The sequence below is a fragment of the Microbacterium proteolyticum genome (assembly GCF_030818075.1).
Classification (GTDB): Bacteria; Actinomycetota; Actinomycetes; order Actinomycetales; family Microbacteriaceae; genus Microbacterium; species Microbacterium proteolyticum_A.
On sequence record NZ_JAUSZZ010000001.1, the window covers coordinates 2,640,929 to 2,754,084 of the forward strand.

Below are 113,156 nucleotides of genomic sequence, written 5' to 3' on the forward strand. Positions count from 1 at the left end.
CGTGCGCTTCGAGAACTGGACAAACGGCCTCACCGGCGACTGGCTCGTGTCGCGCCAGCGCTTCTTCGGCGTGCCGATCCCGGTCTGGTACGCGCTCGACGAGCACGGCGAACGCGACTACGACCGCGTGCTGACGCCCGACCTCGCCTCGCTGCCCGTGGACCCAACGACCGACGTGCCCCCGGGCTACACCGAGGACCAGCGGGGCGTTCCGGGCGGCTTCGACGCCGAGCGCGACATCCTCGACACGTGGGCGACGTCGTCGCTCACCCCGCAGCTGGCCGGCGGCTGGCAGCGCGATGAGGAACTGTGGAACCTCGTGTCGCCGTTCGACCTGCGTCCGCAGGGGCAGGACATCATCCGCACCTGGCTCTTCTCGACCATGCTGCGCAGCGCCCTCGAAGATGACCGGAGCCCCTGGTCGGATGCCGCGATCTCGGGCTTCATCGTCGACCCCGACCGCAAGAAGATGTCGAAGTCGAAGGGCAACGTCGTCACGCCCGCCGACATCCTCAAGCAGCACGGCTCGGATGCCGTGCGCTACTGGTCGGCCTCCAGCCGTCTGGGCACCGACGCGGCGTTCGACCCGCAGAACCCGACGCAGGTGAAGATCGGCCGGCGTCTCGCGATCAAGCTGCTGAACGCCGCGAAGTTCGTGCTGTCGTTCCCCGTGCCCGAGGGCGCCGAGGTCACGCACGCGCTCGACGCGTCGATGCTCGCGACCCTGGATGCCGTCGTGCGCGACGCCACCGCCGCCTTCGAGGCGTACGATCACGCGCGCGCGCTCGAGATCACCGAGTCGTTCTTCTGGACGTTCTGCGACGACTACCTCGAGCTGGTCAAGGAGCGCGCGTACGACCAGACCGATGTCGGGCAGGCCTCGGCGGCTCTCGCCCTGCGCACGGCGCTGTCGACGCTCGTGCGCCTGTTCGCACCCGTGCTGTCGTTCGCGGCCGAAGAGGTGTGGTCATGGTTCGAGGAGGGCTCGGTGCACACCGCCGCGTGGCCCGAGCCGCTCGGTATCCAGGGCGACCCGGCTGTGCTCACCGCCGTGAGCGAGGCGCTCATCGGCATCCGTCGCGCCAAGACCGAGGCCAAGGCCTCGCAGAAGACGCCGGTCACCTCGCTGACCGTGTCGGGTCCCCGCGTCGAGGCTCTTCGCCTCGCCGAGGGCGACCTGCGCGCCGTCGGACGCATCGAGACGATCTCGTTCGCCCCCGCCGACACCACCACCGTCACCGACATCGTGTTCGCACCCCAGGAGGACTGATGCAACTCGGAACCCGTTGGACCGCCCGCGAGCTGCCGCCGAAGGCCGTTCCCGAGGCGCTGCACGCCCAGATCGCCGCGGTCGAGGCCGCCCTCACGCCCGACGGCCTGAGCGCCCCGGCCCCGCGATGGACGCTGACGTTCCTCGAGGGTCGTCCCGTCGCCGAGCTCGACACCGGGGTCATCGTGACCCAGGATGCCGCCGGCGAGGTCGTCGTTCGCTACGACGACGACGACGAGTTCGCCTGAGCCGCACGAAGACGTCGCGGGTCCGCCGCCCCGAGTGGCGGACCTGCGACGCGGGACGGCGGGCCGAGTGGCGGACCCGCGACGCGAGACGGCGGGCCGAGCGGCGGACCCGCGACGCGGGACCGCGAGCCGGGTGGCGGACCCGCGACGCGAGACGGCGGGCCGAGTGGCGGACCCGCGACGCGAGACGGCGGGCCGAGTGGCGGACCCGCGACGCGAGACGGCGGGCCGAGTGGCGGACCCGCGACGCGGGACGGCGGGCCGAGCGGCGGACCCGCGACGCGGGACGGCGGGCCGAGCGGCGGACCCGCTACGCGGGACGGCGGGCCGAGTGGCGGACCCGCGACGCGGGACGCAGGCCGCGTCCGAACCGTGCTCGGCTCTTCGCTCCGGCGGAGACGTGGGCTGCGTCGCCTGACGCGTGTCCGACCGTGGCTGTCGGACGCTCCGCGCCCGACACCGGGCGGAGACGGCGGCCTAGGCTGGGACGATGACGGAAGCCGTGATCAATCCCCTCCTCGCGCCGCCCTCGCTCCCCTACGACCTCCCGCCCTACGGTCGTATCCGCGCCGAACACTATCTGCCTGCTTTCGACGCGGCCTTCGCGGCGCAGCGCGCCGAGGTCGACGCGATCACCTCGCAGACCGAGCCCGCGACGTTCGAGAACACCCTCGTGGCGCTGGAGCGCAGCGGTGAGCTCCTCGGCCGGGTGTCGCGCACGTTCTACACCGTCACCGGGGCCAATGGCACGGCCGAGATCCAGGGAATCGAAGAGCAGCTCGCGCCGCTCATGTCGGCGCACCGGGATGCGATCCAGCTCGACGCCGCGCTATACGCCCGCGTCTCCGCCGTCCACGAGCGTCTCGACGACCTTGACCTGGATGCCGAGAGTCGCTACCTCGTCGAGCGTCACCACCGCGAGATGTCACTGTCGGGCGCCGGCCTCGATGACGAGCAGAAGCAGCGACTCACCGATCTCAACCAGCGGCTGTCGGTGCTGACGACGACGTTCGAGAAGAACCTGCTCGCCGACACCAACGACCTCGCGGTCGTCTTCGACGACGCCGCGCAACTCGACGGCCTCAGCGACGGCGAGCTCTCGGCCGCGGCCCAAGCGGCCACCGCCCGCGGCCTCGACGGACGCTACGTCGTCACACTCACGCTGTACACCGGTCACCCCTACCTCGCCTCGCTGACGAACCGTGAGAGCCGCCGTCGCCTGCTCGAGGCCTCCCGCGTGCGCGCCCGGCGCCACAACGCCGACGACAATCGCCCGGTGCTCACCGAGATCGTTCGCCTCCGCGCCGAGCGCGCGGCGCTGCTCGGATACCCGTCGCACGCGGCCGCCGTGCTCGCCGACCAGACGGCAGGATCGCCGGATGCCGTGCACGACCTCCTCCGACGGCTCGCGGTGCCCGCGGCCGCCAACGCGCGCGAGGAGCAGGCTGCTCTTCAGCAGATCGCCGATGCCGACGGCATCCGGATCGAGGCGCACGACTGGGCCTTCTACACCGAGAAGGTGCGGGCGCAGCAGTACGACCTCGACCGGGCCGCCCTCCGGCCGTGGTTTGAAGCCGAGCGGGTGCTGCGCGACGGGGTCTTCTTCGCGGCGGAGCAGCTCTACGGCATCCGGATCACCGAGCGTCACGATCTGCAGGGGTACCACCCCGACGTGCGCGTCTTCGAGGTGCACAATGACGACGGCAGCGAGCTGGGCCTGTTCCTGCTCGACCTGTACACGCGCGACACGAAGCGGGGCGGGGCATGGATGAACTCCCTCGTCACCCAGTCCGAGCTGCGCGGCACGGCGCCGGTCGTCGTCAACAATCTCAACGTGAACAAGCCCGCGCCGGGCACGCCGACCCTGCTCACCCTCGATGAGGTGACGACGCTGTTCCACGAGTTCGGTCACGCGCTGCACGGTCTGTTCGCGACGGTCACGTACCCGCATTTCGCCGGCACCGCCGTGCATCGGGACTTCGTCGAGTTCCCCAGCCAGGTGAACGAGATGTGGATTCTCTGGCCCGAGATCCTCACGAACTACGCGCGGCACATCGACTCCGGCGAGCCCCTCCCGGCCGATGTCGTCGAGCGGCTGCACGCGTCGGAGGCTTTCAACCAGGGCTTCGCCACGAGCGAGTACCTCGCGGCATCCTGGATCGACCAGGCGTGGCACGGCCTGTCCGTTGACGAGGCGTCGGCTGAGATCGACGTGGCCGCCTTCGAGGCGGCGGCGTTGGCCGACATCGGCCTCGACAACCCGGCCGTTCCCACGCGGTATTCCTCCACGTACTTCGCGCACGTGTTCTCAGGCGGCTACAGCGCCGGGTACTACTCCTATATCTGGAGCGAAGTGCTCGACGCCGACACCGTGGACTGGTTCCGCGAGAACGGCGGCCTCACCCGGGCGAACGGCGACCGGTTCCGCGAGCGCCTGCTGGGCGTCGGCGGTTCCGGCGACCCGCTGGCGGCCTACCGCGATTTCCGGGGTCGGGATGCCGACATCCAGCCGCTCCTGGAGCGGCGGGGCCTCGCGGGCTGACGCGCGGAGCGGCAGGCACGCTCCCCCAGCCGTGTCTGCCGCGTCAGCTCTCGACGCGGTATTTGAAGCCGATGTGCGAGTCCCGGAAGCCCAGTCGCGTGTAGAAGCGGTGGGCGTCGACGCGCGCCGCGTCAGACGTCAGTTGTACGAGCGTCGTCCCGGTCGCCGGCGCGGCCACATCCATGACCCACCGCATGAGCGCGCTGCCGATGCCGCCGGAGCGCACGCGCGATGACACCCGTACGGCCTCGACGAGCAGGCGTGTGGCGCCCTGGCGAGCCATTCCCGGAATGACGGTCAGCTGGAGCGTACCGACCAGCACGCCGTCGGCGTCGTCGACCACGAGGAGGTCGTTGAGCGGCGCATCGAGCACGCTTCGCAGGGCCGTCTCGTAGGTCGCTTCGTCTGCGGCGTCGGCGCGGTCCCCGCGCGCGGAGCTGATCGGGTCGTCGGCGAGGAGCGCCATCAGCGCGGGGAGATCGGCCGGGGTGGCCCGGCGCACGGTGAGGTCTCCGAACCGAGCGATCAGGCGCGTGGGGAGTTCGAGGTCGGCGAGCATGATCCGATTCTGCCCCGCCCGGTTGAGAGGGTCCCGCGCCCGTAGAGGGCGGGGCCGAGCTCGATGGCTGAGCCGGCGCCGCTATGGACGAGGAACGCCAGTCCCCCGACGGCCATCGCGGCGACGATCACGAAAAGCGCGACGCTGCGGCGGGGACGCACGGTATGCCGCCGTCGCCTCTTATGCGCTCCGCCGCTTCTGCGCCAACACGATGGTCGGCTGCGCGCCGTCTTCGACCGCGGCGCGCGTGATGACGACCTTGGCGATGTCGTCGGACGAGGGCACGTCGAACATGATGGGTCCAAGGACGTCTTCGAGGATCGCCCGCAGGCCGCGCGCGCCGGTCTTGCGCAGCACGGCGAGGTCGGCGATCGCGCGCAGGGCGTCCTCGTCGAACTCCAGCTGCACCCCGTCGAGCTCGAACATGCGCTGATACTGCTTGACCAGGGCGTTCCGCGGCGCGGTGAGGATCTCCATCAGCGCCTCCTGATCGAGGGGCGAGACGGATGCCACCACGGGCAGACGACCGATGAACTCGGGGATGAGGCCGAACTTGTGCAGGTCTTCCGGCAGCGCCTCGCTGAAGAGGTCGGGCGCGTCCTCCTTGCGCTGCAGCGGCGCGCCGAAGCCGACGCCGTGCTTGCCGACGCGGGCGGAGATGATCTCCTCGAGACCCGCGAACGCGCCGGCCACGATGAACAACACGTTCGTCGTGTCGATCTGGATGAACTCCTGGTGCGGGTGCTTCCGGCCGCCCTGCGGCGGCACCGACGCGACGGTGCCTTCGAGGATCTTCAGCAGCGCCTGCTGGACGCCCTCGCCCGAGACGTCGCGCGTGATCGAGGGGTTCTCCGCCTTGCGGGCGATCTTGTCGACCTCGTCGATGTAGATGATGCCGGTCTCGGCGCGCTTGACGTCGAAGTCGGCTGCCTGAAGGAGCTTGAGAAGGATGTTCTCGACGTCTTCGCCGACGTATCCGGCCTCGGTGAGGGCCGTGGCATCCGCCACCGCGAAGGGGACGTTGAGACGCTTGGCCAGCGTCTGTGCGAGGTACGTCTTGCCGCAGCCGGTGGGCCCGAGCAGCAGGATGTTGCTCTTGGCGATGTCGATCTCTTCGGCGCGGGCCTCGGCGGGCTGCAGCGTGCCGTGGGCGCGGACGCGCTTGTAGTGGTTGTAGACGGCGACGGCGAGAGCACGCTTCGCGGGCTCCTGACCGACGACGTACTCCTCGAGGAAGGAGAAGATCTCGCGGGGCTTGGGGAGATCGAACTCGGCGACCTCGCCGGCCGAGGACTCGGCCATGCGCTCTTCGATGATCTCGTTGCACAGCTCGACGCACTCGTCGCAGATGTAGACCCCGGGACCGGCGATCAGCTGCTGCACCTGCTTCTGGCTCTTGCCGCAGAAGGAGCACTTGAACAGGTCGGCGCTCTCACCGATGCGTGCCATGCCGGTTCCTCCTGTCACCCCGGCCCCCGCCGGTGTGTAGACGAGCCTAACCCGAGCCCGTACATTGCGAGGGCATTTGCGCGCCTCGCCGCGTCATGATCGCCCACGGCGAAGCCCGGCATCCCCTCTCCTGCCTCTTCCCTTGCGTGAGTCGCCGACATCTGTCGATCTGCGCGGGTCATCGGCGACAGTTTTCGGCGACTCAGACACGAGCACGGCCGGAGAACGACGAAGCCCCGCAGACCGAAACGGGTCTGCGGGGCTGGTGGTGGCGCGAGCGCGTCAGGCGGTGAGGGCCGCCGGAATGCGCTTGCGGGTCGTGAGCACCTGGTCGACGATGCCGTACTCCAGTGCCTCCTGGGCCGAGAGGATCTTGTCGCGGTCGATGTCCTTGTTGATCTTCGCGACGTCCTGGCCGGTGTGGCGCGCCATGGTCTCTTCGAGCCACGTGCGCATGCGGAGGATCTCCTGCGCCTGGATCTCGATGTCGGACGCCTGACCGTGACCGGCCTCGCCCATGGCGGGCTGGTGGATCAGGATGCGGGCGTTCGGCAGGGCGAGACGCTTGCCGGGCGCGCCGGCGGCCAGGAGCACGGATGCCGCGGACGCCGCCTGACCGAGCACGACGGTCTGGATCTGCGGCGAGACGTACTGCATCGTGTCGTAGATCGCCGTCATGGCCGTGAACGAGCCACCGGGCGAGTTGATGTACATGATGATGTCGCGGTCGGGGTCCTGCGACTCGAGGACGAGCAGCTGGGCCATGACGTCGTCGGCCGAGGCGTCGTCGACCTGGACACCCAGGAAGATGACGCGGTCTTCGAACAGCTTGTTGTACGGGTCCTGGCGCTTGTAGCCGTAGGCCGTGCGCTCTTCGAACTGGGGCAGAACGTAGCGGCTGCTCGGCATGTGGGCTGCGGCGCCGCCGAAGGTGGGGATGTTCATGTCGGTGTCCTTTCCTCTCGACTTACGCCGCGGTTCCGCCGCCGCCGGTGACGTCGGTGGCGTGCTCGCGCATGTGATCGACGAAGCCGTACTCGAGGGCTTCCTGGGCGGTGAACCAGCGGTCGCGGTCACCGTCGGCGTTGATCTGCTCGACGCTCTTGCCGGTCTGGTTGGCCGTGATCTCGGCCAGACGACGCTTCATGTCGAGGATGAGCTGCGCCTGCGTCTGGATGTCGCTCGACGTTCCGCCGAAGCCGCCGTGCGGCTGGTGCAGCAGCACGCGCGCGTTGGGCGTGATGTAGCGCTTGCCCTTGGTGCCGCTGGTCAGCAGCAGCTGGCCCATCGACGCGGCCATGCCGATACCGACGGTGACGATGTCGTTCGGCACGAACTGCATGGTGTCGTAGATCGCCATGCCGGCCGTGATCGAGCCGCCGGGCGAGTTGATGTAGAGGTAGATGTCCTTCTGCGGGTCCTCTGCAGCCAGCAGGAGGATCTTGGCGCAGATCTCGTTGGCGTTCTCGTCACGCACCTCCGAACCGAGCCAGATGATGCGGTCCTTCAGCAGCCTGTCGAAGACGCTCGTTGCCATAAGGGGTTCGGGCATTGGTGCTCCTCTTCCGGTGATCTGCAACGAATCTACCGGCGGGCCACGGGGCGGGATGCCGTGTTCGCCGCGGGCGGATCAGCGCGCCTCGTCGGCGATTTCTCGCGCGTATCCCGTCACCGACCGGGTATAGCGGGGAAGGTGCGGGGCGAGGGTTTGCAGGGCGATGGATGCCGCCCGCCCGGGCTCCCCGTTCGACACCAGCGCGAGGGCGTAGAAGGCCGCCGCCGCGTCGTGCAGCGGGCCGCGGGGCTCGCGCTCGTACTCCGCGCGCAGCAGCGCGAGGGCCTCGTCGGTCTTGCCGAGGTTGCGGATCGTGCTCGCGAGCTGAATGGTCGCCTGAGTGCGTCGATCGTCGTCGAGGCCGCGCGCGAGCGCGCGTCGGTAGATCGGCTCCGCCTCCTCTTCGAGCCCCGCGGAGTCCCGGGCACCCGCACGCTCGAACAGCGCGACCGCGTCATCCGCCGGCCGCTCTTCGGCCAGCGCGTCGATCCGCGCGATGACCTCGGCCGGGTCGAGGCCGTCGTCGGCCCACACGGCATCCACTCTTTCCTGCCAGTCGCTCATCGAAGTATCCCTCTCCCCCTCATCGTCTTTCCATCGCCGACTTGTCGACGTTCAACCCGCCCCGCGCCCCAACACGTCGCTGACTTGCGCCTTATGCACGCGCGAAGCCCCGCCGCACGGACATTCGGCGCAAGTCACCGGCCCCCTTTCGCCGGCACACCCGCGCACCCCGCTGACTTGCGGCATGTGTACACCAAAAGCGCCTCCGCGCGTGCATAAGGCGCAAGTCACCATGTCGGCGCCACCCACGCCTCCGCGCCACCGCCACGCGGGCAGCACCGACTCCCGTGCACCTCGGTGACTTGCGCCTTATGCACGCGCGAAGCCCCGCCGCACGGACATTCGGCGCAAGTCACCGGACCGGAGGCGCCGGCACCCCCGCACCCCGCTGACTTGCGCCTTATGCACGCGCGAGGCCCCGCCAGACGTACATTCGGCGCAAGTCACCGTGTCGGCGCCACCCACGCCTCCGCGCCACCGCCACGCGGGCGGCAGCGACACCCGTGCACCCCGCTGACTTGCGCCATATGCGCGCGTGAAGCCCCGCCGCACGGACATTCGGCGCAAGTCACCGTCTCGGAGGCGCCGACACCGCCAGCTGAGCGACGACCGCCGACAGCAGAACCAGGGACGACGAAGGGGGCGGATGCCGTAGCATCCGCCCCCTTCTTCACGACTTACTCGCTGTCGGCGGCCTTCTTCTTGGCCGGCGCGCGCTTCTTGGCGGGGGCCTTCTTGGGGGCCTCCTCGGCGGGCGCCTCTTTAGCCTCGATGACGGCGTCGGCGTCAGCCGCGGCATCCGCGATCTCCTGCGCCTCTTCGACGACCTCGTCCTCGGCGTCGGTGGGCTCCTCGCCCTCGACGGCGACGAAGCCGGTCAGGTCGACGGGCTTACCGTTGGTGTCGACGACGGTGACCTTGCCGAGCGCGATGGCGAGGGCCTTGTTGCGGGCGACCTCACCGACGAGCTGAGGCAGCTGGTTGCCCTGCTGCAGCGCGTTCACGAAGTCCTGCGGCGCCATGTTGTACTGCGCGGCCGACTGGATGAGGTACTGGGTCAGCTCGTCCTGCGACACCTGCACGTTGGCGTCTTCGGCGATCTTGTCGAGCACCATCTGCGTGCGGAACTGCTTCTCGCTCGCCTCGGTCACCTCGGCGCGGTGCTCGTCGTCTTCGAGGCGGTTCTCGCCCTCGAGGTGGTTGTGCACCTCGTCCTCGATGAGCTGCGGCGGGACGGGGATCTCGACGGCCTCGAGCAGCGCCTCGATGAACTTGTCACGCGCGGCGGCGCCCTGCGTGAACACCGACTGCTGCGAGACGCGCTCGCTCAGCGATTCGCGCAGCTCGGCGATGGTGTCGAACTCGGATGCCATCTGGGCGAAGTCGTCGTCGGCGTCGGGCAGCTCGCGCTCCTTGACCGCCTTGATGGTGACCGACACCTCTGCCTCTTCGCCGGCGTGGTCGCCGCCGACGAGCTTGGAGCGGAAGGTGGTGTCCTCGTCGGCGGTGAGCGACTCGATCGCTTCGTCGATGCCCTCGAGCAGTTCGCCCGAACCAATCTCGTACGACACGCCCTCGGCGCGGTCGATCTCGTTGCCGTCGATGGTGGCGACGAGGTCGAGCTCGACGAAGTCACCGGTCTTGGCGGGGCGGTCGACGGTCACCAGGGTGCCGAAGCGCGCGCGCAGGCGGTCGAGCTCGGCGTCGATGCCGGCTTCGTCGGCCTCGACGGCATCCACGGTCACGGTGATGGTGTCGTACGCGGGGAGGTCGAACTCGGGACGCACGTCGACCTCGACGTCGACGACCAGGTCGCCGGAGAAGTCCTTCAGCTCGGGCAGCTCGACGATCTCGGCGCTCGGACGGCCGATGACGCGGAGCTCCTGGGCCTCGACGGCCTCGCGGTAGAACCCGTCGAGACCCTCGTTGACGGCGTGCTCGATGACAGCGCCGCGACCCATGCGCTGGTCGATGATGGGAGCCGGCACCTTGCCCTTGCGGAAGCCGGGGATCTGGACGTCCTTTGCGATGTGCTCGTAGGCGTGGGCGATGCTCGGCTTGAGCTCGTCGGGCGAGACCGTGATGTGGAGCTTCACCCGGGTCGGGCTGAGCTTCTCGACGGTGCTGTTGACCATGCGGTTCGTTCTCCTCGTGTGGCCCGCGCGCACGCGGGGGCCGGCTAGGCCTGTGGTCTGTGGGGCCGTGACGTCGGGGCGACAGGATTTGAACCTGCGGCCTCCCGCTCCCAAAGCGGGCGCTCTACCAAGCTGAGCTACGCCCCGGGGCGGCGCGCGGCACGCGCCGACGAAACGACCTGTGGAAGTCTAGTCGATCGGCCTGGCCGCGCAGGTCTTGACGTCAGCCCCCGAGCGCCCCGGCGTTCGCAGCACCTCGATCGGTGCCGTAGAGTGGAGGCATTCGAGTTCGTCATCCGCCTCAGGATGCCGAAATTCGGGGCTGTAGCTTAGTGGTAAAGCCTCTGTCTTCCAAACAGATGATGCGAGTTCGATTCTCGTCAGCCCCTCCATCCGCTCCTGCGACTCAGACCGCCGCCCGGAACGCCTCCGGCAGCACGACGTTGTCGCCGGCATCCACGAAGAAGCCCGCCACCTGTTCCGGGCGATACCCGGCGATGCCGCACCCCACCTCGGTGACGAGGAAGCGCAACTCGGGGTGCTCCGCGGCGAAGGCGACGAACCGCCGCGCCTGCTCCTCGAACACGGCGAGCCCCGACATCGTGTCGATGCCGTACGACTGCCCCTGCAGACCCTCGCTCTGGCCCCACACGGCGCCGAAGCGGTCGTACGCGAAGCGGGCTGCACCGCCTCCGTGCGCGCCGGAGGCGTTCGATCCGAAGACGAAGATCTCGCCCGGCTGCAGCGACGTGATGTGCATGGCGTGAGCCTACGGACGCCGTCGCACCCCGCAAGGGGGTTCACTCGTCGGCGACCACCGCCTCACGGTGCCGCGCGCTGTGGGCCAGGTAGGTCTGGGCGTTCCGGAGGATCTTCTCCCGCTCCTCGTCGGTGAGTGCCCGCCGCACCTTGGCGGGGACGCCGGCGACCAGCGAGCCCGCCGGGACCACTGTTCCCTCGAGCACGACCGCTCCCCCGGCCACGAGGCATCCTGGTCCGATCTCGGCGCCCGAGAGCACGACGCTGCCCATGCCGATCAGCGACCCGTCGCCGATGGTGCACCCGTGCACGACGGCGTTGTGACCCACCGACACGTCGGCCCCGATGCGCACCGGTCGTCCGGCGTCGACGTGCACCGAGACGTTGTCTTGGAGGTTGCTGCGCGGGCCCACGTGAATGGGCGCGCTGTCGCCGCGGAGCACCGCGTTGTACCAGACGCTCGCACCCTCACCGAGGTGCACCTCGCCCACGATCCGGGCACCGGATGCCACGAACGCGTTCGCGGCGACGACAGGCGCCGCATCGGGGAGGGCGAGCAGGGCGGCATCCGGGGCGATCGTCATGCGCCGACCCTACCCGGGTGCGCCGACATCGCCCCCGACGAAGGTGAGGATTGCCTATTCACCAGGTATTTAGCCGAGCCTCATCTTGCTTGCGGAATGCTCCCACGTGAGTAGCGTTGCATCCATCGAGACTTCGAACGTCGCCTAAGGAGCAAAAAATGAGCACCGTTCAGACCCCCGCCGCCACCACCGTCGACCCGACCATGGCCGCCGGCACCGCCCAGTTCCTCTCCCCCGTCGTCATCGGCCTCGAGGCGCTCGTCGTCAACGGCAAGCAGGCCCACTGGCACGTGCGCGGCTCGAACTTCATCGGCGTGCACGAGCTGCTCGACACGGTCGTCGCTCACGCGCAGGACTGGGCCGACCTGGCCGCCGAGCGCATCGTCGCCCTGGGGCTGCCGATCGACTCGCGTCTGTCGACCGTCGCCGCCAAGGCCAAGGCCACCGAGGTGCCCGCCGGCTTCGCACAGTCCGACGTCGTCATCCGTGCCGTGATCGCCGACATCGACGCCGTTCTGATCGACATCGAGGCCGCCATCGAGGGCCTCGACGAGATCGACATGTCGAGCCAGGACGTCGCCATCGAGATCAAGCGCGGCCTCGACAAGGACCGCTGGTTCCTCTTCGCGCACCTCGCCGCGTAAGCGTTCTCTTCCCGACGGGGGCGGTGCTTCGGCGCCGCCCCCGTCGTCGTCTGTCCGCGCATATTCGCGTGAGGGGTCAAGGATCGTCGCCGAGCGGACTCCTGGGCGACACTTCTTGACCCCTCACGCGTGAGAGCTCAGGCGCTGTGCGTCACACGACCGGCGAGGAGAGTCGTGCGCACGGGCATGGCGCGGAGGGATCGTTCGTCGGCGGTCAGAGGGTCAGCGTCGACGATGACGAGGTCGGCGAGGGCCCCGGGGGCAATCTCGGCGGGAGCGGTCGACCCGCCGACGGTGGATGCCGCGATGGCGGTGCCGATGTCGACCCGCTGATGCGGCTGCCAGGCGTCGCGGCCGTCGCGCGTGCGGAACACCGCCGAGGCCATCGCGGCCCAGGGGTCCAGCGGCGCGACCGGGGCGTCGGACCCGAAGCGCACGTTCGCGCCGCTGTCGACCAGGGCCCGCAGCGGGTAGGGCTGTGCGGACTGCGCGGCCCAGATGGCATCCGTCATGTCGCGGTCGTCGAGCGCATGCTCGGGCTGCACGCTCGCCGCGACGCCGAGGCGGGCGAAGCGTGGGATGTCGGCGTGCGCGACGAGCTGCGCGTGCTCGATGGTGCCCACGGCGCCGGTGAGGGCGTACGCGTCGAGCGCGTGCGCGTTCGCGACGTCGCCGATGGCGTGGATGGCGCACTCCAGTCCGGCCGCGGTGGCGCGCGTCATCATGTCGACGAGGTCGTCGGGAGCGACCGTCAGCAGACCGCGGTTGTGCGGATCGCCGGGATAGGGGTGTGCGCACGCGGCGGTGCGGGTTCCGAGCGACCCGTCGGTGATGGCCTTGAGCGGCCCGACGCGGACGAGGTCGTTCGTCGCTCCGCGCACGACGTCGCCGGTGCGGAGCCCCTCGGCGATCGCCCGCTCCAGATGTTGCGGGTAGGTGCCGTACGACACGCGCAGGGTGTCGAACCCTCGCGCGGCGCGGCGTTGCCACGGCTCGTCGTTCCAGGTCATGTCGAGGTCGACGACGCCGACGATCCCCCGGGCGGCAGCGGCGCGTGCCATGCGGTCCACGGCGCGGTCGGCGACGTCGGGCTCCACGGCGTTCAGCCGCCGTGAGATCTCGAACGCGTCCTCTTCGCGCAGAACCCCGGATGCCGTGGGCTCGAAGCCCTCGCGACGGAAGGCGGCGCTGTTCATCCAGACGCTGTGCACGTCGGCGTTGATCAGGTACGTCGGAACACCGCCGCTGGCGGCATCCAGCAGCTCCAGGGTCGGCTCATCGGGCCAGAGCCCGTCGCGGAAGCCGGAGCCGATGCGGCATCCGTCGCTCGCCGCCGTCGCGCCCATGACAGCGGCAGCCTCACGCGCGGAGGCGATGTCACCCAGCGGCACGCGATCCGCGACGAGCGCCCATTGCAGCACGTGCACGTGGTGGTCCCACAGCCCGGGCAGGAGCCAGCCGCCGTCGCCGTCGATCACGAGACCGGTCGGGCGGAGGTTGCCCGTCGGGGCGATGTCGGCGATGCGGCCCTCGGAGATCACGATGTCGACCGGCTCGTCGGTCGGCAGGAACTGCCGGCCGGGCCCGGCGACGCGCACCGCACGGATGAACCGCGCCGTCTCCCCGATCACGGCCGTACCCGCGCGTCCGCCGCCCGCCGCATCTCCGCTGCGAGCTCGGGGTTGGTCATCGAAAGACCGGCGATCACCGTCTCGACGACCTCGGCGGTCTTGTTCTGACTGAGCTTACGCTTGGCGGTGACGTGCGTCGGCGTCAGACGGAAGCCGACGGTTCCGCGCTCCAGCCGCTCGACGAACGCCGCGTCGTTCGGCAGCGTGTACAGCCCGCGGGCGTCGTCGCCGTCACCCTCGAACCGGGCGACCAGGCGTTCCAGAACGCGCAGGTTCTCGTCGGGCGTGAGCAGTTCCGGGATGCCGGACAGGTGCGCCGAGACGAAGTTCCACGTCGGCACCGCGGGAACGTCGCCGTACCAGCGGGGCGTGACGTAGCCGTGCGGCCCCTGCACGACCACCAGCAGTTCGCGTTCGCCGAGCCCGAGGATCGCGTCGTCGGGCTTGCCGACATGACCGACGATGGTGAGGTCGTCTCGCTCGTCGTCGAGCATGATCGCGTAGTGCGATGCCACGAGGCCGCTGTCGGTCTGGCTGACGAGGGTGACCCAGGGGTGATGTTCGATCAGCCGGCGGATCTCGCCGACATCGGTCATCGCGAAGCTCGGATTCTGACGCACCGGATCAGCCTAGATCGCCGGTGCCGGTGGGTTCGACGGGCTCAGCCGCCCCCGCGCGAGATCTCTAAGCCTGCCGAAGGGACCAAGGCCCGGCGTGTCGGTGGCTTCGACGGGCTCAGCCACCCCCGCGCAAGGTCCCTGAGCCTGTCGAAGGGACCGGGCCCCTACTCACGCCTGGCAGTTGGGACACCAGTAGAGCTTGCGCCCCGCCGCCTCTTCCATCAGTACCGTCGTGCCGCACACCCGGCACGGCAGTCCCGCGCGGTGGTAGACCCAGTGCCGGTCGTCGCGATGGGCCATGGCGCGGCGGTACGCCTCGGGGTCGAGGTCGTCCATCGTCATCATCTGTCCGGTCTCGACGCCGATCGGCAGCAGCCGCGCCCAGTCGCGCCAGATGCCGCGCACCACTTCTTCGGGCACGTCACGGCCCGGCGTGTGCGGGTTCTGACGCGCACGGAACAGCAGCTCGGCGCGGTAGACGTTGCCGATGCCGCTGACCACCGCCTGATCCATCAGCAGCAGCCCGATCGCCGTGGGCTTCTTCTTCACCGTCGCGGTGAAGCGCTCTTCGCCGTCGGTGACGTCGTCGACCAAGGGGTCGGGCCCGAGCTTTGCGATCGTGGCCACGACCTCGTCGGGCGTCTGCAGCACGCACGCCGTCGGGCCGCGCAGATCGGCACACGTCGACTCGGTGAGCAGGCGCAGGCGCACCGCCCCGACGACCGGCGGCGGCCACTCGGTCTGCTCCTCGAGCCCGGTGGTCTGCTCCGACATGCGCACACGCGCACGCCGCGGGGCGCCGATCGAGCTGAGGGAGTTCTCGCCGGCGGCATCCAGGATGGGGTCGTCGACGACGGTGCCCCGCTGATTCGTCTGCCCCATGCGTCCGTTCGACGACGCGATCGTCGCATCGACCGACACCTCGCCCGAGAAGTCCCATGCGCCGTACATGCCCAGGTGCACCCGCAGCCAGACGTCGCCGTCGAAGCGCAGGAACATCTGCTTCGCCACGGCGCGCACCTCGAGCGCCTCGCGACCGTCGATCACCGCAGCGCCTTCGACGAAACGGCCCTGGGGACTGGATGCCGCAACGGCGCGGCCGACGATGTTGCGGTCGAACTGCCGGGCGATGCGGTGAACGGAATGCCCTTCGGGCATCAGCCTGCCTCGGGGTCGAAGGAGTCGCTCGCGTCGGTCGTGGGACTCTCGGCGCGGCCGGCGCGCGGATCGGGCAGCAGCACCCCGTCCTGCTCGTAGGCGGCGAGCTGACCGATGCGGCGGGCGTGACGCTCGTCACCGGAGAACGGGGTGCTGATGAAGCGGTCGATGAACGAGGCGGCATCCTCGAACGAGTGCTGACGGGCACCGATCGAGATGACGTTGGCGTCGTTGTGCTCGCGGGCGAGCTCGGCGGTCGAGAGGTTCCACACCAGGGCGGCGCGCACGCCCAGCACCTTGTTGGCGGCGATCTGTTCGCCGTTGCCGGACCCGCCGAACACGACGCCGAGGGCTTCGATGCCTTCGGCCTGGTCACGGACGACCGCCTGTGCCGCGCGGATGCAGAAGGCCGGGTAGTCGTCGAGCGGGTCGTACTCGATCGGGCCGTGGTCGATCACCTCGTGCCCCTGTGCGGCGAGGTGGTGCTGGATCTGGGTGGAGAACTCGAGACCGGCGTGATCGGTGCCGATGTGAATGCGCATGAGGGAATCCTATTGAGCAAGCCCGACATCACGGGCGCCGATGACGATGCCGCCCGCCCCGCGAGGAGCGGACGGCATCGCAGAAGGTCAGGGGCGAAGACCCGCCGCCACCGGCTTGAAGCCGGCGCGGATGTTCTCGCAGCATCCCGGGCGGCACACGTCGTACCAGGGGCCGAGGTCGGTCAGGTGCGGACGCTCCGACGCGGGGGTGCCCTTCAGCCGCTCCTCGACCAGGTCGATCAGACCCGAGACGTACGCCGGATCGATGCCGGGCGTCGGGGTGCGCACGGCCTTGATACCGGCTTCTTCTGCGGCCTCCATCGCTTCGGTGTCGAGATCCCAGAGCACCTCCATGTGATCGCTGACGAAGCCGAGCGGCACGATGACGACCGCCTCGGCACCGCGGCCGGGGAGCTCGGCGATGACGTCGTTGACGTCGGGCTCGAGCCACGGCTGCGTGGGCGGGCCCGAGCGCGACTGGTAGACGAGCTCCCATTCGACGTCGGCGACGGCGGCGGCCACCTCGGCCATGACGAACGCGGCGACGGCCTTGTGCTGGGCGGCGTAGGCGCCGCCGTCGCCGAAGTCGACGTCGCGGGGGCCGGAGCGTTCGGCGTCGGCGGTGGGGATGGAGTGGGTGGAGAACAGCACGCGGATCTTCTCGGGCGCGATGCCCTCCGCGACGAAGGCGGACACGGCATCCGTCACGCCCGAGACGAACGTCGACACGAAACCGGGGTGGTCGAAGAACTGCCGCACCTTGTCGATGGTCACCGTCTCGCCGAGCCCGGTCGCCTCGAGCACGCGCGCGTAGTCCTCGCGGTACTGGCGGCAGCTCGAGAACGAGCTGTAGGCGCTCGTCGCGATCGCGAGCAGCGTGGTGTCACCGGCCTCGGCCGCCTCGGTGACGGCCTCTTCGAGGTAGGGCTCCCAGTTGCGGTTGCCCCAGTACACCGGAAGACCCAGGCCGCGCTTGGCGATCTCCGCCTCCAGCGCCGCCTTGAGCTCGCGGTTGTGCTGATTGATGGGGCTCACACCGCCGAAGTGACGGTAGTGGTGGGCGACCTCTTCGAGCCGCTCGTCGGGGATGCCGCGGCCACGGGTGACGTTGCGCAGGAACGGGATGACGTCATCCTGCCCCTCGGGACCGCCGAAGCCGGCGAGGAGGATGCCGTCGTACGCCACCGGCGTCTCGACCCACTTCGGGCCGGACTTCGCCGCGGGCGACGCGTAGAGGACGGTGTCGGTGGTGGAATCCGTGTCGGTCGTGCTCACGCACTCATCCTCCCACCTGCCCGATAGGCCTGGACGCGCGGTATCTCGTCACTAGGCTTATGTGGTTGTCATCGTCGCCGTCGAGTCCGTCGCCATCCGCGCCACCCGCATCGTCCGCGTCGATCCGCCCCTCATCCCCGGGAGAACGCCAGTGCCAGGAGAGAACCTCACCCGCATCGAAGCGCAGGAGCGGCGCGCCGTCGTCGATACGCACGCCTACGACGTGCAGCTCGACCTCACCCGCGGCGACGAGGTGTTCGCCTCGCGCACGGTCGTCACGTTCGCCGCCACCGAGGGCGCGTCGACGTTCATCGACCTCGTCGCCCGCGAGGTGCACAGCGTCACGCTGAACGGCCGCTCGCTCGAGCCCGCCGACGTCTTCGCCGACTCGCGCATCGCGCTCGAGGGCCTGGCATCCGAGAACGAGCTCATCGTCGAGGCCGACTGCGAGTACACGAACACCGGCGAGGGCCTGCACCGCTTCGTCGACCCCGTCGACGGCGAGGTGTACCTCTACTCGCAGTTCGAGGTGCCCGACTCGCGGCGCGTGTTCACGGTCTTCGAGCAGCCCGACCTGAAGGCCGAGTTCACGTTCTCGGTCACCGCACCCGCGCGTTGGAAGGTCATCTCCAACTCCCCCACCCCCGAGCCCGTCGCGGTCTCCGACGACACCGCCCGCTGGGACTTCCCCGCGACGCCGCGCATCTCGTCGTACATCACCGCGCTCATCGCGGGTCCGTACGAGTCGACGTTCTCGGAACTCACGAGCGCCGACGGCCGCGTCATCCCCCTCGGCGTGTTCGCCCGCAAGAGCCTGTGGCAGTACCTGGATGCCGACTACGTCTTCGACAAGACGCGTCAGGGCTTCGCGTACTACGAGGAGAAGTTCCGCTTCCCCTACCCCTTCGCCAAGTACGACCAGCTCTTCGTCCCCGAGTTCAACGCGGGCGCGATGGAGAACGCCGGCGCGGTGACCTTCACGGAGACCTACGTGTTCCGGAGCAAGGTGACGGATGCCGTGAAGGAGCGCCGCGTCGTCACGATCCTGCACGAGCTGGCGCACATGTGGTTCGGCGACCTCGTCACCATGAAGTGGTGGAACGACCTGTGGCTGAACGAGTCGTTCGCCGAGTGGGCCTCCACCATCGCCACCGCCGAGGCCACCGAGTGGGAGGCCGCCTGGACGACCTTCAACGCGATGGAGAAGACCTGGGCGTACCGTCAGGACCAGCTGCCCTCGACCCATCCCGTCGTCGCCGAGATCAACGACCTCGAAGACGTGCAGGTCAACTTCGACGGCATCACCTATGCCAAGGGCGGCTCCGTGCTCAAGCAGCTGGCCGCTTGGGTGGGCATCGAGCAGTTCTTCGCCGGCGTCGCCGCGTACTTCCAGAAGCATCAGTGGTCCAACACCGAGGTGGGCGACCTGCTCACCGAGCTCGAGACGACGAGCGGTCGCGACCTCGGCGACTGGGCGAAGAAGTGGCTCGAGACGGCGGGCGTGAACACCCTGACGCCGTTGATCGAAGAGGGCGCCGACGGCACGATCTCGCGCTTCGCCATCGTGCAGACGGCGCCGAGCGACTACCCCACCATCCGCCCGCACCGCCTCGGCATCGGGTTCTACTCCGTGAACGACGCCGGAGCGCTCGAGCGTGTGCACAGCATCGAGCTCGACGTCGACGGCGACCGCACCGAGGTACCGGAGCTGCGTGGCATCCGTCGCCCCGACCTCGTGCTCCTCAACGACGACGACCTCGCCTATGCGAAGATCCGCCTCGACGAGCGCTCGCTGGCCACGGCCATCGCGCATCTGAAGGACATCTCCGACCCGCTGGCCCGCTCGCTCGTCTGGGGTGCCGCGTGGGACCAGACTCGGGATGCCGAGGCCTCGGCGACCGATTACCTCGATCTCGTACTGAAGAACATCGGATCCGAGACCGAGTCGACGACGGTGCGCACCACCCTCGCGCAGCTGCAGCTCGCGGCCAACTCGTACGTCGCCCCGGCGACGCGCGACGCCGCCCGGGCACGTGTCGCAGACGGGCTGTGGGACCTGGCGCAGGCGGCGGAGGCCGGAAGCGACAGCCAGCTGCAGTTCGTCACGGCGTTCGCCTCGGCGGCATCCACCCCGGCGCACGCCGAGACCGTGAAGGCCGTGCGCGACGGATCGATCGCCCTCGACGGGTTGACCATCGACACCGACCTGTCGTGGCAGCTGCTCATCTCGCTCGCTGCGGCGGGAGTGGCGACAACGGCCGACATCGAGGCCGCACGCGCTGCCGACAACACCGCGAAGGGCGGCGAATTTGCCGCCACGGCCCTCGCGGCGCTGCCCTCGCACGACGCCAAGCAGAAGGCGTGGAGCTCGCTGATCGACTCGGACGACGCGCCGAACACGATCGTGCGCGCCACGGCCGCCGGCTTCACGCACCCCGCCACGGTCGACGTGCTCGCCGACTTCGTCGAGCCGTACTTCGCCATGCTGCTGCCGATCTGGGAATCGCGCAGCTACCAGATCGCGAACTACCTCATCGTGGGTCTGTACCCCGCGGCCCTCGCGAACACCTCGCTGCGCGACGCCACGCGCGCGTGGCTCGCGGCGCACACCGACGCGCCGCCGGCGCTGCGTCGCCTCGTCGGTGAGAACCTCGCCGGCGTCGAGCGGGCCCTCTCGGTACAGGAGCGCGACGCGCAGTAGTCCGTCGCTCACCTGATCGCCCTCTCCCTCGGGAGGGGGCGATCAGTCGTTTCCGGATCATCCCTTCGGCTCGACCGGTCATCCTCCGGGGGGACGACGCGACCCGAGGCCGCTTCCTAGCGTGGGATGCATGATCGTTGCAGACAATCTCACCAAGCGGTACGGCGCCAAGACCGCGGTCGACGGCGTCTCGTTCACCGTCGCCCCCGGACGGGTGACCGGGTTCCTCGGTCCGAACGGCGCGGGCAAGTCCACGACGATGCGCATGATCGTCGGTCTCGACCGGCCCACGGCCGGGCGCGTCACCGTCGGCGGCCACGACTACCGGCACCTGCGCTCGCCCCTCACCGAGGTGGGTGTGCTGCTCGACGCCAAGGCCGTGCACACCGGGCGTTCGGCGCGGAACCATCTGCGCGCGATGGCGGCCACCCACGGGATCGGTCGTGCCCGGGTCGACGAGGTCATCGAGGTGACCGGCATCGGCTCGGTCGCGGGCAAGCGCGCCGGCGGCTTCTCGCTCGGCATGGGCCAGCGCCTCGGGATCGCCGCCGCTCTCTTGGGCGACCCCCACACGCTCATCCTCGACGAGCCGGTCAACGGCCTCGACCCCGAGGGCGTGCGCTGGGTGCGCCAGTTCGTGCGTCATCTCGCCGCGGAGGGGCGGACGGTCCTGCTGTCGAGCCACCTCATGAGCGAGATGTCGCAGACCGCCGACCACGTGATCGTGCTCGGCCGCGGCCGGGTGCTGGCCGACGCATCGCTGTCGGACCTCGTCGGATCGTGGACGTCGACGACGCTGGTCGTGCGTTCACCCCGCCTGTCGGATCTCGTGGCGGCCCTGCAGATCCCGGATGCCACCGTCTCGGCGCTCGAACCCACCCGGAGCGGCGCAGATCACGGGGGTCACGGCCCAGACCATCGGCGACCTCGCCGCCCGGCACGGCATCCCTCTCTACGAGCTCACGCCGCGAAGCGGCTCGCTCGAAGACGCCTACCTCGCCCTGACCGACGACTCGGTCGAGTACAAGACCAAGGAGATCGCATGACCTCTCTCGCTCCTGCTCCCGCCCGCACCACCGCCTACCGGCTGAGCTTCGTCCACCTCCTCCGCAGTGAAGCGATCAAGGTGCTCACGCTGCGGTCCACGTGGTGGTCGCTCGGTCTCACCGCCGTCCTCTCCCTCGGCGTGTCCCTTCTCATCGCCGCCGCCTCCACCGGTTTCGACGGCTTCCCCGCGGCGAACGTCGTGCTCATGCCGACGCAGTTCACGATGCTGGTGGCGGGGATCCTCGGCGCCATCGTCATCACCGGCGAGTATTCGACCGGGATGATCCGGTCGACCCTCGCGGCCCAGCCGCGTCGCGGTGCGGTGCTGCTGGCGAAGGCCGTCGTCGTCTCGCTCGTCATGGCGGCCACCACCGTGGTGATCTACGCCGCGGCGATCCTGATGACCGCTCCCCTGCTGCCGGCAGGCATCGACTGGTCCGATCCGGCGCAGTCCGCGGTGCCGCTGCTGTACGGCGTGCTGTCGATGGTGGTGTTCACCCTCATCGGGCTGGGACTGGGATTCATCATCCGGGCGGGGGCCGGCGCGATCGCCACCACGGTGGGCGTGCTGTTCGTCCTCCCGATCGTCGTGTCGCTGTTCACGTTCGGCGGCCCCGACTGGCAGTGGCTCGTCGACCTGGGGGCCTACCTGCCGTCGAGCGCGGCCTCGAACCTGACGACTCCGGGTGCGGAAATCGGCGACAGCCTTCTTACTCTCCTCGCGTGGGGCGCGGCGCCGCTGCTCCTCGGGTGGGTTGCGCTGCGGTCACGAGACGCCTGACCTTCTCCACAGCCCCGTCACCGAACGGATGCCTCGACGCTCAGCCGGCGCCGAGGCATCCGTCGTTACGCTGGAAGGGATGTCAGTTCTCGCCGAAGCCACCCCCACCCCGACACCGACCCCCGCGCCCACCGATATCACGAGCCTGGACACCTGGGCCTGGTTCGGGGGCAAGCTGCTCGACTTCGGCGGCACGATGCTGCAGGTCCTCGGGATCATCATCGGTGTCGCCGTCGCCGCGTGGATCCTGCGCGTCGTCATCCGCCGCGTCGTCGACCGCATCGTGAACGGCGCCAAGGTCAAGGCCCGCGTCGACGACACGCAGGCTCTCGATCGGTCGCCTCTCAGCGCCGTCCGTCTCGTGCAACGCACACGCACGCTCGGCACGATCCTGCAGAACATCGTCAACGTCGTCCTGGTGATCGTCTCGCTCGTGTGGATCGCGGGTATCGTCGCGCCCGACGCGCTGGCATCGCTCACCCTCCTCACCGCTGCCGTCGGCGCCGGTCTCGGCTTCGGCGCGCAGAACATCGTCAAAGACGTCCTGAACGGCATCTTCATCGTCGCCGAAGACCAGATCGGCATCGGCGACGTCGTCGACCTCGGTCTTGCCACCGGCATCGTGGAGTTCGTCAGCGTCCGCATCACCCACGTACGCGACGTCAACGGCACGCTCTGGTACGTGCGCAACGGCGAGATCACCCGCATCGGCAACATGTCGCAGGGCTGGTCGCGCGTCATCATCGACCTCGCCGTCCCGGTGGACGCCGACCTCGACGAGGTCGAGAAGGCCATGCTGGCCGCCGCGAAGAACATGGCCAAAGAGAACAAGTGGCGCTCGCGCATCATCGAACAGCCCGAGATCTGGGGCCTGGAATCGATCGGCGGCGACGCGCTCGTCATCCGCCTCGTCATGAAGACGCGCTCGAGCGCGAAGGACGACGTCGCGCGTGAGCTGCGTGCCCGTCTCAAGCGCGCGATCGACGAGCTGGGGATCTCTCTGCCGCACCTCAACTCCATCGTGCTGACCGGGGCCGAGGGCGCACAGAGCGTCCGCGGTGCGCATCCGCCGAAGACGAAGGAGACTCCGGTCGCTGCGGATGCCGCCCGCCCGGTGTGGAAGCCCCGCCGGCGCAGCAAGCCTCTCGCCTCCGCCACGCCCGCAGACGAGGGCGAGTCCGAACCGCGGAAGAAGACCGTCCGCGACGCGGCGCCCACCACGACGGTCGATCTCCCCGCGGGCGGCACGCCCAAGCCCACGCCTCCGGCCGTCCGCGCCGACGAGGAAGGCACGACATGACCGAGCCCGTGAGTTTCTACGACCAGGTCGGGGGGATGGACACGTTCCGCCGACTCGTCGACGCGTTCTACCGCGGCGTCGCCTCCGACGAGGTGCTCAAGCCCATGTACCCCGAGGAGGACCTCGGACCCGCCGCCGAACGTCTCACCCTCTTTCTGGCGCAGTACTGGGGCGGGCCCACGACCTACGGCGAGACGCGCGGCCACCCGCGTCTGCGTATGCGTCATCTGCCGTTCCACGTCGACCCCGACGCCCGTGACCGCTGGCTGCGGCACATGCGGGCGGCGGTCGACGAGATCGCCCTTCCGCCCGCGTTCGAGGCAACGCTGTGGGACTACCTCGAGCGCGCCGCGTACGCCATGGTCAACACGTTCGAACCCCGCGGGATCGGTCCGCAGCAGAACGGCCGTCCCGACACCGGGCTCCCGGTGCGCGCGGCCGAGTGAGCGCCGACCGGCGCCGCGGGTGACCGTCGTCCCGACACCGGGCTCCCGGTGCGCGCGGCCGAGTGAGCGCCGACCGGCGCCGCGGGTGACCGTCGTCCCGACACCGGGCTCCCGGTGCGCGCGGCCGAGGGAGCGCCGACCGGCGCCGCGGGTGACCGTCTGACACGACCTGCCCGCCGCGCAGCCCTCGCGGGCGTCGGGGAATACGCGGAGCGCCGTGGACGAGACAGGGCCCACGGCTCCGGTCGGCGAAGAATCAGCGACCGAGGAAGTCGCCGAAGCCCGGGATGTCGAGGTTCGACAGGCTCTCCCCGAACCCGCTGATGTGGTCTCCTGCGCCGGTGACGGCATCCTGCGCGCCACTTGCCCAATCGCCGGCGGCGCCCTCCGCGAGGCTGGCGAGGTCGACTCCGGATGCCAGGCCCTCCAGGTCCACGCCGTCGGCGAGCCCCGCGAAGTCGACGCCCAGCTCGCCGGCCTGCGCCAGCAGGGGCGCGGCGACGGCGCTCACGACGGCTCCGCCCGCGACGGCAGCGAGGAGGCCGCCCGCCCCGACGACGCCCGCGCCGATGAGGCCGCCGCGCCCGGCGCGCGCCAGGAGCGTCGACATGCGCCCCGGGCGCGCGGCTTCCGCACGCGCCGCCGTCCGCGCGAGATCGTCGGCGCTGTCGGAGCGGGGGCGCTCGTGCGGTGCGAGGTCGGCATCCATCCGCTCCCGCACGTGGGCGCGCTGTGCGGGAGTCAGGCGCGCGAAGGCCTCGCGGTGCATCTGCTCCACGCGGTCGGGATCGGCGGTGCGCAGCAGGTAGTCGTATCGCGCGATCGCGGCGCGATCATCGGCGGAGAGGGTCGACGTGCCGGGGGTCGCGGGCGGCGCGTAGCGGCCGCGTGACGGGGTCGCCGCAGCGGCGGGCGGTGTCGGCGACGAGGGAGAACGACGATCGCCGGTCACGGCGTCGGCGGCGGAACGCACCATGTCACGCCAGTCCGAGCCCCCGCGACCGGCAGCGGGACGCGACGGAGACGAGGACGACGCCTTGTCGACGGCCTTGGAAGCGAGAACGAACAGACGGGAGAACGAGACCACGGGGATACCTCTCGACGGGCAGCACGCAGCTGCGGCGTCAAGGTCTCCTCCGCCCGGAACGGACCGATGCACCCGGAGACCAGCCGTGGCCTCGTGATGACGGATGCATCGCGACGGGAGTACTCCCCTTGCTGGTCTTCAGCGTATGGCGTCCACCTATGCGCTTGCTGGATCAGCCGCCGGTGGCCCGCACCGCCGTCAGACCTGAGCGCACCGGCCCCCGCACGAGCACGTGACCACGGCTGAGGGTCACACGCGTCCACGCGCCGCTCGTCCTGACCGTGGCCGACTCCCCGCCGGCGATGAACCCCAGCGCGAAGGCTGCGAAGGCGGTGCCGAGCGGCAGCCCGCCCAGCGCCTCGTCCGGCTGTCCCCACACCTGCGCGCGGACGACGCGCACGACGTCCTCCCCCGCGTTCGCCGGCAGGGCGTCGGCGACGGCGGCGACGCCGTACTGGGCTCGGGATGCCAGCACGGCCGCGTCGATGGCATCCGTCTGCGTCCAGCCGCTCCGCGGTGGAGAGATGCCCGCCCAGGCGGGCGAGGAGGCCGTCTCGGGGAGCACGACCGCCTGCGCGTCGTCGGGGGCGGGAAGCAAGGCGGCGGCATCCACGACGAGATCGCATTCGAGCTCGGGATCGATGGCCGACACCCGTAGTCCCAGCACCGTGGGCGTGGTGTCGAAGAGGCCGCGGGGCGCGAGCGGCGCCGCGGTCGAGACGAGCACCCCCGCGTCGGCCCGCAGCCGTACCGTCCCGTCGCCCAGTCGGATCGCGCGGGACGCGAAGGTGAGCAGGTCGGCTGCCGCCTGCGGATCGGGGAACAACAGACGCGCGGACACCCGCCCTAAACTACCAAGCGGTGCGGACCTGCCGTACCGGAACGGAGACGACGTGGCCGACGCCCCCGACCCCGTGGCGTCGTTGCTCGCGGTTCTGGACCTGCGCGATGCCGGAGCCCGGACCACCGAGGACATCTTCACCGGCGTCTCGCAGCCCATGCCGTTCGGGCGCGTGTACGGCGGTCAGGTGCTCGCACAGACCATCGTCGCCGCATCGCGCACCCTGCCGCCGGAGCGCACCGTCCACTCGATGCATGGATACTTCCTGCGCCCCGGCGACCCTGCGACCGGCATCACGTTCTCGGTCGACCGGATCCACGACGGTCGCTCGTTCTCGACGCGCCGCACGCAGGCGTTCCAGGCGGGTGTACCGATCTTCTCGATGATCGCGTCCTTCCAGGACGAGGATCCCGGTCTCGAGCACGCGGAGCCCATGCCGGACGGCATCCCGCAACCGGAGGAGCTCCCGCCGTTCGACCCGACGGGCCTGCATCCCCTCAGCCGCCGGATGTTCTCGGAGCAGCCCGTCGACGTCCTCCACGTCCCGTCACCGCTCTACCGCTCCGTCGAGGGCCCCCACGTGCCACGTCAGGCCGTCTGGATGCGCGCGCGTCGCGCCCTGCCCGACGACCCCGCGGTGCACCGCGCCGCGCTGGCGTACCTCAGCGACCTCACGATCCAGGAGTCCATTCTGCGCGCGCACGGTGTGGCCTGGAGCACCGCGGGGCTCAAGGTCGCGAGCCTGGACCACGCGATGTGGTGGCACCGCCCCGCCCGCGTGGACGAGTGGCTGCTGTACGTGCAGGAGTCGCCGAACGCGCGCGGCGGCCGCGGCCTGTCGACCGGTCGGATGTACACGCGCGACGGCGCCCTCGTGGCCAGCGTGGCGCAGGAGGTCATGGTGCGCGTGCCGCGGGACTGAGCCGCACGCCCGTGCCGCGATGAGTTCTGGCGAGCCGGAGCGCCGGCAACAGGTGACGAGGCCTCGGAGATCACTCGTCGGCCCCATCTCGCGGACGGTTCCGGACCGCAGCCTGCGGGGCGGAGCGAGCGCCCCTGCTGCGCAACACGTCGAGGGACGTCTCAGGACCCCGGGGCGGATGCCGCGACGCGCGGCGGACGCGAACGGCCGGCGGGTGCGCCGTGCGATCAGGCCCGGGTGGTCCGGCGGCGATAGTCGATCGGGTCGCCCGTGACGGGCGCCCATGCATCGCGTTCCGCCGCGCTCCAGCGGATCGGACGTCCGCTGGCGGTGTCGACGAGGACCACCACCACCGTTGCGCGGGCGTAGAGCACCGGGTCCGCGTCGCCGGCGGGGCTGAACACCTCGAAGCAGATGTCGGCGCTCGATCCGCCCATCGCTCCGATCCACAGGCGCACGTCGAGCGGACGCTGGCTGTAGGGCACCGGGCGGAGGTACTCGATCTCCTGCCGGGCGATCAACGTCGCCCGCGCCCCGCCGCTCTCGAGCACGCTCATGTCGAAAACGGCGGTCGGCAGTGCTTCCCCGCCGTCGTCGCTTCGCCAGAAAGCCCGGAGGCGCGCCTCTTCGAGGAGCTTCAGCATCGAGGTGTTGTTGACGTGACCGAGGGCGTCGAGGTCGCCCCACCGGAGCTGGATCGGCACGTGCACCCGCTCGGGCCCGGCCGAAGCCGGACCCGAGTCGGGCGTCGCGGGCGTCTCAGTCACGCGTGAGCTTGCGGTACGTGGAGCGCGAGGGGTTCGCGGCATCCGCCCCGAGGCGCTCGATCTTGTTGGCCTCGTACGCTTCGAAGTTGCCCTCGAACCAGTGCCACTGGTCGGGGTGCTCCTCGGTGCCCTCGTAGGCGAGGATGTGCGTGGCGATGCGGTCGAGGAACCACCGGTCGTGCGTGATGACGACGGCGCAGCCCGGGAACTCCAGCAGAGCGTTCTCGAGCGAGCTCAGGGTCTCGACATCGAGGTCGTTGGTCGGCTCGTCGAGGAGCAGGAGGTTGCCGCCCTCTTTCAGCGTCAGCGCGAGGTTCAGACGGTTGCGCTCGCCACCGGAGAGCACGCCCGCCTTCTTCTGCTGGTCGGGACCCTTGAAGCCGAACTTCGAGACGTAGGCACGCGAGGGGATCTCGGTCTTGCCGACCGTGATGATGTCGAGACCGTCGGAGACGACCTCCCACAGCGTCTTCTCGGGGTCGATGTTCGCGCGCGACTGGTCGACGTAGCTGATCTTGACCGTCTCGCCCATCTTGAGGGTGCCCCCGTCGAGGGGCTCGAGGCCCACGATGGTCTTGAACAGCGTGGTCTTTCCGACGCCGTTGGGGCCGATGACGCCGACGATGCCGTTCGGGGGGAGGTTGAAGCTGAGGTTGCTGATGAGCGACCGGTCGCCGAAGCGCTTCTCGAGCTTCTTGGCGTCGATGACGATGCTTCCCAGGCGCGGACCCGCGGGGATCTGGATCTCATCGAAGTCCAACTTGCGCGTGCGCTCGGCCTCGGCGGCCATCTCCTCGTAACGGGCGAGGCGGGCCTTCGACTTGACCTGGCGACCCTTCGCGTTGGAGCGGACCCACTCCAGCTCTTCCTTCAAGCGCTTGGCGAGCTTGGCATCCTTCTTGCCCTGCACGTCGAGGCGCTGCGCCTTCTTGTCGAGATAGGTGGAGTAGTTGCCCTCGTAGGGGTACAGGTGACCGCGGTCGACCTCGGCGATCCACTCCGCGACGTTGTCGAGGAAGTACCGGTCGTGCGTGATGGCGATGACCGCGCCCTTGTACGCCTTGAGGTGCTGCTCGAGCCACAGGACGCTCTCGGCGTCGAGGTGGTTGGTGGGCTCGTCGAGGAGGAGCAGATCGGGCTTCTGCAGCAGAAGCTTCGCGAGGGCGACGCGGCGGCGCTCACCACCCGAGAGGGGGACGACAGACGCGTCGGCGGGCGGGGTGCGGAGGGCATCCATCGCCTGCTCGAGCTGGGAGTCGAGGTCCCAACCGTCGGCGGCGTCGATCTCTTCCTGCAGCGTGCCCATCTCGGCCAGCAGTGCATCGAAGTCGGCGTCGGGGTCGGCCATGAGGGCCGAGATCTCGTTGAAGCGGTCGAGCTTGGGCTTGATGGCCACACCGTCCTGGATGTTCTCCAGAACGGTCTTGCTCTCGTCGAGTTCGGGCTCCTGCATCAGGATGCCGACGGTGAAGCCCGGGCTCAGTCGCGCCTCTCCGTTGGACGGGGTGTCGAGCCCGGCCATGATCTTGAGGATCGTCGACTTACCGGCGCCGTTCGGGCCGACCATTCCGATCTTCGCGCCGGGGAGGAACGACATCGTGACGTCGTCGAGGATGAGCTTGTCGCCCACAGCCTTGCGGGCACGGACCATGGAGTAGATATATTCGGCCATAACCCGTCCAGTCTAGGGGCGGGCCTCGACGGGGGTCGACGAGCGTCGACCTCCGTTCACCAGTCGATGGCGCGCGTCTGCCCGATCAGGCATCCGCCGGACGCGAGTCCGGGGAGCACCGTGGTGACGGGGTTGCCGATGGAGGGCCCCACCTGACCGACCAGGCAGTCGTCGCCGAGGCGGACCGAGAATTCGATGCTCTCCGCGGCATTGCCGATCGTCGACTGATCGGGGGTGACCTGCATGGCGCTCTTGTCGAAGCCGGCAGCCGTCAGGGCGTCGACGTAGGCGCGTCCGGCGACCTGATCCGGTCCTCCCCACACGGACGTCACCACCTGGGTGAAGAACGCGAGGTTCTGCTGCGCGGTGCCGCCGGGGACGAACGCCACCGGTGCCGCCGTCGCCGCCGTTGTCGAGGGGGCCGCCGTGGTCGCCGTCGTTCCGGAGGCGCCGCTGGGGGCGGGGGCGGGCTGCTCGACGGTACAGCCGACGAGAGCCAATACGGCCACGAGGGTCAGGGCGGCGAGGGGACGACCGAGGGAGCGAGACACGGATGCGAGTCTACGTAACCGCGCGTTCGCGCCCGCCGGGCGGCGCGTCGGAGGCCCGGCCGTCCTCGCGACGCCCCCCGGCCGTCCTCGCGAAGCCCGCGGCCGTCTTGTCCGCTCGGCCCCGCCCCGACGCCGACGGTGCGTCGGCCGTCTCCTCGCTCCGACCCGCCGTGATTCCGGCGCCGGCCATCCCGTCCGCTCCACCCCGCCGGGACGCCGCCACCCCGCCGGCCGTCCACTCGGGGTTCCGTCGACGGCGCTTCCGCACGCCCGAGCGCTGCCGCGACCGGCAGGCGTGCCCCCTTCCGCCACCTCTGCGGGTCAGAACGGTGTGGCGTCGTCCGTCGGGCCCGACTCCCCGCTCGCGCCGGCCCCGACGGCGGCCGGGACGCCGATCGGCTCTCCGGACGTTCCGGGCACCGACCATTCCGCTTCGCTCGAGCCCCCTCCGGGCAGCGCGGCAGAGGGCGCCGGATCGGCGGACGCGGACGGTTTGGGGGTGCGCTCGAAGCGGGTGGTACCCCAGCGCAGGTCGTGTCCGATGGCGTCGGCGACGACGTCGGCACTCACGCCGCGCTTGGTCTCGGTCTCCCATTCGCGCAGGCGCAGGCGCCCACTGAGCACGACGCGCTCGCCCTTGCGGAGGGAGCGGAGGGCATTGGCGCCCAACTCGCCGAACACCGAGACCGAGTAGTAGTTGGTATGCGCATCGACCCACTCGCCGCGCTCCCGGTCGAGCCTTCGTTCGCCGACGGCGAGCCGGAATGCCGCGACGGACCCGCCGCCGCGGGTCGCCCGCTGCTCGAGGTCACCGACGATGTTGCCGACGAGGGTGATGTGATCGCTCATGATGTTGTCCTCTCGATGTGATGTACGCTCCGGCATCCGTGTGCCCGACGGATGCCGGAGACTCGCTCAGAATGGCCGGAGAACCGCCCGCGCCGAGGACGAGACGACCCCGATCGTGGAGAGGTGACACGGATTCGCGGCTGTGCAGGAGCCCTGTCCGCCGTGACCAGGGCGATGTCGGAGGTCCGTCGTACGTTCGGGGCATGAGCACCGCACTGTGGAACGACCTCGCTCCGGCCCCGCGTCCGGCCGGGTGGGGGGCGGCGACGCACGTCGCCGCGGGCCTGTGGCGCATCGCCGATCCCCGGGGCATCGTGGTCGGTCACATCCGCGCGATCGCCGCGGACGGTGGCTGGCGGTACGCCGCCGAACGATTCCACACCGCGTCCGGGAGCTTCCGCCGGCTCGGCGAATTCTGGTCGTCCACTGACGCGCTCGAGTGCCTGCGGTACGCGCGGTGAGCGTCCTGCCGCAGCGCGTCGGGGCGACGCGCCGTTACACGACCGTCGCGAATTCCTCGCGGACGGGGCTGGTGCGCCCACCTCGCACGTCGGCCCACGCCGCATGCAGCACCTCCACGGCCCGTTCGAGCGTGGCCGGGGGTGCCGTGAACGGCACGCGCAGACGCCGGTCGTGTCCGCCTTCGACGGCGAAGCGCGAGCCCGCGGACAGCGCCAACCCGCGTGCGCGCGCGTTCATGACCAGAGGTGTGCTGAGCGGTTCGCCCAGGCCCACCCACAGCGACACCCCGCCGTTGACGTCCGGCACCTCCCACTCCGGCAGCGTCCGGCGCAGCGCCGCCGACAAGGCGTCGCGGCCCGCGCGCAGAAGGTCGCCCCGCTGCCGGGCGATCTCGTCGAGTCGGGGGACGAGTCGCAAGGCGATGGCCTGCTCGATCTCGGGTGTACCGAGGTCGTTCACGGGGCGACCACTCGCCAGACGCCGCACGAGGTCGGGGGCTGCACGGACCCACCCCACGCGCAGCCCGCCCCAGACCGTCTTTCCGAGCGAGGCCACGCGGAGGATGCGCTCGTCGTCGGGGAACGGCGCGGGGCCGGCCTCGCGGTCGATGTCCAACTGCGCGGTCGTCTCATCGAGAACGAGGAGGGTGCCGGCCGACTGCGCCGCCGTGACGAAGGCCGAAACCTCGCCCGGGGTCATCGTGCGGCCCGTCGGATTGTGGAAGTCGGGCATCAGATAGGCGAGCGTCGGCAGCGCCCGAGCGAAGCTCTGGGCCGCGCGCTCGAGGTCCCACCCGCTGACGGAATCGACGGGCACGCCGATCAGCCGGGCGCCGGCGCGGCGGAACGCGTCGGCGGCGTGGGGGTAGGTGGGTGTCTCGAGCATCACCCGGTCGGCGCGCCCGAGCAGCACCGAAGCGATCAGGTGGATGGCGCTCTGCGCGCCGGTCGTGACCAGGATCTGCTCGGGCGAGGTGGGGAGACCGCGTGCGTCGTAATGCTCCGCGATGGCGGCCCGCAAGGCGGAGTCACCCACGACGTCGTATCCGATCCGGGCGACGAGCGCCGGAGCATCCTGTGCGACCTCGGCGATGATCCCGGGCAGACCCGGCCACGCGGCCGGGCTTGCCTGCTGCAGGTCGATGGCGGCCCCATCCCGGTCCTGCACGGCCGGGCTGCTCCTGCGCAGCGGGAGCGTCACACTGCCGCTTCCCCGCAGGCTCTCGATATGGCCGCTTTCACGCAGACTCCGGTAGGCCGCGGCCACGGTGGTGCGGCTGAGCCCGAGCGTCGCCGCGAGCTCGCGCTCCGCGGGAAGGGCCGTCGAGGGGGCGAGGCGGTTGTCGAGGCACAACAGCCTGACGCCGTCCGCGAGAGCCTCATAGGCGGGACCGCTCCCCCGCCACCCTCCGAGTGCGGACGTCAGGGCGCGAGCGGAGATGCGAGAGTCCATGAGGCCACGATACTCCGATTGGCATCCTGCGTAACGTCCAATCTCGTGATTGGCTTTCTCCATGCTGCTTCGGACCTCCCGCCTCTTGATCGGCCTCGTGCTGTACGGCTTCGGCTGCGCCCTGACCGTCGCGGCCGGCCTCGGGGTCGACCCGTGGACCGTGTTCGCTCAGGGTCTCTCGCGTGTCACCGGAGTGGGCATCGGGTGGATCACGAACGTCGTGGGGCTCGCCGTTCTGCTGCTGTGGATTCCCCTCCGCCAGAAGCCCGGCCTCGGCACGATCGCCAACATCCTCCTGGTCGGCACGAGCATGCAGGTCGCCCTCGCGGTGCTCCCCCACCCCGATCAGCTGTGGCTTCAGGCCCTGTTACTGGTCGCGGGCGTCGTCGTCGTCGCGGCGGCATCCGGGCTGTACATCGGAGCCCGGTTCGGACCCGGGCCGCGGGATGGGCTCATGACAGGTCTGAACGGGCGCTTCGGGTGGCCGATCTGGGCCTGTCGACTGCTCGTCGAGGGGTCGGTGCTCATCCTGGGGTGGATCCTCGGCGGCACCGTCGGGGTCGGTACGGTCGTGTTCGCCGTCGGCATCGGACCCCTGGTCCATGTCGCGTTGCGTCTGTTCACCTCCACCCAGCCCACCTCGCGCCCCCGCCGCCTCGCGCGGGCGTGAACAGGCGGGCACAGGCGCATACGTCGAGACCCCCTTTCACGAGAGACACTCCGGCCCACCCCTCGCACCTCGACCGCGGGCTCGCGCTCCCGGACTCCGCAATCGTCGCCGCGACAGGAGAATCACGAACGTTCGCAACCTAAGAGCCGCGCCTCGCCGAGGGATCAGGGCGACCGCGTGCGCGCTCCCGACGATCCGCTGACACGATCGAGAGGAGGCCGTCGAGCCGCCCGGACGGGCGGATGGACGGCCTCCCCGGCGTCAGTGCTCGCGGAACTGCGGGCGGTCGCTCCCGGGCTTGAGGTGGGAGTGAACCGCGTTCTTGGCGATCTCCATCGAGGGGTAGACGCCCAGCGGCTCGGGCTTGCCCGCCATGTGCACGGCGTAGCCTTCGGCATCCTTCTGGATCTTGCCCACGACCCCGTTGGGCCCGTACGCCACCCAGAGTCGCTTGGTCACGGTTTCCGACATGAGTGCTCCTTTGCTCTCGTTGCGCGGGAGAGTACGCCGGGCGCGGTCGGTGCGCCAGGGGCTGGTGCTGGCGGCGTGGCTCGACCGATATCCTGAGGACGACCCCCAGTAGCTCAGTGGATAGAGCAGCGGCCTTCTAATCCGCCGGTCACACGTTCGAATCGTGTCTGGGGGACCGAAGCGATGTCCGATGCCCTCAATAGAATGTGGGGATGGTAAACGCCTCCGAAAACGACCGACTCGTCTGGATCGATTGCGAGATGACGGGACTGGACCTCGCCGTCGACGAGCTGGTCGAGATCGCGGTCGTCATCACCGATTTCGAGCTGAACGTGCTCGACCCCGGATTCCAGATCGTCATCAAGCCCGACGATTCAGCGCTGGCGAATATGGGCGAATTCGTGACCGAGATGCACCGCTCGTCCGGCCTGCTCGACGAGATTCCGAACGGCGTCAGCCTCGCGGACGCCGAGTTCCAGGCGCTCGAGTACATTCAGCGTTTCGCCCCTGTCGAGGGGAAGGCGCCGCTCGCCGGCAACACGATCGGCACCGACCGGATGTTCCTGGCGAAGTACATGCCGCGCGTCGACCGGTGGCTGCACTACCGCAACGTCGACGTCTCGAGCATCAAGGAGCTGTCCCGTCGGTGGTACCCCCGCGCGTACTTTCAGGCGCCCGCCAAGAACGGCGGCCACCGTGCGCTCGCCGATATCCGCGAATCCATCCGCGAACTCGCCTACTACCGCGCCGCGGTGTTCGTCCCGCAGCCCGGCCCCACGAGCGAGGAGGCGAAGGCCGTCTCGACGGCGGCCGTGTCGTCGTTCACCCTCGACGTATGACATAATCGTTCAGTTGTCTGCTGCGGCAGACACATGGTGGCTATAGCTCAGTTGGTAGAGCACCGCGTTGTGGTCGCGGGGGTCGCGGGTTCAAGTCCCGTTAGCCACCCCAACAAATCCCAAGCCGGGCGGGTCGCCCGGCGCCGGTGCCCCCAGCGGGCCTCCGTGTGGCGGCGGGCCGTACGCGACCGGGAGGACTCGGATCCCACGCCGTCGACGCACGGCCCCGGGCATCGTGTCCGTGTCGCGTTCCGCGTGCCACGCCCGATCACGTGGGAACAGACGCGAGACGGGTCGAGGATCATCGGCGGGTCTCGCACCGACCGGGTGAATCAGTGACGTGCTGGCACGGCGCATCGACACCACCCGCCTCAGCGCACGGAAGAGCCGTATCCGGCCGAGTCGTTCGTGTTCCCCCTCCACGACGCTTCCGACACCGCGAGAGACCGCGGACTGGCCACCGCCTCGAGGCCCACCCCGCGCTGACGCCGCCGGAGTTTCCCGGCGGTCACGGGGCACCCGTTCCGTCGTTCCCCCGTCGGGTCACATCACCTGGTCTTCTTGTGCAAGCGCGGCGTGCGCGTGCGAGCAGTAGCCGGCGTGACCGGCCGCGCGCGACGCACGCCGGGTCACGGGGATCTCGCAGCGCGGTTCCGACAGCTCGCCCTGCGATCCGTAAGCACAGAGCACGTGCCTATCGAGCCGGTTCTCCATCCACGCTGATATCCGCCCCAGTGCTGGCTCGTCCTTGAGCAACGCAGTTCCCCCTTCGTCGACGGTCCGTGACGCCCCCCGGCCGGACCGCACCGGTCTCCGAATATAGAGGCCGCCTGCCGCCGCGCAGACAGGGTGTTGGCATACCTCCGAACATCGGCCCGAACGGGGCCGTTCCGGCCGAGACGATCCACAAATGACAACGCGACAGCCGCTGAACGTGACGGGTGGGTGAGGCTCCTCGGTTGGGTGGACAGGGGTACACATTCCGTGACCCCTCGATCGATATAGCCCCGCTGGGCTCTCGCGTTCCCGCCTCGCGACCGCCCGCGCCCGTAGAATCGACGTCGGATGCGGAGGCGCGAGGCCGGTGACGCCGACACGCTCCACACACCCCCAGGAGGACCGCGTGCACGACGTCGATGACACGTACGCGCGAAGCGGTGTGAGCTCGCCGGCCCGGGCAGAGGCGGTTCGATGCGAGCCGACGGCGGATCAGGAGACGTCGGTCTTGTCGGCCTCCGGCGGGTCGCCGGCGGATGCCCCAGCTCATGGCCCCCTCGCGTTGGACGCCGACGCCTTCGAGCGTCTCGTCATCGACGAGCTCGATCGCCTCCCCGACGACATGATCGACGGGCTCGACAACGTCGTCTTCGTCGTCGAAGACCGCCCGGAAGACGGCTCGCTCGACCTGCTGGGCCTCTACGACGGCTGGGCCCTCACCGAACGCGATCGATACGGCGTCGGCGAACTGCCGGATCGGATCATCGTGTATCGCGAGCCGCATCTCGCCGCCTGCGCCGACGAAGACGAACTGCGCGACGAGATCCACACGACGTTGGTTCACGAGATCGCCCACTTCTACGGCATCGACGACGAACGTCTGCACGAACTCGGGTGGGCATGATGGCCGGGCTCGCCGCGCCGGAGGTCGACTCCGATATCGAGCACGACCTGTCGCGACAATCCCCGTCGTCGTGGCAGACCGTCGTCTGGAACGATCCCGTCAACCTGATGAGCTACGTGACGCATGTCTTCCGCACCTACTTCGGTTTCGATGCCGCAACCGCCCACCGCCTGATGCTCGCCGTACACCACGACGGTCACGCCGTGGTCGCCCGCGGGCCGCGCGAGGTGATGGAAGCCCACACCCTGGCCATGCACGACTTCGGTCTGTGGGCCACCGTCCGGAAGGAGCCCTCGTGAGCGAGCGGATCGTCGTTCTCGAGATCAGCGGGCTCGAGGCCCTGCACCTGGCCGGGATCGTCGGCCAATTCCGCGATCTGCTCACGGACACGCGAGCGGGAGACGATCCGGCCGTCTCCCGCCTCTCGCCTGACGCCTACCCGGACGACGCGGCCGCGAGTCGAGAGTTCCGACGCCTCACCGGGGACGACCTTCTCGACCGCCGAGGACAGGATGCCGAGACGGTGCTGCGAACGCTCGGCATCGACGGCGCGGACCTCGGCGAGGGCAGCGATCCCGATGCCACCATCGCCGTTGCACTCGGAGAGGGCGAGGCGTTGGCCTGGATGCGGACCCTCGCGGCGGTCCGTCTCGTTCTCGCCACCCGGCTCGGCATCCGGACGGAGGACGATCATCAGCCCGACGACCCGCGGTTCGGTCTCTACGACTGGATCGGTTACCGCCTCGACGGGTTGATGACCGCGCTCGACCGTCCCTGACGCCGGCTCATCCGGGCGGCGTCAGGGGATGCGCACCACGACCGACGCGAGGGCGACGGGGCCATGCGCCGCGATGTGCGCGTCCTCCTGGCGTGCCCACCGGTCCCAATGCGGCCGGTAGGTGTCCCCATCGCGGTCGAGTGCCCGGACTCGGCGCGAATCGCGCGGCGAGTCGACCCAGACCGCGACATCCGCCAGCCGTGCCACCTCCGGGGTGAGCAGTCCCGCCCCCTCGACCACCAGAGGCAGCGACGGGTCCACGGAGTGGGCCTCGGCGCGCGCGTCCGCCTCCCAGTCCCAGCGCTGCCAGACGCCGATCAGGCCGCGGGCGTGCGGGCGCAGGATGGATTCCCTCGCGTACACCACCCCGTCCGCGAGGCCGTCCCAGCCCGGGTACACGTCATCCAGCGCGACGAGCTGCACACGACCGTTCCCGGGCCACCCAGCCACCAGGCGACGTGCGAGGGAGCTCTTCCCTGCTCCGCTGCGGCCGTCGATCACGACGACGGGGTTGGGTGCCCCGACCGCGACGATGCGCGCCGACACCGCAGCCAGGGCTGCGGCGAGGGCGTCGTCGACCGGGTCCGCGTTACTTCTTGAGGGCGCGGATGACACGGCTGAGGGCGCGACCGGCGACCCAGACGAACGGGATGCCGACGGCCAGCAGCGACACGAGGTTCGGGTCGAAGCGCAGATCGTCGCCACGGCGGATGTAAGCGCCGAGTGGCAGCGTGTAGCCCCCGCCACCGCCGCCGCCATTACCCTGCTCGTCGGATCCGCCGCCGTAACCGGCCCAGACGAGAGCGACGGGCACGATGCGCACGCCGTCGACGTCCTGCTGCTCGCCATAGGCGGCGGTGACGCCGAAGCTGGTGGACTGCTTGCCGAGTTCCAGTGCGATGTTGGGCATGTCCCCACCGTAGCCCTCCGGCCACGGAGCCGCAGGGTGTTGCGCGGGCACGGCTGCACGTGCCACGACGGCATCGGCCGCGGATGCGGGCGCGTGATGGTGCAGCTGCGGTCGAGCTGTCCTCCCGCGGGCGTCGCCGGCGCGGACGCACGTGGCATCTCGACACAGCCCCGGAGGCGAGCAGCGCGGCGGCCGGTCAGTGGTCGTACGACGGGCGCGGATTGGTCGGCAGCGCTCCCCCGCCCCGCGACGGGCCCAGCAGCGAGCCTCGGGTGACCGCCCCGCGACCGAACCGCTCGGCAGCGCCGTCGAGCGCGCCCTCGACCCGTCGCCACTCGGCGTCGTCGTCCCACAGCGTGGCCGCCATCGCAGCCGGCCGCAGCTTCTCTCCGCGCACGCCCACGAGCCGCACGGGCCTGGCGTCTGTCGATGGAGTCGAACAGCTCGATCGCCGCGTCACCGATGCGCTGTCCGACGGACGTCGGCTCTCTCAGCGTGCGCGAGCGGCTCAGCGTGGTGAAGTCGGAGAAGCGCACCTTGATCGAGATGGTGGACGCCTCGTACTGCTGGCGACGCAGGCGCGCGCCGACGCGGTCGGCCAGCCGCCGCAGCTCGACGTGGAGCGTCGGCGTGTCGGAGATGTCCGTGTGGAAGGTCTCTTCGTGCCCGACGCTCTTCTCTGACCGCCCCGTATGCACCTCGCGGGCGTCGATGCCGCGCGAAAGATGCCAGATGCGCTCCCCCATCGCCGTGCCCAGCACCTGGTCGAGGGCGTGACGCGGGGTGTCGAGGATGTCGGACACGAGACGAATCCCCCGTGCCTCGAGCGCCTCCGCGGCTTTCGGGCCCACGCCCCACAACGCCCGAACGGACCGCGGCCGGAGGAACGCCTCGGTATCGGCCGCCGCCACGACCAGCAGTCCGTCGGGCTTCGAGATGGTGGACGCCATCTTCGCGACGTGCTTGGTCGCCGCCACTCCGATGCTGCAAGTCAATCCCGTCTCGGCCTTGACCCGCGCGCGCAGGTCGCGGGCGATGGTGCCGGGGCTCCCCCACAGGCGCCGCGCGCCGCGGACGTCGAGGAAGGCTTCGTCGATCGAGAGCGGCTCGACCAGCGGCGTGACGCCGTGGAAGATCGCCATGACCTGCTGCGACATTTCGGTGTACCGACTGTACGGCGGGTTGACGACGATCGCCGTCGGACACAGGCGCAACGCGATCGACACCGGCATGGCCGACTTCACGCCGTAGCGCCGCGCCTCGTACGACGCGCTCGAGACCACACCGCGGCCCTGGGATCCGCCGATGATCAACGGCTTGCCGGCGAGCGACGGGTCGTCGAGCACAGCCACCGAGGCGAAGAAGGCGTCCATGTCGACGTGGAGGATCCCGGTGCCCGTGTCGTCGGCGTCGGCGCGCGAGACGATGCGCCCCGTACCGTCACCGCGTCCCATGGCATCCATTCTTCCAGCGACCTCCGACATCGGGCCGGTGGATGCCGCTCGCGCAGACGCACGCACACCGATCTGCACGATCTCGGAGGTGGACGCACCTGGGCGACCGGGACTGTGCAGATCACTGAGGTTGCGCAGACCAGGAGGGACTCCGCGCGCGCCCGAGCCGAACGCATCGCCCCGGGATACGGCGGACGAACGACGGATGCCACGACCCGAGCCGCAGCAGGCGGCCAGGTCGTGGCATCCGGTGTCGCTTACTGGGCGGCGGCGCGCTCCAGCACGAGCTCTCGCACGCGCGCGGCGTCCGCCTGACCCTTCATCGCCTTCATGACGGCGCCGATCACGGCTCCGGCGGCCTGCACCTTGCCGTCACGGATCTTCGCGAGCACGTCGGGCTGTGCGGCGAGGGCCGTATCGATCGCGGCGATGAGCGCACCGTCGTCGGAGACGACCGCGAGACCGCGGGCGTCGACGACCTCCTGCGGGGTGCCCTCGCCGGCGATGACACCCTCGAGCACCTGGCGCGCGAGCTTGTCGGTGAGGGTTCCGGCGTCGACGAGCTGCTGCAGGGCCGCGACGTTCTGCGGAGACACGAGGTCTTCGGCGTCGCGCTCCTGGGCGTTGGCCACACGGGTGATCTCACCCGTCCACCACTTGCGAGCAGCGGCCGGAGCGGCGCCCGCGGCGATCGTCTCGGCGACGGCGTCCAGCAGACCGCCGTTGGCGACGTCCTGGAACTCCAGATCGGTGAAGCCCCACTCGGCCTTGAGACGACGGCGACGAGCGGCAGGCTGCTCGGGAAGCGCCGCACGCAGCTCCTCGATCAGCTCGGGCGCGGGGACGACCGGCAGCAGGTCGGGCTCCGGGAAGTAGCGGTAGTCGTCGGCATCCGACTTCGGGCGACCCGGGGAGGTGCGCCCGGTGTCCTCGTGCCAGTGACGGGTCTCCTGGGTGATGGTGCCACCCTTCGCGAGGATCGCCGCCTGCCGCTGGATCTCGTACCGCACGGCGCGCTCGACCGAGCGCATCGAGTTGACGTTCTTCGTCTCGGTGCGGGTGCCGAGCTTCTCCTGGCCGCGCGGGCGCAACGACACGTTCGCGTCGCAGCGCAGGTTGCCGCGCTCGAGCTTCGCCTCGGAGATGCCGAGGGCCCGGACGATGTCGCGGATCGTGGCGACGTAGGCCTTGGCCAGATCGGGAGCCGAGTGCTCCGCGCCGAAGATCGGCTTGGTGACGATCTCGACCAGGGGCACGCCCGCACGGTTGTAGTCGACCAGCGAGTACTCCGCGCCCTGGATGCGGCCCGTGGAGCCGCCCATGTGGGTGAGCTTGCCGGCATCCTCTTCCATGTGCGCGCGCTCGATGGGGACCGTGACGATCGTCCCGTCGGCGAGTTCGACCTCGACCGAGCCCTCGAAGGCGATCGGCTCGTCATACTGCGAGATCTGATAGTTCTTGCCCAGGTCGGGGTAGAAGTAGTTCTTCCGTGCGAACCTGCTGGATGCCGCGATCGAGCAGCCGAGGGCGAGGCCCAGGCTGATCGACGAGCGGATCGCCTCGGCGTTCACAACCGGGAGCGCGCCGGGCAGACCCATGTCGACCGGGGCAACGAGCGTGTTCGGCTCGGCGCCGTGGTTCGCGTCGTTGGCGGGGTTGGGCGCGGAGGAGAACATCTTCGTCGCGGTGTTCAGCTCGACGTGCACCTCGAAACCGAGGACCGGCTCGAACATCTCGAGCGCCTCGTCGAAGTCCATGAGTGCGTCTTTCGCCATCAGAGCGACGCTCCGTTCGTGAGAGAGGGGGCCTTGTCGAGCAGGGGGCCGCCCCACTGGTCGACGAGCACGGCCTCCAGGGCCGCGCCGACGCGGTACAGACGCGCGTCTTCACGGGCGGGGGCGAGGAACTGGATGCCGACGGGCAGGCCGTCTTCGTCCGCGAGACCGCTCGGGATCGAGATGCCCGGGACACCGGCGAGGTTCGCGGGGATCGTGGTGATGTCGTTGAGGTACATCTGCAGCGGGTCGTCGATCTTCTCCCCCAGGCGGAACGCCGTGGTGGGCGCCGAGGGGGTCGCGATGACGTCGACCTGCGCGAACGCGGCGTCGAAGTCCTGCTGGATGAGCGTGCGGACCTTCTGCGCGCTGCCGTAGTACGCGTCGTAGTACCCGGCCGACAGGGCGTAGGTTCCCAGGATGATGCGGCGCTTGACCTCGGGGCCGAACCCGGCGTCGCGCGTGGTCGCCATGACGTTCTCGACCGTGGGGGTGCCCTGCGGCGTCACACGGAGGCCGAAGCGCACCGAGTCGAACTTCGCCAGGTTGCTCGACGCCTCGGCGGGGAGGATGAGGTAGTAGGCGGCGACGCCGTACTCGAAGTGCGGGGCGCTGATCTCGACGATCTCCGCGCCCTGCTCCTCCATGGCGGCGAGAGCCGCGCGGAACGAGGCGGTGACGCCCGACTGGAAGCCGGTGCCGTCGAGCTCGCGCACGACGCCCACCTTCAGGCCCTTCAGCACGCGACCGGTCGCGCCCTCGCGGGCAGCGGCGGCGAACGACGGCCAGGCGTCGGTCAGCGATGTCGAGTCGTTGACGTCGTGGCCGCCGATGACGTCGTGCAGCAGCCCCGCGTCGAGCACGGTGCGGGTGACCGGGCCGACCTGATCCAGGCTGGACGCCAGGGCGATCGCGCCGTAGCGACTCACCCCGCCGTAGGTGGGCTTGACGCCGACCGTGCCCGTGACGTGCGCGGGCTGCCGGATCGACCCGCCGGTGTCGGAGCCGAGAGCCAGCGGCGCTTCGAACGCCGCCACGGCGGCGGCCGAACCGCCGCCCGAGCCGCCGGGGATGCGGTCCAGATCCCAGGGATTGCGCGTGGGGCCGTACGCCGAGAACTCGGTGGAGGAGCCCATGGCGAACTCGTCCATGTTCGTCTTGCCGAGCGGCACCAGTCCCGCGGCGCGCGAGCGCGCGACGACCGTGGCGTCGTAGGGCGACATGTACCCCTCGAGGATCTTCGATCCGCTGGTGGAGGGCATGTCGGTGGTGACGAGCACGTCCTTCACCGCGAGCGGGACGCCGGCGAGTTCGTGCAGCTGCTCACCGGCCGCACGACGGCGGTCGATGTCGGCGGCGGCCTCGAGGGCGTGGTCGCTGACGTGGAGGAAGGCGTGCACGTCACCGTCGACGGCGGCGATGCGGTCGAGGTGCGCCTGCGTCGCCTCGACGCTCGACACCTCGTTCTTCGCCAGCGCGGCGGCGAGGTCGGCGGCGCTCAGGCGGGTGAGATCGGTCACTGTTCCTCCCCCAGGATCGCGGTCACGCGGAATCGGCCGTCGGCCTGATCGGGTGCGTTCTGCAGCACCTGCTCTCGGGTGAGTTGCGGCTGCACGACATCGGGACGGAAGACGTTCTCGAGCGGGATCGGGTGGCTCGTGGCCACGACGTCGGGGGTCGCCACCTCGGACACCTTCGCGATGTTGTCGACGATGGCATCCAACTGGCCGGTGAGGCTCTGGACCTCCTCGTCGCTCAACTGGATCCGGGCGAGCACACCGAGATGGCGCACGAGATCGGGAGTGATTTCAGACACCATCCGATTCTAGTTCGCGCGTCGTGGACGCCTCGGACGGGACGGGGGTGCACGAGCGTGCGGAGGGCTGTGGACAAGCCCTCCGGTGCCAGAACTCCACGCCGTAGGCTGGCCGGGTGACGAGCTTCGATCCGCCGCGACCCTGGACCTCGAGCTACGCCGCGGGGGTGCCCGATGACCTGCCACCGCAGAGCGGTTCGCTCATCGACATCGTCGACGCCTCCGTGCGCGACTACCCGAACGCCCCGGCCCTGCAGTTCTTCGGACGCGAGACGACGTATACCGAACTGTCCGGCCAGATCGCGCGCGCGGCCGCTTTCCTGCAGGCGCACGGGGTGCGGGCGGGCGATCCCGTCGCGATCGTGCTGCCCAACTGCCCCCAGCACATCGTGGCCTTCTACGCGGTGCTCCGGCTCGGGGCCGTGGTCGTCGAGCACAATCCGCTCTACACCCCGCGAGAGCTGCGAAAGCAGTTCGAAGACCACGGAGCGAAGCACGCGATCGTCTGGAGCAAGGTCGTGGCGAGCGTGCAGGAGTTCCCCGCCGACCTCCGCGTCGACACCCTCGTATCCGTCGACGTCACCACGGCGATGCCATGGGCGACGCGACTCGCGCTCCGTCTTCCGGTGGCGAAGGCGCGGGAGTCCCGGGCGGCGCTGCACGCCAAGACGAGAGGCGCGACCGCCTGGATCGACATCGTCCGTCACCCGCCCCTCGCGCCGTCGCACCCTCGGCCGGCGGCGGGAGACCTCGCCATCATCCAGTACACGAGCGGGACGACGGGCACTCCCAAGGGTGCGATGCTCACGCACGCCAACCTTCTCGCCAACGCGGCCCAAGCGCGGGCGTGGGTCCCCCAGATCGTCCGCGGCGAGGGGTGCGTGGTGTATGCGGTGCTGCCGATGTTCCATGCGTACGGCCTCACGCTGTGTCTGACGTTCGCGATGTCGATGGGCGCGCGCCTGGTGCTCTTCCCCAAGTTCGACCCCGACCTCGTGCTCGCGGTGACGAAGAAGCACCCCGCGACCTTCCTGCCGCTCGTTCCGCCCATCGCCGACCGTCTGCTGACGGCCGCGCAGGAGAAGGGCGTGTCGCTGGCGGGCACCCGGGTGGCCATCTCCGGCGCCATGGCTCTGCCCCATGATCTCGTCGTGCCGTTCGAGGAGGCCACGGGCGGCTACCTCGTCGAGGGGTACGGCCTGAGCGAATGCTCTCCGGTCCTGATGGCGAACCCGGTGGCCGACAACCGCGTCGCCGGAACGGTCGGTCTGCCGCTCCCGGGTACGGAATGCCGCGTCGTCGACCCTGATGACCCGGTGAAAGACGTGGAACGCGGCGAGTTGCTCGTCCGGGGCCCGCAGGTGTTCCGCGGGTACTACGGCAAGCCGGAGGAGACGGCGGCCGTCTTCGTGGACGACTGGTTCCGCACCGGTGACATCGTCACGATCGACGACGCCGGCTTCGTGCGCATCGTCGACCGCATCAAAGAACTCATCATCACCGGCGGCTTCAATGTCGCTCCCACCGAAGTCGAGAGCGTGCTGCGCCAGCATCCGTCCGTCGTCGACGTGGCTGTCGTCGGCCTGCCCAGTGAGCACTCGGGTGAGGAGGTCGTGGCGGCGGTCGTGCCGACCGACCCCGACACGTTCGATGCCGAGGCTGTGCGGGCGTACTCGCGCGGCATCCTGACGCCGTACAAAGTGCCGAAGCATCTCGTGGTGGTCGATGATCTCCCACGCTCGCTCATCGGAAAGGTGCTGCGGCGTCAGGTGCGCGACCGGTTGCTGTCCGAGTGAAGCGGAGTCGGCAGGGCACCCCCGGACGATCCGGCCGTCTCGGTACGGTGAGGTGACCGGGCGCCCTGCGCCTCGACCAGACCTGGGGGAACTCATGATCATCACACGCGCGCCGTTCGCGCTCATCGCCGCCTCGACCCTGCTGCTGCTCGCGGGGTGTTCCGGCGGCGACACGACGTCGACGGAGGTCGAGCCCGCGGAGTCCATCGCAGCGACGTCGGCTGCGTCGACGCCCGCCTCCCCCGAGACCGAGACGGGGCAGTCGAAGGCCGACGCCTGCCAGGTCATCATCGCCTCCTTCAGCGACGTCGTGTCGACCAGCCAGGCGATGGACCCCACGGACCCGCAGGGCAATCTGGCGAAATTCAAGGAGCTCACCGACAAGGTGCAGGGCGACTTCGCGCAGATCACTCACGCGGACATCGCGCCCGCCGCGCAGAAGGCCAGCGCCCAGCTCGACGAGTACGCCGCGTTCCTCGAGGCCGTGGCGGCCGATCCGGGAAGGGCCGGCGAGCTCGGCACGCAGGTCATGGCCCTTCAGCAGAGTTTCACCGAGGCCGGAACAGCCTGCGAGGGCTGAGAGCGAGGAGGGGCGAGGCGGAAAGCCCCGCCCCTCCTCTCGTCGTCGGGCATCTACCGCTCTGCGCTCCCCGCCGGCAAGCGCGCGTCGGTCTGGTGTGGGGCGGAAAACAACCCGCTCTGGTGCAGTCGAGCACCTGCCGCTCTGCGTTGCCTGCCGGAGAGCGAGCATCGGTCTGGTGTGGGGCGGAAGACGCCCCACCCTCGTGCCGTCGAGCGCCTGCCGCTCTGCGGGGCAGCGAGCGTCGGCTCGGCGCGAGGCGCTGAGCGGGCACTTCGTCGTCCCGCCGCGGCGCGGCACCGGCCGCCTGCCGGGCGGCGTCGGCCAGGCACACCGCGGTCGCGTCGAGGTCAGTCCGTTCCGGTGCGTTCGGCGTTGTCACCGGTCCCGCCGCTCACCGCAGCGGCGAGGGCCTCCGGCCCCTGCTCGACGAGGATGCGGAACTGCGCGGCATCCAGGATCCGCAGACCCAGCTCTTCGGCCTTGGCGAGCTTCGAGCCGGCTCCCGGGCCCGCCGCGACGAAATCGGTCTTCTTGGACACGCTCGAGGCCGCCTTGCCACCCGCGGCGATGATGGCCTCCTGCGCACCCTCGCGCGTGTAGCCCTCCAGCGAACCGGTCGCGACGACCGTGAGACCAGCGAGCACACCACCGGCTGCGGCGGCGGCTCCGGGCCCCGGGTGGCCCGGGATGGCGAACCGCACCCCCGCCGCCTGCCAGCGCTCGACGATCTCGCGATGCCAGTCGACTTCGAACCAGTCGGTCACGGCGTCGGCGATGATGCCGCCCACGCCCTCGACCGCCGCGAGCTCGTCGCGTGAGGCGGAGCGGATGGCATCGAGCGAACCGAACCACTGTGCGAGTGCGCGTGCGGCGACGGGTCCCACGTGACGGATGTTGAGCGAGACGAGCAGACGCCAGAGATCCTTGGTCTTGGCCTTCTCGAGCTCGGCGACCAGTTTCGTCGCCTGCTCCGACGGGCGCACCTCGCGGTGATCCTTCCGGATGCCGCGGCGCCGCCGCTCGGCGGGATCGAGGTCTTCACTGCCGGGCGGGTACGACGCGGGCCCGAGCTTCTGGAAAGGAGCGCGTCGCACGAGCTCGCCCGTGTCGGGATCGACCTTTCGCTCACCCGTCTCGGAGTCGCGGACGACGACCTCGATCGGCACCAGCTCCTCGATGGTGAGATCGAACAACCCCGCCTCGGTGTCGAGAGGCGGCCGCTCGGGCACCTCCGGCTGCGTCAGAGCCGCCGCCGTCACTTCGCCCAGCGCTTCGATGTCGAGCGCGCCACGGGAGCCGATGTGCTCGACCCGGCCGCGCACCTGCGCCGGGCAGGACCGCGCGTTCGGACAGCGCAGATCGATGTCGCCCTCCTTGGCCGGGCGGAGCGGGGTCCCGCACTCGGGACAGTCGGCGGGCATGACGAACGCGCGCTCCGTGCCGTCTCGGAGCTCCACCACCGGGCCGAGCACCTCGGGGATGACGTCGCCGGCTTTGCGCAGGACGACCGTGTCGCCGATGAGCACGCCCTTGACCTTCACGACGTCTTGATTGTGGAGCGTCGCCTGACGCACGACACTGCCTGCGACCTTCGCCGGTTCCATCACCGCGAACGGCGTCGCACGGCCGGTGCGTCCGACCGAGACGACGATGTCGAGGAGCTTCGTGTTGACCTGCTCGGGCGGGTACTTGTAGGCGATCGCCCAGCGCGGCGCTCGGCTGGTCGCGCCGAGTTCGTCGTGCAGCGCGAGTTCGTCGACTTTGACGACGACGCCGTCGATCTCGTGCTCGACGTCGTGGCGGTGCTCGCCGTGGTGCGCGACGAAGGCCAGGACCCCGTCGATCGTCGACTCCACCCGGCTGTAGGGCGATGTCGGCAGGCCCCACGACGACAAGAGGTCGTAGATCTCGCTCTGCGCTGCGACGGGCGGATCGGGCCAGGCGCCGATCCCGTGCACGTACAGAGCAAGGGAGGCGATGCGCGCGAGCCCGGCCTCGAGTTCGAGACCCGACTTCTTCTCGATCTGCTGTCGCAGCCCGCCGCTGGCGGCATTGCGCGGGTTGGCGAACGCCGGGAACCGCCGCGCGGCGGCGATCTCGGCCTTGTCTTCGTCGAACGCGCGTCCGCCCCGGCGACCCGCCGCGCGCTCGCGCGCCTCGGCAACCGCGCGATCGCGGTACTCCCCCTGCAGCCGGTTCAGCTTCTCGAACGCCGCGACCGGGATGAACACCTCGCCGCGCACCTCGACGAGGGCCGGGTGCCCCTCGCCCGACAGCTCGCGCGGCACGCCCGCCACGCGCAGTGCGTTCTCGGTGACAATCTCGCCGACCCGGCCGTCACCGCGGGTGGCGGCGGAGGTGAGGACGCCGTTCTCGTATCGCAGGCTGATCGCCAACCCGTCGATCTTCAGCTCGCTGAGCCAGTGCACCTTCCTCCCGGACGCGGCCTCGGTCTTGACGGCCCAGTCGCGCAGCTCGTCGGGCGAGAAGACGTTGTCGAGGCTGAGCATGCGCTCGGCATGCTCGATGGTGGCGAGGTCTGTCACCTCGGCGGCACCGACCGACAGCGTCGGGCTGTCCTGCCCCTGGAGCTCGGGGAAGAGACGTTCGAGCGCTTCGAGCCGGTGCATCCACCCGTCGTACGTCGCATCGTCGACGAGCTCGGCATCCCGCCCGTAGTAGGCCTCGCGCGCGTCGACGATGCGCTGCGTGAGATCGGCCGCCTCGACGCGCGCGTCGTCGAGGGAGAGGTCGGGAAGCTGGTCGTGCTCGGTCACCGCTCCAGCTTAAAGAGGGCCTCCGACATCGCCGGAGACCCTTGCCCCCGCACGGCGAAGGCGGAACGACGAGGAGATCGTCCGTGACGAACGGACCGGATGCCGGGCGCCTACCGCGCCGACCCACGGGCAGCGCAGCGGGTGGCGCGGCCAGGCTCCGGCGTGGGGTTCGCCCGTTCGAGACCCGCTCAGGCCTCGACCGGCACGGCCGACACGGTCCGGTCGATCGTGAACTGGCCGATCACGCGCGTGCCGTCGTAGAGCACGGCCGTCTGGCCGGGTGCGACGCCGTCGAAGGGCACATCGGGCCGCACGGTCAGGACGCCGTCGCGCAACGACGCGCGTGCCGGCACCGGCTCGGCGTGTGCACGGATCTGCACGTCGCAGCCGAACTCCGCCTCCGACGGCGCACGACCGGCCCAGGTGAAGCGCTCCCCGGCGATCTCGGCGCAGGCGAGCGCCTCTTTCGGTCCGACCACGACGGTGTTGCTGACGGGTCGCACCTCCAGGACGAAGCGGGGCTTGCCGTCGGCTGCCGGCACACCGAGCTGCAGCCCGCGCCGTTGTCCCACCGTGAAGGCGTGCGCCCCCTCGTGCGACCCGATCACCGCTCCCGCGCGGTCGAGAATGTCGCCGCGTTCGGCACCCACCTTGCCGGCCAGCCATCCCCGGGTGTCGCCGTCGGGGATGAAGCAGATGTCGTGGCTGTCCGGCTTCTGCGCGACCGACAGACCCCGCGACTCGGCTTCGGCGCGCACCAGCGCCTTCGACGGCGTCGCGCCGAGGGGGAAGTAGGTGTGCGCGAGCTGCTCCTGGGTGAGGACGCCCAGCACGTACGACTGGTCCTTGGCGTTGTCGGAGGCGCGGTGCAGTTCGCGCCCGTCGGGCGTGTCGACCAGGGTGGCGTAATGACCGGTGCAGACCGCGTCGAAACCGAGTTCGAGAGCCCTCTCCAGGAGAGCGGCGAACTTGATCTTCTCGTTGCACCGCATGCACGGGTTCGGGGTGCGCCCGGCGCGGTACTCGGCGACGAAGTCGTCGATCACGTCGTCGCGGAACCGCTCCGAGAAGTCCCACACATAGAAGGGCATTCCGAGCTTGTCGGCCGCGCGGCGCGCATCCATCGCATCCTCGATGGTGCAGCACCCGCGGCTGCCCGCGCGTAACGTCCCGCCGGCGCGCGAGAGCGCCAGATGCACGCCGACGACGTCGTGCCCCGCCTCGACGGCGCGGGCCGCCGCCACCGCGGAGTCGACGCCACCGCTCATCGCCGCCAGAACTCGCATCGCTCCAGTCTACGAACGTGTCGCTGAACGGGCACCGGATGCCACGGCCCGGGCGTACGCCTCGGGGAGGCGCGCCAGCACGGCGTCGACATCCGCCGCGGTCGAGGTCCAGCCGAGGGTGAACCGGAGAACCGAGCGGGCCGCGCGGTCGTCGAGGCCGAGCGCGAGGACGACGTGCGACGGCTCGGCGACCCCGGCCTGGCATGCGGATCCGGTGGAGACGGCGATGCCCGTCATGTCGAGCAGGAACAGCAGGGTCTCGCCCGCGGCATCCGGGAACAGCACGTGCGCGTTGCCGGGGAGACGTTCGACGGGGTCGCCGAGCAGGCGCGCTGCGGGCACCGAGGAACGGATGCCGTCGATCAGGCGATCGCGCAGCGCGCTCACCCGCGCGGTTTCGGCGACGCGCTCCGCCTCGGCCGCGCGTGCCGCAGCGGCGAACGCCGCAGCACCCGCGACGTCCTGCGTGCCGGCCCGCAGACCACGCTGCTGGCCGCCCCCGTGGACGAGCGGCGTCACGCGCGCGTGCCGCGAGACGACCGCCGCCCCGACTCCCACGGGACCTCCGACCTTGTGCGCCGACACCGACATCGCGGCCAGGCCCCCGGGGTCCCTTCCCGGACCCCGCCACGCGGAGAAGTCCACGGCGACCTGTCCGAGCGCCGAGACGGCATCCAGGTGCAGGGGCACGCCGGCACCGGATGCCGCAGCGGCCAGGGCCGCGGCATCCTGAAGCGTCCCCACCTCGTTGTTGGCCACCAGCGCCGTCGCGACGGCCGCTCTGGGCAGGGCGGAGGAGAAGGCGTCGAGATCGATGCGGCCGAGGTCGTCGAGGGGCACCGTGCGAACGGTCGCCCGCTCCGCCGCGGCGAGCCACCCCACCACGTCGAGGGTGGCGTGATGTTCGCCGTCGGGGAGCACCACGGCATCCGTCCCCTCCGGTCGCGACCACCACAGGCCCTTCAGCGCGAGGTTGGCGGCCTCCGTGCCGCCGGAGGTGAAGACGATCTCGATGGCCTGGCACCCGAGCACCTCGGCCAACTGTTCCCGGGCATCCTCGAGCAGCCGGCGGGCCGACTGACCGGCCCCGTGGATCGACGAGGGATTGCCCAGCACCTCATGCGCCGACAGCCAGGCGTCGCGCGCTTCTGCGCGCAGAGGCGTCGTTGCTGCGTGATCGAGGTAGACCTGCACCCTGTGCCCCCGTCTTCCACTGTCCGCCGTCTTCACTACCCTAAGACGCATGGTCCGCCCCGAGACTGCCGTCGCAGCCCGCCCCGCCCTGCTGAGCCCCGCGCTCGACGACCTGGGCGTGCGCCTGGGCCCCGAGGGCGGGACGCTCCGCGTCTGGTCCGGCTCCGCCGATGCGATGCAGCTGCTCATCTTCGACGACGTCGACCTCGACTGGGCCACCGACACGATTCCCCTCGTCCCGGTCGGCGGCGGCGTGTTCGAGGTGACCACTCCCCTCCTGCGTCCCGGCGCGTGCTACGCGATCCGCGTCGGCGGCCCCCATGGTGCCGGGCACACCTTCAATCCGCAGTCACTCCTCATCGAGCCGTACTCGCGCGGTCTCGTCTCCGGGAGCTTCGGCGATTGGCGCTCGGTCGTCGTCGACGGCTCCTTCGATTGGGGCGGTTCGACCAAGCCGCGCGTGCCGATGGATCGCACCGTGATCTACGAGGGTCACGTGAAGGGCCTGACCAAGCGGCATCCGTTCGTGCCGCCGGCCCTGCACGGCACGTACGCGGGCCTCGCGCACCCGGCCATGATCGAGCACCTGCTCTCACTCGGGGTCACCACCGTCGAACTGCTGCCGGTGCATGCCTTCGCCACCGAACCGCGACTGCTGCACCTCGGTCTGACCAACTACTGGGGCTACAACTCTCTCAACTTCTTCACCCCGCACGCGCCGTACGCGACGGCCGCCAATCGCGCCGCGGGGCCGGAGGCGGTGCTGCGGGAGTTCAAGGGCATGGTCAAGCTCCTGCACGAGGCCGGGCTCGAGGTCGTCCTCGACGTCGTCTACAACCACACGGCCGAAGAGGGCATCGGCGGTCCCCGGTCGAGCTTCCGCGGTATCGACAATCGCGCCTACTACCGTCAGACGGCCGAGGGCGTCTACATCGATGAGACGGGGTGCGGCAACGCAGTGAACACGTCGACGGATGCCGCGGCCCGCCTCGTGCTCGACTCGCTGCGCTACTGGACCAACGAGGTGCAGGTCGACGGGTTCCGCTTCGATCTCGCCGTCACGCTCGGACGCGACGAACGTCACTCCTTCACCCCCGACCATCCCCTCCTCACGGCCATCCGCGACGACGACGCACTGGCGGGGACGAAGCTCATCGCCGAACCCTGGGACGTCGGCATGGGCGGCTGGCAGACCGGCAACTTCGGTGACGGCTGGATCGAGTGGAACGACCGCTACCGCGACCGCGTGCGCAACTTCTGGCTGAGCGACATCGACTACGCCCGACGTGCCGACACCGCGCCCGTGGGCATCGGCGGGTTGGCCACGCGCCTCGCGGGTTCCTCGAACACCTTCAGCGAGGAGCGCGGACCGCTCGCGAGCGTCAACTTCGTCACGGCCCACGACGGGTTCACGCTGAACGACCTCGTCTCCTACGACGTCAAGCACAATCTCGGCAACGGAGAGCAGAACCGCGACGGCGCCGACACCAACCGCTCGTTCAACCACGGTGCCGAGGGACCGACCGACGAGGAACGGGTGCTGGCCACCCGCCGCAAGGCGATGCGCAACCTCATGGGCACGCTGCTGCTGTCCGCGGGAGTGCCGATGATCACCGCCGGCGACGAGATGGGCCGCACCCAGCGAGGGAACAACAACGCCTACTGTCACGACTCCGCCCTCACCTGGCTGTCGTGGGACCTCGCGCCCTGGCAGCGCGACCTGTTCGCCCATACCCAGCGGCTGCTCCAGGTGCGGCGCGAGAATCCCGCCCTGCGCCCGAAGAAGTTCGCCCGGCTCGGGGAGCGCATCCCCTCGGCGTCCGTCATGGACTGGTTCGACGAGAACGGCCGGACCATGTCGAGCGAACGCTGGAACGACCCCGCTCACCGCACCCTGCAGTATCTGGCGACCTCGACCCCCGAGCACGAGGAGCCCAACCGGGTGCTGCTGGTCATCCACGGCACGGAGGCCCCCACCGACATCGTGCTCCCCGACATCGAGGATGCCGTGTTCGTCGAGCTGTGGTCGAGCGCCGACGAGACGCCGTCCCCGACGTGCACGACGTTCGAACCCGGGGATGTCGTCGCGCTCGCGGGCGCGTCGATGAGGCTGTTCCGCGTCGACTGATCGGTCCGCGCTGTCAAGGCCGAAGGAAACGATGCGGCAACGTCGGCGGCCCGCGGTAGGTTCGGATCGTGGCCACCACGACGACACCCTCGCCCGAGCTGCCTTGGCGCAGCGCCGCCTCGATCCCGGTGCGTCCGGTCAAACCGACGCTCGGTTCGCGACGCGTTGTCACACCGCGCATCCCGATGGCTCTGCCGCACCCGAGCGTCCCGGGCGGTGCCTTCCGTCCCTCGGCCTACGTGGGCGAGGCCGTGCCGTTCACGGTGACCGCCTTCCGCGAGGGTCACGACCGGATCGGTGTGCAGGTGCGCCTGTTCTCCCCCTCCGGCGATGAGTCGCTGCATCGCCTCAGCCCCCTCAACGACGGCTTCGACCGCTGGTCCACCCTCATCGCGCCCCTCGAGCAGGGCGTGTGGCGCTTCCGCTTCGAGGCCTTCGCCGACGACTTCGCCACGTGGGAGCACGCCGCCGAGCTCAAGATCGCGGCGGGCGTCGACACGGCACTGATGCGCGAGATGGGAGCCCAGCTCTTCGATCGTGCGCGCGGCGAGAAGAAGCGCCCCGGCGCCGACAAAGACGCCTTGTACGAAGCCGCCCGCGCCCTGCGCGACGCCGAGGTCTCCGACGATGTCGCCCTCTCGATCGTGCGCGACCCCGCCATCGCCGCCCTTTTCGAGGCGCGGCCGCTCATGAGTCTGGTGTCGGTGGGCCGGGATGCCGAGGTGCTCGTCGAGCGCGAACGCGCCGGCGTCGGCGCCTGGTACGAATTCTTCCCCCGGTCCGAGGGCGCCACGCGCGCGGAGGACGGAACCGTCATCAGCGGCACGTTCCGCACCGCGATCGACCGCCTGCCGGGCGTCGCCGGGATGGGTTTCGACGTGCTCTACCTGCCGCCCATCCACCCCATCGGCGAGACCAACCGCAAGGGACCGAACAACACCCTGGTCACCCAGCCCGGCGACCCCGGCTCGCCGTGGGCCATCGGTGGCGCGGCAGGCGGCCACGACACGGTCCACCCCGATCTCGGAACGCTCGACGACTTCCGGGCCTTCGTCGCGGCCGCTCGGGAGAACGGCATCGAGGTCGCCCTCGATCTGGCGTTGCAGGCGTCCCCCGATCACCCCTGGGTCGCCGAACACCCGGAGTGGTTCACCACCCTGCCCGACGGCTCGATCGCATTCGCCGAGAATCCGCCGAAGAAGTACCAGGACATCTACCCCGTCAATTTCGACAACGATCCCGACGGCATCCGCGCCGAGGTCCTGCGGATCGTGCGGCACTGGATCGCTCAGGGCGTGACCATCTTCCGTGTCGACAATCCGCACACCAAGCCCCTGCAGTTCTGGGAGTGGCTCATCGCGACCGTCAGCGCCGAAGAGCCCGACGCGGTCTTCCTGGCCGAAGCCTTCACCCGGCCGGCTCCCCTCCAGGGACTGGCGATGGCCGGGTTCCAGCAGAGCTACACGTACTTCACCTGGCGCAACACGAAGGAGGAGCTCGAGGAGTTTCTCAGCGGTCTGGCGCACGAGACCGCCGACTTCCTACGCCCGAACCTGTTCGTCAACACCCCCGACATCCTCACCGAGTACCTCCAGTACGGCGGACGGCCGGCGTACAAGATCCGCGCCGCCATCGCCGCGACCGCCGCCCCCACGTACGGTGTCTACGCCGGATACGAGCTGATCGAGAACGTGGCGCGTCCGGGGTCGGAAGAGAACATCGACAACGAGAAGTACGAGTACAAGTTCCGCGACTGGGCCGGAGCCGAAGCCGCCGGCCACTCCCTGGCGCCGTACCTGCGCATGCTCAACGCCGCTCGTCGGGCACACCCGGCGCTGCGTCAACTGCGCAACCTCGCCGTGCACTGGAGCGACGACGACGCCACCCTCGTCTATTCCAAACACCTGCCGGCCGCGCTGTCGCCCACCGGCGTCGCCGACACGATCATCGTCGTGGCGAACGTCGACCCGCACTCGGCCCGCGAGACCACCGTCCACCTCGACACGAGCGTGTTCGGCGTCGAGCCGGGCGCGTGGTACGACGTCGAAGACCTCGTGACGGGCCAGGTGTGGACCTGGGCCGACCACAACTTCGTGCGCCTCGACGCGTTCAGCGAGCCGGTGCACATCCTTCACGTCAAGGAGAACCGATGACCCCGCTGGCCCCCGAGATCCTGGATGCCGTGGCCCACGGCGCCCACCACGACCCGCACAGCGTCCTGGGGGTCCACCACACCGGCGAGGGCTGGGTGATCCGGTCCCGCCGGCCCCTCGCCCGCGAGGTGGTCGCCGAGCTCGCCGATGGCCGGAGCGTGCCCCTCGAGCACCTTCGTGGCGGCATCTGGGAAGCCGCCGTGGCGGACTACCCGGGCATGTACACCGTGCGAGCGCGCTACGACGGCGCCGAACACGTCGCAGACGACGGCTATCGGCACTCCCCCTCGATCGGCGAGCTCGACCTGCACCTCGTCTCGGAGGGTCGCCACGAGGAGCTGTGGCGCGTTCTCGGCGCCCACGTGCGCGAGCTCGACGGATCACGGGGAGTGGCCTTCACCGTCTGGGCCCCGAACGCCCGCGCTGTGCGCGTGATCGGCGACTTCAACGGCTGGGACGGCGCCGGGAGCGCGATGCGCTCGATGGGCGGCAGCGGCGTGTGGGAACTCTTCGTTCCGGGGATCGGCACGGGCGCCCGTTACAAGTTCGAGATCCTCACGCGCAGCGGCCAGTGGATCGAGAAGGCCGACCCGATGGCCCGCCTCGCCGAAACTCCCCCGGCCACGGCATCCGTGGTCACGGAATCGGAATACACCTGGTCGGACGACGCCTGGATCGCGCACCGCTCCTCCACGGCGCCGATCGATCGGCCGATGTCGGTCTACGAGCTGCACCTCGGTTCGTGGAAGCAGGGCCTGTCGTATCGGGATGCCGCGGACCAGATCATCGAGTACGTCGGCGCGCAGGGTTTCACACACGTGGAGTTCCTCCCCCTGGCCGAGCACCCGTTCGGCGGGTCGTGGGGCTACCAGGTGTCGGGCTATTACGCGCCGACCAGTCGCTTCGGCAACCCCGACGATCTGCGCTACCTGATCGACCGCCTGCACCAGGCCGGTATCGGCGTGATCATGGACTGGGTTCCGGGCCACTTCCCGAAAGACGAGTTCGCCCTCGCCCGCTTCGACGGTGAAGCACTGTATGAGCACCCCGATCCCCGCCGGGGCGAGCACAAGGACTGGGGCACGCTCATCTTCGACTACGGCCGGAGCGAGGTGCGCAACTTCCTCGTCGCCAACGCGCTGTACTGGTTCGAGGAGTTCCACGTCGACGGTCTGCGCGTGGATGCCGTGGCATCCATGCTCTATCTCGACTACTCCCGGAACGACGGAGAATGGGCTCCCAACCAGTACGGCGGTCGCGAGAACCTCGAAGCGATCCGATTCCTCCAGGAGGTCAACGCGACCTCGTACAAGCGCTACCCCGGCATCGCGCTCATCGCCGAGGAATCCACCAGCTTCCCGGGCGTCACGGCGCCGACGTCGCACGCCGGCCTGGGTTTCGGGTTCAAGTGGAACATGGGCTGGATGAACGACTCGCTCCAGTACATCGCGCGCGACCCCATGTACCGGTCGCACCATGAAGGCGAGCTGTCGTTCTCGTTCGTGTACTCCTTCAGCGAGAACTTCGTGCTGCCGATCAGCCACGACGAGGTCGTTCACGGCAAGGGCAGCCTGTTCGGCCGGATGCCGGGCGATCACTGGCAGAAGCTGGCGAACATGCGCGCCTTCCTCGCCTACATGTGGGGTCACCCCGGCAAGCAGCTGCTGTTCATGGGCCAGGAATTCGGTCAGATGTCGGAGTGGTCGGAGTCCCGCAGCCTCGACTGGTGGATGCTCGACCAGCCCGCTCACCGGCAGCTGCACGACTTCGTCGCCGAGCTCAACCGCGTGTACAAGGACCAGGCGGCGCTGTGGTCACGCGACCACGACGGGGCGGCCTTCTCGCGCCTGGGCGCTCCCGCGTGGAATCCGAACGTCCTCGCCTTCGCCCGCCGCGACCACCACGGCAACACCATCGCCGTCGTCTGCAACTTCTCGGGCGTTCCCCTGAGTGATTTCCCCCTCGACCTCCCCGAGGCGGGGACCTGGACCGAGGTGCTGAACAGCGACGCGGAGGTCTTCGGCGGCTCGGGCCAGGGAAACCTCGGTGCCGTCACCACCGACGCCCGCGGCAACGCGACGCTGACCCTTCCGCCCCTGGGCGTGCTCTGGCTGCATCACCGCCCCGGCGCCTGACGACGCGTGAACACCGACGGCCCCGTCTGCGGACGGGGCCGTCGTGTGTGGCGCAGGTGGTCACGCGGGCGGACGAGACGCGAAGCCGACCCGCACCGCGCGGTGCGGCGCGGTCGTCAGTCCGAAGCCGGCGCCGGCCGCCCGCCGCTCAGAAGAGCAGGGATGCCAGGCGGGTCCGGGCGCGGGTGACGCGGGGGTCGTCGTCGCCGACCAGTCCGAACAGCTCGAGCAGCCGCTCGCGCACCGGCGCGCGCTCATCGGCGGGCAGCGCGGCGAACACCTCGAGGAGGCGCCCGAACGCATCGTCGACGTGTCCGCCGACGACGTCGAGGTCGGCGACGAGGAACTGCTCGTCGATTCCCGTGGGAGAAGCCGCGGCCGCGGCACGTGCCGCCTGCAGATCTGCGCCCTGCACACGGTCGAGGAGGCGCACCTGACCGAGACCGGCGCGCGCGTCGGCATCGCGCGGATTCTCCGCGAGGGCCTTCTCGTACGCCGCGATGGCTCGGGCGTAGTCGCCTTCTTCGATCGCGGCGAACGCTTCGGCGTGCAGCGGAGGGAGCGGCTCGTCAGCGGGGGCACCCGCGTCGGACGCGCCATCGACCGGCACGGTCCCCGTCACGCCATGCTGGGCGGCGAGCTGAAGGAGCTGAGCGAAGACGTCGCGCACCTGCTGCTCGGGTACGGCTCCGGTGAACAGGGGAACGGGCTGTCCGGCCACGAGCGCGAGCACCATCGGGATCGACTGGGCGCGGAAGCCCTGCGCGAGCTGCGGGTTCGCGTCGACGTCCACCTTGGCGAGCACGAGACGGCCGCCGAGTTCGGTCACCACCTTCTCGAGCACCGGGCTCAGCTGCTTGCACGGTTCGCACCACTCCGCCCACAGGTCGATGACGACGGGCACGGTGCGGGAGAGTTCCAGGACCTCGCCGAAGGTGGCATCCGTCACATCGAACACGAGCGGGGTGGCGCCGGCGGTCGTCGCGTCCGCGGACGCGGGCGCGGGCGCGGGAGTCTGCGGGCGATTGCGCAGCGAGGACAGATCGACGGCACCGCGCAGGACGGAACCAGGGGCGGGAGTGCTCACGGGGACACCTTCGCTTCGAGGAGGCTGGATCGGTAGCCGAGCAGGCGGATCTGGTCGTCCGAACCCTGGCTGGGCACGTAGAAGAACACCTGGTCGGAGTAGGTGGTCGTGAAGCCTGTCGCCGACTGGTCGACACCGGTCAGGGCCTTCACGGCGGGGTTGTTGTCGAGCTTGATGACGGCGTCGGGGTTCGTCGGCTTGGCCGTGTCGCTCTCGTAGACGTTCACCGCGACGATCGCTCCGGTGTCGAGGGTGGCGAGGGCGATGGGGGCGGCCGGTCCGGCAGAGGCTGAGAAGCTGATCTCGGCGGTGCCCGCGCCCGTCTGGTTCAGCTCATCGGTGCGCTTGGTCTTGTTGTCCTGGATCGCCGCGAGCAGCAGGTCGTTGGCCGTGTCGAACGTCGCGTACGATGCGCTGTTCTGCCCGTTGTTGATGATGTCGGCGTAGGCCGCCGCGACGTCTTCGGGGGCCAGCACGAGGAAGTTGGAGTCCGGCGGCACCTGGGTCGCGCCGACGTACGGCGCGGCGAGCTCGGGCAGGTTCGTCGAGGCTTCGAGGTTGCCGACGTAGGACGCTTTGTACGCATCCCACGGCGTCTGCTGGGTCATCATCATGATCGTCGTGGTCGGCGTCGCGGCATCCGCGGACTCGACGACGGTCATGAGAGTGCGCGGCCACGTCCCCGTGGTCTGCGGGAGCACGATCTGCACGGGCTCCGCAGGGATCGCCGGCAGCGCGGGGCGGTCGGTGATCGCCGCACGGAGCTTGTAGCTGGTCTCGCGCTCGGCCAGCGCCGGACCCGACAGACGCGCCGCGGCCGCCGAAGCGTCGAGGGCGGCGTCGGCCTCCGCCACCGTCGACGACACCCGCGAGACGATCCGCTGCGCCTGCGACTCGGTGACGGCGGGAGGGAACTGGCCTTCCGGCACGATCACGGTCGGGCTGGGGCTGGGCGACTCGGGGGCCGCGACGCGGGGCCAGGCGTCCGCGGAACAGCCGGCCAGCAGCGCCACCGACATCCCGAGGGCAGGAACCGCCACGAGTGCCCGGCGTCCGCCCCGGGAGCGACCGCGCGAGGCGCCACGACCGGGACTCTCGCTGATCACGCCTCGGGCGGAACCCTCGCCGTCGACGGTCGAGATCGGCTCGGTCACCGGCAGCGGCAGCCCCTTGCGGCGCGGCCGGCGGGAGCGGCGGACGTGACGGATGCCGAGAAGGTAGAGCACGAGACCGGCGAGCAGCACAATCCCGCCGCCGACGATGAGAGGTCCGGCCCACGGTGTGGAGTCGTCGATCGGCCACGTCACGCTGATGTTCGCCGGGGCGGGCGCCGTGCCGTCGGATGCGACGAGCACGCTCATCTCGCGGGGCAACTGCAGCGTGGCGGACAGCGTCCCCGTCTGCTCGTACTCGTCCAGCCACAGATCGGAGTCGACCGGACTGCGGCCCGCGGCGGCCGCGCTGGACGCGGTCACGGTGGGTTGGACCGCGGTCGTCTGTACGACGCCCTCGCCGTCGACGGTGACCGCGGTGTACGGCACGTCCGCCAGCCAGGCCTGCGCGTCGGCGGTGCGCGCATACGCGGCGAAGACCGCTCCGTCGCCCTCGACGCGGAGGGTCTGAGCGCCCGGCACGCTCGTGAGCAGCGCGCCGTCGACCAGGGTGTAGGCGGTCGTCCCGTCGGTCTGCACCGTCGCCGACGTTTCGGACGGCCCGTGGAACACCGTCCTCTGGGCGATACCGGCACCGATCATGACGGCGGCGATGACGAATGCCACCACAGCCCAGACGAATCTCACGCTTCACACCATCCCCACCGGCGGCTCGAGCGCCACCGAAGAATCGACGTTTCAGACTATCCGAGGGCGGCTGAAAGTTCTCGGCGAGGGCTCGTCGCGCGCGGCCGAGGCCCCGGCGTCAGTATTCTGGCGTCACGGGCACGAACGCCCGACTGAGGCGCGGGAGTCCTGTCGGCATGAAGATCCACAACCCTTTCCGTGTCGCGCTGCTGGCCACGCTCGGCGTCGGTGTCGGCCTCCTCCTCATCGGCAGCGTCGAGAACCTCTCGACGATCCTCCTGTACGTCGGAACGGCGCTCTTCCTCTCCCTCGGCCTCGACCCCGTGGTGTCGTTCCTCGACAAGCGCGGCCTGCCGCGCTGGGCGGCGGTGCTGATCACGATCCTCGGCGTCCTCGGGATCTTCGCGGGCATCATCGTGATGGTCGTCCCGATCATCGTCGGCCAGATCACGCAGCTGGTCGTGCAGGTGGAGCAACTGCTGCAACCCGACCGCTGGAACGAGGTCGTCCGGCAGGTGCAGAACTGGGCGTCGCAGACGCTTCCCTGGCTCCGATTGGATGACGTCTGGGCGGGCGTGCAGCAGTGGATCTCCACCCTCGATGTGGGCTCGATCTCCACGATGGTGGGCAACAGCATCCTCACCATCGGCGGCGCCGTGGCCACTGGCCTCGGTGGCGCGTTCATCGTGCTCATCCTGACGATCTATTTCACGGCATCCACCCCCTCGTTGAAGTCGGCCGTGTATCAGCTCGTGCCCGCCTCCAAGCGCGCCCGCTTCATCGAGCTCGCCGAGAAGATCACCGACTCGGTCGGCTACTACGTCATGGGCCAGGTGAGCCTGGGCGTGATCAACGGCATCCTGAGCGCGATCTTCCTGACGATCATCGATGCGCCCTTCCCGGCGGTGCTCGCGGTGATCGCGTTCTTCTTCTCGCTCATCCCCCTGGTCGGCACGCTGACCGGGTCGACGATCATCGTGCTGCTGTGCCTCATCCCGGGCCTGGGTTCGCCCACGATCGCGTTGATCGCCCTCATCTACTACCTCGTCTACATGCAGATCGAGGCCTACGTGATCTCACCGCGCATCATGAACCGCGCGGTCTCGGTGCCCGGGTCGGTCGTCGTGATCTCGGCTCTCGCCGGCGGCGCGCTGCTGAATCTTCTCGGCGCGCTCATCGCCATCCCGGTCGCGGCCAGCATCCTCATCATCTACCGCGAGGTCATCATCCCGCGGCAGAACGAACGCTGATCAGCCGGCGACCTCGCCGTCCCAGTCCGTGGGAAGCGGCAGCGCGTCGGGGTTGGCCGCCGCCACGATCTCGGTCAGAACCCGACGGGTCTGCGTCTCCCCCACCCACAGGTGCTTGCCGCCCTCGACCGCGATGAGCGTGGCATGCGGGATCGAGGCGAAACGCTCGCGCGCCTCGTCGGGTCGGAGGTAGTCGTCGAATTCGGGCACGAGGATCACGACCCGGCGGTCGTCCCCGGCCCACGCGGCCACCTCGTCGGCGGTCGCACGGTGCAGGGGCGGGGAGAGCAGGATGACGCCCTCGATGTCGTGATCGCGGCCGTACTTCAGCGCCAGCTCGGTGCCGAACGACCACCCCACGAGCCACGGCCGGGGCAGGCCTCGCTCGCGCACGAAGTCGACCGCGGCGGCCACGTCGAAGACTTCACTCGCTCCCCCGTCGAACGCGCCCTCGCTCGTCCCACGGGGGGAGGTCGTGCCGCGGGTGTTGAACCGCAGCACGGCGATGTCGGCGAGAGCGGGGAGGCGGCCGGCTGCCTTGCGAAGGATGTGGGAGTCCATGAACCCGCCCGCGGTCGGCAGCGGATGCAGAGTCACGAGGGTCGCAACCGGGTCGCGATCGACCGGCAGCGCCAGCTCGCCGACGAGGGTGAGCTCGTCGACGGTGGTCAGAGCGATGTCCCTCCCGACGGGCGGGGAGCAGAACGGGTCCACGAATCTCCATCAGGCGATCCTCCAGCAGTGGGTGTGCCAATGGCGGCGCGCCGCGAGGTCGGCGGCATCGCCGAGGACTCCGTCGGCCCGCCAGACGACGAGATGGGCGGTACCGGCGGCGACCGTGCGGCCGCAGCCCGGGCAGACGTAGTCCTTCTGGGCCTGCGGGGCGGAGAGGGGCTGCACGGTCCATTCCGTTCCGCGCCGGACCTCGGTGCGCTTCCAGCCCGCGATCAGCCGGTCGAGCGAGTCGTCGCCGCGGTTCGGATCGGGGCGACGCTTATGCGAGCGGGGCATGGATGCCGCTCACCACCAGTGGTTGCTGGTCCAGAACGCGTACGCGTTGGCCCAGCTTCCGTACCGGCCGACGGCGTAGCCGTTGCCCCAGCGCAGGTTGTCGACCGGGTCGTAGCCGTTTCCGGCCACCTTGCTGCAGGGCAGGGCCTGAACGAGGCCGCACGCCCCCGACGACCGGTTCGTCGCGTTCGGGTTCCAGCCGCTCTCGCGGCTCACGATGTAGTCGACGTAGCCCATGTCGGACTCGGCGATGCCGGCCGCCGCCATCCACTCCGCGGGGGCACCACCGCCGGTGTAGAAGACCGGGCCCGCGCTGCCCGCCGAGGAGCCCTCCCCGGACTCGCTCGTCCGCGTCGGAGTGGGGGTGGGCGTCGGTGTGGGCTTCGGTTTGACGTAGACGTTGTAACTCGAGCGGTCGAGCTGAGGCGACTGCTTCTCGCCGCCCACCGACACGGCCTGCACGTCGTCCAGACCCTCGGCGTAGAGGGTGACCGTACGCGGACCGTCGGCCTGCGCCGGCGCGAGCGCAGCCCCCATGGGACCGACGTACGCCGCCGCGAACAGCACCGCCGCACACGCTCCGAAGACACTCACGACGCCGCGACGGCGGGACCACCGTGGTGCCGAGCGACGAACGAGCACCGGAGCGATCACGTCGACGCCCGTCTCGCCGCGACGGGCGACACGGGACGACGGGGAGCGTGAGGGTCGCGAACCGGAAGTCACAGTGCGCACGAGTCTACCGACGCGCACCGGTGGGTGTCATCCGGCCTCATCCGACGGCGAGCATCACTTCGACGACCGCATCGAGCACCGCGTCGACCTGAGCTTCGCGGTACCCGCCGCGCTGCATGCGGAACGCGACGGAACGGACCTGGTCGGGGGTCACGGGGTCGCCGGCGGCGAGGTAACGCGCCACGCGGTCCGCCACGACGTCGACCTCGTCGATGCGGTAGCCGTAGTGCAGGATGCCGACGCGATCGAACCGGGCGCCCCGGGGGCGGCGGAGCCGGTCGAGAACGACCTGTGCGGTGTCGCGCGTCTCCTTGACCCAGGCGCGCGCGCCGAGCCGTGACAGGGCGTGCTCGCGCTCGCGAGCGGCGAAGGCGTCTTCGACCCGGCCGAGCGCGGCATCCACCGCCCTCACCGAGTAGCCGCCGCGCACGAGCGGGAACGCCGCCGAGCGGACCTCCGAGGAGCGCAGGGCACCGACGTCGTCGTTCTCGAAGACCTCGCGCGCACGCGCCAGGAAGGCGTCGACGGCGCGTTTCTCATAGCCCTTCGCCCGCCCCGACTCCGGGAACGGGGTGGCCGCGACCTCATCGTGGACGGGCGTTCCGGTCATGACACTCCCAACGGGGCGAGCAGATAGTAGGTCACCAGGGCGGCCGTGGCCGACGGCAGGATCGAGTCGAGGCGGTCGAGCACGCCCCCGTGGCCGGGCAGCCACGAGCTCATGTCTTTGATGCCGAGGTCGCGTTTGACCATCGACTCCCCCAGGTCTCCGACCGTGGCGGTGGCCAGCACGACGGCGCCGAAGACGAGCCCCGCCCACCAGGGGACCTGCAGCATGAACATCGCCAGCAACGCCCCCGCGACGAGGGCGGCAACGCACGCACCGGCGAAGCCTTCCCACGTCTTCTTGGGACTGATGCGCGGGGCCATCGGATGACGCCCGCCCCGCCCGAACGTCAGACCCGAGACGTACGCACCGGTGTCGGCCGCGACGGCGAGGATGATGAAGGCCAGCACCCACCACTCACCGCGCGGCTGGGCGAGCAGCACCACCGCCATGCTGGTGAGGAACGGGACGTACAGCTGGACGAACGCCGCCACGAGGACATCGCCGAAGACGTCGATGCGCGATCGGCCGTCGGAGACGAACAACTGCGCGGTCAGGCGCCAGACGATGACCACGGCGACGGCGATCACCGCGGTGATCCAGTGGACCCACGGCTCGAGGAAGAAACCGGTCAGCAGCAGCAACGAACCCATGACGAGCTGCGGGACGACGTCGACGCGACGGCCCGCGACCTGTAGGGCGCGCGAGAACTCGAGCACGCCGAGCACCATCGCCGCGCCCGCGAAGAAGACGAACAGCCACTTCACGAACACGAGCGAGGCGATGAGCACGGCCCCGATGCCCACACCGATGAGCGTCGCGACGATCAGGTCGCGACCTGTGCGCTGCTTGAGCCGTTCGTTGGCCTGACCGAACTCCGCCCGGGCATGAGCGATGTGCTGCTCGGCATCCGTGCGCATGGCGCGCAGCTGCGACTCGATCGCCGTCACGCCCTCGCCCGTGATCGGCGAGCGACGCGCCGCGTCCCGACGGAAGCCGGGCGGATCGACCGGCTGATCCTCGCCGGTCTCAGGGGCATCGGGCATGCGGGTCAGACCTCGAGCAGCTCGGCCTCTTTGCGCTTGAGCGCCTCGTCGATGAGCTCGACGTGCGTGCGCGTGATGCCGTCGAGTTCTTTCTCGGCACGGACCAGCTCGTCCTCGCCGACGTCGCTCTTCAGCGCGTCGAGGTCGTCCTTGGCCTTGCGGCGGAGGTTGCGCACCTGCACCTTGGCGTCTTCGCCCTTGCCGCGCACGATCTTCACGTATTCTTTGCGGCGGTCCTGCGTGAGCTCGGGCATCGTGACGCGCACGATGGTGCCGTCGTTCGTGGGGTTCACGCCCAGGTTGGGCATGTCGCGGATCGCCTGCTCGATGGCCTTCAGCGCCGACTTGTCGTACGGGTTGATGACGAGCGTGCGGGCCTCGGGGTTGTTCAGCGATGCGAGCTGCGCGAGGGGGGTCGGCGAGCCGTAGTAGTCGACCAGGACCTTCTGGAACATCTGGGGGTTCGCGCGCCCGGTGCGGACGGTCGCGAAGTCCTCCTTGGCGGCCTCCACGGCGCGATCCATGCGCGCTCCGGCATCGGCGAGGACATCGGCGATCACGGTGACTCCATTCGTTGGAACTGACATCTCAGTCTAGTCGCGTGCGGGCCCGGCTCCCCGGGCCCGCACGGCGCGTCACGCGGTGACGAGCGTGCCCATGGTCTCGCCGAGCAGCGCCTGAGTGACGTTGCCGGCGGGTTCCATACCGAACACGCGCATGTCGATGCCGTTGTCCATGCACAGGCTGAAAGCGGTGGAGTCGACGACCTTCAGGCCCTTCTGGAGGGCGTCGTTGTAGGTCAGGTGATCGAGCTTCGTGGCGGTCGGATCGACGCGCGGATCGGCGGTGTAGACGCCGTCGACGCCGTTCTTCGCCACCAGCACCTCCGTCGCGCCGATCTCGAGGGCCCGCTGGGCGGCGACGGTGTCGGTGGAGAAGTACGGCAGGCCGGCACCGGCGCCGAAGATCACGACGCGGCCCTTCTCGAGGTGGCGCACCGCACGGCGCGGGATGTACGGCTCGGCGACCTGCGTCATCGAGATCGCGGACTGTACGCGGGTGGCGGCACCCGCCTGCTCGAGGAAGTCCTGCAGCGCCAGGGAGTTCATGACCGTGCCGAGCATGCCCATGTAATCGGCCCGGCCGCGGTCCATACCGCGCTGGCTCAGTTCGGCCCCGCGGAAGAAGTTGCCGCCGCCGACGACGACGGCGATCTCGACGCGGTCCACCGCCTCGGCGATCTCGCGCGCGATCTGGCTGACGACGTCGGGATTGACACCCAACTGACCTCCTCCGAACGCCTCCCCCGACAGCTTCAGCAGAACTCGGCGGCGCTTGGTGGCTTCATCGATCACGTGTGGTGTCCTCTCGTCTTGAACAAACTATCCCGCGCACGTTTCCGCCGCGCGGCGGGCAGGGAAAAGGCCCGGGATGCCGTGGCATCCCGGGCCTCATGACGGGCCCTGAGCCTGTCGAAGGGTTACGCGCCGACCTTGAAGCGGGCGAAGTCGGTCAGGGTGAGACCGGCGTCGGACGCGACCTTGGCGACGGACAGCTTGTTGTCCTTCGCGTAGTCCTGGTCGAGCAGGGCGACCTGCTTGAAGAACGCGTTGACGCGACCCTCGACGATCTTCGGCAGAGCCGCCTCGGGCTTGCCCTCGTTGCGGGAGATCTCGGTGACGATCTCGCGCTCCTTCTCGACGTCGGCCTCGGGCACGGCGTCGCGGGTGAGGTACGAGGGGTTGGCGAACGAGACGTGCTGCGCGATCGAGCGAGCGGTCTCGGCGTCGTCGCCGGTGTAGGCGAGCACCACGCCGACCTGCGGGGGCAGGTCCTTGCTGGTCTTGTGCAGGTACACCTCGAACTTCTCGCCCGAGATCGTGCGCACGCGACGCAGCTCGACCTTCTCGCCGATGATGGCGGCCTCGTCGGAGATGAGCTGCTCGACGGTCTGACCACCGGCGTCGGCGGCGAGAGCGGCCTCGACGGAGTCGGCGCCGGCCGCGGCGGCGGCGTCGACGACCTTCTCGGCCAGGGCGATGAAGCGCTCGTTCTTGGCGACGAAGTCGGTCTCGCAGGCGAGCTCGAGGAGCGTCACGGAACCGTCGTTCTCGCGAGCGACCACGAGGCCCTCGCTGGTCGAACGGTCGGCGCGCTTGGCGTTGCCCTTGGCGCCCTTGAGGCGCAGGATCTCGACGGCCTTCTCGACGTCGCCGTCAGCCTCTTCGAGCGCCTTCTTGGTGTCGACCATGCCGGTGCCGAGCTGCTCGCGCAGCGCCTTGATGTCGGCGATCGTGAAGTTTGCCATGGTGTGGCGGTCTCCTTGTCGTTTTCGTTCTCGATGTGAGCCCGGCGGGGCCGTGTCGCCACCCTCGCGCGAGGGGGCTGTCACGACCCCGCCGGATCGTAGCCTGTGCGGGTGACGCGTCGTTCACCCCGTGGTGAAGCGTGCGTCGCGCGGCTTACTTGCTGTCGGTGGCCTCGGCGTCGGCGGCCTCGGTCGACTCCGCCTCGGCAGCCGGGGCCTCGGTGGGCTCCGCGGTCTCGGCGGGGGTCTCGAGCAGCTCGCGCTCCCACTCGGCGAGGGGCTCGGCGGCCTCGTCCTCACCGGCGGGCTGGTGACGCTGGATCAGGCCCTCGGCGGCGGCGTCGGCGATGATGCGCGTGAGCAGGCTCACCGAGCGGATCGCGTCGTCGTTACCGGGGATCGGGTACTGGAACTCGTCGGGGTCGGCGTTCGTGTCGAGGATGCCGATCACGGGGATGCCGAGCTTCTTGGCCTCGTCGACTGCGAGGTGCTCGCGCTTGGCGTCGACGACCCAGATGGCCGACGGGGTCTTCTGCAGGTTGCGGATACCACCGAGCGACTTGTGCAGCTTGTCGAGCTCGCGCTTCTTGAGCAGGAGCTCCTTCTTGGTGAAGCCGCTCTCGGCCGGGTTCTCGTAGTCGAGCTCCTCGAGCTCCTTCATGCGGGCGAGGCGCTTCGACACCGTCTGGAAGTTGGTGAGGAGGCCACCGAGCCAGCGCTGGTTGACGTAGGGCTGGCCCACGCGCGTCGCCTGCTCGGCGAGGACTTCCTGCGCCTGCTTCTTGGTGCCGACGAAGAGGATGGTGCCGCCGTGCGCGACGGTCTCCTTGACGAACTCGTACGCCTTGTCGATGTAGCCGAGCGACTGCTGCAGGTCGATGATGTGGATGCCACTGCGCTCGGTGAGGATGAAGCGCTTCACCTTCGGGTTCCACCGGCGGGTCTGGTGTCCGAAGTGAACGCCGCTGTCGAGCAACTGGCGGATGGTGACGACGGCCATGGTCGTACTCCTGTTTCTGGGCGCTCTCGCGCCGTGGTTGTGGTTGTTCGCGCCAGACGGTCCGTCTGGCGAGCCTGGTGCCCGGCGCACACCCGCCGACCGCCGGAGCGGTGGACCATGGGGTGTGGATGCCGCGCGGTGCGCCTTCCGTGAAGAAGATGCGGTGCGCTGTGGGCACGCGGAGTCATCCCGACATGCGGGATGCGTCCCCCAGCATACAGGACGCCTCCTCCCCGCGGCGTGTCCGTCCCCACTCGCGCCGGCGCGCCGCCGTGCTGAGCGCGCACCGCGGGAGACTCCTGCAATGGTCTCGACATCCCTCGCCGTCTTCGTGGCTCTCGTCACCGCCGTCTCCGATCCGCTCACCGGGCTCGGCTGGGCCTGGCCGGTCGAGCAGGTCCGCGTCGTGCGCCCGTACGAAGCGCCCGCCCACGCCTACGGCGCCGGCCACCGCGGGATCGATCTCGCGTCGACGGAGGTCGTGCGCTCGCCCGCCGACGGGCACATCGCGTTCACGGGCGACGTGGCCGGTCGCCCTGTGCTGACGATCGATCACGGTGGTGGACTGGTCACGACGCTCGAGCCCGTCGACTCCGACCTGGCCGTCGGCGACGCCGTCGCCCGGGCGGCGCCGGTCGGTCACCTCGCGCCGGGCGGACACACGGCGCCGGGAACCGTGCACTTCGGCGTCCGTCTGGACGGGGAGTACATCAACCCGTTGCGGTTGCTCGGCGGCGTCCCTCGGGCGGTGCTCCTGCCCTGCTGCTGACGAGGCCGAGCCGTGGGCGCGGTCGACGGGCTCAGCCGATGGTGTTACCGCGGCCTTCGACGACGACCGACCCGACGCCGCCGCCGGAGCGTACGACGTTGTCCTGGCCACGGACAGTGACGGCGGAGATGCCCGCGTTCGCGTCGATCGCGTTGCGGTCGCCCGAGACGTCCACGCTGTCGATGCCCGCCGTCGAAGTGACGACACCGTCGTTCCCCTGCACGACGACCTGACCGGCGTCGGCGAAGCGGATGCGGATGCGGTCCCCCGACATCCGAAGCGTCTCGATCGTCGCCGACGAGGCGTCCACGGTCAGGGCGGTCCCCCCGACGGTGAGCTCCGCGCACGAGCCCGTGATGCGGACCGTCCGTTCGGATCCCGACACGGTCTCGATCCCGGCGTCACCGCAGTCGACGGCATCGGCCGCGCCCGACGACGGGGGCGCCGTGGTGCCGCCCGGGCCGGATGCGTCGGCCGGTTTGACCGGAGTGGGGGTCATCGACAGCGTCGGCGGGAGCGGCGTCGGGGGCGCGGTGGGAGAGGACGCGGTTCGCCCATCGAACCCCGGCGGAAGTCGCGTCTCGACCGGCCGGGGCACGGTCACCGAGATGCATCCCCCAAGCAGCACCGACGACGCGACCGCGCCGAAGAGCGCGAAGAGGCGAGAGCCGGGATGCATGAGCTCACGGTACGGCTGGGGAGCGAACGCGCACCAGGGGGTCCTCCCCCGCGAACGCGGAGCGGGAGGGGGGAGCCACAGAGGGGCCGGCGACGCGCCGTGACGCTGCGCCCGCGGGCCCCTCCCCTCCGCAGCCGCATCGGGCGGGGAGCCACAGAGGGACCGGCGACGCGCCGTGACGCCGGGCCCGCGGGCCCCTCCCCTCCGCAGCCGCATCGGGCGGGGGGGTCGAACGGCGAACGGGTCGCGGGAGCCCAGACTCCGCTGCGTCACGCTCGTGGGTGCGCCAGCCGGTACGCCTCGCGCAGGCGCTCCGCTGAGACGTGCGTGTAGATCTGTGTGGTGCCGAGGCTGGCGTGACCCAGGATCTCCTGCACGGCACGAAGGTCGGCGCCGCCGTCGAGCAGGTGCGTCGCCGCCGAGTGACGGAGCGCGTGCGGGCCGAGCACTTCGGCGCCCACTCGCGGTGCGACCGTCCGCGACACCAGAGCATGCACCGCCCGCGGTCCCAGTCGCGCGCCCTTCGCCCCGAAGAAGACGGCGCGCTCGTCCCCGACGGCGAGAGCGGATGCCGAACGCGAACCGTCATCCGAGGCTCGCGCCCCGCGACGTGCGAGGAGCACGGGACGGGCGCGCACGAGATACGACTGCAGTGCGCGCTCGGCCGGAAGGCCGAACGGCACCACTCTCTCCTTGTCGCCCTTTCCCCGGAGGCGCACCGTGCGGCGCTCATGGTCGACGTCGTCGAGGTCGAGACCGCAGATCTCGGAGACCCGCGCCCCCGATCCGTAGAGCAGCTCGAGGAGGGCGTGATCGCGCAGCGCGATCGCGTCTCCCCCCTCGGCGGCCGCGGCGGCGTCGACGAGCACCTCGTCGAGAGCGTCCGCCGTGGCCACCGACGGAAGGGTCCGTCCTCGCTTGGGCGACGACATCCGTTGCGAGGGGTCATGCGTGACCAGGCCCTGTTCGCTCGCCCACGCGAACATTCCGCGGACCGTGGACAGGCGCCGTGCGGCCGTCGACTTCGCACGCCCGGCCTTCGTCGCCTGCCACTGCCACTCGCGGAGGTCGTCGACGTCGACGTCCGCGATGGGGCGGTCACCGAGCGCGGCCACCAGGTCGGCGAGATCGGCGCCGTAGGCGCGCACGGTCGCCGGGGAGAGTCGGCGCACGTCCGCGACGTGGGCGAGATAGCCCTCGACGACCTCGGAGATGCGCACGTCCCCAGCCTGCCCCGCCAGGGCCTGCGACCCGGGACTCACGCGCCGACTCCCAGCGATTCGCTCCCGCCTCGGCGTGCGTACGGGCGCCGGCCGTCGGACGGGGCTGTCCCGCCGCCACGGAGGGCGATCCGCGAGACCCGTCACCCGTCCGGCGCCGGCTCGAACGCACCCGCCCCGAGCCTCGGACCGGCATACGCGCATCAGCCGGCGGACGAGGCCGCGCCGGCGCCGGCTGGGAGCGCACCGGCGCCACCTGGGCGCGCTCCGCGAGACCCGCTACCCCGTCCGGCGCCGAGTCGACCGGTCACGCCCGACCGTGCGCCACCCTCCGTCGTCGTCTCGCATCACGCGGCCCTCCAGCTCGGCGAAACCCAGCAGGATCGCCGCCTCGTCCGGCGCGAGCCCACTACGGCGGGCGACTTCGTCCGTCGAGCGTCCGCTGCGGGGCGACAGGGCGTCCAGCAGTCTCGTGGTCTCGTCGGTGCGGCCCTGCTCCCCCGCAGGCGGCCCAGGACTCGCCGCACCGAGCATTTCGAGCACATCCGCTGACGAGGTCACGCACACGCCGTCGAACTCACGGAGTACCCGGTGGCATCCCGCCGAGGCGGCGCTGGTCACCGGCCCCGGAACGGCGCCCAGCGCGCGACCCAGCGTGGCGGCATGAGCGGCGGTGTTCAACGACCCGCTGCGCCAGCCCGCTTCGACGACGACGACCGCGTCGGCCATCGCGGCGATCAGCCGGTTGCGGGCCAGGAAGCGCCACTTCGTCGGCGCAGCGCCGCACGGCGTCTCGCTCCAGACCGCCCCGGTCTCGGCGATCCGCGTGAGCAGGCCCTCGTGGCCTCGGGGATAGGCGCGATCGACACCGCCGGCGAGGAAGGCGACGGTGGCGCCACCCGCCGACAGGGCCGCGCGGTGACAGGCGCCGTCGATGCCGTAGGCCGCACCGGAGACGACCGCGACGCCCGCCGCCGCGAGGTCGGCCGCCAGGTCGGCGGCGACCCCCTCGCCGTAAGCGGTCGACGCGCGAGCTCCCACGAGGGCGACGGCCGGAGATTCGGCGTGCGCAGACGCTCCCCGCCGCCACAGGGCGATCGGCGCGTGCGCGTCGAGGTCGTCGAACCGCACCGGCCAGTCGCGGTCGCCCGGTACGACGAGCGACGCGCCACATCGTCGCGCCGCGTCGATCGCGGCGCCGACCGCCGAGGGCTGGAGTCGTGGCATCCACCGAGCCCGAGCCTTGCGAACCTCCGGGTCGTCGATCTCCGGCGCGAGTCGGAGGGCCTCGGCCGCGCCGTACGCGGAGACGAGCGCCCCCGCCACACCGTCGCCCGGTTCGACGAGGACGCTCCAGACCGCACGGGCGTAGGCCTCCTCGGCGGAGGTTCCCGTCGCGCGGTGCACGCCGCTCAATGCCTGCGCCGCCGAAGACGCGTCGAGAGGGATCACGCGTGGGCCCCCTGACGGAGATAGAGCGCACGACCCACGTCGTCGAGCTGGAGATGGTCGTGGCCCGCGATGTCGGCGACGGTCCACGCCACCCGAAGGAGGCGGTCGTATCCCCGCAGTGTCAACGCTCCCCGACGCAGGGCCGCATCGAGCGGCCGCAGCACTTCTGCCGGCGGTGCCGCGGGGCCCCGCAGCCAGGTGCCGGGTACGTCGGCATTGCGCCGCCAAGGTGTCGCCGACCAGCGTCGCGCGGATCGGCCCCGCGCCTCGATGACCATGCCCCGCGCGTCTGCGGTCGTCACGACGCGCGCGTCGCTGTCTCGGCGGGCCGACGACACGCGCTGCAATCGGAGGTCGATGTCGATTCGGTCCAGCAGCGGTCCCGACAGGCGTCGCGTGTATCGGCGGATGGCCTGCGGGGCGCACTCGCACGCGCCGCCCGCGACACCGTACTGTCCGCACGGACAGGGAGTCGTGGCGATCACCAATTGGAAGCGCGCGGGGTAGGTCGCGGCCACGCCGGAACGGTGCACCTGGATCACGCCACTTTCGAGCGGCTGCCGCAGTGCGTCCAGGACGGAGGCGGGGAATTCGCCACCCTCGTCGAGGAAGAGGACGCCGTCGCTCGCGCGGGCGATGGCTCCGGGGCGGACCACACCCGATCCGCCGCCGATGAGCGCTGCCGCCGTCGCGCCGTGATGCGGGCTCTCGAAAGGAGGGGTGCGCGAGAGCCGCGTCACGGTGTCACCCGAGAGCGAGCGGATGGATGCCACCGACAGGGCGGCGGCGTCGTCCAGCGGCGGCAGGATGCCGGGGAGTCGCCGCGCCAGCATCGTCTTGCCCGCACCCGGCGGGCCCGCTCATCAGCAGGTGATGGCCGCCGGCCGCCGCGACGACGAGGGCGTCCACCGCCTCCGGTTGACCGACGACGTCGGCGAGGTCGCGCGACGCGTCGTCCGTGTTGCTGCTCGTCGGCGCCTCCGCCGCCACGAGTTCGGCCGCTTCACTCCGGCCGCCGTGCCACCGCACGACCTCCGCGAGACACACCGCCGCCAGCACCTCGACGCCCTCCACCAGACGCGCCTCGGCCGCGTTCGCGCTCGGCACGACGACGCGACGGTGCCCCGCCTTCCGCGCGGCGACGACCGCCGGCAGGACACCGGGAACCGGCCGGAGTCGGCCGTCGAGCCCCAGCTCGCCGATGTGCACCGTCGTCGCGACCCGCGCGGCATCCATCTCGCCGGACGTGGCCAGCGCGGCCACCGCGATCGCGACGTCGAAGCCCGACCCGCGTTTGGGAAGGCTGGCGGGCGAGAGATTGACCGTTATGCGGCGTTTCGGCAGGTCGAGACCGCGATTGGTGCACGCGTTTCGCACCCGACGCCCCGCTTCGCCGAGCGCCTTGTCGGGCAGGCCGATGATCGAGAACTCGGGGGTCTGCGACGACACGTCGGCCTCGACCTCGACGAGGTCGCCGCGCAGGCCCGACAGGGCCACCGCCCACGTGCGAGCGACGGTCACAGCGCGTCTTCGAGGTGTTCGAGCCGCGCCGTAGCCGGGTCGGGGCCGGTCAGTCCGATCGCGTCGACGCGGAGCTGCCGCCCCCGCGCGAGATCGGGGTGCGCGGCGAGCCAGGCCAGCGCGAGCCGCCACAGGCGCGTCGCCTTGCGCTTGTCGATCGCCTCGAACGGATGCCCGAAGTCCTCCGTCCGCCGAGTCTTGACCTCCACCACGACGAGCGTGCCGTCACGCTCGGCGACGATGTCGATCTCGCCCTGGGTGCACCGCCAGTTGCGGGCGATGATGCGGTAGCCGTCGCCTGCCAGATAGGCGACGGCGCGGTCCTCCCCGGCCCTGCCGAGGTCGTCTTTCGCTGCCATGCCCGAGAGCGTGGCATCCGGCTCCGACGGCGCGCGGGCCCGGATGGCTCATCCGTGGAGAGCCCGGGCATCCTCGCCGCTGGGGAGGAGTCTCAGTTGTCGAGCGAGAGCTCGTCGGGAAGCTGGAAGTCGTGACGCGACAGCTCTTCGACGTTCACGTCTTTGAACGTCAGTACGCGCACCGACTTCACGAACCGGTCGGCGCGGTAGATGTCCCACACCCACACGTCGGTCATCGAGATCTCGAAGTAGAAGTCGTGCTCGGTGTCGCGGCGCACGACGTTGACGTCGTTCGCGAGATAGAACCGACGCTCGGTCTCGATCACGTAGGTGAACTGGCGCACGACATCGCGATACTCGCGGTACAGGGCCAGCTCGAGTTCGCGGTCGTAGTCCTCGAAGACGTCGTCATCCATGGTCTTCCCATCCTAGGCGCGCACCGCCGAACGGGCCGCACGGAGTCGCACGCCGGGCGCGTCCGCCGCATCGAAACGATCAGAACAGTGTCGGCGCCGCCGCGATGGCCCAGGAGTGACGGTGGTGCACGCTCATGCCGTGCATGGTGATCGCGTCGCGGTGATCCAGGCTCGCGTAGCCCTTGTTGCGCACCCAGCCGTAGGCGGGCAAGTCATCGTGCAGTCCCACCATGAGCGTGTCGCGGGCCACCTTGGCGATGACGGATGCCGCCGCCGCACTCGCGCAGTCGCGGTCGGCCTTGACGATGGGCTTCACCGTGAGACCCGACTCCCCCGCCGGGGTGATGTAGTCGTGGTTGCCGTCGAGGATGACCAACGCCTCTTCGGGCACCACGCCGTGCGCACGCAGGTCGGCGATCGCGCGAACGGCGGCGAGACCGAGGGCCCGGATGATGCCGATCTCGTCGATCTCGACCGAGCTCGCCCACCCCACCGCGCTGTGCTGCACGAACGCCGCCGCCCGCGCGGCGACCTCGGGCCGGCGCGCCTCCGGCACCAGTTTCGAATCGCGCAGACCCGAGGGCACGCGCTTGCGCGAGCGAGCGGGGTCGATGACCGCCGCGCCCACCGCCACCGGCCCCGCGAGCGCCCCGCGGCCGACCTCGTCGCACGCGATGACGATCGCGTGCTCTTTCAGCACGCGACGCTCGAGGGTGAGGGTGGGTTCGATCACTGGTCTCCCGGTGCGGGAACCCCCGCGAACACCTCGTGGTGGAAGTCGATCGCCCCGAAGCGCGTGAAGGGCCACGTGATGAGGAAGGCGCGACCCACGACGTTGTCGACGGGCACGAAGCCCTGGGACGGCTGGCTCTGGTTGTAGCGCGAGTCGCGGGAGCTGTCGCGGTTGTCGCCGAGCACCCACAACGACCCCTCGGGCACGGTCACGTCATAGGGGACCGGCTCCGGCGCCGTCGCCCCGGGCGAGAGGCGCACGTACGTCTCGTCGAGAGGCACGCCGTTCACGGTGGTCTGTCCGAGCGCATTGCAGCACACGACGTGATCGCCCGCCGTGCCGATGACCCGCTTGATGAGGTGATCGTCGCTGTCGGGCGCGGAGAAGCCGAACAGCGAGAGCACCCAGTCCGCGCCCTCGACGACCGGCGACCGCTCCTCGGTGGGGCTCGACGGCAGCCAGCCGCCCGGATCGCGGAAGACGACGATGTCTCCCCGGGAGTATTCGCCGAACCGCGGCGTCAGCTCATCGACGAGGATGCGGTCCTTGATCAGGAGGGTGTCCTCCATCGACGCCGACGGGATGTAGAACGAACGGACGACGAACGTCTTCACGAGGAACGACACCAGCAGCGCGATGAGGATGATCACGACGAGGTCGCGGAAGAACGCGCCCCACCCGCGCCGTCGTCGCTCGGGAGCGGCGGATGCCGTGGCATCCGGGGTCGAGGCGGTCATGTCGCTCATGTGTTCCTTCACCGGGTTCGTCGCGCATCGACGAACCGCACAGACCAGGGTCGCATACCCGGATGCAGCACTCCGACCGCCCTCACCCAGGAAAACGCCGAACGCCCCGCGGGTCGGAACCACGGGGCGTTCGAGAGAGCGGACTCAGCGGTCGCGCTTCTCCTTGATCTTGGCCTTCTTGCCGCGGAGGCTGCGGAGGTAGTAGAGCTTCGCGCGACGCACGTCACCGCGGGTGACGACCTCGATGTGGTCGATCACGGGGCTGTGGACCGGGAAGGTGCGCTCGACGCCGACCTGGAAGCTGACCTTGCGGACGCAGAACGTCTCGCGCACGCCATCGCCCGAGCGACCGATGACGACACCCTGGAAGACCTGGATGCGCGAGCGGTTGCCCTCGGTGATGTTCACGTGCACCTTGACGGTGTCACCGGGCGAGAAGGGGGGGATGTCGGAGCGGAGCGAGGCCGCGTCGACGGAGTCGAGGATCTGCATGATCGTCACTTCCTGCGACCGCCACAGGTCGATCGCACGATAAGAGGGAAAAGGATGAGGCGTGCCCGAGGCCGCGGATGCGGCGTGACTCCCCTGAGGCAGAGCCGGTCAGGGCACGATCGTCCATTCTGCCACGCCCGGGCCTCACGGCCAAAACGGTGCGGTCAGGGCTGATCCCCGCGACGGTTCTCGGTGACGACGATGACCTCGCCGCCTGTCGGCTCCTGCGCACGGTCGCGGGCGGACGGGATGTACGCCGTGCCGTCGGTCGCGTGCAGCACGGTGACGGCGCCGCGAGCCTCGTTCCACAACTGCGCGAGCGACGACCAGAACAGCAGCAGGGCGCCCACGATCGACAGCACGAGCAGGGGGAAGAACACCCGCGAGTCGAAAAGGCCCAACGCGACGATGACGAGGTGCCAGACACCCACGCCCGCCAGGTCGCGCCACGAGACCGCCCGCGTCTCGCGCACGCTCGCCCGCGCCCGGATCAGCAGCGCCAGCAGCACCTGCGACACGAACACCGCCGGGACCGCGACCAACAACCACAGCAGCGCCCACCCGCTGCCGCCGGAGAAGACGATCCAGCCGACGAAGAGCCACAGCGGCAGCACGAAGGCGGCCGGGAACAACCAGCGGAGGAACAATCGGCGCAGCACCATGGTGCCGATGCTAGGACCGCTCGATGTGCGGCGCCTTTGAGAACGCAATGGGGCGACGGACCGGTACCCGGCGACTCATCGGCGAGAATGGAGGTTCGACGAGAGGATCCACTGATGATCGAACTGCGCACGCCCGCCGAGATCGAAGCGATGCGGCCCGCCGGACGCTTCGTCGCGGAGGTGCTGGCCACGCTGCGCGACGAGACCAAGGTGGGCACCAACCTGCTGCACCTCGACCGCCGGGCGCACGAGATGATCCGCGCCGCCGGCGCCGAGTCCTGCTACATCGACTACCACCCCTCGTTCGGCGCGAGCCCGTTCGGCAAGGTGCTGTGCACGTCCATTAACGACGCGGTCCTGCACGGCCTCCCCCACGACTACGCGCTGCGCGACGGCGACCTCGTCTCGCTCGACTTCGCCGCCTCCGTCGACGGCTGGGTGGCGGACTCCGCGGTGTCGTTCGTCGTCGGCACCCCGCGCGAGGAGGACCTCGCCCTCATCGACACCACCCAGCGGGCCCTCGCGGCGGCGATCGACGCGGCCACCGTGGGTCACAAGATCGGCGACATCTCGGCGGCCATCGCCGCAGTCGCCCGTGCCGAGGGCCTGTCGATCAACACCGATTTCGGTGGCCACGGCGTGGGTCGCACCATGCACGGCGATCCGCACGTCGCCAACGACGGCAAGGCCGGACGCGGATACCCGCTTCGCGCGGGCCTGGTCGTCGCGCTCGAGCCGTGGTTCCTGCACACGACCGACGAACTCATCACCGACCCCGACGGGTGGACCTTGCGCAGCGCCGACGGCTCCCGCGGTTCGCACTCCGAGCACACCGTGGCGATCACGCCCGACGGCCCGATCGTTCTTACCGACCGTTCGTTCCTCGGCGTCGACTGACGACGGAGGGTGGATGCCGCGGCCTCGGGCTCGGCATCCGCCCTCCCCAAGCGCGCGCCGCGCGCACGGAAGCAGACGCGCGCAATCCTCGCAGATTGCAGCCACGCATCTGCGAGCAGGTGGCGTTCCTGCGAAGATCGCGCCGGACCGCGGATGCAGCGAATCCCGGGCTCGGCGCCCACCCACCCCAGTGCGCGCCGCGCGCACGAACGCAGACGCGCGCGATCCTCGCACATAACAGCCAGGCGTCTGCGAGCAGGTGCCGTTCCTGCGAAGATCGCGCCGGACCGCGGATGCCGCGGACTCCGGGCTCGGCGCCCACCCTCCCCAACGCACGCCGCGCACGGACGCAGACGCGCGCGATCCTCGCACCTAGCAGCCAGGTATCTGCGAGCAGGTGGCGTTCCTGCGAAGATCGCGCCGGACCGCGGATGCCACGAACTCCGGGCTCGGCATCCGCCCTCTCCAGCGCACGCAGCGCGCACGGACGCAGACGCGCGCGATCCTCGCACCTAGCAGCCAGGCGTCTGCGAGCAGGGGGCGTTCCTGCGAAGATCGCGCCGGACCGCGGATGCCGCGGACTCCGGGCTCGGCGCCCACCCTCCCCAGCGCACGCCGCGCACACGAACGCAGACGCGTGCGATCCTCGCAGATTGCAGCCAGGCGTCTGCGAGCAGGTGGCGTTCCTGCGAAGATCGCGCCGGAGCGCGGATGCCACGAACTCCGGGCTCGGCATCCGCCCTCTCCAGCGCACGCCGCGCACACGGACGCAGACGCACGCGTTCCTCGCACATCGCAGCCAGGCACCTGCGAGCAGGCGGCGTTCCTGCGAAGATCGCGCCGGACCACGGATGCCATCGCCTCGGCATCCGCCGACGCGCCGCACTCCCCCGGCGCGGACCACACCCCTGGGGCGTCGGCCGGGATCGGCGCGTCGGGCAGACGCGCCGTATCGGACGCGGGGCGTCAGTCGGGAAGCAGGTCGGGGCGGCGCTCGCGCGTGCGGACGAGCTGCTGCTCGCGCCGCCAGGCGGCGACGGCGCCGTGGTTGCCACTCAACAGGACGGGCGGCACCTCGCGCTCGCGCCAGACGGCGGGCTTGGTGAAGGAGGGGTATTCGAGCAGGCCGTCTTCGTGCGATTCCTCGACGAGGCTCTCGGGATTGCCGACGACACCGGGGATGAGTCGGCCGATCGCCTCCACCATCGCCATGACGGCGACCTCTCCCCCGTTCAGCACGTAGTCGCCGAGGCTGATCAGACGGACGTCCCCGAGCTCGGCGGCGTAGTCGAACACCCGCTCGTCGATGCCCTCGTAGCGTCCGCACCCGAAGACGAGGTGTGAGGCGGTCGAGAGTTCGCGCGCGGTGGCCTGCGTGAACCGCTCACCGGCGGGCGACGGGAAGATGATGACGGGCCGCTCGGGGGCGTCACGCACGATGCCGTCCAACGCCTCGCCCCACGGCTCGGGCTTCATCACCATGCCGGCTCCCCCGCCGTAGGGGGTGTCGTCGACGGTACGGTGACGGTCGCGCGTGTGCTCGCGCAGATCGTGCACGTGCACGTCGAGCAGACCGCTCTGCCGCGCCTTCCCCAGCAGCGAGACCTCGAGGGCGTCGAAGATCGTGGGGAAGATCGACACGATGTCGATGCGCACGTCAGTCCTTGCGAGCGTCGGTGGACTCGTCGGGGTCGACGACGTCAGGGTCGTCCGCGTCGAGCGCTGAGGGGTCGGGAGCGGACTCCGCTTCGTCGGCCTCGGGAGCGAGGTCTTCGAACAGGCCCGTGGGCGGGGTGACGACGACGCGCCCGCCGGCGATGTCGACCTCCGGCACGATAGCGCTCACGAACGGCACCAGCACCTCGCGGTCCTCACCCGAAGGGCGGATGATCAGCAGGTCCTGCGCGGGGAAGTGGTCGACCCGCACGACGCGGCCGATGATCGCCCCGTCGCGCACGACGTCGAGGCCCACCAGCTGGTGGTCGTACCAGGCGTCGTCCTCCACGGGCGCAGTCTCGAGGTCCTGGTCGATCCAGAGGATGGCCTTCACGAGCTCCTCGGCGACCGTGCGGTCGTCGACGCCCTCGAAGAACACGACGGGGTGGGAGTTCATCCAGCGGAACTCGCGAACCGTCAGCTCGCGGCCATGCCACGGCGACGATTCGGGCACCTGCAGGGTGAACGTGCTGCCCGGGACGAAGCGGCCGTCGGGATCGTCGGTGTACAGCTCGAGCTTGAACGCGCCCTTCAGGCCGTGGGCCTTCACGAGGCGTCCGACCCGCAGCTGGGTCTTGGCGGGCTGCGCGCCCGCGGTGTCGCCGGCCGCCATCAGTCGTCGGCGACGTCGACGCGCACGCGGCGACCGTCTGCGAGGGCGGTGATGAGTGTGCGCAGCGCCTTGGCGGTGCGTCCGCCGCGCCCGATCACGCGACCCCGGTCATCGGGGTGCACGCGAACCTCCAGCACATCGCCACGAGGAGACGTACTGGAACGGATGGTCACGGCATCCGGGTGATCGACGATCCCCTTGACGACGTGTTCGAGCGCGGCAGACAGCACGGGGATTACTCGGCCGAGGTCTCGGCGGCGTCCTCAGCGGGCGCCTCGTCGGCCTTCTTCTCGGCCTTGGGCTTGACGACCGACTTCTTCGAGGAGTCGGCCTCGAACGCGGCCTTGGGCTCGCGCACCTTGACGGTGGACACGGCGTCCTTGTCGCCCTTGAACTTGCCCCAGTCGCCCGTGAGCTTGAGGATGGCGGCGACCTGCTCGGTCGGCTGCGCACCGACCGAGAGCCAGTACTGCGCACGCTCCGAGTCGACCTCGATGAACGAGGGCTCCTCGGTCGGGTGGTACTTGCCGATCTCCTCGATCACACGACCGTCGCGCTTGGTGCGCGAGTCGGCGACGACGATGCGGTAGTAGGGCGCGCGGATCTTTCCGAGGCGCTTGAGACGGATCTTGACAGCCACGATGACTCCAAATGATGAAAACGAACGAACCGAACGCCTGGAGAGTGGGGTGCACACCCGGCGGAAGCTCAAAAGGGTGGACCGACACCGGATAGAGGGTCGAGTGACGGGTCCAGCCCTCTATTCTGCCAGATCCTTCACCCTTGCCGTGACAGGTGACGCGTGTCGACACGGGGCGTCGCGCAGCGTAGCGGAACCTCTTCCTCGAGGGGCGCCGTGCCAGACTGAGCCGCATGAGGCTGCCGTTCGCTGCATCGACGCGTTCGTCCGTGGGTCTGGAGTGGGAGCTCATGCTCGCCGATCGCGCGACGGGCGACCTCGTCCCCCGCGCACCCGAGATCCTCGAGCACCTCGAAGACAAGACGGCGCTCGAGCGCTTCACCATCACCGGCGAGCTGCTCACCAACACCGTCGAGGTCACGAGCGGGGTCGGGCATACCGTCGCCGAGGCCGTCGACGACATCGGCGATGCGATCTGCGCGCTGCGGGAGGAGACCGAGCCCCGCGGGCTCGAGCTTCTCTGCGCCGGCAGCCACCCGTTCGCGCAGTGGTACGACCAGGAGGTCACGGACAAGACGCGGTACCACTCGCTCATCGAACGCACCCAGTGGTGGGGCCGCAACATGATGATCTGGGGCATCCATGTGCATGTCGGCGTCGACGACGTCGAGAAGGTCATTCCCATCGTCAACGCCCTCACGGTGTTCCTCCCCCACCTGCAGGCCCTGTCGGCATCCAGTCCGTTCTGGGCGGGCGAGCGCACCGGCTACACCTCGAACCGCGCGCTGGTCTTCCAGCAGCTGCCGACGGCGGGTCTGCCGTGGCAGCTCGGCTCTTGGACCGACTTCGAGAACTACCTCGACGACATGGTGCGCACGGGGGTGATGGCGGATGCCACCGAGGTGCGCTGGGACATCCGTCCGGCGCCGAAGTGGGGCACGGTCGAGATCCGCGCGTGCGACGGCATGTCGACGCTGCCCGAGCTCGCGGCCGTCGCCTCCCTCGCGCAGACGCTCGTCGAGCACTTCTCACGCCTCATCGACGAGGGGCGCGAGCTCCCCGGCATCCCTCCGTGGTACGCCCGGGAGAACAAGTGGCGCGCCGCCCGATATGGACTGGACGCCCGGGTCATCGTCGACCGCGAGGGCACGCAACGCCCGGTGATCGAGCATCTCCGAGAGACGATGGAGGAGCTGGCCGACGTGGCGCTGGAGCTGAAGTGCGCGCGGGAGTTCGCGAGCCTCGAGACCATCCTCGCCACCGGCGGCAGCTCCGCCCGTCAAGTGGCGGTGGCCGACGCCGCCGGCGGCGATCTGCGCGCGGTCGTGCAGCACCTCATCCGCGAATTCCGCGGGGGCCCGACCTTGCGCGAGCACCTGGCCGCGCTGCGCGTCTGAGTGGGCTCATAGCTGCGCGCTCCTAGGATCGCGACATGATCTCCCGACACCGCGCATCGTCGGTATCGCTGACGGTGCTCGCGGCCTCGGCCGTGGCACTGCTCTCCGGCTGCGCGGCGGATCCCGTCGCGCCCGCAACGGCCCCGACCCCGACGTTCGCTGCGCCGATGCTCGCGGCATCCGCCCCGTCCGCTCCGCCGGTGAGCTCCTCGGCGACCGAGCGCGTGGTCACCCTCGGCGACTCGCTCATGTCGGGCTTCGGCCTCTCGCCACGCGACGCGTGGCCCCTCCTCCTCGCCGAGCGGGCGCACATCTCGCTGACCAACCTCGCGTGCCCCGGCATGGGGTTCGTGGTGCAGGGCGACTGCGGCACGCCGTATGCGGGCCTCGTGCCCGCGATCGCGGCGCTCCAGCCCGACGTCCTGATCGTGCAGTCCTCCAGCAACGACTTCTGGGAGGACCCCGACGAGATCCGGTACAGCACCGCGGACACCGTCGACAGCCTGCACGCTGCGGCACCCGGAGCGCGCATCGTCGCTCTCAGCACCATCTGGAACGACGACCCGCAGGTGCCCGACGACACCGCCGTGACCTCCGAGGCGCTGCGCGACGCCGTTCAGGCGATCGGCGGCACGTACATCGACCTCAGGCAGCCACTGGCGGGCCACCCCGAATGGATGCAGGACGACGACGTTCACCCGACAGCCCGCGGGCAGAGGGCCATCGAGCAGACGGTGATGAGCGCTCTGCAGGAAGCCGGAGTGTTGCCCTGACGCCGTCCCGTAGAACGCGGATCAGCCCTTGCCGAGCATCTTCTGCAGCTCGGCGAGGTCGGCTTCGCTCGGCATCTTCTGACCGCCCAGCCCGAAGCCCGAACCCGTGGCCGGCGCGGATGCCGCGATACCGGCGTTCTCGGCGGCGCGCTTGGCGGGGTTGCCCGAGCGCGACCCCTTCGCCTTCTGCTGCTTGCCACGCTTGGACGAGGCGCCGGGCTTGCCGCCGACGGGACCCATGCCCGGGATGTTGGGCACACCGCCGCGCGCGACGGTCTTCATCATCTTCGCCGCCTGATCGAAGCGCTGGACGAGCTGATTGACGTCGGTGACGGTCATGCCCGATCCGCGCGCGATGCGCAGGCGCCGGGAGCCGTTGAGGATCTTGGGGTTCCGGCGCTCGGCGAGGGTCATCGAGCGGATGATGGCCTCGGTGCGGTCGATCTCGCGCTCGTCGAAGTCTTCGAGCTGCTGCTTCATGTTTCCCATGCCCGGGAGCATCCCGAGCATCTTCTTCATGGAGCCCATCTTCTTCATCTGCTGCATCTGCTCGAGGAAGTCCTCGAGCGTGAAGGTCTCCGTCGCGATCTTCTCGGCGACCTTCATCGCCTCGGCCTCGTCGAAGGCCTGCTGCGCCTGCTCGATCAGGGTGAGGATGTCACCGAGGTCGAGGATGCGGGATGCCATGCGGTCGGGGTGGAACGGCTCGACGTCGTCGAGGCCCTCACCGGTGGAGGCGAAGATGATGGGGCGGCCGGTGACCGACGCGACCGAGAGCGCCGCACCACCGCGGGCGTCACCGTCGAGCTTGGACAGCACCACGCCGGTGAAGTCGACGCCGTCCTGGAACGCCTTGGCCGTGTTGACGGCATCCTGTCCGATCATCGCGTCGATGACGAACAGCACCTCGTCGGGCTGGGTGGCCTTGCGGATGTCCGCCGCCTGCTTCATCAGCTGGGCGTCGACACCGAGACGACCGGCGGTGTCGATGATGACGATGTCGTGCTGCTGGCGGGTCGCGTGGGCGACGCCGTCGCGGGCCACCTTGACCGGGTCGCCCACCCCGTTGCCGGGCTCGGGCGCGTAGATGGCGGCCCCGGCGCGCTCAGCGACGACCTGCAGCTGGTTGACGGCGTTGGGGCGCTGCAGGTCGCACGCGACCAGAAGCGGCGTGTGGCCGTCTTTCTCGAGCATCTTGGCGAGCTTGCCCGCGAAGGTCGTCTTACCGGAGCCCTGGAGACCGGCGAGCATGATGACCGTCGGGGGGTTCTTCGCGAACTGCAGACGGCGCTGCTGACCGCCCAGGATGCCGATGAGCTCGTCGTTGACGATCTGCACGACCTGCTGCGCGGGGTTCAGCGCCCGGTTGACCTCATCGCCGAGGGCACGCTCGCGCACCGCGGCGGTGAACTCCTTGACCACGGGCAGCGCCACGTCGGCGTCGAGCAGGGCCCGGCGGATCTCGCGCACCGTCCCGTCGACGTCGGCGGCCGTGAGCTGGCCCTTCTTACGCAGATTGCGGAGGGTCTCTGTGAGCCGGTCGGAGAGGGTGCCGAAAGTCGCCATGATGCAATGAGTTTACGCGGGGCACGCCCGGCGCGCTTTCGCGTCGGCCCGGTTCCGTGCGGACTCGCCCGGCGGCACGAGCTCCTCACCCCGTCGACCCCGGATGCCACGGACTCTGCGCGGATCACCCAGGTCAGGCACCGCGGCCCGGCGCCCGGAAGTCCGGAGGCGGGTCACGCGAGGTCGAGGACCTCCGCCAGCACCTCATCGAGCGGGCGTCCGGCGCCCGTGCGATCCGCCCACGCCCATACCGCGGCGAGCACGGCCGCCGACAGGGCGCCGGCACGCACCTGCGCGGCGAGCACCGGCATCCCGTCGTGCGCAAGACGGAGGGCGATCTCACGCTGCAGCCGGAACTGCCGCACGGCACGGTCGCGGTCGAGCTCGGCGGCGATTCCCATTGCCTCGGCGTTGGTGATCGCGAGCGCGAGGGCATCCGGCGCGAGACCTGCGCCGATAGCGGCCAGAGCGCCCTCGACCGCGATGCCCTCGCGCAGCAGCGCGATCCCCGCCGCGGCCTGTTCGTCGAAGCCCGACCACAACACGTCGCTCTTGGCGGCGAAGTAGTTGAAGAAACTCGACCGGCTCACGCCCGCGCGTCGGGTGATGTCGGACACGCTCGTGGCGTCGTAGCCCTGCTCGAGGAACAATTCGCAAGCCGCCTCGGCCAGCACCTCACGCGATGAGGCGCGAGGGCGTCCACTGCGCGGCTCGGGGGTCACCGGCTCAGCCTAGACGCGAGGCGGGCATGTATTCTTGGACGCAATCCAACATCGGAGGCGATCGATGATCGACATCCATCACGCGGGCCTCGCTCCGCTCTACGTCCCCTATCTCGATGGCTGGGCCCACCAGCGTCGCATCCACGCCGACGTCGTCGCCGACGAACGCCCCGACACCCTTCTGCTCCTCGAGCACGAAGCCGTCTACACCGCCGGCAAGCGCACCGAGGCGCACGAGCGTCCCGACGACGGCACCCCCGTCATCGACGTCGATCGCGGCGGCAAGATCACCTGGCACGGCCCGGGTCAGCTCGTCGGGTACCCGATCGTGCGCCTGGCCGAGCCGATCGACGTCGTGGCCCACGTGCGCCGACTGGAGGGACTGCTGATCGATGCGCTCGGCGAGCACGGGGTCGACGGCTTCCGCGTCGACGGCCGCAGCGGCGTGTGGGTTCAGCGGCCGCTCGGTGTGGACAAGGTCGCCGCGATCGGCGTGCGCGTCGAGAAGGGTGTGACCATGCACGGTTTCGCTGTCAATTGCAACAACTCCCTCAGCGGTTTCCGGCACATCGTGCCGTGCGGCATCTCGGATGCCGGTGTCACGACCGTCAGCGACGTGGTGGGCGCCGACGTCTCCCCCGCCGACCTCGTACCGGCGATCGAGCGCGTCTTCCGCGCCGAGTACGCGGCGGTGGCGGCATGAGCGCCTGCGGGACCGGGAACGCCGGGGCCCCGGCATCCACCGCTCCGAACGGGCGGAAGCTCCTGCGCCTCGAGGTACGCAACGCCGAGACCCCCATCGAGCGCAAGCCCGAGTGGATCAAGACCAAGGCCAAGATGGGCCCGGAGTACACGGCGCTGCAGAAGCTCGTGAAGGGTGAAGACCTGCACACCGTGTGTCAGGAGGCCGGCTGCCCGAACATCTTCGAGTGCTGGGAGGACCGCGAGGCGACGTTCCTCATCGGCGGCTCGCAGTGCACCCGCCGCTGCGATTTCTGCCAGATCGACACGGGTAAGCCCGCCGACTACGACACCGATGAGCCGCGCCGCGTCGCCGAGAGCGTGACACGGATGCAGCTGCGGTACGCCACGGTGACCGGTGTGGCCCGCGATGATCTGCCCGACGAGGGAGCGTGGCTGCACGCCGAGACGGTGCGCCGCATCCACGCCGAGAACCCGGGCACAGGCGTCGAGATCCTCGCGACGGATTTCTCGGGCAACCCCGCGCACCTCGAAGAGGTGTTCTCCTCACGCCCGGAGGTGTTCGCGCACAACGTCGAGACGGTGCCGCGCATCTTCAAGCGCATCCGCCCGGCGTTCCGCTACGACCGCTCGCTGGGTGTGCTGAGCGCCGCCCGCGACGCGGGGCTCATCACGAAGTCGAACCTCATCCTCGGGATGGGCGAGGAGCCGGAAGAGGTGGTGCAGGCGCTTCAGGATCTGCACGACGCCGGCACCGACATCATCACGATCACGCAGTACCTCCGCCCCACGCCTCGACACCTGCCCGTCCAGCGCTGGGTGAAGCCCGCCGAGTTCGTGGAGTTCAAGGACGAGGCCGAACGCATCGGCTTCCTCGGCGTGCTCGCCGGCCCCCTGGTGCGCTCGTCGTACCGCGCAGGTCGGTTGTGGGCGCAGTCGATGGTGTCGAAGGGCCGCGAGATCCCGCCGCACCTCGCCCACCTCGCGAAGGACATCGCGGCGGCCGACGCCGGATTCGCGCAGGCGGTCTGACCCGCGCATGTCCCGGAAGCGGCTGCCGGGCGGCCCCTCAGCCAGCCGGTTCGGGGACACGCCCTCGCCGGAATCGGGACACGGCTGACGCCGGGTTCGCGCAGGCGGTCTGACCCGCGCATGTCCCGGAAGCGGCTGCCGGGTTGCCCCTCGGCCAGCCGGTTCGGGGACATGCCCTCGCCGGAACCGGGACACGGTCAGACCGGCCAGATGTAGGGAAGGTCGTCGGGCACGTCACCGAAGCGGGGGACGTAGAACTCGGCATCCTTGCGGATGAGGTTCGACCGGTGGGCACGGTGGAACTCGGGGTCGCCGATCCAGTGCGGAAGGTCGAGTTCGCTCGGGTCGAGACCGTCGACCTCGGGCGCGAACGCACGGATCTTCTCCCGCACCGTGTCGGTGCGGCCCCGGGCGATCCACTCATCGCTCATCACGAGTCCGTACGCGACGAGGGCGGGCAGGTGCCCGTCCCACATCTTCGCCGCCGGGTGGTGACGCCACCCATGCCCGGGGACCGTCAGCGCCCGCAGCAGCTGGAACGTCTCGACGCGCTGCTTGCCCAACCGCTTGAGGTCGAGGGCGCGGGCGGAGTCGACGAAGGACGGGTACGGCAGGAAGGTCTGCACGCGCTCAGTCGGCGCTGGTGACCGACTGCACCCGGCCGTCGGAGGCGAGGTTGACCAACAGCACGTCGTCGGTCGCGTCGGGGTCGAGCGCGTACTCCAGGACGGCGAACGGGTCGGCGCCGCCGTGCTCGTCGGCGAGGATGGTCATGCTCATCAGCTGCAGCGCCTTGATGACGTCGATGTGCGTGTCACCGCTCACGTCGGCGAGCAGGTCGTCGAGCCCGTCACCGAGCGTCGCCTGCTGCTGCAGGATGTATTCGGTCACTTCACTCGTACGGGAATCGAGCTCCCCGACCATCGCGTTGCGCGCGGCGAGGTCGATCGCCTCGAGGGAGGAGATCATGGATGCCGCGACATCGAGCGCCTCGGCCGAGACGTCATCCTGATCGGGTGCGGTCAGGTCGACGGTGACGCTCTGGTCGCCGAACTCGACGTTCTCGCTCCAGAAGATCGACCCGTCGGGGCCCGACTCGAGGAGTCCGAAGAAGTCGTGCTCGATGGCCATGGCTCCATGTAATCAGGCCCGTCGGGGTTCGGGAAGACGACCCGCCCACGCGCGCCGGTGCGGTATGGGGCGATCGCTGCGCGAACGGCCCGCGGGTGCCGCTACGTCAGTCGACCAGCGACGACGCGAACACGTGCGGGGTGAACCCCGTGAGGTCGCCGATCCCCTCGCCCTGGCCGAGGAGCTTGACCGGGATGCCGGTGCGCTCCTGCACGGCGAGGACGAATCCGCCCTTCGCCGACCCGTCGAGCTTGGTGAGCACGAGGCCGGTCACACCCGCGCTGTCGAGGAAGGCCTGCGCCTGCATGAGACCGTTCTGGCCCGTCGTTGCATCCAGCACCAACAGAACCTCGCTGATGGGCGCCTGCTTCTCGATGACGCGCTTGATCTTCCCGAGCTCGTCCATGAGCCCGCCCTTGGTGTGGAGGCGCCCAGCCGTGTCGACGAGCACGATCTCGGTGCCCGTCTCCTTGGCGTGGGCGACGGTCTGGAAGGCGACGGATGCCGGGTCCTGGCCCTCATGCTGAGGACGCACGATGGTCGCGCCTCCGCGCTCAGCCCACGTGGCGAGCTGGTCGACGGCCGCGGCGCGGAACGTGTCGGCGGCGCCGACCACGACCGTGCGTCCGTAGCGCTGCAGGAACTTGGCGAACTTGCCGATGGTGGTGGTCTTACCCACGCCGTTCACGCCGACGACCAACACGACGGCCGGACGCTCGGTGAGGCGCAGTGTCGTGTCGAACTTCGCGAAGTGCTCTTCGAGCGTCTCGCGCAGCATGCGCTGCAGGTCGCGCGGATCCGTCGTGCGGTAACGGTCGACCTTCTCGTGCAGCTCGTCGATGAGCCGCTCCGTGACGTCGGGGCCGAAATCGGCGGTCAGCAGCGCCGTCTCGAGGTCGTCCCACGTCGTCTCGTCGATCGTGGGCTTGACGAACAATCCGCGCAGCGCGCGGCCCAGCGACCAGGAGTTCTCAGCCATTGCTTCAGCTTACGGGCGCGGCTTCGACCCGGCTCGCCGCCCGGTCCCCCACGCGTTGACCGACGACCGCCGACACGCCGTCCTGTCGCATCGACACCCCGTACAGCGCGTCCGCGATCTCCATCGTGCGCTTCTGGTGCGTGATGACGATGAGCTGACTGCTGGCGCGAAGCTTCTCGAACACCCCCAGCAAGCGCCCGAGGTTGGCGTCGTCCAGGGCCGCTTCGACCTCGTCGAGGATGTAGAAGGGGCTCGGGCGGGCCGTGAAGATCGAGGTCAGGAACGCCACGGCCGCGAGGGACCGCTCGCCCCCGGAAAGCAATGACAGGCGCTCGATCTTCTTGCCCACCGGTCGGACCGACACCTCGATACCGGTGGTCAGCGGATTGTCGGGATCGGTCAGTGAGATGCTGCCGGAGCCGCCGGGGAAGAGGATGGGGAAGATCTCGGTGAACGCAGCCCGGGTGTCCTCGAAGGCGGCGACGAAGATCGTCTGCATGCGCTCGTCGAGCTCGGCGATGATGGTCTGCAGATCACCGCGCGTCTGCTGCAGGTCGGCGAGCTGTTCGGTGAGGAAGGCGTGGCGCTGCTCGAGCGCGGCGAACTCCTCCAGCGCGAGCGGATTGACTCTGCCCAGCTGCGACAGTTTGCGCTCGGCATCCTGGAGCCGGCGCTTCTGTGCGGCGCGATCGAAAGGCTCTGCCTGCGCCTCGTCTGCGCGGGGAACGAGCTGGTCGGGACCGTATTCCGAAACGAGAATGTTCTCGTCGAGGGCGAGTTCGCTCTGCACGCGCTCGAGGAGGCTCGTGACGTGGAGCCTCTTCTCGTGCATCTGCAGCTCGAGCCCGTGCACGCTCTCGGTCAACCGGGCGAGGCGCTCGCGCACCTGCGTCTCGTCGGCGCGGGCACGCGCGAGTTCCTCGGTGATCGCCGTGCGGGCCGACTCGGCGGCGGCGAGCTCCACGCGCGCCTGACTCACCGACCGGTCGACGGAATCGAGCAGGGTGGGCAGATGACCGGCGACCTCCGCCGCCACCTCGCGCTGCGCGCGGCGGATCACCGCGCGTCGTGCGGCCTCGGCGGCGGCGGCGCGCTCCCGCTCGCGTTGCTGTTCCAGCTGCACGATGCGGGCCTCGCCCGAACGCACCCGCTCCTTCAGCGTCTCGATATCGAGCCGCGCGCGCATCTCGGTCTCGCGGGCCGCATCGACCGCGGCCGCCATCCCCGCGCGCGCCGACGCGTCGAGCAGCGGACGCGGCGCTTCGAGCGCGCGCGCGAGGTCGTCCCCGGCGCGCCGAGCCGCATCCTCGGCCTCGGCCACCGCAGCCTCGGTCTGCGCCAGCCCCGCCGCCAGGCGATCGCATTCGGCGACGGCCGCCTCATGCCGCACCGTCACGCGGTTCACCTTCTCGGCGTGCGCGGCGAGGGCGGCGTCGCGGGCGCGAAGCGTCGAGAGCGCCTCCTTGGTGCGCTGGCGGGCGTCGGTGAGCGCGCGTTGCTGATCGGCGAGCGCCTCGCGCAGCGAGTCCGCGATCACGACGATCTCCGCGAGTCGCTCGGCGGCGCCGTCGCGCTCCGCGGCCAGCTCCAGGCGCGACCGGCCCGATCCGGAGCCCGCCCTCACCGTGTGCGCGGTCGCGACCTCACCGGCGCGCGTCACCACGGTCGCGTCGTGCGGGAGGGAAGGCTGCACGGCGCGCACCGCGGCGAGGTCGTCGACGATCACCGTGCGCGACAGGATGCCGAGCACCCCCGCCGACGCCGTGACCACCTCCGCGGCCGGAACCGAACCCGGCACCGACGGCGGTGGAGGCGCATCCGAGTCGGCATTCGCAATGACGATGTCGACCACACCGAGATCTCCCTCGGACGCGTCCCCGGCCGCCTTGAAGGCGGCCGAGGCGTCGTCGACGAGGAGCCCTTCGGCGAGCGAGCCGAGCGCGGCGGCGATCGCCGCCTCGTAGCCCGCGGTGACCTTCACGTCGTCGCCCACGAGCCCCCGGACTCCCGGACCGCGGGCGGCGAGCAGATCGGCGGCGGCATTGCGCAGGTCGAGCGCGCGCCCCAGCGCCGCCGTCTGCGCGGTGAGGGCGTCGCGCTCGCGTTCGGCGGCGTGCAGACGCTCCCGCAACCCCGCCACGGTCGTCTCGAGATCGTTCGCGTCCCGCTGCGCGCGCTCATAGGCCGCGGCGTGCTCGGCGGCCGATGTCTCGGGCGCACCATCGGGGTCGAGCTCCGCGCGCGCCTTCTCGGCCTCGGCGCGTCGCACGAGGGCCGCGTCCAGCGCACGCTGCTGCCGGTCGACCCCGGCGCGCACGGCGGCGAGGGCCGAGTTCGCGGCATCCGCCGCCCCGCGGAGCGCCTGGAGCCTCATGTCGTGCTCCGACACGAGCGCGCTCTGCGCCGCGATGTCGACGTCGAGGGCGTCGAGGTCGGCCCGGGCGCGTACCACCTCACGGGCGGCCTCCGCCGCGGCATCCTGAGCATCGCCCAGACCGGCGGCGATGTCGTCGATCTCGGCTCGCACGTGGTCGATCGTGCGCTGCGACACCGTCGGGGCGAAGGCCGATCCGTCGCCGTCGTCGTCGGAGAGCAAGGTGAGACGCTGACCCGCCAACGTGTACAGGCCGCGCAGCCGCTCCTGCACCTGCTCGAGCGAGAAGGCCACGCCGCGCGCGCGGTCCACGGCCTCCGATCGCTGGTTGTTCTCGAGCCGCTCGACGCGCTGGCGGAGGCCGTCCGCTTGCTCCTGCAGGCCGAGGCGCTCGGTGTGCCGCTCGCTCTCGGCGCGGGCGGCATCGGCCAGCTGCGTCCGCAGGCGCACGAGATCGTCGGCGTAGAGTCGGGCCTTGGCGTCCCGGACGACGGCGGCGATCGTCGCGGCCTCCCGCGCGATCTCGGCCTGTTTGCCGAGCGGCTTGAGCTGGCGTCGCAGCTCGCCCGCGAGATCGCTCAGCCGGGTGAGGTTGGACTCCATCGCCTCCAGCTTGCGCACGGTCTTCTCTTTGCGGCGCCGGTGCTTCAGGATGCCGGCGGCTTCTTCGATAAACCCGCGGCGGTCCTCGGCGGTGGCCTGCAGGACGGTATCGAGCCGGCCCTGCCCGATGATCACGTGCATCTCGCGCCCGAGGCCGGAGTCGCTGAGCAGCTCCTGCACGTCGAGCAGTCGGCAGGTCTGGCCGTTGATCGCGTACTCGCTGGCGCCGGTGCGGAACAGCGTGCGACTGATCGTGACCTCGGTGTAGTCGATGGGGAGCGCACCGTCGCCGTTGTCGATCGTCAGTTGGACCTCCGCGCGGCCGAGCGGCCCGCGGGTCGACGTGCCGGCGAAGATGACGTCTTCCATCTTGCCGCCGCGCAGGGTCTTGGCGCCCTGCTCCCCCATCACCCAGGCCAGGGCGTCGACGACGTTCGATTTGCCCGACCCGTTCGGTCCGACGATGCAGGTGACTCCCGGCTCGAGCGCGAAGGTCGTGGACTGCGCGAACGACTTGAAGCCTTTGAGCGTCACGCTCTTCAGGTGCATGTCACCCGCCTTCCCGCCCGGTCCGATCCTCGCCTCACGCTAGCCGAGGACCCGCGGGAACCCGCGGCGGCGGGCCGGTCTCGGCCATCCGACGCGCCCGGATGTCGATCATTTCTGAGTGGAAGCTTGACACCGGCTGACAGCATTCGCTAGCGTCGGGGGTCGCAACCGACGTTGAGAGGAGGTCACTTCCATGATTCGCGAACCATTCGGCATCGACACCGGCTTCACCGCCGCCCCCGTGCTGTCCGCACGCATCACCGGAGTGACCATCGACGTCGGCATGCCCTCCCGTCTGGGCTGACCCGTCGCGTCGAGACGCTCGCGTCTCCGCTCTCCGTGAGCACGTCCTTCGGACGTGGTCTCGCTCGATCCTCGTGATCCTTCTTCGCGCATCTCGCGCCTTCGCACTCTCTCTACGGAGTCCCCGCATGAACGCCCTGTTCACGCGCGCGCCGCAGCACTCCTCGGCCGCGCCCACCACCCCGACCCCGTCGACCGTCACGTTCGACACCACCGCCTACCGCCCGCTCGGACCCCTCGACCGGTTGTCGCTGCGGATCGGCCTCTGGCTGCTCACCCGTCACGCTGATCGCGCGCGGGCGCTCGATCACGAGGCCGTCGCCGCTCACCGCGCACGACAGGCCGCCGAGGAGCGCGAAAAGCGCGAGCGGGCGTGGCAGAGCACAGCCGCCTTCAGTCGGCTCCCCTTCTGAACGGTGGGGGTGGCGTCCGCGCCGCCCCCACCCCTTCCCCTTCCACCGGAGACCCTCATGACCACGTCCCTGGCCGGCCTCGAGCTGCGCCCCCTTCACATCCCGTCCTCCATCGACGCCCCCGATGCCGCGGACTTCCGCGAGATGGTCCGCATCCGCAATCTCGTCTACGCCGAGATCTCCGGGCACGACGACGGCTCGATGCCCGCTGATGAGTTGCTGCCGCTGTATCAGCCCCAGCCCGATATGAAGCGGTTCGCCTGGATCGTCGTCGTCGGTGGCGACGTCGTCGGTCGCGCGGGCCTGGACCTCCCGCAGGAAGAGGGCGCTCGGACCGCGTCCTGGCTCGTCGAGCTCCGGCGCTCGGTCTGGGGCCACGGAATCGGGCGCGAGGCTTTCGCGCTCATCAAGCGCGTCGCCCGCGAGCACGGCCGGAGCATCCTGCAGTCGTGGGCGGAGCACCCCGCCGCGGACGGGCGAGTGGTCGCCGCGCCGACGGGTTTCGGGACCATCCCGCTCGACCACCCCGCCCGCTTCTTCCTGGCATCCGGCAACACTCTGGAGCAGATCGTGCGGGTCAGCGCGCTCGATCTCGTCGGCGTCCGGCCGCACCTGAAGACCCTCCTCGCCGAGGCGGAGCAGGCGGCGGCCGGGTATCGCGTGGTGCAGTGGACGCTGCCGACGCCGGACGAGTTCGTCGACGCATTCGCCGGGATGAAATCGCGCATGGTCACCGACGCACCGTCGGCCGGTCTCGAGTTCGACGAGGAGGTGTGGGATGCCGCGCGCCTGCGCCGCTACGAAGCGGGCTACCTCGACGCCGGCCGCCACATGCTCGTCACCGCCGCCCAGCACGTCGACACGGGTGAGCTCGCCGCGTTCAACGAATTGGTGATCGGCAAGGACCGCACGGCGGCGACCAGCCAGGAGGACACGCTGGTCGTCGCAGCGCACCGCGGCCACCGCCTCGGGATGCTGGTGAAGTGCGCCGGCCTGCTCGCGTGGCAGGACATCGCGCCCCACTCACCCCGCGTGATCACGTACAACGCCGAGGAGAACCGCCCGATGCTGTCGATCAACGAGCGGATCGGCTTCCGGCCGATCTCCTACGAGGGCGCCTGGAAGAAGGTGCTGACGTGATCCGCATCGCGCGAGGTGCCACAACGCATGGGCGTCACTTCCTGGCGAGCGCCACGATCGGGCACCTCGCGCGGCGGTCGCGCGACACCATCCGCCGCCGCGCCGTGGTGGCCGGGCGTCACCTCGGGCGCTGGCAGCGCGGGCAGAAGTGGCTCGAGCGATTCATGAACGACACCCGCACGATCGGGCGACCGCACCGCGGGCAGGGCTGGCCCGTCCGCCCGTAGGCGTTGAGCGAGTGCGCGAAGTAGCCGGCCTGCCCGTTGACGTTGACGTACTGCGCGTCGAAGCTCGTTCCGCCCTCGGCGAGGGCCTTCTCGAGCACCACTTGCACCTCGCCGAGCAGGCGGTTGACCGCGCGTGTCGGGAGGGCGGATGCCGGCGTCTCGGGGTGGACGCGCGCGGCCCACAGCGACTCGTCGGCGTAGATGTTGCCGATCCCGCTCGCGACGGTCTGGTCGAGCAGGACGCGCTTGATCCCCGACGACGTGCGCGCGAGCCGCGCGCGGAACCGTTTCGCGCTGAAAGCCGGGTCGAGCGGGTCGCGGCCGATGTGCGCGACCTGCGTCGGCACGCGGGCCAGGTCGGAGCCACGCCCGCCCGCGGCACCGTCGGGGGTGTCGACGAGGTCATCGATGGCGAGCGAGCCGAACGTGCGCTGATCGGCGAACACCACCGACAGGGCTCCGTGCACCGGGTGCTCGAGTTCGATGCGGATCCGCTCATGCCGCTCGTCGGGAGCACCGGGCACGCGCAGCAGCATCTGACCGCTCATCCCGAGATGAGTGACGATCGCCTCGCCATCGGTCACCGGCATCCACAGGAACTTGCCCCGTCGGACCGCGGCGCTGATGCGGCGGCCGGTGAGTTCCGCCTCGAAGTGCGCCGCTCCCCCGGTGTGCCTCGTCAGGGCGCGCTCATCGCGCACGTCGACCGACGTGATGAGCGCACCGCGGACGGCGGGTTCGAGGCCGGCACGCACGACCTCGACCTCGGGGAGTTCAGGCACGGGAGTCGAGCTCGCGCCACGCCGTAAGGGCGGCGGCCATCTCGGCCTGCTTCTTGCTCGACCCCTCGCCGGTCGCGACGAGCTCGCCGACGGTCACCGTGGCGCTGAATCGACGGTCGTGGTCGGGACCGCTCGCCTGCATGGCGTAGACCGGAGCCGACAGCCCCTGACGCGCGGCGATCTCCTGCAGGCTCGTCTTGGGGTCCATCGCCGCGCCGTAGCGTTCCGGGTCGTCCAGGAGCGGCTCGACCAGGCGCAGCACCATGGCGGTCGCGGCGTCCGGGCCGGCCGACAGGAAGGTCGCCCCGATGAGGGCCTCCATGGTGTCGGCCAGGATCGAGTCCTTGTCGCGCCCGCCGGTGAGGATCTCGCCGCGCCCGAGTCGCACGTGCGCCCCCAGGCCGATCCTGCGCGCCACCTCGGCCAGCGCGACGGTGGAGACCACGCTGGCGCGGCGCTTGGCGAGGCTTCCCTCTTCGAGTTCAGGATGCCGGGTGAACAGGCGCACCGTCACGGCCTGCCCGAGCACGGAGTCGCCGAGGAACTCCAGGCGCTCGTTGTGCGGGATGCCGCCGTTCTCGTACGCGTACGAGCGGTGCGTCAAGGCAAGAGAAAGAAGCTCGGGGTCGATGTCGACCCCGAGCTTCTGCGTGAGCGCAGAGCGCTCGACATTTCTTCGCGTCACGAAACGCCGATCAGACGTCGGCGACCTTGCGGCCCTTGTACTCGAGGAAGAGCTCGGTGCCCTGCGAGTCGGTGACGACCTTCGCCTGGTGGGGGCGGCTGTAGACGACCTTGCCGTTCTCGATGGTCTTGACCAGCGCGGGGGCTTCGGCCTTCCACTGCGCGCGACGCGAGCGGGTGTTGGAGCGGGAGACCTTCCGCTTCGGGGGGTTACCTGCCATGACTAGCTCTTCTCTGTCTTGGGGGCGGCGCGGAGCGCATCGCCGTCGTCTGGGGTGTACTGCTGGAGCGCAGCCCATCGAGGATCGACAGACGTCTGCTCCGATTCGCCGGCGCTTTCCGTCAGCCTCTCGCCCGTGTTCGGGTCGAGCCCGGGGCAGTCCGGCTGACACACCGGCTGGAACGGAAGCGACAGGACAATGGCATCCCGGACCAGATTTTCAAGATCCACGTGGTCGTCTTGAACGTCGAAGTCACTCGCTTCGGTCCCAGGATACGCGAAAAGTTCCTGGAACTCGACTTCGACAGGCTCCTCGATGTCGATCAAGCAGCGCCCGCACACACCGGTGGCCGTCGTGTCGACCGTTCCCGAGACGAGGATGCCCTCGTGCACCGACTCCAGACGCACGTCGATCTCGAGCGGCTCGGACTCGGGGACGGAGACGAGACCCTCGCCCCACTTCTCGGGAGCGGGGATCTCCAGGGAGTGCTCGCGCATCTCCCCGGGTTTGCGCTCGATGTCGCGCACGGGGAGCTGGAAAGGGCCGGGACGGTGGGTTCTCACGGTCGTCCATGCTACCCGCGCGCCCCGGGACGAGGGCCGGGCGGGGCGCTGCGTCCCCACGGGGACGGGGGCGGCAGAGTGCAGTGGCTCATTCAAACGAGGGCCGGGCGGGGCGCACCGCCCCCACGTGAACGGCGGCCCGGCAAGGTGCAGTCGCCCATAGCGACGAGGGCCAGGCAGGGCGCTGCGTCCCCACGTGAACGGCGGCCCGGCGGGGTCCAGGAGACGGCGGGGCGGGGCGGGCACGGTGCCCGCACACTCACGCATAAACGCACTTCGTGCGCAGAAACACGACGAGAGCGCGTTTCCGCGCACGGATCGCGTTTATGCGTGAGCACCGGGTCGCGGCCGGTACCCCCGCACCGGGGAGACGGGGGCGGTCAGATGCCTCGGGCGCCCGTGTCGAGGAAGCGGGCGACCGCGGGCGGGACGTACGGCGAGACGTCGCCGCCGAGCCCGGCCACCTGACGCACGAGCGAACTGGAGACGAGGGCGTGCGAGGGGTCGGGCAGGAGGAAGACCGTCTCGACGTGCGCGAGATCGCGGTTCACGATCGCCATCGGCGTCTCGTAGGCGACATCGACCTGCGAGCGGATGCCCTTCACCAGCACCTTCGCTCCGACGTCCGTGGCGTAGTCGACGAGCAGCCCCATGCTCCAGGCGGCCACGATCACGTCGCCCTCGACGCCCGCCTCGACAATCGCCTGCTCGAGCAGCCTCTGCCGTTCGGCGATCGGGAGCATCGCCTCTTTGCCGGGGTTGTGGACGACGAGGACGTGCAGCTGATCGAAGAGGCCGGCGGCACGACGGATCACGTCGAGATGTCCCAGCGTGGGCGGGTCGAACGAGCCGGGAACGACGGCGATCCGGGGATCCATGACGCCAGCCTATCGAGGCGCCCCGGCGAACGCGCCCGCCGCGGGGGCCGTCTTCTCCCGCGTCACGCCCGGACGATGCTCGCCCTCTCGCCTGCCGCGGCGGCGCTCAGGACTTGGCCAGCGCTGCGCGCTCCTCCACACCGACCCGTCGCTCGAGAGCCGCGGCGAGGCCCGGATGGCGCAGCAGCGCGGGGTCGTCGGCGAGCACGCGCTCCCCCTCCGCCCGCGCCTCGGTGATGAGGTCGGCGTCGGTCACCACCCGCAGCAGCCGCAGCGACGAACGCGCGCCCGACTGCGCCCCGCCGAGCACGTCTCCCTCACCCCGGAGCTCGAGATCGACCTCGGCCAGGGCGAAGCCGTCGAGGGTCGCGGCCACCGCCTCGACGCGCGAGCGCGCAGACGTGCCGGGCGCCGCCTCGGTCACCAGCAGGCAGAGTCCCGGCAGCCCGCCGCGGCCCACGCGCCCGCGGAGCTGATGCAGCTGCGACACGCCGAAGCGATCGGCCTCGAGGATCACCATGGTGGAGGCGTTCGGCACGTCGACGCCCACCTCGATCACGGTCGTGGCGACCAGCACGTCGATGTCGCCGCGGGCGAACGCCTGCATCACGGCATCCTTCTCGTCCGAAGGCATCTTGCCGTGCAGGATCTGCACGCGGATGCCGTCGAACGTCGGCAGACGCGAGAGCAGCGCCTCGACCTGCACCACGCCCCAGCGCGTGCGCTCGCTCTCACCGGCCGGAGGAGCGGCAGCCGCGGGGGCGTCGGCGGGCTCGTCGGTCTTCTCGTCGGCGGCGAGCTGATCGGAATCGATCGCGGCGCAGACGACGAACGCCTGGCGTCCCTGCGCGACCTCCTCGGCCACCCGGTCCCACACGCGCGCGAACCAGCTCGGCTTCTCGGCGAGGGGCGCGACGAACGACTGGATGCCGGCGCGACCGGCCGGCATGGTGCGGATGGTCGAGACGTCGAGATCGCCGAAGACCGTCATGGCGACGGTGCGCGGGATGGGCGTCGCCGTGAGCACGAGCGTGTGCGGCGAACTCCCCTTGGAGCGGAGCGCCTCGCGCTGGTCGACGCCGAAGCGGTGCTGCTCGTCGACGACGACGAACCCGAGGTCGGCGAACGTCGTCGTGGCGCTCAGGAGGGCATGCGTGCCGACCACGATCCGCGCCTGCCCCGAAGCGACGCGCAGGGCGGCGCGACGTCGCTCGGCCGCCGGCATCTGTCCCGTGAGCAGCGTCGGCATGAGCTCCGGGGCGAGCTCGGGCCCGAGCATGCGCGCGATGGAGCGCAGGTGCTGACCGGCGAGCACCTCGGTGGGCGCGATGAGCGCGGACTGACCGCCCGACTCGGCGACCTGCAGCATCGCGCGCAACGCGACGAGGGTCTTGCCGGAGCCGACCTCTCCCTGCACCAGCCGGTTCATCGGCCAGTCACCCGTGAGATCCGCGGCAAGTTGCGCGCCCACGCTCTGCTGGTCGGGCGTCAGCGCGAAGGGGAGGATCGCGTCGAACCGCTCGAGCAGACCGCCCGGAGTCGCGGGCCGCTTGGTGGCCGACAGCGCGCGCACGAACTGCCGTTGCTGCAGCAGCGCGGTCTGCAGCACGAAGGCCTCCTGCATGCGCAGGGTCGCGACCGCCGGGGGGATGTCGTCGTCGACCTCGGGCCGGTGGATCCGCTCGAGCGCGTCGCGCGCGGCCAGCAACCCCCGCCGGGCGCGGAGGCCGTCGGGCAGCGGGTCGTCGACGTCGCCGAGGGCGTCGAGCACCACCGCGATGGTCTTCTGCACGAGCGTGCTCGGCACCGAACTCGTCGCGGGATAGATCGGAATGGGGCGTCTCGCGGTGACCTCGGCCTCGGCGCGGGCCTCGGCGATGTCGTCGAACAACTCGTAGTCGGGGTTCGTCAGCTGCGTCTGGCGGCGGTACTCGCCGACCTTCCCCGAGAAGATGCCCCGTCGGCCGGGAGTGAGGTCTTTCAACCGCCACGGCTGATTGAAGAACGTCAGCGACATGCGGCCGTCGCCGTCGCTGATGACGACCTCCAGCAGGGAACCCCTCCGGTTCTGCATGCGGCGTTCGGTGGCACTGACGACCTCGGCGACGATCGTGACGGGTTCGCCCAGCGGCAGCGACGCGATCGGGGTGAGTTCGCCCCGCCGCGCGTAGCGGCGCGGGTAGTGCTCGAGCAGTTCGCCCACCGTCTTCATGCCGAACGCCCGATCGAATGCCGACGCGGTCTTGCCGCCCACGGCGCCGTCGAGCCGCGAGGCGAGCGAGAGACCGGGCATGCTCCGAGTCTAGGCAGGGCCGCCGACATCGCCGGCCGGGGGCCGGGCCGACGCACGTCCGTGCGCTCGTGGACACGGCCGGGCACCGCGCCGCGCCTGACCGCCCCGATCCCGGGTCTGCGCAGCCCGCGACTTTAGGCTGGACACGTGACGCGCATCATCTCCGGCCGCGCCGGCGGCACCGTCCTCGACGTCCCCCCGAAGGGCACGCGCCCCACGAGCGACCGGGTCCGCGAATCGCTCTTCGGCGCCCTCGAGTCCGCGGGCCTGATCGCCGACGCCCGCGTGGCGGACCTCTTCGCCGGCTCCGGTGCGCTGGGCCTGGAGAGCCTGAGCCGTGGCGCCGCGTCCGCCGATCTAATCGAGCTCTCGGCCCCGGCCGCGACGCTCATCCGCAAGAACGCCGAGCGCCTCCGCGCCGCGGGCGTCACCGCCCCCGCCCGCGTGCACCGGGCAAACGTCACGAGCTACCTCGCGGCATCCACCGCGGAGTGGGATCTCGTCTTCCTCGACCCGCCCTACGACATCGCCGATCCCGACCTGACGAAGGCGCTGGTGGCTCTCGCACCCCGTCTGAGCCCGGATGCCACGGTGATCGTGGAGCGGGCCAAGCGCTCCACGGCTCCTGACTGGGCGGCGGCGGGTCTCGCTCCCGAGCGGGACCGCGCGTACGGCGACACGACGATGTGGTGGGGCCGTCCGAACGCGTGACCCGCGGACGGGCCGGCGTCAGCCGCGTCCGGCGTCCCAGTCCCGGTACGGATCCCAGCCGGTTCGCCCCGACCACGGCTCGCCGTCGACGGTGATCGCCGTCTCCCCCCGGTGCTGCACCGTACCGATGCGGCGACCGAGGGGCTCGGCATCCGCTCCGAAGGTGACGAGGAAGCCGTGGTCCTCTCCCCCGCCGAGCGCCCGCGCCACGTCGTCGCCGAGCGTCGCGGCGTCGATCGCGATGGTCACCCCCGACGCGTCGGCGAGCCGTGTCGCATCCAGCGCGAGGCCGTCGGAGACGTCCATCATCGCCGATGCTCCGGATGCCGCCGCCCACAGCGCCTCGGCCACCGGCGGGCGTGGCGTCAGCTGACGCGACAGCGCCTTCGCGTCGGCGGAGTCGAGACCCGCGCGAGCCTCACGCGTCAGGGCGACGGGGGTGCCCTCGGCATCAGTGAACCGTCGGAACAACAGGTCGAGTCCGCGGGCCGCCTCGCCCAGCTCGCCGATGACGTAGACGCCGTCCCCCACCCGCGCGCCCGAGCGGCGCACCGGGTCGCGACCGTCGAGGCTGCCGAGGGCGGTCACCGCGATCGTGAGCGTGTCGGAGACAGTGAGGTCGCCGCCCTCGACCGCGCAATCGGGCGCGAGCTCCGCGCAGGCTGCGGCCAGGCCGTCGGCGAAACCCCGGACGAACGACACCGGCGTCGCGTCGGGCATGGCCAGAGCGACGAGCAGGGCGATCGGGCGGGCACCCATCGCGGCGACATCGGCGAGGTTGACCGCCGCCGCCTTGAAGCCGAGATCGAACGGCGACGACCACGCCAGCCGGAAGTCCGGACCGTGCACGAGCGTGTCGGTCGTGGCGACCACCCGTCCGTCGGGCACGCTCAGCACCGCGGCGTCATCGCCCGGGCCGACCGGCGCGGTGGAGGGCGGGAGGCGATCCAGGATGCGGCGCAGGATCTGCCCCTCGGACAGCTCCCCCACGGTGGTCTCACGGCTGAGCTCGGCGTCGGTCACCCTCCCACGCTATTAGCCTGGATGGGTGCCCCGCTCCGCCCGCCCCCTCGCGCTCCTGGCCGCCCTCGTCCTGGTCCCGGGGCTGGCCGCCTGCAGCACGACGGTGGCGATGGAGCCGGCGAGGCTCGCCAACGACCCCGCCTGCGCGTCGGTGATCGCCCGGCTGCCGGAGAGCATCTCGGGGCAGGAGCGACGCTGGACCGACGCGCAGGCCACGGGGGCCTGGGGCACTCCGGCATCCATCCTCATGACGTGCGGACTCGAGCCGCCGGCCCCGTCGACCCTGCCGTGCCGCACGTTCGACGGCGTGGACTGGCTGGTCGACGAGTCGCAGGCCGCCGACAACCGGTACACGCTCACGACCTTCGGCCGGAGCCCCGCCCTGCAGGTCTACCTCGACTTCGACATCGCCAGCAGCGGCGACGTCGCCCAGGCTCTCGGCCCCCTCATCCGCGAATACCTGCAGCCGACCGGCTCGGCCTGCACCGCCGCCTCCGACACCACGGCCACCCCGGCCCCGTCACCGACTCCGTAGGCCGCGGGCACGACGCCTGCTCCACCCGCGAGCGAGCGCAGCTGCGGAGGTTCCGGGCGGCACGCCGCCGCCCGCGCACGACGCACGGCGTGTCGTCCGAGACCGCTGCCGTTATGCACGGCCCGGAGACCCCTCACCCCTGCGCGCTCCGGGCGCCCGGTGGGCACGACCGCGGAGGGTGTCGGCGGCACGCCGCCGCCCGCGCACGACGCACGTCGTGTCACCCAGGAATCCCGCCGTTTCGCACGGCCCCGCCGCACGCGCGGCCGGGCGGACGAGCCGGAGCGGCGGATCGCCCGCCGCGCGTACGGGACTCAGGCTTTGGCGAGGGCTGCGTCCAGCAGGTCGCTGATCAGGTCGGGGTAGGTCAGTCCTGAGGCGATCCAGCACGTCGGGAACATCGAGATCGGCGTGAAACCGGGCATCGTGTTGACCTCGTTCACGTAGAACTCGGTACCCGTGTAGAAGAAGTCCACGCGCGCGAGGCCCTGCCCGCCGATCGCCTCGAACGCCTTCGCGGCGATACGCTGCATCTCGGCCAGCTCGCCGTCGCGAAGATCGGCGGGACACACGAGGTCGACGCCCGGCGCATCGAGGTACTTCGCCTCGAAGTCGTAGAACTCCCGGCCGGTCACCACGATCTCGCCCGCGACGCTCACGCGGACCGGTCCGCCGTCGCGCCCAGGGAGCACGCCGCACTCGACCTCGCGACCGACGATCGCCTGCTCCACGAGCACGAGCCCGTCCTCGGCGAAGGCGGTGTCGAGAGCGGCATCCAGGTCTTCCCAGCGGGAGACCTTCGATACGCCGACGCTCGACCCGGCCTCGTTGGGCTTGACGAAGACCGGAAGACCCAGCGCGCGCACGCGGCGCTCCCAGAGCGCGCGGTCGCGCGCGAGGTCGGCGCGCGTGACGGCGACCCACGGCACGACCGGGACGTTCGCCGAACGCAGCACCTGCTTGGTGACGTTCTTGTTCATGCCGATGGCCGACATGAGCACACCGCCGCCGGCGTACGGGATGCCGAGGAGTTCGAGCAGCCCCTGCACGGTGCCGTCCTCGCCGAACCGGCCGTGGAGGATCGGCAGTACGACGTCGACATCGCCGAGCGAGCGGGTGCCCTCGGCGTCGGTCACGGTCCACTCGCGCGACAGCGTCGAGTCGGGCAGCCGCACGCGCGTGCCGTTGTCGACCACCTGGGGCAGGGCCTCGGGACGCAGGGCGAACTTGTCGGGGTCGTCGTCTTCGAGGACGAAGGCGCCGTCGCGGGTGATGCCGACCGGGATCACCCGGAAGCGGTCACGGTCGATCGCCCGCAGCACCCCGCCCGCCGTGGCGGAACTGATCGAGTGCTCGCTGGAGCGCCCGCCGAAGAGCACCACCACCACCGGTTTGGTCATTCTGCGTCCTCTCGCCCTGCGGCTGGTCGTCGTCGGTCGTCAGGTGCGGCGCGATGTCTCGCGGGTCCATGGTGCCATCGAGCACCATCTTCACCTGCTGCACGATGGGCATGTCGACACCGACCTGCTTCGCGAGCTGGAGCACGGGGGCCACGGATGCCAGGCCCTCGGCGGTCTGCTGCATCTGGGCCACGACCTCCTTGTAGCCGTAGCCCTGGCCGAGCAGTCGCCCGGCGGTGTTGTTGCGGCTCAAAGGCGATTGGCACGTGGCGATGAGGTCACCGAGGCCCGCGAGACCCTGCAGCGTCTCGGGCTGTGCGCCCTGCGCCACGGCGAAGTCGGTCATCTCGACCAGGCCCCGCGTGATGATGGACGCCTTGGTGTTCTCGCCGTAGCCGACACCGTCGACGATGCCGATCGCCACGGCGATGAGGTTCTTGAGCACCCCGCCGAACTCGGTTCCGATGACGTCGGTGTTCACGAACGAGCGGAAGTACCGGTTGCGCGCGCGCCGGGCGACGGCCTCGGCCGTCTCGGGGCTCAGCGAGCTGATGACCGCGGCGGTGGGCTGCTCCCGGGCGATCTCGAGGGCGAGGTTGGGACCGGATGCCACGGCGATGCGAGCCGGATCGCACTGCAGCACCTGCTCGATGACCTGGCTCATGCGCAGGCCCGTCGACTTCTCCACGCCCTTCATGAGCGAGACGATGGGCACATCGGTGCGCTCGACGTACGGCTTGATCGCCGCGAGGTTCTCGCGCAGCGACTGGCTCGGCACCGACAGGTAGATCTGCTCCGCGTCGCGAAGCGCCTCGGCCAGGTCGGTGGTCGCCGTCATGGTGCGCGGCAGGTTGATGCCGGACAGGTAGCGGCTGTTGCGCTTGGACTCGGTGATCTCGGCCGCGAGCTCCGGACGGCGCGCCCACATGACGACGGACGCCCCGCCGTCGGCGAGGATCTTGCCGAACGTGGTGCCCCAGCTCCCGGCGCCGACGACGGCGACTTTGGGTCCCACCGCGGGAGCGGAGTTCTTACGACTCAAGGCGACCCGTCTCGTTCTGTCCGTGCTTCGCCGGATCCCAGCGTTCCGCCGGCGCGGGCAGCCCCCGGATGCCGGAGAGCATCGACGCGATCCGGTTCATCATCGCGTCGGTCGCTGCGACCAGGGCCGACGGTTGCGGAGGGGTTCCCGCGTAGGGCGACAGGTCCATCGGCGGGCCGAACTCCACCACGACGTGCGAGCGCCGCGGGAACTTCAGCTTGCCGTAGCGCGGCAGGATCTGCTGCACGCCCCACTGCGCCACGGGAATGAGCGGCAGATCGCCGGCCAGCGCGAGGCGGACGGCTCCGGTCTTCCCTCGCATGGGCCACAGATCGGGGTCGCGCGTGAGCGTCCCCTCGGCGTAGACGATCACGCCGCGGCCGTCCCGCGCGATCTGCTCGGCGGCCTTCATCGACTGGCTCGCACCCGATGATGTGCGCGGCACCGGCACCATGCCCGTGGCCTTGAGCGCCGCGCCGAGCACGGGAGCCCGGAAGAGACTCTCCTTCGCCATGAAGCGCGGCGCGCGCCCGAGCCGCCACACGGCGACCGCCACGACGAGCGGGTCGAACTCCGAGTTGTGGTTCGACGCGAGCACGTACGCGCCCTCGCGCGGCAGATTCTCGGCGCCCCGGATCTCGATGCGGGCGAACAGGCCCACGGCGGGCACGATGATGGCCGCGAGCGGCCAGAAGATGCTCGGGCGGCTCGTCTCGGGGGTTGCGGTCACCGCCGTCACCCGACGACGTCGAAGTCGGCGTCGAGCGCGGTGAGCTTCTCGAGGAACTTCTCGTAGCCCCGGCGGATGATCCCGATGTTGCGCACGGTCGACTCGCCCTGGGCGGCGAGGGCCGCGATGACGTAGCTGTACCCGCCTCGCAGGTCGGGGACCTCGACGTCGGCGGCGTGCAGAGGCGTGGGGCCGTTGATGACAGCGGCCTGTTCGAGGTCTCGGCGCGGGACGCGTCGGTCGGGGCTGTCGAGACCCTTGGGGTGAACGACGATGTCGGCGCCCATCTTGTTCAGCGCCTCCGTGAACCCGAGGCGGTTCTCGTACACGGTCTCGTGGACCACGGACGTGCCCGCCGCCTGGGTGAGGGCGACGATGAGCGGCTGCTGCCAGTCGGTCATGAAGCCGGGGTGCACGTCGGTCTCGACCATGACGGGCTTCAGTTCGTCGCCCCGACGGAACAGGATGCCGTCCTCCCGGACGTCGAACCAGCCGCCGGCCTTGCGGAACACGTTGAGGAAGGTGAGCATGTCCTGCTGGCGGGCGCCGCGGGCGAAGATCTCCCCGTCGGTCGCCAGCGCGGCGCACGCCCAGGAGGCGGCTTCGTTGCGGTCGAAGATCGCCCGGTGGTCGTACCCCTCGAGGCGATCGACGCCCTCGATGAAGATCACGCGGTTCGGCTCGTAGGAGATGATCGCGCCCATCTTCTGCAGGACGGCGATGAGGTCCATGATCTCGGGCTCGATCGCGGCGTTGCGCAGCTCCGTCACGCCCTTCGCGCGAACCGCGGTGAGCAACACCTGCTCCGTCGCCCCGACGCTCGGGTACGGCAGCGTGATGTTCGCCCCGTGCAGCCCGTCGGGCGCGGTGATGCGGATGCCCTCGTAGCTCTTGTCGACCACGGCGCCGAAGGCGCGCAGGGCATCCATGTGGAAGTTGATCGGCCGGTCGCCGATGCGGCATCCGCCGAGGTCGGGGATGAGCGCTTCACCGAGCAGGTGGAGCAGCGGGCCGCAGAAGAGGATCGGGATGCGCGAGGCGCCCGCGTGGGCGTCGATCTCCTCGAAGTGCGCGGCGACGGCGCCCGAGGGGTCGAGGTGCAGCGTGCCCTCTTCGTCCCCCTCGGTCACCGTCACACCGTGCACTTCGAGGAGCGATCGCACGACCTTCACGTCGCTGATCATCGGCACGTCGCGCAGCGTGCTCGTCGAGTCTCCGAGCAGCGCCGCCACCATCGCCTTGGTGACGAGGTTCTTCGCCCCCTTGACCTCGACCGTGCCCCGCAGCGGACGACCGCCGCGGATGGTGAGGGTCTCCGCCGCCTCCCAGTCCGGCTGACCGATGCTGTGCTCTCCGGTATCGCTGACGAGTGTGCTCATAGGGGGGTGGACCTCACTTCGTGGACGAGGGGCGGCGAATCGACCCCGATCGGGTCGATCGGACTCAGCGGACCGGAAGGGTCCGCGGCCGCCATGCCTCGCGGCGCGCCTCGAACTGCGTGATCTTGTCTTCGTCGCGCAGCGTGAGCCCGATGTCGTCGAGCCCTTCGAGAAGCCGCCACCTAGTGTAATCGTCGATGTCGAACGACACCTGGAGGTCGCCCACCGTCGCGGTCTTCGCCTGCAGGTCGACGGTCATCTCGATGCCCGGCTGCGCCTCGATCGCGGACCAGACGCGCTCCAGATCGTCTTCGCTGATCACGCCGGTGACAAGGCCCTGCTTGCCTGAGTTGCCGCGGAAGATGTCGGCGAACTTGGGGCTCAGCACCACCTTGAAGCCGTAATCGCGCAGCGCCCAGACCGCATGCTCGCGGCTCGAGCCGGTGCCGAAGTCCGGGCCCGCGACGAGGACGGATGCCGAGCGGTACGCGTCCTGGTTCAAGACGAATTCCGCATCCTGACGCCAGTTGGCGAAAAGCGCGTCGTCGAAGCCGGTCTTGGTCACGCGCTTCAGGAAGACCGCGGGAATGATCTGGTCGGTGTCGACGGCCGAACGCTTCAGCGGGGCGGCGACGCCGGTGTGCGTGGTGAACTTCTCCATGTCAGGCCTCCGCCCCGGTCGAAACGGATGCGTCGGTGCGGATCAGCGTGCCCTCCGTTGTTTCGGTCCCTGAGCCTGTCGAAGGGCGGTGCCCTGAGCCTGTCGAAGGGTCGAGGTCCGCCGGGCTCGACAGCGTGCCGCGCACGGCCGTGGCCGCCGCGACGAGCGGCGAGACGAGGTGCGTGCGCCCGCCCTTGCCCTGACGGCCCTCGAAGTTGCGGTTCGAGGTCGAGGCGCACCGCTCCCCCGGCGCCAGCTGATCGGGGTTCATGCCCAGGCACATCGAGCATCCGGCGAAGCGCCATTCGGCCCCGAAGTCGGTGAACACCTTGTCGAGGCCCTCGGCCTCGGCCTCGAGGCGCACGCGCGCCGAGCCCGGCACCACCATCACGCGCACGTTCTCGGCCTTGGTGCGGCCCTGGATGACGGAGGCGAACGCGCGGAGGTCTTCGATACGACTGTTGGTGCACGAGCCCATGAACACGGCATCCACGGGGATGTCCTTCATCGGGGTGCCGGCCTGAAGGTCCATGTACTCGAGAGCCCGCTCGGCGGCGGCGCGCTCGTTGGGGTCGGTGATGTCGGCCGGGGTGGGCACGACATCCGACAGCGAGACACCCTGACCGGGGTTCGTCCCCCAGGTCACGAACGGCTCGAGCTCGTTCGCGTCGAGGAACACCTCGGCGTCGTAGACGGCGCCCTCGTCGCTCGGGAGCGTACGCCAGTAGGCGACCGCGTCGTCCCAGTCCTGACCCTGCGGGGCGTGCGGCTTGTCCTTGACGTAGGCGAAGGTCGTCTCGTCGGGCGCGATCATGCCGGCGCGCGCACCGGCCTCGATCGACATGTTGCACATGGTCATGCGCCCCTCCATCGAGAGGGAGCGGATGGCGCTGCCGCGGAACTCCAGCACGTAGCCCTGGCCGCCGTTGGCGCCGATCTTGGCGATGATCGCGAGGATGATGTCCTTCGCCGTCACGCCGGGCTTCAGCTCGCCCTCGACCGTGATGGCCATCGTCTTGAAAGGCTTGAGCGGCAGCGTCTGCGTCGCGAGCACGTGCTCGACCTCGCTCGTGCCGATGCCGAAGGCCATAGCTCCGAACGCACCGTGCGTCGAGGTGTGCGAGTCACCGCACACGACGGTGATGCCGGGCATGGTGAGCCCCAGCTGCGGACCCACGACGTGGACGATGCCCTGTTCCTTGTCGCCGAGCGAGTGAATGCGCACGTCGAACTCGGCGGCGTTGCGACGCAGCGTCTCGATCTGCGTCCGGCTGGTGAGATCGGCGATCGGCTTGTCGATGTCGAGCGTCGGGGTGTTGTGGTCTTCGGTGGCGATGGTCAGGTCGAGACGACGCACAGGGCGCCCCTCGGCCCGGAGCCCGTCGAACGCCTGCGGGCTCGTCACTTCGTGGACGAGGTGCAAGTCGATGTAGATCAGATCGGGCTGACCGTCCTCGCCCTTGACCACGAGATGGTCGTCCCAGACCTTCTCGGCCAGGGTGCGGGGGCGGTCCGGAATCCGGATGCCATCGATCGGGGTGCTGCTCATGGTTGCGTTTCTCCTCGGAAGGGGTGTGAGGCCCGCGACGAACTCCGCGACGAGAAAGGCCTAGAACAAGGTCTCGTCGCGGCCGCTAAGGAGGAGGCCGGCGATCCGCACCTGGTCACGATACCACCGGGCCGGTCGAGGGCTCCTCGTAACACGACGCCGCACGTTTCGGTCGGGTGCCGGGAGACGTGCGAGCCTGGGCCGACCCGAAGGAAGGAGCGTGCCCCGATGGCCGCAGACGCCGCGAACGGATTCTCGACGCGACAGGTGCACGCCGGTTCCGCGACCGCCCCCGCCACCCCGCGCGCGACGCCGATCTACCTGACCGCCGGCTTCACCTTCAGCGACCTGGAGGAATCCGCCGCGCACTTCGGCACCGGCGCCGGCTTCGGCTACACCCGCACCGGCAACCCCACCGTGCAGGCCGTCGAGGAGCGCCTGGCCTCGCTCGAGGGCGGAGATCAGGCCGTCCTCGTCTCCAGCGGACAGGCCGCGGTGACCGTGGCTCTGCTCGCCCTGGCAGGCGCCGGCGACCATGTCGTGGTCTCGGAGCACATCTACGAGGGAACGCGCGGTCTGTTGCTCGACAACCTGTCGCGCCTGGGCATCGAGACGACGTTCGTCGACACGGACGATCTCGCCGCATGGCGGGATGCCATCACGCCGCGCACCAGGGCCCTCTTCGCGGAGACATTGTCGAACGCGCGCAACGACGTGCTCGACATCGCCGCGGTCTCGGCGGTCGGCCGGGAGTTCGGCATCCCGCTCGTGGTCGACAGCACCTTCACGACGCCGTACCTGCTGCGCCCGATCGAACACGGTGCGGCCGTCGTCGTCCACTCCGCGAGCAAGTTCCTCGCGGGGCAGGGCGCGGTGCTCGGCGGCGTGATCGTGGACGACGGACGCTTCGACGCCGTGGCGTCCGGTGCGCGCTTCCCCCACCTCGTGCAGGCTGATCGGCTGGGTGGCGCGAGCTACGCCGAGAAGCACGGCGCCCGAGCCCGGGGCGCCTACATCCGCGAGAGCGTCGCCCCCCGGTTCGGGCCGGCGCCGTCGCCGTTGAACGCCTTCCTCATCGGACAGGGCATCGAGACGCTGAGCCTGCGGGTGGAGCGGCAATCGCAGAACGCCCTGGCCGTCGCGCGGTGGCTGACGCAGCATCCCGAGGTGGAGCGCGTCGACTACGTCGGCCTCGAGTCGCACCCCGACTTCGAGCGCGGACGCCAGTACCTCACCCGCGGCAGCGGCTCGGTGTTCACCGTGACGCTCCGCGGCGGTCTCGAAGCGGCGCGCCACGTCGTGCAGTCGGTGAAGCTCATCACGCACATGACCCACTTGGGCGACGTGCGCTCGCTGGTGCTGCACCCGCAGAGCACCTCGCACGCCGCGCGGACCATCGAGGAGCGCGAACGCGCGGGAGTGTTCCCCGGCACGATCCGCTTGTCCATCGGCATCGAGGACATCGACGACATCATCGCCGACCTCGCCCAGGCACTCGGCTCCCTGGCATCCGTGCCCACCGCCCCGGTCCGCGAGGTGGTCGTGCTGTGACCCGGTTGCAGCACTTCGGATGGTTCCTCGCGCGCGGGTTCGGCCCACACGGCTGGGGGCACCCGTACCTGCGCTGGAACCACCGGTGGACCGAGCCCGGTCTCTACCAGGACTCGGCGCGCACGCTCGAGCAGGCCGGCTTCGACCTGGTGATCATCGAGGACGCGCCCTCGCTCGGGAGCGCCGAGACCATCGACCTGCGCGTGCGTCACGCCTTCGGTGGGCCGAAGCACGACCCCCTGCTGCTCGCGCCCTACCTGTTCGCGGCGACGCAGCACCTGGGCGTCGTGCCGACGGTGAACCCTGCCGCCTCCCTGCCGTACACGGCGGCCCGGCAGTTCGCCACGCTTCAGCACCTCAGCGGCCATCGCCTCGGGCTCAACGTCGTCACCGACACCGGTAGCGCCCGCCACTTCTCCACGGCGCCGCAGCTCGGGCACGACGCGGCGTACGACCGCGCCGAGGAGTGGCTCGACGGCATCCGGCAGCTGTGGCGCAGCTGGGGCGACGGCGCCCTGGTCGTCGACGAGGAGTCCGGCGTCTACGCCGACGGGACGAAGCTGGATGCCACGCCCCACCGCGGCGAGTACTTCGGGTTCGACGGGCCGCTGAACGCCGTCCCCTTCACCGACGGCGAGCCGGCGATCGTGTCCCCCGGCGGCTCCGGCCGCGGGCTGTCGTTCGCCGGGCGAAACTCCGACGTGCAGCTCGCCCTTGCACCCCTCGACGAAGCCAGCATCCGCGCCTACCGCGGGAAGATCCATGCCGCGGCCGAGGCCGCGGGGCGCGCAGCCGACGACATCAAGATCCTGTTCGCCATCCAGCCCGTCCTCGTCTCGTCGCCGGAGGAGGCCGATCGCCTGGTCGCGGCATCCGCGGATCCGTCCGACGAGGCGCTCGTCGCCGTCGCCCGCAAGCAGTCGAGCGACCTCGAGACCGACCTCACCGGCCTCGACCTCGATCGGCCGCTCGACCGCTCGATCTTCGGCGAGCACGTGTCGGAGGGCAGCATCAAGCGGTTGGTCGGTGCGCATGACGCGGACGCGCCCCTGCGGACGCTGCTCGCCGCGCACGCGCGTCTGGGCCGGTTGCGCGACGGATCGGGCTTCGTGGGCACGGCCGACGAGTTCGCCGACCGCATCGAGGAACTCGGAACGTGGGGCAACGACGGCGTGCTGCTGTGGGGCGATCTGCACCCGGTCACCGTGCACCGCGCCCTCGACGATCTCGTGCCGATCCTGCGCCGGCGCGGCATCCTGCGCGAGGAGTACGTCGACGGCGGTCTGCAGGCGAACCTGCGCGCGTTCTGAGCCGCCCTCGCGGTGGTGGGTCCCGGGTAGCCGGGCCTGGTCAGCACGGACATGTCCCACTCTGTGCAGGGAAAGTCCGCCGATCCTGCACGAAGTGGGACAAGCCTTCGACAGTCAGAGGAGCGTGTCCCACTCCGTGCAGATTCAGCCTGTCGATCCTGCACGAAGCGGGACAAGCCTCCGACAGCCAGAGGAGCGTGTCCCACTCTGTGCAGGGAAAGTCCGCCGATCCTGCACGAAGTGGGACACGGACGGACCTGGAGGCGAGGATGCCGGGTCAGTCGCGGTGCGGCTGCTCCACCGTCGAGGGCGTGCCCTTCTCGTCGGCGACCTCGGCAGCGGCATCCTGAGCTCCGACGGCGGAGGGCTCGCGGCGCGCGGCGATGAGGCTGGCGACCGTCGCCACCGCCATCGACAGGATGATCACGGCCAGCGACACCCACGTCGAGATCTCGGGGGCCCACTCGATGTGCTCGCCGCCGTTGAGGAACGGCAGCTCGTTGACGTGCATCGCGTGGAGGATGAGCTTCACGCCGATGAAGGCGAGGATGAACGCGATGCCGTAGTGCAGATACTTGAGACGATCCAGCAGGTCGCCGAGCAGGAAGTACAGCTGGCGAAGGCCCATCAGCGCGAAGAGGTTCGCGGTGAACACGATGAACGGGCTCTGCGTGATGCCGAAGATCGCGGGGATCGAGTCGATCGCGAAGAGCAGGTCGGTGACGCCGATCGCGACGAAGACGATGATCATCGGGGTGAAGAGCTTCTTGCCGTCGACGCGGGTGATGATCTTCTTGCCGTCGTACGCGTCGCTCATGGGCAGCACGCGGCGAAGCGTGCGCACGATGAGGTTCTCCTTCTTGGTGTCGTCGTCGTGGTCGTCACCGGGGAACGCCTGGCGGATCGCGGTGTAGATGAGGAACAGGCCGAACAGGTAGAACACCGGGCTGAAGTTCTCGATGATCGTCGCGCCGACGAGGATGAACGCCCCGCGCAGCACGAGCGCGACGATGATGCCCACCATCAGCACCTCCTGCTGATACCGGCGCGGCACGGCGAACTGCCCCATGATCAGCACGAAGACGAAGAGGTTGTCGATCGACAGGCTGTACTCGGTGAGCCACCCCGCCACGAATTGCCCCGCGACCTCTCCCCCGGCGACGATCCACAGGATGCCGGCGAAGATCAGCGCGAGGGTGACGTAGAACACGACCCACAGGGTCGATTCCTTCGGCGAGGGGATGTGCGGCCGTTTCAGGATGATCAGCAGATCGGCGACCAGGATCACCACCAGCACCACGAGGGTGATCGTCTGGAAGAGCGGGTCCAGCTGCAGCTCCATCGCGGGCCTTTCGTCGGGGAAACGCTCGAGTTTA

The 113,156-nt window shown here is 70.3% G+C and carries 105 protein-coding genes, 4 tRNA genes and 4 pseudogenes (1 of these 113 cut by a window edge); 37 read left to right on the forward strand and 76 right to left on the reverse strand.

The window, feature by feature from the left end; translation table 11 throughout:
• The 3 genes from valS to QE392_RS12255 all read left to right on the forward strand — a co-directional run.
• Positions 1-1,270 carry the end of a valine--tRNA ligase gene (valS, locus tag QE392_RS12245; protein WP_307452074.1) on the forward strand. The gene continues 1,298 nt to the left of window position 1, outside the view, so only the last 1,270 of its 2,568 coding nucleotides appear in the window; the start codon falls outside the window, past its left edge; its stop codon occupies positions 1,268-1,270.
• Positions 1,270-1,518: a hypothetical protein gene (locus QE392_RS12250; protein WP_307452076.1), complete on the forward strand. Its 249-nt coding sequence runs from the start codon at positions 1,270-1,272 to the stop codon at positions 1,516-1,518. Before valS ends, QE392_RS12250 begins: the two co-directional genes overlap by 1 nt.
• 490 nt (positions 1,519-2,008) lie before the next feature.
• On the forward strand, positions 2,009-4,060 hold the full coding sequence (locus QE392_RS12255) for a M3 family metallopeptidase (protein ID WP_307452077.1): 2,052 nt from the start codon (positions 2,009-2,011) through the stop codon (positions 4,058-4,060).
• A gap of 43 nt (positions 4,061-4,103) precedes the next feature.
• Here the strand turns inward: QE392_RS12255 and QE392_RS12260 are convergent, their stop codons facing one another.
• The 7 genes from QE392_RS12260 to QE392_RS12290 form a co-directional block, all read right to left on the reverse strand.
• Positions 4,104-4,619 (reverse strand): GNAT family N-acetyltransferase, encoded by a 516-nt coding sequence (locus QE392_RS12260; protein ID WP_307452079.1) that lies wholly within the window; start codon positions 4,617-4,619, stop codon positions 4,104-4,106.
• Positions 4,620-4,799: 180 nt separating this feature from the next.
• Positions 4,800-6,068, reverse strand: coding sequence for an ATP-dependent Clp protease ATP-binding subunit ClpX (gene clpX / locus QE392_RS12265; RefSeq protein WP_307452082.1), 1,269 nt, complete (start codon positions 6,066-6,068; stop codon positions 4,800-4,802).
• 282 nt (positions 6,069-6,350) lie between these two features.
• Complete coding sequence (locus QE392_RS12270) at positions 6,351-7,013, reverse strand: ATP-dependent Clp protease proteolytic subunit (protein ID WP_307452086.1); 663 nt, start codon at positions 7,011-7,013, stop codon at positions 6,351-6,353.
• 22 nt (positions 7,014-7,035) lie between these two features.
• Entirely contained in the window at positions 7,036-7,620 is a 585-nt protein-coding gene (locus QE392_RS12275) for an ATP-dependent Clp protease proteolytic subunit (protein ID WP_058231493.1), read from the reverse strand.
• Between the two features lie 78 nt (positions 7,621-7,698).
• On the reverse strand, positions 7,699-8,187 hold the full coding sequence (locus tag QE392_RS12280) for a tetratricopeptide repeat protein (RefSeq protein ID WP_307452089.1): 489 nt from the start codon (positions 8,185-8,187) through the stop codon (positions 7,699-7,701).
• 677 nt (positions 8,188-8,864) lie between these two features.
• Positions 8,865-10,322, reverse strand: a complete 1,458-nt coding sequence (gene tig / locus QE392_RS12285; protein ID WP_307452092.1) for a trigger factor — start codon at positions 10,320-10,322, stop codon at positions 8,865-8,867.
• Between the two features lie 73 nt (positions 10,323-10,395).
• Positions 10,396-10,469, reverse strand: a tRNA-Pro gene (locus QE392_RS12290).
• A 171-nt stretch (positions 10,470-10,640) separates the two neighbouring features.
• Between QE392_RS12290 and QE392_RS12295 the strand changes: the two genes are divergently transcribed.
• Positions 10,641-10,714, forward strand: a tRNA-Gly gene (locus QE392_RS12295).
• A 14-nt stretch (positions 10,715-10,728) separates the two neighbouring features.
• On the opposite strand, the gene QE392_RS12300 is transcribed toward QE392_RS12295, so the two are convergent.
• Both QE392_RS12300 and QE392_RS12305 read right to left on the reverse strand, forming a co-directional pair.
• A complete protein-coding gene (locus QE392_RS12300) occupies positions 10,729-11,082 on the reverse strand; it encodes an A1S_2505 family phage non-structural protein (protein WP_307452094.1) in 354 nt (117 codons plus the stop codon).
• Positions 11,083-11,122: 40 nt separating this feature from the next.
• A complete protein-coding gene (locus QE392_RS12305) occupies positions 11,123-11,665 on the reverse strand; it encodes a gamma carbonic anhydrase family protein (RefSeq protein WP_307452097.1) in 543 nt (180 codons plus the stop codon).
• Between the two features lie 158 nt (positions 11,666-11,823).
• On the opposite strand from QE392_RS12305, the gene QE392_RS12310 reads away from it, so the two are divergent.
• Positions 11,824-12,309 carry a Dps family protein gene (locus QE392_RS12310; RefSeq protein ID WP_307452102.1) on the forward strand — a complete coding sequence of 162 codons (486 nt, stop codon included), beginning with the start codon at positions 11,824-11,826 and terminating at the stop codon, positions 12,307-12,309.
• 137 nt (positions 12,310-12,446) lie between these two features.
• Here QE392_RS12310 and QE392_RS12315 read toward each other — a convergent pair whose 3' ends face one another.
• From QE392_RS12315 to QE392_RS12335, 5 genes are all read right to left on the reverse strand, one after another.
• Positions 12,447-13,940: an amidohydrolase gene (locus QE392_RS12315; RefSeq protein ID WP_373426469.1), complete on the reverse strand. Its 1,494-nt coding sequence runs from the start codon at positions 13,938-13,940 to the stop codon at positions 12,447-12,449.
• A complete protein-coding gene (locus QE392_RS12320) occupies positions 13,937-14,560 on the reverse strand; it encodes an FMN-binding negative transcriptional regulator (RefSeq protein ID WP_307452107.1) in 624 nt (207 codons plus the stop codon). Before QE392_RS12320 ends, QE392_RS12315 begins: the two co-directional genes overlap by 4 nt.
• A gap of 168 nt (positions 14,561-14,728) precedes the next feature.
• Positions 14,729-15,718: an Fpg/Nei family DNA glycosylase gene (locus tag QE392_RS12325; RefSeq protein WP_307452110.1), complete on the reverse strand. Its 990-nt coding sequence runs from the start codon at positions 15,716-15,718 to the stop codon at positions 14,729-14,731.
• Positions 15,718-16,260, reverse strand: coding sequence for a ribose-5-phosphate isomerase (locus tag QE392_RS12330; RefSeq protein ID WP_307452113.1), 543 nt, complete (start codon positions 16,258-16,260; stop codon positions 15,718-15,720). The genes QE392_RS12325 and QE392_RS12330 overlap by 1 nt, the downstream gene beginning before the upstream one ends.
• Before the next feature lie 87 nt (positions 16,261-16,347).
• Entirely contained in the window at positions 16,348-17,535 is a 1,188-nt protein-coding gene (locus QE392_RS12335; RefSeq protein ID WP_307452115.1) for a ferrochelatase, read from the reverse strand.
• A gap of 151 nt (positions 17,536-17,686) precedes the next feature.
• On the opposite strand from QE392_RS12335, the gene pepN reads away from it, so the two are divergent.
• The 5 genes and pseudogenes from pepN (at position 17,687) to QE392_RS12360 (ending at position 23,810) form a co-directional block, all read left to right on the forward strand.
• The gene (gene pepN, locus QE392_RS12340) at positions 17,687-20,236 is read left to right on the forward strand and encodes an aminopeptidase N (protein ID WP_307454134.1); all 2,550 of its coding nucleotides are present in this window, start codon (positions 17,687-17,689) and stop codon (positions 20,234-20,236) included.
• A 130-nt stretch (positions 20,237-20,366) separates the two neighbouring features.
• Positions 20,367-21,282: pseudogene (locus QE392_RS12345) on the forward strand (ATP-binding cassette domain-containing protein).
• Positions 21,279-22,064, forward strand: a complete 786-nt coding sequence (locus QE392_RS12350) for an ABC transporter permease subunit (protein ID WP_307454535.1) — start codon at positions 21,279-21,281, stop codon at positions 22,062-22,064. Before QE392_RS12345 ends, QE392_RS12350 begins: the two are co-directional and overlap by 4 nt.
• A 79-nt stretch (positions 22,065-22,143) precedes the next feature.
• Positions 22,144-23,364, forward strand: a complete 1,221-nt coding sequence (locus QE392_RS12355) for a mechanosensitive ion channel family protein (protein ID WP_373426471.1) — start codon at positions 22,144-22,146, stop codon at positions 23,362-23,364.
• Entirely contained in the window at positions 23,361-23,810 is a 450-nt protein-coding gene (locus QE392_RS12360; protein WP_307452118.1) for a globin, read from the forward strand. Before QE392_RS12355 ends, QE392_RS12360 begins: the two co-directional genes overlap by 4 nt.
• Before the next feature lie 256 nt (positions 23,811-24,066).
• Here QE392_RS12360 and QE392_RS12365 read toward each other — a convergent pair whose 3' ends face one another.
• Together QE392_RS12365 and QE392_RS12370 are read right to left on the reverse strand one after the other, a co-directional pair.
• Positions 24,067-24,897, reverse strand: a complete 831-nt coding sequence (locus QE392_RS12365) for a cation-transporting ATPase (protein ID WP_307452121.1) — start codon at positions 24,895-24,897, stop codon at positions 24,067-24,069.
• Between the two features lie 172 nt (positions 24,898-25,069).
• Positions 25,070-25,738: a hypothetical protein gene (locus tag QE392_RS12370; protein WP_307452124.1), complete on the reverse strand. Its 669-nt coding sequence runs from the start codon at positions 25,736-25,738 to the stop codon at positions 25,070-25,072.
• A 52-nt stretch (positions 25,739-25,790) separates the two neighbouring features.
• Here QE392_RS12370 and QE392_RS12375 point away from each other — a divergent pair, with 52 nt between their 5' ends.
• A complete protein-coding gene (locus tag QE392_RS12375; RefSeq protein ID WP_307452126.1) occupies positions 25,791-26,660 on the forward strand; it encodes an acyl-CoA thioesterase in 870 nt (289 codons plus the stop codon).
• A gap of 227 nt (positions 26,661-26,887) precedes the next feature.
• Here the strand turns inward: QE392_RS12375 and QE392_RS12380 are convergent, their stop codons facing one another.
• The 4 genes from QE392_RS12380 to QE392_RS12395 form a co-directional block, all read right to left on the reverse strand.
• Entirely contained in the window at positions 26,888-27,427 is a 540-nt protein-coding gene (locus tag QE392_RS12380) for an acyl-CoA thioesterase (protein WP_307452130.1), read from the reverse strand.
• A complete protein-coding gene (gene ettA / locus QE392_RS12385; RefSeq protein ID WP_077051590.1) occupies positions 27,420-29,099 on the reverse strand; it encodes an energy-dependent translational throttle protein EttA in 1,680 nt (559 codons plus the stop codon). The genes QE392_RS12380 and ettA overlap by 8 nt, the downstream gene beginning before the upstream one ends.
• 56 nt (positions 29,100-29,155) lie before the next feature.
• On the reverse strand, positions 29,156-29,650 hold the full coding sequence (locus QE392_RS12390; protein ID WP_307452133.1) for a DUF6993 domain-containing protein: 495 nt from the start codon (positions 29,648-29,650) through the stop codon (positions 29,156-29,158).
• 321 nt (positions 29,651-29,971) lie between these two features.
• Entirely contained in the window at positions 29,972-30,499 is a 528-nt protein-coding gene (locus tag QE392_RS12395; RefSeq protein WP_307452135.1) for a single-stranded DNA-binding protein, read from the reverse strand.
• A 203-nt stretch (positions 30,500-30,702) separates the two neighbouring features.
• Here QE392_RS12395 and QE392_RS12400 point away from each other — a divergent pair, with 203 nt between their 5' ends.
• A complete protein-coding gene (locus QE392_RS12400) occupies positions 30,703-30,960 on the forward strand; it encodes a hypothetical protein (RefSeq protein WP_307452137.1) in 258 nt (85 codons plus the stop codon).
• Positions 30,961-30,994: 34 nt separating this feature from the next.
• Here the strand turns inward: QE392_RS12400 and yczR are convergent, their stop codons facing one another.
• Entirely contained in the window at positions 30,995-32,413 is a 1,419-nt protein-coding gene (yczR, locus tag QE392_RS12405; RefSeq protein WP_307452140.1) for a MocR-like transcription factor YczR, read from the reverse strand.
• A 61-nt stretch (positions 32,414-32,474) separates the two neighbouring features.
• Here yczR and yczE point away from each other — a divergent pair, with 61 nt between their 5' ends.
• Positions 32,475-33,083 carry a membrane protein YczE gene (yczE, locus tag QE392_RS12410; RefSeq protein WP_307452142.1) on the forward strand — a complete coding sequence of 203 codons (609 nt, stop codon included), beginning with the start codon at positions 32,475-32,477 and terminating at the stop codon, positions 33,081-33,083.
• A gap of 261 nt (positions 33,084-33,344) precedes the next feature.
• Here the strand turns inward: yczE and QE392_RS12415 are convergent, their stop codons facing one another.
• Positions 33,345-33,554, reverse strand: coding sequence for a methyltransferase (locus tag QE392_RS12415; protein WP_307452144.1), 210 nt, complete (start codon positions 33,552-33,554; stop codon positions 33,345-33,347).
• A gap of 102 nt (positions 33,555-33,656) precedes the next feature.
• Between QE392_RS12415 and QE392_RS12420 the strand changes: the two genes are divergently transcribed.
• The 6 genes from QE392_RS12420 (at position 33,657) to QE392_RS12445 (ending at position 36,792) form a co-directional block, all read left to right on the forward strand.
• Positions 33,657-33,729, forward strand: a tRNA-Arg gene (locus QE392_RS12420).
• 37 nt (positions 33,730-33,766) lie between these two features.
• Positions 33,767-34,393 carry an oligoribonuclease gene (orn, locus tag QE392_RS12425; RefSeq protein WP_307452146.1) on the forward strand — a complete coding sequence of 209 codons (627 nt, stop codon included), beginning with the start codon at positions 33,767-33,769 and terminating at the stop codon, positions 34,391-34,393.
• Positions 34,394-34,429: 36 nt separating this feature from the next.
• A tRNA-His gene (locus QE392_RS12430) sits at positions 34,430-34,505 on the forward strand.
• A gap of 1,227 nt (positions 34,506-35,732) precedes the next feature.
• A complete protein-coding gene (locus QE392_RS12435; RefSeq protein WP_307454138.1) occupies positions 35,733-36,014 on the forward strand; it encodes a metallopeptidase family protein in 282 nt (93 codons plus the stop codon).
• Positions 36,005-36,313: an ATP-dependent Clp protease adapter ClpS gene (clpS, locus tag QE392_RS12440; RefSeq protein WP_307452148.1), complete on the forward strand. Its 309-nt coding sequence runs from the start codon at positions 36,005-36,007 to the stop codon at positions 36,311-36,313. The genes QE392_RS12435 and clpS overlap by 10 nt, the downstream gene beginning before the upstream one ends.
• Positions 36,310-36,792: a DUF2017 family protein gene (locus QE392_RS12445; protein WP_307452150.1), complete on the forward strand. Its 483-nt coding sequence runs from the start codon at positions 36,310-36,312 to the stop codon at positions 36,790-36,792. The genes clpS and QE392_RS12445 overlap by 4 nt, the downstream gene beginning before the upstream one ends.
• 21 nt (positions 36,793-36,813) lie before the next feature.
• On the opposite strand, the gene QE392_RS12450 is transcribed toward QE392_RS12445, so the two are convergent.
• The 6 genes and pseudogenes from QE392_RS12450 to gatC all read right to left on the reverse strand — a co-directional run bounded on the left by QE392_RS12450 (position 36,814) and on the right by gatC (position 42,747).
• Positions 36,814-37,407: a hypothetical protein gene (locus tag QE392_RS12450; RefSeq protein WP_307452154.1), complete on the reverse strand. Its 594-nt coding sequence runs from the start codon at positions 37,405-37,407 to the stop codon at positions 36,814-36,816.
• On the reverse strand, positions 37,382-37,702 hold the full coding sequence (locus QE392_RS12455) for a hypothetical protein (protein ID WP_307452156.1): 321 nt from the start codon (positions 37,700-37,702) through the stop codon (positions 37,382-37,384). The genes QE392_RS12450 and QE392_RS12455 overlap by 26 nt, the downstream gene beginning before the upstream one ends.
• 196 nt (positions 37,703-37,898) lie before the next feature.
• A pseudogene (locus QE392_RS12460) lies at positions 37,899-39,156 on the reverse strand (DNA polymerase IV).
• 257 nt (positions 39,157-39,413) lie between these two features.
• Positions 39,414-40,931: an Asp-tRNA(Asn)/Glu-tRNA(Gln) amidotransferase subunit GatB gene (gatB, locus tag QE392_RS12465; protein WP_307452158.1), complete on the reverse strand. Its 1,518-nt coding sequence runs from the start codon at positions 40,929-40,931 to the stop codon at positions 39,414-39,416.
• A complete protein-coding gene (gene gatA, locus QE392_RS12470) occupies positions 40,931-42,451 on the reverse strand; it encodes an Asp-tRNA(Asn)/Glu-tRNA(Gln) amidotransferase subunit GatA (RefSeq protein ID WP_307452160.1) in 1,521 nt (506 codons plus the stop codon). The genes gatB and gatA overlap by 1 nt, the downstream gene beginning before the upstream one ends.
• Complete coding sequence (gatC, locus tag QE392_RS12475) at positions 42,448-42,747, reverse strand: Asp-tRNA(Asn)/Glu-tRNA(Gln) amidotransferase subunit GatC (protein ID WP_055954207.1); 300 nt, start codon at positions 42,745-42,747, stop codon at positions 42,448-42,450. The genes gatA and gatC overlap by 4 nt, the downstream gene beginning before the upstream one ends.
• A 116-nt stretch (positions 42,748-42,863) precedes the next feature.
• Here gatC and QE392_RS12480 point away from each other — a divergent pair, with 116 nt between their 5' ends.
• Both QE392_RS12480 and QE392_RS12485 read left to right on the forward strand, forming a co-directional pair.
• The gene (locus tag QE392_RS12480; protein ID WP_307452163.1) at positions 42,864-44,543 is read left to right on the forward strand and encodes a long-chain-fatty-acid--CoA ligase; all 1,680 of its coding nucleotides are present in this window, start codon (positions 42,864-42,866) and stop codon (positions 44,541-44,543) included.
• Between the two features lie 94 nt (positions 44,544-44,637).
• Positions 44,638-45,123, forward strand: a complete 486-nt coding sequence (locus tag QE392_RS12485; RefSeq protein ID WP_307452164.1) for a hypothetical protein — start codon at positions 44,638-44,640, stop codon at positions 45,121-45,123.
• Between the two features lie 350 nt (positions 45,124-45,473).
• Here QE392_RS12485 and ligA read toward each other — a convergent pair whose 3' ends face one another.
• The 3 genes from ligA to QE392_RS12500 form a co-directional block, all read right to left on the reverse strand.
• Entirely contained in the window at positions 45,474-47,903 is a 2,430-nt protein-coding gene (gene ligA / locus QE392_RS12490) for an NAD-dependent DNA ligase LigA (RefSeq protein WP_307452166.1), read from the reverse strand.
• Positions 47,904-48,091: 188 nt separating this feature from the next.
• Entirely contained in the window at positions 48,092-49,189 is a 1,098-nt protein-coding gene (gene mnmA / locus QE392_RS12495) for a tRNA 2-thiouridine(34) synthase MnmA (protein ID WP_307452169.1), read from the reverse strand.
• Between the two features lie 9 nt (positions 49,190-49,198).
• Entirely contained in the window at positions 49,199-50,383 is a 1,185-nt protein-coding gene (locus QE392_RS12500) for a cysteine desulfurase family protein (RefSeq protein ID WP_307452172.1), read from the reverse strand.
• A gap of 49 nt (positions 50,384-50,432) precedes the next feature.
• Between QE392_RS12500 and glgX the strand changes: the two genes are divergently transcribed.
• From glgX to glgB, 3 genes are all read left to right on the forward strand, one after another.
• The gene (glgX, locus tag QE392_RS12505) at positions 50,433-52,511 is read left to right on the forward strand and encodes a glycogen debranching protein GlgX (protein ID WP_307452174.1); all 2,079 of its coding nucleotides are present in this window, start codon (positions 50,433-50,435) and stop codon (positions 52,509-52,511) included.
• A gap of 185 nt (positions 52,512-52,696) precedes the next feature.
• The gene (locus tag QE392_RS12510; protein ID WP_307454139.1) at positions 52,697-54,664 is read left to right on the forward strand and encodes an alpha-1,4-glucan--maltose-1-phosphate maltosyltransferase; all 1,968 of its coding nucleotides are present in this window, start codon (positions 52,697-52,699) and stop codon (positions 54,662-54,664) included.
• On the forward strand, positions 54,661-56,799 hold the full coding sequence (glgB, locus tag QE392_RS12515; RefSeq protein ID WP_307452176.1) for a 1,4-alpha-glucan branching protein GlgB: 2,139 nt from the start codon (positions 54,661-54,663) through the stop codon (positions 56,797-56,799). Before QE392_RS12510 ends, glgB begins: the two co-directional genes overlap by 4 nt.
• A 148-nt stretch (positions 56,800-56,947) precedes the next feature.
• On the opposite strand, the gene QE392_RS12520 is transcribed toward glgB, so the two are convergent.
• Both QE392_RS12520 and QE392_RS12525 read right to left on the reverse strand, forming a co-directional pair.
• Positions 56,948-57,886 carry a tetratricopeptide repeat protein gene (locus QE392_RS12520; RefSeq protein ID WP_307452178.1) on the reverse strand — a complete coding sequence of 313 codons (939 nt, stop codon included), beginning with the start codon at positions 57,884-57,886 and terminating at the stop codon, positions 56,948-56,950.
• Complete coding sequence (locus QE392_RS12525; protein ID WP_307452180.1) at positions 57,883-59,685, reverse strand: glycosyl transferase; 1,803 nt, start codon at positions 59,683-59,685, stop codon at positions 57,883-57,885. Before QE392_RS12525 ends, QE392_RS12520 begins: the two co-directional genes overlap by 4 nt.
• 176 nt (positions 59,686-59,861) lie before the next feature.
• On the opposite strand from QE392_RS12525, the gene QE392_RS12530 reads away from it, so the two are divergent.
• Entirely contained in the window at positions 59,862-60,935 is a 1,074-nt protein-coding gene (locus tag QE392_RS12530) for an AI-2E family transporter (RefSeq protein WP_307452184.1), read from the forward strand.
• On the opposite strand, the pseudogene QE392_RS12535 reads toward QE392_RS12530, so the two are convergent.
• The 9 genes and pseudogenes from QE392_RS12535 to rpsB all read right to left on the reverse strand — a co-directional run bounded on the left by QE392_RS12535 (position 60,936) and on the right by rpsB (position 67,642).
• Positions 60,936-61,659, reverse strand: a pseudogene (locus QE392_RS12535) (alpha/beta hydrolase). It abuts the gene before it with no gap.
• Complete coding sequence (locus tag QE392_RS12540; RefSeq protein ID WP_307452186.1) at positions 61,659-61,946, reverse strand: hypothetical protein; 288 nt, start codon at positions 61,944-61,946, stop codon at positions 61,659-61,661. The pseudogene QE392_RS12535 and the gene QE392_RS12540 overlap by 1 nt, the downstream one beginning before the upstream one ends.
• Positions 61,947-61,955: 9 nt before the next feature.
• Positions 61,956-62,483: a transglycosylase SLT domain-containing protein gene (locus QE392_RS12545; RefSeq protein ID WP_307454140.1), complete on the reverse strand. Its 528-nt coding sequence runs from the start codon at positions 62,481-62,483 to the stop codon at positions 61,956-61,958.
• Positions 62,484-62,718: 235 nt separating this feature from the next.
• Positions 62,719-63,291, reverse strand: a complete 573-nt coding sequence (locus tag QE392_RS12550; protein ID WP_307452188.1) for a DivIVA domain-containing protein — start codon at positions 63,289-63,291, stop codon at positions 62,719-62,721.
• Positions 63,288-64,334, reverse strand: coding sequence for a phosphatidate cytidylyltransferase (locus QE392_RS12555; RefSeq protein WP_307452190.1), 1,047 nt, complete (start codon positions 64,332-64,334; stop codon positions 63,288-63,290). Before QE392_RS12555 ends, QE392_RS12550 begins: the two co-directional genes overlap by 4 nt.
• Positions 64,335-64,339: 5 nt before the next feature.
• Positions 64,340-64,894: a ribosome recycling factor gene (gene frr, locus QE392_RS12560; protein WP_307452192.1), complete on the reverse strand. Its 555-nt coding sequence runs from the start codon at positions 64,892-64,894 to the stop codon at positions 64,340-64,342.
• A 75-nt stretch (positions 64,895-64,969) separates the two neighbouring features.
• Positions 64,970-65,689 (reverse strand): UMP kinase, encoded by a 720-nt coding sequence (pyrH, locus tag QE392_RS12565; protein WP_307452195.1) that lies wholly within the window; start codon positions 65,687-65,689, stop codon positions 64,970-64,972.
• Positions 65,690-65,814: 125 nt separating this feature from the next.
• A complete protein-coding gene (tsf, locus tag QE392_RS12570) occupies positions 65,815-66,642 on the reverse strand; it encodes a translation elongation factor Ts (protein ID WP_307452198.1) in 828 nt (275 codons plus the stop codon).
• Positions 66,643-66,796: 154 nt separating this feature from the next.
• A complete protein-coding gene (gene rpsB / locus QE392_RS12575; RefSeq protein WP_307452200.1) occupies positions 66,797-67,642 on the reverse strand; it encodes a 30S ribosomal protein S2 in 846 nt (281 codons plus the stop codon).
• 304 nt (positions 67,643-67,946) lie between these two features.
• On the opposite strand from rpsB, the gene QE392_RS12580 reads away from it, so the two are divergent.
• Entirely contained in the window at positions 67,947-68,411 is a 465-nt protein-coding gene (locus QE392_RS12580) for a murein hydrolase activator EnvC family protein (RefSeq protein ID WP_307452202.1), read from the forward strand.
• A gap of 31 nt (positions 68,412-68,442) precedes the next feature.
• Here the strand turns inward: QE392_RS12580 and QE392_RS12585 are convergent, their stop codons facing one another.
• From QE392_RS12585 to QE392_RS12630, 10 genes and pseudogenes are all read right to left on the reverse strand, one after another.
• A complete protein-coding gene (locus tag QE392_RS12585) occupies positions 68,443-69,090 on the reverse strand; it encodes a DUF3060 domain-containing protein (protein ID WP_307452206.1) in 648 nt (215 codons plus the stop codon).
• Positions 69,091-69,359: 269 nt separating this feature from the next.
• Positions 69,360-70,310, reverse strand: coding sequence for a tyrosine recombinase XerC (locus QE392_RS12590; protein WP_307452208.1), 951 nt, complete (start codon positions 70,308-70,310; stop codon positions 69,360-69,362).
• 279 nt (positions 70,311-70,589) lie between these two features.
• Entirely contained in the window at positions 70,590-71,759 is a 1,170-nt protein-coding gene (gene dprA, locus QE392_RS12595; RefSeq protein ID WP_373426502.1) for a DNA-processing protein DprA, read from the reverse strand.
• Positions 71,759-73,283: pseudogene (locus tag QE392_RS12600) on the reverse strand (YifB family Mg chelatase-like AAA ATPase). Before QE392_RS12600 ends, dprA begins: the two are co-directional and overlap by 1 nt.
• Positions 73,280-73,642 carry a YraN family protein gene (locus QE392_RS12605; protein WP_307452212.1) on the reverse strand — a complete coding sequence of 121 codons (363 nt, stop codon included), beginning with the start codon at positions 73,640-73,642 and terminating at the stop codon, positions 73,280-73,282. The pseudogene QE392_RS12600 and the gene QE392_RS12605 overlap by 4 nt, the downstream one beginning before the upstream one ends.
• Before the next feature lie 92 nt (positions 73,643-73,734).
• A complete protein-coding gene (locus QE392_RS12610; RefSeq protein WP_055836674.1) occupies positions 73,735-74,058 on the reverse strand; it encodes a DUF2469 family protein in 324 nt (107 codons plus the stop codon).
• Positions 74,059-74,137: 79 nt separating this feature from the next.
• A complete protein-coding gene (locus tag QE392_RS12615; RefSeq protein ID WP_307452215.1) occupies positions 74,138-74,791 on the reverse strand; it encodes a ribonuclease HII in 654 nt (217 codons plus the stop codon).
• Positions 74,788-75,537: a signal peptidase I gene (lepB, locus tag QE392_RS12620; RefSeq protein ID WP_373426472.1), complete on the reverse strand. Its 750-nt coding sequence runs from the start codon at positions 75,535-75,537 to the stop codon at positions 74,788-74,790. Before lepB ends, QE392_RS12615 begins: the two co-directional genes overlap by 4 nt.
• A gap of 144 nt (positions 75,538-75,681) precedes the next feature.
• A complete protein-coding gene (gene rplS, locus QE392_RS12625) occupies positions 75,682-76,029 on the reverse strand; it encodes a 50S ribosomal protein L19 (protein WP_307452217.1) in 348 nt (115 codons plus the stop codon).
• A 164-nt stretch (positions 76,030-76,193) separates the two neighbouring features.
• Positions 76,194-76,691, reverse strand: a complete 498-nt coding sequence (locus tag QE392_RS12630; RefSeq protein WP_307452219.1) for an MFS transporter permease — start codon at positions 76,689-76,691, stop codon at positions 76,194-76,196.
• A 114-nt stretch (positions 76,692-76,805) separates the two neighbouring features.
• Here QE392_RS12630 and map point away from each other — a divergent pair, with 114 nt between their 5' ends.
• Positions 76,806-77,588, forward strand: a complete 783-nt coding sequence (map, locus tag QE392_RS12635; protein WP_307452221.1) for a type I methionyl aminopeptidase — start codon at positions 76,806-76,808, stop codon at positions 77,586-77,588.
• A 966-nt stretch (positions 77,589-78,554) separates the two neighbouring features.
• Here map and trmD read toward each other — a convergent pair.
• The 4 genes from trmD to rpsP are packed head-to-tail and all read right to left on the reverse strand — an operon-like array spanning position 78,555 to position 80,557.
• The gene (trmD, locus tag QE392_RS12640; protein WP_307452223.1) at positions 78,555-79,244 is read right to left on the reverse strand and encodes a tRNA (guanosine(37)-N1)-methyltransferase TrmD; all 690 of its coding nucleotides are present in this window, start codon (positions 79,242-79,244) and stop codon (positions 78,555-78,557) included.
• 1 nt (position 79,245) lies between these two features.
• Positions 79,246-79,917, reverse strand: a complete 672-nt coding sequence (gene rimM / locus QE392_RS12645; RefSeq protein ID WP_307452225.1) for a ribosome maturation factor RimM — start codon at positions 79,915-79,917, stop codon at positions 79,246-79,248.
• On the reverse strand, positions 79,917-80,147 hold the full coding sequence (locus QE392_RS12650; protein ID WP_058231430.1) for an RNA-binding protein: 231 nt from the start codon (positions 80,145-80,147) through the stop codon (positions 79,917-79,919). The genes rimM and QE392_RS12650 overlap by 1 nt, the downstream gene beginning before the upstream one ends.
• A 5-nt stretch (positions 80,148-80,152) precedes the next feature.
• Positions 80,153-80,557 carry a 30S ribosomal protein S16 gene (gene rpsP / locus QE392_RS12655; protein ID WP_307452229.1) on the reverse strand — a complete coding sequence of 135 codons (405 nt, stop codon included), beginning with the start codon at positions 80,555-80,557 and terminating at the stop codon, positions 80,153-80,155.
• A 233-nt stretch (positions 80,558-80,790) separates the two neighbouring features.
• Between rpsP and QE392_RS12660 the strand changes: the two genes are divergently transcribed.
• Positions 80,791-81,954, forward strand: a complete 1,164-nt coding sequence (locus tag QE392_RS12660) for a glutamate--cysteine ligase (protein WP_307452231.1) — start codon at positions 80,791-80,793, stop codon at positions 81,952-81,954.
• Between the two features lie 35 nt (positions 81,955-81,989).
• Complete coding sequence (locus QE392_RS12665) at positions 81,990-82,727, forward strand: SGNH/GDSL hydrolase family protein (protein ID WP_307452234.1); 738 nt, start codon at positions 81,990-81,992, stop codon at positions 82,725-82,727.
• Between the two features lie 21 nt (positions 82,728-82,748).
• Here the strand turns inward: QE392_RS12665 and ffh are convergent, their stop codons facing one another.
• Together ffh and QE392_RS12675 are read right to left on the reverse strand one after the other, a co-directional pair.
• Positions 82,749-84,293: a signal recognition particle protein gene (ffh, locus tag QE392_RS12670; protein WP_307452236.1), complete on the reverse strand. Its 1,545-nt coding sequence runs from the start codon at positions 84,291-84,293 to the stop codon at positions 82,749-82,751.
• 173 nt (positions 84,294-84,466) lie between these two features.
• Entirely contained in the window at positions 84,467-85,015 is a 549-nt protein-coding gene (locus QE392_RS12675; RefSeq protein WP_307452238.1) for a helix-turn-helix domain-containing protein, read from the reverse strand.
• A 64-nt stretch (positions 85,016-85,079) separates the two neighbouring features.
• Between QE392_RS12675 and lipB the strand changes: the two genes are divergently transcribed.
• Both lipB and lipA read left to right on the forward strand, forming a co-directional pair.
• The gene (gene lipB / locus QE392_RS12680) at positions 85,080-85,718 is read left to right on the forward strand and encodes a lipoyl(octanoyl) transferase LipB (protein WP_307452240.1); all 639 of its coding nucleotides are present in this window, start codon (positions 85,080-85,082) and stop codon (positions 85,716-85,718) included.
• Positions 85,715-86,749, forward strand: coding sequence for a lipoyl synthase (lipA, locus tag QE392_RS12685; RefSeq protein WP_307452243.1), 1,035 nt, complete (start codon positions 85,715-85,717; stop codon positions 86,747-86,749). Before lipB ends, lipA begins: the two co-directional genes overlap by 4 nt.
• A 197-nt stretch (positions 86,750-86,946) precedes the next feature.
• Here the strand turns inward: lipA and QE392_RS12690 are convergent, their stop codons facing one another.
• The 4 genes from QE392_RS12690 to smc form a co-directional block, all read right to left on the reverse strand.
• The gene (locus QE392_RS12690; protein ID WP_307452245.1) at positions 86,947-87,375 is read right to left on the reverse strand and encodes an MSMEG_6728 family protein; all 429 of its coding nucleotides are present in this window, start codon (positions 87,373-87,375) and stop codon (positions 86,947-86,949) included.
• A 4-nt stretch (positions 87,376-87,379) separates the two neighbouring features.
• Positions 87,380-87,880 carry a DUF2004 domain-containing protein gene (locus QE392_RS12695; protein WP_307452247.1) on the reverse strand — a complete coding sequence of 167 codons (501 nt, stop codon included), beginning with the start codon at positions 87,878-87,880 and terminating at the stop codon, positions 87,380-87,382.
• A 106-nt stretch (positions 87,881-87,986) separates the two neighbouring features.
• Positions 87,987-88,859, reverse strand: a complete 873-nt coding sequence (gene ftsY / locus QE392_RS12700; RefSeq protein WP_307452250.1) for a signal recognition particle-docking protein FtsY — start codon at positions 88,857-88,859, stop codon at positions 87,987-87,989.
• A gap of 4 nt (positions 88,860-88,863) precedes the next feature.
• Positions 88,864-92,385 (reverse strand): chromosome segregation protein SMC, encoded by a 3,522-nt coding sequence (gene smc, locus QE392_RS12705; protein ID WP_307452252.1) that lies wholly within the window; start codon positions 92,383-92,385, stop codon positions 88,864-88,866.
• Between the two features lie 431 nt (positions 92,386-92,816).
• Here smc and QE392_RS12710 point away from each other — a divergent pair, with 431 nt between their 5' ends.
• Together QE392_RS12710 and QE392_RS12715 are read left to right on the forward strand one after the other, a co-directional pair.
• Positions 92,817-93,101: a hypothetical protein gene (locus tag QE392_RS12710; protein WP_307452253.1), complete on the forward strand. Its 285-nt coding sequence runs from the start codon at positions 92,817-92,819 to the stop codon at positions 93,099-93,101.
• 57 nt (positions 93,102-93,158) lie between these two features.
• Entirely contained in the window at positions 93,159-94,241 is a 1,083-nt protein-coding gene (locus QE392_RS12715) for a GNAT family N-acetyltransferase (RefSeq protein WP_307452255.1), read from the forward strand.
• Positions 94,242-94,359: 118 nt separating this feature from the next.
• Here QE392_RS12715 and mutM read toward each other — a convergent pair whose 3' ends face one another.
• From mutM to QE392_RS12745, 6 genes are all read right to left on the reverse strand, one after another.
• Complete coding sequence (gene mutM / locus QE392_RS12720) at positions 94,360-95,250, reverse strand: bifunctional DNA-formamidopyrimidine glycosylase/DNA-(apurinic or apyrimidinic site) lyase (RefSeq protein ID WP_307452257.1); 891 nt, start codon at positions 95,248-95,250, stop codon at positions 94,360-94,362.
• On the reverse strand, positions 95,243-95,935 hold the full coding sequence (rnc, locus tag QE392_RS12725) for a ribonuclease III (RefSeq protein ID WP_307452259.1): 693 nt from the start codon (positions 95,933-95,935) through the stop codon (positions 95,243-95,245). The genes mutM and rnc overlap by 8 nt, the downstream gene beginning before the upstream one ends.
• A 10-nt stretch (positions 95,936-95,945) precedes the next feature.
• Positions 95,946-96,155: a 50S ribosomal protein L32 gene (gene rpmF / locus QE392_RS12730; protein ID WP_013586329.1), complete on the reverse strand. Its 210-nt coding sequence runs from the start codon at positions 96,153-96,155 to the stop codon at positions 95,946-95,948.
• Positions 96,156-96,157: 2 nt separating this feature from the next.
• Positions 96,158-96,652, reverse strand: a complete 495-nt coding sequence (locus QE392_RS12735; RefSeq protein WP_307454142.1) for a YceD family protein — start codon at positions 96,650-96,652, stop codon at positions 96,158-96,160.
• 446 nt (positions 96,653-97,098) lie between these two features.
• On the reverse strand, positions 97,099-97,596 hold the full coding sequence (gene coaD, locus QE392_RS12740) for a pantetheine-phosphate adenylyltransferase (RefSeq protein ID WP_307452261.1): 498 nt from the start codon (positions 97,594-97,596) through the stop codon (positions 97,099-97,101).
• A 106-nt stretch (positions 97,597-97,702) separates the two neighbouring features.
• Complete coding sequence (locus QE392_RS12745) at positions 97,703-99,889, reverse strand: ATP-dependent DNA helicase RecG (RefSeq protein ID WP_307452263.1); 2,187 nt, start codon at positions 99,887-99,889, stop codon at positions 97,703-97,705.
• Between the two features lie 147 nt (positions 99,890-100,036).
• On the opposite strand from QE392_RS12745, the gene rsmD reads away from it, so the two are divergent.
• Positions 100,037-100,600: a 16S rRNA (guanine(966)-N(2))-methyltransferase RsmD gene (rsmD, locus tag QE392_RS12750; RefSeq protein ID WP_307452265.1), complete on the forward strand. Its 564-nt coding sequence runs from the start codon at positions 100,037-100,039 to the stop codon at positions 100,598-100,600.
• Between the two features lie 18 nt (positions 100,601-100,618).
• On the opposite strand, the gene thiL is transcribed toward rsmD, so the two are convergent.
• On the reverse strand, positions 100,619-101,623 hold the full coding sequence (gene thiL, locus QE392_RS12755; RefSeq protein WP_307452268.1) for a thiamine-phosphate kinase: 1,005 nt from the start codon (positions 101,621-101,623) through the stop codon (positions 100,619-100,621).
• 25 nt (positions 101,624-101,648) lie between these two features.
• Here thiL and QE392_RS12760 point away from each other — a divergent pair, with 25 nt between their 5' ends.
• Positions 101,649-102,158 (forward strand): DUF3515 family protein, encoded by a 510-nt coding sequence (locus QE392_RS12760; RefSeq protein WP_307452270.1) that lies wholly within the window; start codon positions 101,649-101,651, stop codon positions 102,156-102,158.
• 314 nt (positions 102,159-102,472) lie between these two features.
• Here the strand turns inward: QE392_RS12760 and QE392_RS12765 are convergent, their stop codons facing one another.
• The 6 genes from QE392_RS12765 to leuC all read right to left on the reverse strand — a co-directional run bounded on the left by QE392_RS12765 (position 102,473) and on the right by leuC (position 108,919).
• A complete protein-coding gene (locus QE392_RS12765; RefSeq protein WP_307452272.1) occupies positions 102,473-103,558 on the reverse strand; it encodes a D-alanine--D-alanine ligase family protein in 1,086 nt (361 codons plus the stop codon).
• Complete coding sequence (locus QE392_RS12770; RefSeq protein ID WP_307452274.1) at positions 103,458-104,573, reverse strand: NAD(P)H-dependent glycerol-3-phosphate dehydrogenase; 1,116 nt, start codon at positions 104,571-104,573, stop codon at positions 103,458-103,460. Before QE392_RS12770 ends, QE392_RS12765 begins: the two co-directional genes overlap by 101 nt.
• A 16-nt stretch (positions 104,574-104,589) precedes the next feature.
• Complete coding sequence (locus QE392_RS12775) at positions 104,590-105,339, reverse strand: lysophospholipid acyltransferase family protein (protein ID WP_373426473.1); 750 nt, start codon at positions 105,337-105,339, stop codon at positions 104,590-104,592.
• Positions 105,336-106,709, reverse strand: a complete 1,374-nt coding sequence (gene murA, locus QE392_RS12780; protein WP_307452277.1) for a UDP-N-acetylglucosamine 1-carboxyvinyltransferase — start codon at positions 106,707-106,709, stop codon at positions 105,336-105,338. Before murA ends, QE392_RS12775 begins: the two co-directional genes overlap by 4 nt.
• A gap of 64 nt (positions 106,710-106,773) precedes the next feature.
• On the reverse strand, positions 106,774-107,370 hold the full coding sequence (gene leuD / locus QE392_RS12785; RefSeq protein WP_307452279.1) for a 3-isopropylmalate dehydratase small subunit: 597 nt from the start codon (positions 107,368-107,370) through the stop codon (positions 106,774-106,776).
• Between the two features lies 1 nt (position 107,371).
• On the reverse strand, positions 107,372-108,919 hold the full coding sequence (leuC, locus tag QE392_RS12790; RefSeq protein WP_307452281.1) for a 3-isopropylmalate dehydratase large subunit: 1,548 nt from the start codon (positions 108,917-108,919) through the stop codon (positions 107,372-107,374).
• Between the two features lie 228 nt (positions 108,920-109,147).
• Here leuC and QE392_RS12795 point away from each other — a divergent pair, with 228 nt between their 5' ends.
• Both QE392_RS12795 and QE392_RS12800 read left to right on the forward strand, forming a co-directional pair.
• Positions 109,148-110,470 (forward strand): O-acetylhomoserine aminocarboxypropyltransferase/cysteine synthase family protein, encoded by a 1,323-nt coding sequence (locus tag QE392_RS12795; RefSeq protein WP_307452284.1) that lies wholly within the window; start codon positions 109,148-109,150, stop codon positions 110,468-110,470.
• A complete protein-coding gene (locus tag QE392_RS12800; RefSeq protein WP_307452286.1) occupies positions 110,467-111,780 on the forward strand; it encodes an LLM class flavin-dependent oxidoreductase in 1,314 nt (437 codons plus the stop codon). Before QE392_RS12795 ends, QE392_RS12800 begins: the two co-directional genes overlap by 4 nt.
• 277 nt (positions 111,781-112,057) lie before the next feature.
• Here QE392_RS12800 and QE392_RS12805 read toward each other — a convergent pair whose 3' ends face one another.
• A complete protein-coding gene (locus QE392_RS12805) occupies positions 112,058-113,122 on the reverse strand; it encodes a TerC family protein (RefSeq protein WP_307452288.1) in 1,065 nt (354 codons plus the stop codon).
• Positions 113,123-113,156 lie beyond the last annotated feature (34 nt).

What these genes read in the sequence shown, in the direction of transcription:
- QE392_RS12250 (WP_307452076.1), top strand. Translation starts at nt 1,270, where the DNA reads ATGCAACTCGGAACCCGTTGGACCGCCCGCGAGCTGCCGCCGAAGGCC.
- QE392_RS12255 (WP_307452077.1), top strand. Translation starts at nt 2,009, where the DNA reads ATGACGGAAGCCGTGATCAATCCCCTCCTCGCGCCGCCCTCGCTCCCC.
- QE392_RS12260 (WP_307452079.1), bottom strand. Translation starts at nt 4,619, where the DNA reads ATGCTCGCCGACCTCGAACTCCCCACGCGCCTGATCGCTCGGTTCGGA.
- clpX (WP_307452082.1), bottom strand. Translation starts at nt 6,068, where the DNA reads ATGGCACGCATCGGTGAGAGCGCCGACCTGTTCAAGTGCTCCTTCTGC.
- QE392_RS12270 (WP_307452086.1), bottom strand. Translation starts at nt 7,013, where the DNA reads ATGAACATCCCCACCTTCGGCGGCGCCGCAGCCCACATGCCGAGCAGC.
- QE392_RS12275 (WP_058231493.1), bottom strand. Translation starts at nt 7,620, where the DNA reads ATGCCCGAACCCCTTATGGCAACGAGCGTCTTCGACAGGCTGCTGAAG.
- QE392_RS12280 (WP_307452089.1), bottom strand. Translation starts at nt 8,187, where the DNA reads ATGAGCGACTGGCAGGAAAGAGTGGATGCCGTGTGGGCCGACGACGGC.
- tig (WP_307452092.1), bottom strand. Translation starts at nt 10,322, where the DNA reads ATGGTCAACAGCACCGTCGAGAAGCTCAGCCCGACCCGGGTGAAGCTC.
- QE392_RS12300 (WP_307452094.1), bottom strand. Translation starts at nt 11,082, where the DNA reads ATGCACATCACGTCGCTGCAGCCGGGCGAGATCTTCGTCTTCGGATCG.
- QE392_RS12305 (WP_307452097.1), bottom strand. Translation starts at nt 11,665, where the DNA reads ATGACGATCGCCCCGGATGCCGCCCTGCTCGCCCTCCCCGATGCGGCG.
- QE392_RS12310 (WP_307452102.1), top strand. Translation starts at nt 11,824, where the DNA reads ATGAGCACCGTTCAGACCCCCGCCGCCACCACCGTCGACCCGACCATG.
- QE392_RS12325 (WP_307452110.1), bottom strand. Translation starts at nt 15,718, where the DNA reads ATGCCCGAAGGGCATTCCGTTCACCGCATCGCCCGGCAGTTCGACCGC.
- QE392_RS12330 (WP_307452113.1), bottom strand. Translation starts at nt 16,260, where the DNA reads ATGCGCATTCACATCGGCACCGATCACGCCGGTCTCGAGTTCTCCACC.
- QE392_RS12350 (WP_307454535.1), top strand. Translation starts at nt 21,279, where the DNA reads ATGACCTCTCTCGCTCCTGCTCCCGCCCGCACCACCGCCTACCGGCTG.
- QE392_RS12355 (WP_373426471.1), top strand. Translation starts at nt 22,144, where the DNA reads ATGTCAGTTCTCGCCGAAGCCACCCCCACCCCGACACCGACCCCCGCG.
- QE392_RS12360 (WP_307452118.1), top strand. Translation starts at nt 23,361, where the DNA reads ATGACCGAGCCCGTGAGTTTCTACGACCAGGTCGGGGGGATGGACACG.
- ettA (WP_077051590.1), bottom strand. Translation starts at nt 29,099, where the DNA reads ATGGCCGAATATATCTACTCCATGGTCCGTGCCCGCAAGGCTGTGGGC.
- QE392_RS12395 (WP_307452135.1), bottom strand. Translation starts at nt 30,499, where the DNA reads ATGAGCGATCACATCACCCTCGTCGGCAACATCGTCGGTGACCTCGAG.
- QE392_RS12400 (WP_307452137.1), top strand. Translation starts at nt 30,703, where the DNA reads ATGAGCACCGCACTGTGGAACGACCTCGCTCCGGCCCCGCGTCCGGCC.
- yczR (WP_307452140.1), bottom strand. Translation starts at nt 32,413, where the DNA reads ATGGACTCTCGCATCTCCGCTCGCGCCCTGACGTCCGCACTCGGAGGG.
- yczE (WP_307452142.1), top strand. Translation starts at nt 32,475, where the DNA reads ATGCTGCTTCGGACCTCCCGCCTCTTGATCGGCCTCGTGCTGTACGGC.
- QE392_RS12415 (WP_307452144.1), bottom strand. Translation starts at nt 33,554, where the DNA reads ATGTCGGAAACCGTGACCAAGCGACTCTGGGTGGCGTACGGGCCCAAC.
- orn (WP_307452146.1), top strand. Translation starts at nt 33,767, where the DNA reads ATGGTAAACGCCTCCGAAAACGACCGACTCGTCTGGATCGATTGCGAG.
- QE392_RS12435 (WP_307454138.1), top strand. Translation starts at nt 35,733, where the DNA reads ATGATCGACGGGCTCGACAACGTCGTCTTCGTCGTCGAAGACCGCCCG.
- QE392_RS12455 (WP_307452156.1), bottom strand. Translation starts at nt 37,702, where the DNA reads ATGCCCAACATCGCACTGGAACTCGGCAAGCAGTCCACCAGCTTCGGC.
- gatB (WP_307452158.1), bottom strand. Translation starts at nt 40,931, where the DNA reads ATGGCGAAAGACGCACTCATGGACTTCGACGAGGCGCTCGAGATGTTC.
- QE392_RS12485 (WP_307452164.1), top strand. Translation starts at nt 44,638, where the DNA reads ATGATCATCACACGCGCGCCGTTCGCGCTCATCGCCGCCTCGACCCTG.
- mnmA (WP_307452169.1), bottom strand. Translation starts at nt 49,189, where the DNA reads ATGCGAGTTCTGGCGGCGATGAGCGGTGGCGTCGACTCCGCGGTGGCG.
- glgX (WP_307452174.1), top strand. Translation starts at nt 50,433, where the DNA reads ATGGTCCGCCCCGAGACTGCCGTCGCAGCCCGCCCCGCCCTGCTGAGC.
- QE392_RS12510 (WP_307454139.1), top strand. Translation starts at nt 52,697, where the DNA reads ATGGCTCTGCCGCACCCGAGCGTCCCGGGCGGTGCCTTCCGTCCCTCG.
- glgB (WP_307452176.1), top strand. Translation starts at nt 54,661, where the DNA reads ATGACCCCGCTGGCCCCCGAGATCCTGGATGCCGTGGCCCACGGCGCC.
- QE392_RS12530 (WP_307452184.1), top strand. Translation starts at nt 59,862, where the DNA reads ATGAAGATCCACAACCCTTTCCGTGTCGCGCTGCTGGCCACGCTCGGC.
- QE392_RS12540 (WP_307452186.1), bottom strand. Translation starts at nt 61,946, where the DNA reads ATGCCCCGCTCGCATAAGCGTCGCCCCGATCCGAACCGCGGCGACGAC.
- QE392_RS12545 (WP_307454140.1), bottom strand. Translation starts at nt 62,483, where the DNA reads ATGGGGGCTGCGCTCGCGCCGGCGCAGGCCGACGGTCCGCGTACGGTC.
- QE392_RS12550 (WP_307452188.1), bottom strand. Translation starts at nt 63,291, where the DNA reads ATGACCGGAACGCCCGTCCACGATGAGGTCGCGGCCACCCCGTTCCCG.
- QE392_RS12555 (WP_307452190.1), bottom strand. Translation starts at nt 64,334, where the DNA reads ATGCCCGATGCCCCTGAGACCGGCGAGGATCAGCCGGTCGATCCGCCC.
- tsf (WP_307452198.1), bottom strand. Translation starts at nt 66,642, where the DNA reads ATGGCAAACTTCACGATCGCCGACATCAAGGCGCTGCGCGAGCAGCTC.
- rpsB (WP_307452200.1), bottom strand. Translation starts at nt 67,642, where the DNA reads ATGGCCGTCGTCACCATCCGCCAGTTGCTCGACAGCGGCGTTCACTTC.
- QE392_RS12580 (WP_307452202.1), top strand. Translation starts at nt 67,947, where the DNA reads ATGGTCTCGACATCCCTCGCCGTCTTCGTGGCTCTCGTCACCGCCGTC.
- QE392_RS12585 (WP_307452206.1), bottom strand. Translation starts at nt 69,090, where the DNA reads ATGCATCCCGGCTCTCGCCTCTTCGCGCTCTTCGGCGCGGTCGCGTCG.
- QE392_RS12605 (WP_307452212.1), bottom strand. Translation starts at nt 73,642, where the DNA reads ATGGCAGCGAAAGACGACCTCGGCAGGGCCGGGGAGGACCGCGCCGTC.
- QE392_RS12610 (WP_055836674.1), bottom strand. Translation starts at nt 74,058, where the DNA reads ATGGATGACGACGTCTTCGAGGACTACGACCGCGAACTCGAGCTGGCC.
- lepB (WP_373426472.1), bottom strand. Translation starts at nt 75,537, where the DNA reads ATGAGCGACATGACCGCCTCGACCCCGGATGCCACGGCATCCGCCGCT.
- rplS (WP_307452217.1), bottom strand. Translation starts at nt 76,029, where the DNA reads ATGCAGATCCTCGACTCCGTCGACGCGGCCTCGCTCCGCTCCGACATC.
- QE392_RS12630 (WP_307452219.1), bottom strand. Translation starts at nt 76,691, where the DNA reads ATGGTGCTGCGCCGATTGTTCCTCCGCTGGTTGTTCCCGGCCGCCTTC.
- map (WP_307452221.1), top strand. Translation starts at nt 76,806, where the DNA reads ATGATCGAACTGCGCACGCCCGCCGAGATCGAAGCGATGCGGCCCGCC.
- rimM (WP_307452225.1), bottom strand. Translation starts at nt 79,917, where the DNA reads ATGGCGGCCGGCGACACCGCGGGCGCGCAGCCCGCCAAGACCCAGCTG.
- QE392_RS12660 (WP_307452231.1), top strand. Translation starts at nt 80,791, where the DNA reads ATGAGGCTGCCGTTCGCTGCATCGACGCGTTCGTCCGTGGGTCTGGAG.
- QE392_RS12665 (WP_307452234.1), top strand. Translation starts at nt 81,990, where the DNA reads ATGATCTCCCGACACCGCGCATCGTCGGTATCGCTGACGGTGCTCGCG.
- ffh (WP_307452236.1), bottom strand. Translation starts at nt 84,293, where the DNA reads ATGGCGACTTTCGGCACCCTCTCCGACCGGCTCACAGAGACCCTCCGC.
- lipB (WP_307452240.1), top strand. Translation starts at nt 85,080, where the DNA reads ATGATCGACATCCATCACGCGGGCCTCGCTCCGCTCTACGTCCCCTAT.
- lipA (WP_307452243.1), top strand. Translation starts at nt 85,715, where the DNA reads ATGAGCGCCTGCGGGACCGGGAACGCCGGGGCCCCGGCATCCACCGCT.
- QE392_RS12695 (WP_307452247.1), bottom strand. Translation starts at nt 87,880, where the DNA reads ATGGCCATCGAGCACGACTTCTTCGGACTCCTCGAGTCGGGCCCCGAC.
- ftsY (WP_307452250.1), bottom strand. Translation starts at nt 88,859, where the DNA reads ATGGCTGAGAACTCCTGGTCGCTGGGCCGCGCGCTGCGCGGATTGTTC.
- smc (WP_307452252.1), bottom strand. Translation starts at nt 92,385, where the DNA reads ATGCACCTGAAGAGCGTGACGCTCAAAGGCTTCAAGTCGTTCGCGCAG.
- QE392_RS12710 (WP_307452253.1), top strand. Translation starts at nt 92,817, where the DNA reads ATGAACGCCCTGTTCACGCGCGCGCCGCAGCACTCCTCGGCCGCGCCC.
- QE392_RS12715 (WP_307452255.1), top strand. Translation starts at nt 93,159, where the DNA reads ATGACCACGTCCCTGGCCGGCCTCGAGCTGCGCCCCCTTCACATCCCG.
- rpmF (WP_013586329.1), bottom strand. Translation starts at nt 96,155, where the DNA reads ATGGCAGGTAACCCCCCGAAGCGGAAGGTCTCCCGCTCCAACACCCGC.
- QE392_RS12735 (WP_307454142.1), bottom strand. Translation starts at nt 96,652, where the DNA reads ATGCGCGAGCACTCCCTGGAGATCCCCGCTCCCGAGAAGTGGGGCGAG.
- coaD (WP_307452261.1), bottom strand. Translation starts at nt 97,596, where the DNA reads ATGGATCCCCGGATCGCCGTCGTTCCCGGCTCGTTCGACCCGCCCACG.
- QE392_RS12745 (WP_307452263.1), bottom strand. Translation starts at nt 99,889, where the DNA reads ATGCCCGGTCTCTCGCTCGCCTCGCGGCTCGACGGCGCCGTGGGCGGC.
- QE392_RS12765 (WP_307452272.1), bottom strand. Translation starts at nt 103,558, where the DNA reads ATGACCAAACCGGTGGTGGTGGTGCTCTTCGGCGGGCGCTCCAGCGAG.
- murA (WP_307452277.1), bottom strand. Translation starts at nt 106,709, where the DNA reads ATGAGCACACTCGTCAGCGATACCGGAGAGCACAGCATCGGTCAGCCG.
- leuD (WP_307452279.1), bottom strand. Translation starts at nt 107,370, where the DNA reads ATGGAGAAGTTCACCACGCACACCGGCGTCGCCGCCCCGCTGAAGCGT.
- leuC (WP_307452281.1), bottom strand. Translation starts at nt 108,919, where the DNA reads ATGAGCAGCACCCCGATCGATGGCATCCGGATTCCGGACCGCCCCCGC.
- QE392_RS12795 (WP_307452284.1), top strand. Translation starts at nt 109,148, where the DNA reads ATGGCCGCAGACGCCGCGAACGGATTCTCGACGCGACAGGTGCACGCC.
- QE392_RS12805 (WP_307452288.1), bottom strand. Translation starts at nt 113,122, where the DNA reads ATGGAGCTGCAGCTGGACCCGCTCTTCCAGACGATCACCCTCGTGGTG.